This is a genomic window from Synechococcus sp. RedBA-s (assembly GCF_024345495.1).
Taxonomy (GTDB): Bacteria; Cyanobacteriota; Cyanobacteriia; order PCC-6307; family Cyanobiaceae; genus Regnicoccus_A.
In genome coordinates, this window is record NZ_JAGQBF010000007.1 from 1 (window position 1) to 102,154 (window position 102,154).

At 66.5% G+C, this 102,154-nt stretch carries 116 protein-coding genes, 1 tRNA gene and 2 pseudogenes; 74 read left to right on the forward strand and 45 right to left on the reverse strand.

From position 1 onward, the window contains the following. Window positions 1-268: 268 nt before the first annotated feature. Window positions 269-490, forward strand: a complete 222-nt coding sequence (locus KBY67_RS03815; protein ID WP_255108917.1) for a DUF1651 domain-containing protein — start codon at window positions 269-271, stop codon at window positions 488-490. Window positions 491-630: 140 nt separating this feature from the next. On the opposite strand, the gene KBY67_RS03820 is transcribed toward KBY67_RS03815, so the two are convergent. Next, window positions 631-2,187 (reverse strand): putative sensor domain DACNV-containing protein, encoded by a 1,557-nt coding sequence (locus tag KBY67_RS03820; protein ID WP_255108919.1) that lies wholly within the window; start codon window positions 2,185-2,187, stop codon window positions 631-633. A gap of 293 nt (window positions 2,188-2,480) precedes the next feature. On the opposite strand from KBY67_RS03820, the gene KBY67_RS03825 reads away from it, so the two are divergent. Beyond that, window positions 2,481-2,633 carry a hypothetical protein gene (locus KBY67_RS03825; RefSeq protein ID WP_255108921.1) on the forward strand — a complete coding sequence of 51 codons (153 nt, stop codon included), beginning with the start codon at window positions 2,481-2,483 and terminating at the stop codon, window positions 2,631-2,633. Between the two features lie 57 nt (window positions 2,634-2,690). Here the strand turns inward: KBY67_RS03825 and KBY67_RS03830 are convergent, their stop codons facing one another. Continuing rightward, a complete protein-coding gene (locus KBY67_RS03830) occupies window positions 2,691-3,563 on the reverse strand; it encodes a hypothetical protein (protein ID WP_255108923.1) in 873 nt (290 codons plus the stop codon). A gap of 47 nt (window positions 3,564-3,610) precedes the next feature. Between KBY67_RS03830 and KBY67_RS03835 the strand changes: the two genes are divergently transcribed. Beyond that, complete coding sequence (locus KBY67_RS03835) at window positions 3,611-3,751, forward strand: hypothetical protein (RefSeq protein ID WP_255108925.1); 141 nt, start codon at window positions 3,611-3,613, stop codon at window positions 3,749-3,751. 188 nt (window positions 3,752-3,939) lie between these two features. On the opposite strand, the gene KBY67_RS03840 is transcribed toward KBY67_RS03835, so the two are convergent. The 8 genes from KBY67_RS03840 to KBY67_RS03875 all read right to left on the reverse strand — a co-directional run bounded on the left by KBY67_RS03840 (window position 3,940) and on the right by KBY67_RS03875 (window position 7,650). After that, on the reverse strand, window positions 3,940-4,143 hold the full coding sequence (locus tag KBY67_RS03840; RefSeq protein ID WP_255108927.1) for a hypothetical protein: 204 nt from the start codon (window positions 4,141-4,143) through the stop codon (window positions 3,940-3,942). A 106-nt stretch (window positions 4,144-4,249) separates the two neighbouring features. Next, a complete protein-coding gene (locus tag KBY67_RS03845) occupies window positions 4,250-4,930 on the reverse strand; it encodes a hypothetical protein (protein WP_255108929.1) in 681 nt (226 codons plus the stop codon). A 45-nt stretch (window positions 4,931-4,975) separates the two neighbouring features. Then, window positions 4,976-5,320, reverse strand: a complete 345-nt coding sequence (locus KBY67_RS03850; RefSeq protein WP_255108931.1) for a hypothetical protein — start codon at window positions 5,318-5,320, stop codon at window positions 4,976-4,978. After that, window positions 5,283-5,660 (reverse strand): hypothetical protein, encoded by a 378-nt coding sequence (locus KBY67_RS03855; RefSeq protein ID WP_255108933.1) that lies wholly within the window; start codon window positions 5,658-5,660, stop codon window positions 5,283-5,285. Before KBY67_RS03855 ends, KBY67_RS03850 begins: the two co-directional genes overlap by 38 nt. Further along, entirely contained in the window at window positions 5,657-5,935 is a 279-nt protein-coding gene (locus KBY67_RS03860) for a hypothetical protein (protein WP_255108935.1), read from the reverse strand. The genes KBY67_RS03855 and KBY67_RS03860 overlap by 4 nt, the downstream gene beginning before the upstream one ends. A 258-nt stretch (window positions 5,936-6,193) precedes the next feature. Further along, window positions 6,194-6,415 (reverse strand): hypothetical protein, encoded by a 222-nt coding sequence (locus tag KBY67_RS03865; protein ID WP_255108937.1) that lies wholly within the window; start codon window positions 6,413-6,415, stop codon window positions 6,194-6,196. A 19-nt stretch (window positions 6,416-6,434) separates the two neighbouring features. Continuing rightward, a complete protein-coding gene (locus KBY67_RS03870) occupies window positions 6,435-6,743 on the reverse strand; it encodes a chaperone modulator CbpM (protein WP_255108940.1) in 309 nt (102 codons plus the stop codon). Continuing rightward, complete coding sequence (locus tag KBY67_RS03875) at window positions 6,736-7,650, reverse strand: DnaJ C-terminal domain-containing protein (RefSeq protein ID WP_255108942.1); 915 nt, start codon at window positions 7,648-7,650, stop codon at window positions 6,736-6,738. The genes KBY67_RS03870 and KBY67_RS03875 overlap by 8 nt, the downstream gene beginning before the upstream one ends. Before the next feature lie 161 nt (window positions 7,651-7,811). On the opposite strand from KBY67_RS03875, the gene KBY67_RS03880 reads away from it, so the two are divergent. Further along, window positions 7,812-9,518 carry an ATP-dependent DNA ligase gene (locus KBY67_RS03880; RefSeq protein ID WP_255108944.1) on the forward strand — a complete coding sequence of 569 codons (1,707 nt, stop codon included), beginning with the start codon at window positions 7,812-7,814 and terminating at the stop codon, window positions 9,516-9,518. Here KBY67_RS03880 and KBY67_RS03885 read toward each other — a convergent pair. The 4 genes from KBY67_RS03885 to KBY67_RS03900 form a co-directional block, all read right to left on the reverse strand. Next, a complete protein-coding gene (locus tag KBY67_RS03885) occupies window positions 9,502-10,161 on the reverse strand; it encodes a DUF4178 domain-containing protein (RefSeq protein ID WP_255108946.1) in 660 nt (219 codons plus the stop codon). The genes KBY67_RS03880 and KBY67_RS03885 overlap by 17 nt on opposite strands. 65 nt (window positions 10,162-10,226) lie before the next feature. Further along, entirely contained in the window at window positions 10,227-11,759 is a 1,533-nt protein-coding gene (locus tag KBY67_RS03890) for a polyamine aminopropyltransferase (RefSeq protein ID WP_255108948.1), read from the reverse strand. Window positions 11,760-11,761: 2 nt separating this feature from the next. Then, entirely contained in the window at window positions 11,762-11,992 is a 231-nt protein-coding gene (locus KBY67_RS03895; protein ID WP_255108950.1) for a hypothetical protein, read from the reverse strand. Between the two features lies 1 nt (window position 11,993). Next, window positions 11,994-13,040, reverse strand: a complete 1,047-nt coding sequence (locus KBY67_RS03900; protein WP_255108952.1) for a hypothetical protein — start codon at window positions 13,038-13,040, stop codon at window positions 11,994-11,996. Between KBY67_RS03900 and KBY67_RS03905 the strand changes: the two genes are divergently transcribed. The 5 genes from KBY67_RS03905 (at window position 13,039) to KBY67_RS03925 (ending at window position 19,006) form a co-directional block, all read left to right on the forward strand. Further along, the gene (locus KBY67_RS03905; RefSeq protein WP_006170691.1) at window positions 13,039-13,248 is read left to right on the forward strand and encodes a DUF350 domain-containing protein; all 210 of its coding nucleotides are present in this window, start codon (window positions 13,039-13,041) and stop codon (window positions 13,246-13,248) included. The two genes, KBY67_RS03900 and KBY67_RS03905, sit on opposite strands and share 2 nt — an antisense overlap. A 16-nt stretch (window positions 13,249-13,264) precedes the next feature. Continuing rightward, window positions 13,265-15,802 carry a ligase-associated DNA damage response DEXH box helicase gene (locus KBY67_RS03910; RefSeq protein WP_255108958.1) on the forward strand — a complete coding sequence of 846 codons (2,538 nt, stop codon included), beginning with the start codon at window positions 13,265-13,267 and terminating at the stop codon, window positions 15,800-15,802. A gap of 209 nt (window positions 15,803-16,011) precedes the next feature. Next, window positions 16,012-16,737: a PspA/IM30 family protein gene (locus tag KBY67_RS03915; protein WP_255108960.1), complete on the forward strand. Its 726-nt coding sequence runs from the start codon at window positions 16,012-16,014 to the stop codon at window positions 16,735-16,737. Then, window positions 16,734-17,690 carry a phosphate ABC transporter substrate-binding protein gene (locus KBY67_RS03920; protein WP_255108962.1) on the forward strand — a complete coding sequence of 319 codons (957 nt, stop codon included), beginning with the start codon at window positions 16,734-16,736 and terminating at the stop codon, window positions 17,688-17,690. Before KBY67_RS03915 ends, KBY67_RS03920 begins: the two co-directional genes overlap by 4 nt. Before the next feature lie 53 nt (window positions 17,691-17,743). After that, window positions 17,744-19,006 carry a glycosyltransferase family 2 protein gene (locus KBY67_RS03925; protein WP_255108964.1) on the forward strand — a complete coding sequence of 421 codons (1,263 nt, stop codon included), beginning with the start codon at window positions 17,744-17,746 and terminating at the stop codon, window positions 19,004-19,006. A gap of 90 nt (window positions 19,007-19,096) precedes the next feature. Here KBY67_RS03925 and KBY67_RS03930 read toward each other — a convergent pair whose 3' ends face one another. Beyond that, window positions 19,097-19,333 (reverse strand): hypothetical protein, encoded by a 237-nt coding sequence (locus KBY67_RS03930; RefSeq protein ID WP_255108966.1) that lies wholly within the window; start codon window positions 19,331-19,333, stop codon window positions 19,097-19,099. Between the two features lie 105 nt (window positions 19,334-19,438). On the opposite strand from KBY67_RS03930, the gene KBY67_RS03935 reads away from it, so the two are divergent. Then, a complete protein-coding gene (locus tag KBY67_RS03935; protein WP_255108968.1) occupies window positions 19,439-19,708 on the forward strand; it encodes a hypothetical protein in 270 nt (89 codons plus the stop codon). A gap of 18 nt (window positions 19,709-19,726) precedes the next feature. Here the strand turns inward: KBY67_RS03935 and KBY67_RS03940 are convergent, their stop codons facing one another. Continuing rightward, on the reverse strand, window positions 19,727-21,853 hold the full coding sequence (locus tag KBY67_RS03940) for a 4Fe-4S binding protein (protein ID WP_255108970.1): 2,127 nt from the start codon (window positions 21,851-21,853) through the stop codon (window positions 19,727-19,729). Between the two features lie 32 nt (window positions 21,854-21,885). On the opposite strand from KBY67_RS03940, the gene KBY67_RS03945 reads away from it, so the two are divergent. Further along, the gene (locus KBY67_RS03945; protein WP_255108972.1) at window positions 21,886-22,470 is read left to right on the forward strand and encodes a glutathione S-transferase family protein; all 585 of its coding nucleotides are present in this window, start codon (window positions 21,886-21,888) and stop codon (window positions 22,468-22,470) included. A 12-nt stretch (window positions 22,471-22,482) separates the two neighbouring features. After that, complete coding sequence (pdeM, locus tag KBY67_RS03950; protein WP_255108974.1) at window positions 22,483-23,163, forward strand: ligase-associated DNA damage response endonuclease PdeM; 681 nt, start codon at window positions 22,483-22,485, stop codon at window positions 23,161-23,163. Here pdeM and KBY67_RS03955 read toward each other — a convergent pair. Next, window positions 23,146-23,580 carry a CBS domain-containing protein gene (locus KBY67_RS03955; RefSeq protein WP_255109131.1) on the reverse strand — a complete coding sequence of 145 codons (435 nt, stop codon included), beginning with the start codon at window positions 23,578-23,580 and terminating at the stop codon, window positions 23,146-23,148. The two genes, pdeM and KBY67_RS03955, sit on opposite strands and share 18 nt — an antisense overlap. Before the next feature lie 103 nt (window positions 23,581-23,683). Here KBY67_RS03955 and KBY67_RS03960 point away from each other — a divergent pair, with 103 nt between their 5' ends. Continuing rightward, window positions 23,684-24,271: a CDP-alcohol phosphatidyltransferase family protein gene (locus tag KBY67_RS03960; protein WP_255108976.1), complete on the forward strand. Its 588-nt coding sequence runs from the start codon at window positions 23,684-23,686 to the stop codon at window positions 24,269-24,271. Here the strand turns inward: KBY67_RS03960 and KBY67_RS03965 are convergent. Then, a complete protein-coding gene (locus tag KBY67_RS03965) occupies window positions 24,240-25,160 on the reverse strand; it encodes an NAD-dependent epimerase/dehydratase family protein (protein ID WP_255109133.1) in 921 nt (306 codons plus the stop codon). The genes KBY67_RS03960 and KBY67_RS03965 overlap by 32 nt on opposite strands. Window positions 25,161-25,244: 84 nt before the next feature. Between KBY67_RS03965 and KBY67_RS03970 the strand changes: the two genes are divergently transcribed. Then, a complete protein-coding gene (locus tag KBY67_RS03970) occupies window positions 25,245-25,955 on the forward strand; it encodes a Coq4 family protein (RefSeq protein WP_255108978.1) in 711 nt (236 codons plus the stop codon). Between the two features lie 672 nt (window positions 25,956-26,627). On the opposite strand, the gene KBY67_RS03975 is transcribed toward KBY67_RS03970, so the two are convergent. Continuing rightward, entirely contained in the window at window positions 26,628-26,777 is a 150-nt protein-coding gene (locus KBY67_RS03975) for a lmo0937 family membrane protein (protein ID WP_255108980.1), read from the reverse strand. A 95-nt stretch (window positions 26,778-26,872) separates the two neighbouring features. Further along, a complete protein-coding gene (locus tag KBY67_RS03980) occupies window positions 26,873-27,232 on the reverse strand; it encodes a CsbD family protein (RefSeq protein WP_255108982.1) in 360 nt (119 codons plus the stop codon). Window positions 27,233-27,453: 221 nt separating this feature from the next. Here KBY67_RS03980 and KBY67_RS03985 point away from each other — a divergent pair, with 221 nt between their 5' ends. The 12 genes and pseudogenes from KBY67_RS03985 to KBY67_RS04040 all read left to right on the forward strand — a co-directional run bounded on the left by KBY67_RS03985 (window position 27,454) and on the right by KBY67_RS04040 (window position 39,397). Beyond that, window positions 27,454-28,323 carry a transglutaminase family protein gene (locus KBY67_RS03985; protein ID WP_255108984.1) on the forward strand — a complete coding sequence of 290 codons (870 nt, stop codon included), beginning with the start codon at window positions 27,454-27,456 and terminating at the stop codon, window positions 28,321-28,323. 241 nt (window positions 28,324-28,564) lie between these two features. Then, entirely contained in the window at window positions 28,565-29,326 is a 762-nt protein-coding gene (gene hisA / locus KBY67_RS03990) for a 1-(5-phosphoribosyl)-5-[(5-phosphoribosylamino)methylideneamino]imidazole-4-carboxamide isomerase (RefSeq protein WP_255108986.1), read from the forward strand. Between the two features lie 86 nt (window positions 29,327-29,412). Beyond that, window positions 29,413-29,943 carry a Fur family transcriptional regulator gene (locus KBY67_RS03995; RefSeq protein ID WP_399213878.1) on the forward strand — a complete coding sequence of 177 codons (531 nt, stop codon included), beginning with the start codon at window positions 29,413-29,415 and terminating at the stop codon, window positions 29,941-29,943. A 66-nt stretch (window positions 29,944-30,009) separates the two neighbouring features. After that, window positions 30,010-31,704: a DUF3685 domain-containing protein gene (locus KBY67_RS04000; RefSeq protein ID WP_255108988.1), complete on the forward strand. Its 1,695-nt coding sequence runs from the start codon at window positions 30,010-30,012 to the stop codon at window positions 31,702-31,704. A 34-nt stretch (window positions 31,705-31,738) separates the two neighbouring features. Then, window positions 31,739-32,353, forward strand: a complete 615-nt coding sequence (locus KBY67_RS04005; RefSeq protein WP_255108990.1) for a thylakoid membrane photosystem I accumulation factor — start codon at window positions 31,739-31,741, stop codon at window positions 32,351-32,353. Continuing rightward, window positions 32,353-33,747 carry a class II fumarate hydratase gene (gene fumC, locus KBY67_RS04010; protein ID WP_255108992.1) on the forward strand — a complete coding sequence of 465 codons (1,395 nt, stop codon included), beginning with the start codon at window positions 32,353-32,355 and terminating at the stop codon, window positions 33,745-33,747. Before KBY67_RS04005 ends, fumC begins: the two co-directional genes overlap by 1 nt. Continuing rightward, window positions 33,720-33,923, forward strand: a complete 204-nt coding sequence (locus tag KBY67_RS04015; protein WP_255108994.1) for a hypothetical protein — start codon at window positions 33,720-33,722, stop codon at window positions 33,921-33,923. Before fumC ends, KBY67_RS04015 begins: the two co-directional genes overlap by 28 nt. Before the next feature lie 170 nt (window positions 33,924-34,093). Further along, window positions 34,094-34,384, forward strand: a pseudogene (locus tag KBY67_RS04020) (site-specific integrase); the annotation flags it as partial. Between the two features lie 973 nt (window positions 34,385-35,357). Continuing rightward, window positions 35,358-36,104, forward strand: coding sequence for a hypothetical protein (locus KBY67_RS04025; RefSeq protein ID WP_255108996.1), 747 nt, complete (start codon window positions 35,358-35,360; stop codon window positions 36,102-36,104). Between the two features lie 368 nt (window positions 36,105-36,472). Next, complete coding sequence (locus tag KBY67_RS04030) at window positions 36,473-37,249, forward strand: CPBP family intramembrane glutamic endopeptidase (RefSeq protein WP_255108998.1); 777 nt, start codon at window positions 36,473-36,475, stop codon at window positions 37,247-37,249. A gap of 299 nt (window positions 37,250-37,548) precedes the next feature. Next, a complete protein-coding gene (locus tag KBY67_RS04035) occupies window positions 37,549-38,559 on the forward strand; it encodes an agmatine/peptidylarginine deiminase (protein WP_255108999.1) in 1,011 nt (336 codons plus the stop codon). Window positions 38,560-38,653: 94 nt separating this feature from the next. Further along, the gene (locus KBY67_RS04040; RefSeq protein WP_255109001.1) at window positions 38,654-39,397 is read left to right on the forward strand and encodes a methyltransferase domain-containing protein; all 744 of its coding nucleotides are present in this window, start codon (window positions 38,654-38,656) and stop codon (window positions 39,395-39,397) included. Window positions 39,398-40,430: 1,033 nt separating this feature from the next. On the opposite strand, the gene KBY67_RS14845 is transcribed toward KBY67_RS04040, so the two are convergent. Both KBY67_RS14845 and KBY67_RS14850 read right to left on the reverse strand, forming a co-directional pair. Further along, entirely contained in the window at window positions 40,431-40,682 is a 252-nt protein-coding gene (locus tag KBY67_RS14845) for a transposase (protein WP_399213883.1), read from the reverse strand. Next, window positions 40,649-41,005 carry a transposase gene (locus tag KBY67_RS14850; RefSeq protein WP_399213885.1) on the reverse strand — a complete coding sequence of 119 codons (357 nt, stop codon included), beginning with the start codon at window positions 41,003-41,005 and terminating at the stop codon, window positions 40,649-40,651. The genes KBY67_RS14845 and KBY67_RS14850 overlap by 34 nt, the downstream gene beginning before the upstream one ends. 137 nt (window positions 41,006-41,142) lie before the next feature. Here KBY67_RS14850 and KBY67_RS04045 point away from each other — a divergent pair. Then, a pseudogene (locus KBY67_RS04045) lies at window positions 41,143-41,793 on the forward strand (IS1595 family transposase); the annotation flags it as partial. A gap of 18 nt (window positions 41,794-41,811) precedes the next feature. Here KBY67_RS04045 and KBY67_RS04050 read toward each other — a convergent pair. After that, window positions 41,812-43,194, reverse strand: coding sequence for a PhoH family protein (locus KBY67_RS04050; protein ID WP_255109003.1), 1,383 nt, complete (start codon window positions 43,192-43,194; stop codon window positions 41,812-41,814). Between the two features lie 111 nt (window positions 43,195-43,305). On the opposite strand from KBY67_RS04050, the gene KBY67_RS04055 reads away from it, so the two are divergent. The 15 genes from KBY67_RS04055 to fba all read left to right on the forward strand — a co-directional run bounded on the left by KBY67_RS04055 (window position 43,306) and on the right by fba (window position 56,598). Next, window positions 43,306-44,529 (forward strand): F420-0:Gamma-glutamyl ligase, encoded by a 1,224-nt coding sequence (locus KBY67_RS04055; RefSeq protein ID WP_255109006.1) that lies wholly within the window; start codon window positions 43,306-43,308, stop codon window positions 44,527-44,529. Window positions 44,530-44,643: 114 nt separating this feature from the next. Next, the gene (locus tag KBY67_RS04060) at window positions 44,644-45,720 is read left to right on the forward strand and encodes a hypothetical protein (protein WP_255109009.1); all 1,077 of its coding nucleotides are present in this window, start codon (window positions 44,644-44,646) and stop codon (window positions 45,718-45,720) included. Beyond that, window positions 45,717-46,202, forward strand: coding sequence for a Holliday junction resolvase RuvX (gene ruvX / locus KBY67_RS04065; RefSeq protein ID WP_255109011.1), 486 nt, complete (start codon window positions 45,717-45,719; stop codon window positions 46,200-46,202). Before KBY67_RS04060 ends, ruvX begins: the two co-directional genes overlap by 4 nt. Before the next feature lie 19 nt (window positions 46,203-46,221). Beyond that, complete coding sequence (locus tag KBY67_RS04070) at window positions 46,222-46,791, forward strand: DUF3727 domain-containing protein (protein ID WP_255109013.1); 570 nt, start codon at window positions 46,222-46,224, stop codon at window positions 46,789-46,791. Continuing rightward, window positions 46,788-47,303 (forward strand): YqeG family HAD IIIA-type phosphatase, encoded by a 516-nt coding sequence (locus KBY67_RS04075; RefSeq protein WP_255109015.1) that lies wholly within the window; start codon window positions 46,788-46,790, stop codon window positions 47,301-47,303. The genes KBY67_RS04070 and KBY67_RS04075 overlap by 4 nt, the downstream gene beginning before the upstream one ends. Further along, entirely contained in the window at window positions 47,300-48,436 is a 1,137-nt protein-coding gene (gene proB, locus KBY67_RS04080; protein ID WP_255109018.1) for a glutamate 5-kinase, read from the forward strand. Before KBY67_RS04075 ends, proB begins: the two co-directional genes overlap by 4 nt. 57 nt (window positions 48,437-48,493) lie before the next feature. Next, entirely contained in the window at window positions 48,494-49,522 is a 1,029-nt protein-coding gene (gene lpxD, locus KBY67_RS04085; RefSeq protein ID WP_255109020.1) for a UDP-3-O-(3-hydroxymyristoyl)glucosamine N-acyltransferase, read from the forward strand. Window positions 49,523-49,565: 43 nt separating this feature from the next. After that, window positions 49,566-50,639 carry a 3-isopropylmalate dehydrogenase gene (leuB, locus tag KBY67_RS04090; protein ID WP_255109022.1) on the forward strand — a complete coding sequence of 358 codons (1,074 nt, stop codon included), beginning with the start codon at window positions 49,566-49,568 and terminating at the stop codon, window positions 50,637-50,639. Between the two features lie 84 nt (window positions 50,640-50,723). Continuing rightward, window positions 50,724-51,626: a phosphoribulokinase gene (locus KBY67_RS04095; protein ID WP_255109024.1), complete on the forward strand. Its 903-nt coding sequence runs from the start codon at window positions 50,724-50,726 to the stop codon at window positions 51,624-51,626. Window positions 51,627-51,738: 112 nt separating this feature from the next. After that, on the forward strand, window positions 51,739-52,041 hold the full coding sequence (locus KBY67_RS04100; RefSeq protein WP_255109026.1) for a hypothetical protein: 303 nt from the start codon (window positions 51,739-51,741) through the stop codon (window positions 52,039-52,041). Window positions 52,042-52,073: 32 nt separating this feature from the next. Next, entirely contained in the window at window positions 52,074-52,916 is an 843-nt protein-coding gene (locus KBY67_RS04105; protein WP_255109029.1) for an A24 family peptidase, read from the forward strand. Between the two features lie 33 nt (window positions 52,917-52,949). Then, window positions 52,950-53,840 (forward strand): acetyl-CoA carboxylase, carboxyltransferase subunit beta, encoded by an 891-nt coding sequence (gene accD, locus KBY67_RS04110; protein ID WP_255109031.1) that lies wholly within the window; start codon window positions 52,950-52,952, stop codon window positions 53,838-53,840. Next, entirely contained in the window at window positions 53,837-54,238 is a 402-nt protein-coding gene (locus KBY67_RS04115; RefSeq protein ID WP_255109033.1) for a hypothetical protein, read from the forward strand. Before accD ends, KBY67_RS04115 begins: the two co-directional genes overlap by 4 nt. A gap of 22 nt (window positions 54,239-54,260) precedes the next feature. Then, complete coding sequence (locus KBY67_RS04120; protein WP_255109035.1) at window positions 54,261-55,358, forward strand: Gfo/Idh/MocA family protein; 1,098 nt, start codon at window positions 54,261-54,263, stop codon at window positions 55,356-55,358. A 166-nt stretch (window positions 55,359-55,524) separates the two neighbouring features. Further along, window positions 55,525-56,598: a class II fructose-bisphosphate aldolase gene (gene fba, locus KBY67_RS04125; RefSeq protein WP_255109037.1), complete on the forward strand. Its 1,074-nt coding sequence runs from the start codon at window positions 55,525-55,527 to the stop codon at window positions 56,596-56,598. A 74-nt stretch (window positions 56,599-56,672) separates the two neighbouring features. On the opposite strand, the gene KBY67_RS04130 is transcribed toward fba, so the two are convergent. Then, complete coding sequence (locus KBY67_RS04130) at window positions 56,673-59,564, reverse strand: UPF0182 family protein (protein ID WP_255109040.1); 2,892 nt, start codon at window positions 59,562-59,564, stop codon at window positions 56,673-56,675. A 152-nt stretch (window positions 59,565-59,716) separates the two neighbouring features. Between KBY67_RS04130 and thrC the strand changes: the two genes are divergently transcribed. The 3 genes from thrC (at window position 59,717) to KBY67_RS04145 (ending at window position 62,522) form a co-directional block, all read left to right on the forward strand. After that, a complete protein-coding gene (gene thrC, locus KBY67_RS04135) occupies window positions 59,717-61,003 on the forward strand; it encodes a threonine synthase (RefSeq protein ID WP_255109041.1) in 1,287 nt (428 codons plus the stop codon). A gap of 152 nt (window positions 61,004-61,155) precedes the next feature. Beyond that, the gene (locus tag KBY67_RS04140; RefSeq protein WP_255109042.1) at window positions 61,156-61,431 is read left to right on the forward strand and encodes a MoaD/ThiS family protein; all 276 of its coding nucleotides are present in this window, start codon (window positions 61,156-61,158) and stop codon (window positions 61,429-61,431) included. A gap of 110 nt (window positions 61,432-61,541) precedes the next feature. Further along, entirely contained in the window at window positions 61,542-62,522 is a 981-nt protein-coding gene (locus KBY67_RS04145; protein ID WP_255109043.1) for a cupin, read from the forward strand. 38 nt (window positions 62,523-62,560) lie between these two features. On the opposite strand, the gene ftsH is transcribed toward KBY67_RS04145, so the two are convergent. Further along, window positions 62,561-64,309 (reverse strand): ATP-dependent zinc metalloprotease FtsH, encoded by a 1,749-nt coding sequence (gene ftsH, locus KBY67_RS04150; RefSeq protein WP_399213907.1) that lies wholly within the window; start codon window positions 64,307-64,309, stop codon window positions 62,561-62,563. A gap of 276 nt (window positions 64,310-64,585) precedes the next feature. Between ftsH and rpmF the strand changes: the two genes are divergently transcribed. After that, window positions 64,586-64,765, forward strand: coding sequence for a 50S ribosomal protein L32 (gene rpmF, locus KBY67_RS04155; RefSeq protein ID WP_255109044.1), 180 nt, complete (start codon window positions 64,586-64,588; stop codon window positions 64,763-64,765). An 18-nt stretch (window positions 64,766-64,783) separates the two neighbouring features. Here the strand turns inward: rpmF and KBY67_RS04160 are convergent, their stop codons facing one another. Genes KBY67_RS04160 through KBY67_RS04170 form a run of 3 tightly spaced genes read right to left on the reverse strand, consistent with a single transcriptional unit; the run spans window position 64,784 to window position 66,902 of the window. Further along, entirely contained in the window at window positions 64,784-65,785 is a 1,002-nt protein-coding gene (locus tag KBY67_RS04160; RefSeq protein WP_255109045.1) for a phosphoribulokinase, read from the reverse strand. Window positions 65,786-65,796: 11 nt separating this feature from the next. Further along, entirely contained in the window at window positions 65,797-66,141 is a 345-nt protein-coding gene (locus KBY67_RS04165; protein WP_255109046.1) for a DUF565 domain-containing protein, read from the reverse strand. After that, window positions 66,138-66,902 carry an HAD-IA family hydrolase gene (locus KBY67_RS04170; RefSeq protein ID WP_255109047.1) on the reverse strand — a complete coding sequence of 255 codons (765 nt, stop codon included), beginning with the start codon at window positions 66,900-66,902 and terminating at the stop codon, window positions 66,138-66,140. Before KBY67_RS04170 ends, KBY67_RS04165 begins: the two co-directional genes overlap by 4 nt. Window positions 66,903-66,924: 22 nt before the next feature. Here KBY67_RS04170 and recJ point away from each other — a divergent pair, with 22 nt between their 5' ends. Continuing rightward, on the forward strand, window positions 66,925-68,853 hold the full coding sequence (gene recJ, locus KBY67_RS04175; protein ID WP_255109049.1) for a single-stranded-DNA-specific exonuclease RecJ: 1,929 nt from the start codon (window positions 66,925-66,927) through the stop codon (window positions 68,851-68,853). Between the two features lie 7 nt (window positions 68,854-68,860). Here recJ and psb30 read toward each other — a convergent pair whose 3' ends face one another. Next, window positions 68,861-68,968 (reverse strand): photosystem II reaction center protein Ycf12/Psb30, encoded by a 108-nt coding sequence (gene psb30 / locus KBY67_RS04180; RefSeq protein ID WP_255109051.1) that lies wholly within the window; start codon window positions 68,966-68,968, stop codon window positions 68,861-68,863. 116 nt (window positions 68,969-69,084) lie between these two features. Here psb30 and KBY67_RS04185 point away from each other — a divergent pair, with 116 nt between their 5' ends. The 12 genes from KBY67_RS04185 to KBY67_RS04240 all read left to right on the forward strand — a co-directional run bounded on the left by KBY67_RS04185 (window position 69,085) and on the right by KBY67_RS04240 (window position 79,628). Continuing rightward, window positions 69,085-69,489: a YkgJ family cysteine cluster protein gene (locus KBY67_RS04185; RefSeq protein WP_255109053.1), complete on the forward strand. Its 405-nt coding sequence runs from the start codon at window positions 69,085-69,087 to the stop codon at window positions 69,487-69,489. Then, window positions 69,486-69,872, forward strand: coding sequence for a TMEM165/GDT1 family protein (locus tag KBY67_RS04190; RefSeq protein ID WP_255109055.1), 387 nt, complete (start codon window positions 69,486-69,488; stop codon window positions 69,870-69,872). The genes KBY67_RS04185 and KBY67_RS04190 overlap by 4 nt, the downstream gene beginning before the upstream one ends. Window positions 69,873-69,887: 15 nt before the next feature. Further along, a complete protein-coding gene (locus KBY67_RS04195) occupies window positions 69,888-70,172 on the forward strand; it encodes a TMEM165/GDT1 family protein (protein ID WP_255109057.1) in 285 nt (94 codons plus the stop codon). Window positions 70,173-70,269: 97 nt separating this feature from the next. Next, window positions 70,270-72,549, forward strand: coding sequence for a ribonuclease R family protein (locus tag KBY67_RS04200; protein WP_255109059.1), 2,280 nt, complete (start codon window positions 70,270-70,272; stop codon window positions 72,547-72,549). Between the two features lie 4 nt (window positions 72,550-72,553). Next, window positions 72,554-73,177, forward strand: a complete 624-nt coding sequence (locus KBY67_RS04205) for a flavin prenyltransferase UbiX (RefSeq protein ID WP_255109061.1) — start codon at window positions 72,554-72,556, stop codon at window positions 73,175-73,177. 38 nt (window positions 73,178-73,215) lie between these two features. Beyond that, on the forward strand, window positions 73,216-73,740 hold the full coding sequence (locus tag KBY67_RS04210) for a hypothetical protein (RefSeq protein ID WP_255109063.1): 525 nt from the start codon (window positions 73,216-73,218) through the stop codon (window positions 73,738-73,740). Between the two features lie 95 nt (window positions 73,741-73,835). Further along, window positions 73,836-74,246 carry a DUF2996 domain-containing protein gene (locus KBY67_RS04215; protein ID WP_255109065.1) on the forward strand — a complete coding sequence of 137 codons (411 nt, stop codon included), beginning with the start codon at window positions 73,836-73,838 and terminating at the stop codon, window positions 74,244-74,246. 72 nt (window positions 74,247-74,318) lie between these two features. Beyond that, window positions 74,319-75,410 (forward strand): magnesium-protoporphyrin IX monomethyl ester (oxidative) cyclase, encoded by a 1,092-nt coding sequence (gene acsF / locus KBY67_RS04220; protein ID WP_255109067.1) that lies wholly within the window; start codon window positions 74,319-74,321, stop codon window positions 75,408-75,410. 97 nt (window positions 75,411-75,507) lie between these two features. Continuing rightward, the gene (locus tag KBY67_RS04225; RefSeq protein ID WP_255109141.1) at window positions 75,508-76,896 is read left to right on the forward strand and encodes a TldD/PmbA family protein; all 1,389 of its coding nucleotides are present in this window, start codon (window positions 75,508-75,510) and stop codon (window positions 76,894-76,896) included. 2 nt (window positions 76,897-76,898) lie between these two features. After that, on the forward strand, window positions 76,899-78,272 hold the full coding sequence (locus KBY67_RS04230; RefSeq protein WP_255109069.1) for a TldD/PmbA family protein: 1,374 nt from the start codon (window positions 76,899-76,901) through the stop codon (window positions 78,270-78,272). Between the two features lie 24 nt (window positions 78,273-78,296). Then, the gene (fmt, locus tag KBY67_RS04235; RefSeq protein WP_255109071.1) at window positions 78,297-79,337 is read left to right on the forward strand and encodes a methionyl-tRNA formyltransferase; all 1,041 of its coding nucleotides are present in this window, start codon (window positions 78,297-78,299) and stop codon (window positions 79,335-79,337) included. Window positions 79,338-79,370: 33 nt separating this feature from the next. Beyond that, entirely contained in the window at window positions 79,371-79,628 is a 258-nt protein-coding gene (locus KBY67_RS04240; protein ID WP_255109073.1) for a DUF2164 domain-containing protein, read from the forward strand. A gap of 42 nt (window positions 79,629-79,670) precedes the next feature. Here the strand turns inward: KBY67_RS04240 and KBY67_RS04245 are convergent, their stop codons facing one another. Beyond that, on the reverse strand, window positions 79,671-80,957 hold the full coding sequence (locus KBY67_RS04245) for a DEAD/DEAH box helicase (protein ID WP_255109075.1): 1,287 nt from the start codon (window positions 80,955-80,957) through the stop codon (window positions 79,671-79,673). 133 nt (window positions 80,958-81,090) lie between these two features. Between KBY67_RS04245 and KBY67_RS04250 the strand changes: the two genes are divergently transcribed. Next, window positions 81,091-81,531 carry a hypothetical protein gene (locus KBY67_RS04250; RefSeq protein WP_255109077.1) on the forward strand — a complete coding sequence of 147 codons (441 nt, stop codon included), beginning with the start codon at window positions 81,091-81,093 and terminating at the stop codon, window positions 81,529-81,531. 24 nt (window positions 81,532-81,555) lie between these two features. On the opposite strand, the gene KBY67_RS04255 is transcribed toward KBY67_RS04250, so the two are convergent. The 3 genes from KBY67_RS04255 to KBY67_RS04265 are packed head-to-tail and all read right to left on the reverse strand — an operon-like array spanning window position 81,556 to window position 84,412. Continuing rightward, a complete protein-coding gene (locus KBY67_RS04255; protein WP_255109079.1) occupies window positions 81,556-82,968 on the reverse strand; it encodes an NAD(P)(+) transhydrogenase (Re/Si-specific) subunit beta in 1,413 nt (470 codons plus the stop codon). Further along, the gene (locus KBY67_RS04260; protein WP_197164976.1) at window positions 82,968-83,264 is read right to left on the reverse strand and encodes an NAD(P) transhydrogenase subunit alpha; all 297 of its coding nucleotides are present in this window, start codon (window positions 83,262-83,264) and stop codon (window positions 82,968-82,970) included. The genes KBY67_RS04255 and KBY67_RS04260 overlap by 1 nt, the downstream gene beginning before the upstream one ends. Beyond that, a complete protein-coding gene (locus KBY67_RS04265; RefSeq protein ID WP_255109083.1) occupies window positions 83,261-84,412 on the reverse strand; it encodes an NAD(P) transhydrogenase subunit alpha in 1,152 nt (383 codons plus the stop codon). Before KBY67_RS04265 ends, KBY67_RS04260 begins: the two co-directional genes overlap by 4 nt. Before the next feature lie 220 nt (window positions 84,413-84,632). On the opposite strand from KBY67_RS04265, the gene KBY67_RS04270 reads away from it, so the two are divergent. Next, window positions 84,633-84,914 (forward strand): 2Fe-2S iron-sulfur cluster-binding protein, encoded by a 282-nt coding sequence (locus tag KBY67_RS04270; RefSeq protein WP_255109085.1) that lies wholly within the window; start codon window positions 84,633-84,635, stop codon window positions 84,912-84,914. On the opposite strand, the gene KBY67_RS04275 is transcribed toward KBY67_RS04270, so the two are convergent. From KBY67_RS04275 to KBY67_RS04300, 6 genes are all read right to left on the reverse strand, one after another. Next, complete coding sequence (locus KBY67_RS04275) at window positions 84,911-86,599, reverse strand: NAD-dependent malic enzyme (RefSeq protein ID WP_315855548.1); 1,689 nt, start codon at window positions 86,597-86,599, stop codon at window positions 84,911-84,913. The genes KBY67_RS04270 and KBY67_RS04275 overlap by 4 nt on opposite strands. A gap of 34 nt (window positions 86,600-86,633) precedes the next feature. Continuing rightward, window positions 86,634-87,026 carry an MAPEG family protein gene (locus tag KBY67_RS04280; protein WP_255109087.1) on the reverse strand — a complete coding sequence of 131 codons (393 nt, stop codon included), beginning with the start codon at window positions 87,024-87,026 and terminating at the stop codon, window positions 86,634-86,636. A 5-nt stretch (window positions 87,027-87,031) separates the two neighbouring features. Continuing rightward, the gene (locus KBY67_RS04285; RefSeq protein WP_255109089.1) at window positions 87,032-87,211 is read right to left on the reverse strand and encodes a hypothetical protein; all 180 of its coding nucleotides are present in this window, start codon (window positions 87,209-87,211) and stop codon (window positions 87,032-87,034) included. 170 nt (window positions 87,212-87,381) lie between these two features. After that, entirely contained in the window at window positions 87,382-87,543 is a 162-nt protein-coding gene (locus tag KBY67_RS04290; RefSeq protein WP_255109091.1) for a hypothetical protein, read from the reverse strand. A 22-nt stretch (window positions 87,544-87,565) separates the two neighbouring features. Next, the gene (locus tag KBY67_RS04295) at window positions 87,566-88,105 is read right to left on the reverse strand and encodes a hypothetical protein (RefSeq protein WP_255109093.1); all 540 of its coding nucleotides are present in this window, start codon (window positions 88,103-88,105) and stop codon (window positions 87,566-87,568) included. Window positions 88,106-88,123: 18 nt separating this feature from the next. After that, the gene (locus tag KBY67_RS04300) at window positions 88,124-89,005 is read right to left on the reverse strand and encodes a PfkB family carbohydrate kinase (RefSeq protein WP_255109096.1); all 882 of its coding nucleotides are present in this window, start codon (window positions 89,003-89,005) and stop codon (window positions 88,124-88,126) included. A 23-nt stretch (window positions 89,006-89,028) separates the two neighbouring features. Between KBY67_RS04300 and KBY67_RS04305 the strand changes: the two genes are divergently transcribed. After that, on the forward strand, window positions 89,029-89,190 hold the full coding sequence (locus KBY67_RS04305) for a hypothetical protein (RefSeq protein ID WP_255109098.1): 162 nt from the start codon (window positions 89,029-89,031) through the stop codon (window positions 89,188-89,190). Between the two features lie 22 nt (window positions 89,191-89,212). Here the strand turns inward: KBY67_RS04305 and KBY67_RS04310 are convergent, their stop codons facing one another. Then, complete coding sequence (locus KBY67_RS04310; protein WP_255109100.1) at window positions 89,213-89,386, reverse strand: hypothetical protein; 174 nt, start codon at window positions 89,384-89,386, stop codon at window positions 89,213-89,215. An 82-nt stretch (window positions 89,387-89,468) separates the two neighbouring features. On the opposite strand from KBY67_RS04310, the gene KBY67_RS04315 reads away from it, so the two are divergent. The 3 genes from KBY67_RS04315 to KBY67_RS04325 are packed head-to-tail and all read left to right on the forward strand — an operon-like array spanning window position 89,469 to window position 91,711. Then, a complete protein-coding gene (locus tag KBY67_RS04315) occupies window positions 89,469-90,065 on the forward strand; it encodes a YqhA family protein (RefSeq protein WP_255109102.1) in 597 nt (198 codons plus the stop codon). A gap of 45 nt (window positions 90,066-90,110) precedes the next feature. Next, window positions 90,111-90,647 (forward strand): hypothetical protein, encoded by a 537-nt coding sequence (locus KBY67_RS04320; protein WP_255109104.1) that lies wholly within the window; start codon window positions 90,111-90,113, stop codon window positions 90,645-90,647. After that, window positions 90,644-91,711, forward strand: a complete 1,068-nt coding sequence (locus KBY67_RS04325; protein WP_255109105.1) for a hypothetical protein — start codon at window positions 90,644-90,646, stop codon at window positions 91,709-91,711. The genes KBY67_RS04320 and KBY67_RS04325 overlap by 4 nt, the downstream gene beginning before the upstream one ends. Before the next feature lie 47 nt (window positions 91,712-91,758). Here the strand turns inward: KBY67_RS04325 and KBY67_RS04330 are convergent, their stop codons facing one another. The 3 genes from KBY67_RS04330 to KBY67_RS04340 form a co-directional block, all read right to left on the reverse strand. Next, window positions 91,759-91,968, reverse strand: a complete 210-nt coding sequence (locus KBY67_RS04330; RefSeq protein ID WP_255109106.1) for a hypothetical protein — start codon at window positions 91,966-91,968, stop codon at window positions 91,759-91,761. Between the two features lie 1,412 nt (window positions 91,969-93,380). Next, complete coding sequence (locus tag KBY67_RS04335; RefSeq protein ID WP_255109108.1) at window positions 93,381-93,698, reverse strand: hypothetical protein; 318 nt, start codon at window positions 93,696-93,698, stop codon at window positions 93,381-93,383. Between the two features lie 566 nt (window positions 93,699-94,264). After that, window positions 94,265-94,750 carry a 3'-5' exonuclease gene (locus KBY67_RS04340; protein ID WP_255109145.1) on the reverse strand — a complete coding sequence of 162 codons (486 nt, stop codon included), beginning with the start codon at window positions 94,748-94,750 and terminating at the stop codon, window positions 94,265-94,267. A gap of 686 nt (window positions 94,751-95,436) precedes the next feature. Here KBY67_RS04340 and KBY67_RS04345 point away from each other — a divergent pair. Together KBY67_RS04345 and KBY67_RS04350 are read left to right on the forward strand one after the other, a co-directional pair. After that, entirely contained in the window at window positions 95,437-95,670 is a 234-nt protein-coding gene (locus KBY67_RS04345; protein WP_255109110.1) for a zincin-like metallopeptidase domain-containing protein, read from the forward strand. Between the two features lies 1 nt (window position 95,671). Beyond that, window positions 95,672-95,887, forward strand: coding sequence for a zincin-like metallopeptidase domain-containing protein (locus KBY67_RS04350; protein WP_255109147.1), 216 nt, complete (start codon window positions 95,672-95,674; stop codon window positions 95,885-95,887). Between the two features lie 234 nt (window positions 95,888-96,121). Here the strand turns inward: KBY67_RS04350 and KBY67_RS04355 are convergent. Continuing rightward, window positions 96,122-96,193: transfer RNA gene (locus KBY67_RS04355), tRNA-Lys, on the reverse strand. A 118-nt stretch (window positions 96,194-96,311) separates the two neighbouring features. Between KBY67_RS04355 and KBY67_RS04360 the strand changes: the two genes are divergently transcribed. The 6 genes from KBY67_RS04360 to KBY67_RS04385 all read left to right on the forward strand — a co-directional run bounded on the left by KBY67_RS04360 (window position 96,312) and on the right by KBY67_RS04385 (window position 100,846). After that, window positions 96,312-96,815, forward strand: coding sequence for a gamma carbonic anhydrase family protein (locus tag KBY67_RS04360; protein WP_255109112.1), 504 nt, complete (start codon window positions 96,312-96,314; stop codon window positions 96,813-96,815). A gap of 86 nt (window positions 96,816-96,901) precedes the next feature. Next, window positions 96,902-97,024, forward strand: a complete 123-nt coding sequence (locus KBY67_RS04365) for a photosystem II protein Y (protein WP_255109114.1) — start codon at window positions 96,902-96,904, stop codon at window positions 97,022-97,024. Then, window positions 97,024-98,385: an FADH(2)-oxidizing methylenetetrahydrofolate--tRNA-(uracil(54)-C(5))-methyltransferase TrmFO gene (trmFO, locus tag KBY67_RS04370; RefSeq protein WP_255109116.1), complete on the forward strand. Its 1,362-nt coding sequence runs from the start codon at window positions 97,024-97,026 to the stop codon at window positions 98,383-98,385. The genes KBY67_RS04365 and trmFO overlap by 1 nt, the downstream gene beginning before the upstream one ends. 28 nt (window positions 98,386-98,413) lie before the next feature. Then, a complete protein-coding gene (gene crtH / locus KBY67_RS04375) occupies window positions 98,414-99,979 on the forward strand; it encodes a carotenoid isomerase (protein WP_255109118.1) in 1,566 nt (521 codons plus the stop codon). A 64-nt stretch (window positions 99,980-100,043) separates the two neighbouring features. After that, the gene (locus KBY67_RS04380) at window positions 100,044-100,292 is read left to right on the forward strand and encodes a hypothetical protein (RefSeq protein ID WP_315855547.1); all 249 of its coding nucleotides are present in this window, start codon (window positions 100,044-100,046) and stop codon (window positions 100,290-100,292) included. A gap of 5 nt (window positions 100,293-100,297) precedes the next feature. After that, the gene (locus KBY67_RS04385; RefSeq protein ID WP_255109120.1) at window positions 100,298-100,846 is read left to right on the forward strand and encodes a hypothetical protein; all 549 of its coding nucleotides are present in this window, start codon (window positions 100,298-100,300) and stop codon (window positions 100,844-100,846) included. Here the strand turns inward: KBY67_RS04385 and KBY67_RS04390 are convergent. Then, complete coding sequence (locus KBY67_RS04390; protein ID WP_255109151.1) at window positions 100,825-101,562, reverse strand: response regulator transcription factor; 738 nt, start codon at window positions 101,560-101,562, stop codon at window positions 100,825-100,827. The genes KBY67_RS04385 and KBY67_RS04390 overlap by 22 nt on opposite strands. 175 nt (window positions 101,563-101,737) lie before the next feature. Here KBY67_RS04390 and KBY67_RS04395 point away from each other — a divergent pair, with 175 nt between their 5' ends. Next, window positions 101,738-102,004: a DUF6761 family protein gene (locus tag KBY67_RS04395; protein ID WP_255109129.1), complete on the forward strand. Its 267-nt coding sequence runs from the start codon at window positions 101,738-101,740 to the stop codon at window positions 102,002-102,004. Window positions 102,005-102,154 lie beyond the last annotated feature (150 nt).

A 102,154-nucleotide genomic window follows, 5' to 3' on the forward strand; every position in this document is an offset into this window, starting at 1 on the left:
TGAACTCGGGGCTGTGCGTGCGGCGTTTGCTCAACTCCTTCGGAGAAGGCGTCGCCAACGGTGGGAGCCCCTTCTCAGGGGCGGTGCCCCGCCTCAGAGGTTAACGATGGGGCCTGTCCAGAAAAGCCAGTCCACCTCAGACTGGGTCAGCGAAGGTCGCCACGTGCTGCGCTTTCGCCCAACCCACTGGGAGTGCCACGTTCAGCGGCTGGAGGATGTCCCTGAGCGCAACTCCACGCGATAGTACGAGCGAACTACTCCTCTCTCCATGGACGGCTGGCTCCAGGAGTCCAGTGGCCGCAACGTCCTCCGCTTCCACCGTGACCACACTGCCCGCTACGAGGCCTACGTCTTCATCGACCGAGGGGAGCCGATTGCCGGTCAGCCAGCCCTCCTGAAGCGGCGAGAGAGGCTCTCCCGTAAACGAGCGATCGAGCACTGGCAGAAGCTTCTCCAGGCGGGCTGGAGGCGGGTGGAAGCGCAGTGGTAGCTCAGATCACCCCATCAGGTCTGGTGCGGTCAAGCACCGCAAGCAGCTCCTCCAGAACCTGCCTCAGAGATAAACGGCGAGGCTTTTCAGAGAACAGATTATGCCTCAACCTGCCCCTACTTCTCTTTCATTGCAGTGCATCAGAGAACGATCTCCCCATGGCTGATACCGCAGCCTGGCTCATGGGTGAACACCGTAACGTCACCGTCCTGAGAAACCACTAAGCCGATGGCACCCGGTTGGCTGGCGATGGCACCCGCCATGGATCGATGCCGATTGCCTCGGGTCTCCAGAAAAGTGGCGAGTGGTTCGGGAAGAGGGTTGTGGAATGAGGACAATTTGGCACTGAATCCTCTGATCCCGAAGTCTGTTCCCAAGATCGTGGCACCATCGGCTTCTGTGAGATCCGAGCAGTGTTGGCAGGCGTTATCAAGTGAAGCAAGTGTGGAGCGTAGTGCAGGCCTCACCTGCTCGCTGGCGTAGTGCTTGCCAGCTGTCGAAAATCTGCAATTAGTCTCAATACTCTTGGGCGTTCCCGTGAACAGTTGGCGAGAGATTGCTTCCAGTCTGAGCATTAGGACGAGCTGATCAAAGATCTGTGAATCCGGGCTCTTGTACCAACGCCCCCCGTGAACCAGCTTGTCTGTTTTGCATGATTCCGGCAGGAGGAGTACAGCACCGCCGCGTCGTGCCTTAAGCATTTTTCTGGCAATGCTCTCCAGGGTCTGGTCGTAGAGCCTGCAAGCAGATCTGTTGATGATAGATCGGGTTTCGGCATCTTGAAGTGTCCAGTCATGAAGGGTGACCTGTGCCTGAGGCTGTTCACCATGAAGAAGAAGCGGATCCCGACTCTCTTTTGGGTTGCAGACTTCATGAATAAGTCTCTCAGTCTCTCGCACAAGAGGTAGGCCAGTAAAGCCAGGTGAACGCTCATATATCTCGCCTCGCCTGAACACTGCCTTGGACTCTCCAATGGTTAGCGAGACGATGCCAGGAGCCTCAACATCCACCACGACCGACGGCTGATAGAGCTGGGGAGGCGGCACTGTAGATCGAGGCCTAGGCGCAGTTCCAATGATTGCTGGGAAAGACCCGTCTGCCTTAGTGGCTGCGATGACCAAGCAATGACTTTCAGGTCGGAATGCAGCACTGATAGCCTGGAGTTGTTTAGGTGTGAGTTCGATTTTTGTTGAGAACCGCTGTACGGGCCTCATGCGCTGGTGGTCCAGGTCGAAAGCCAATGCAAAGCGTATGGTTCTGCCCTCGTACTGAAAGAGACTTGCCTTGTAAGCAATGTCCAAGGTCTGCTTGATTGTGGCTTGGGCCTTGCTGTCAACAAAACGCCCAATCAGAGCCTGTATCGATGATGCTGAAAGAAGCGAATCGACCCTAGCCATTCCCATCACTTGACTTGCGGAGTTAGAAGCGATGCTGTTCTTAGAATGGTGGGCATCTGCAGAGATGCATGATCTTGCCTCCTCCAAGGCCCTTGCGCCATGTCGCCAATGCAACCGGCTTCGAAGGGCTGCCACCACCTGTTGCGGCGCCTCCAGGTCGGTGCTGGTGATCCCTGCGGGGTCTTCCTGCATCTGGTTGGCGGCCTTGACCAGCATCTGAACCACGCGATCGCGGGGACGGGTGGTGATCGACGGGTTTACTGCTTGCTGAATACCCACCGCTTCGGGGGTGTTCGACATCGCACAGTTGGGGGGTTCCGCTTGCTGAAGCTTCTCCAGGCGAGCTGGAGACGCGTGGAGCCGCAGTGGTAGATCAGATCACCCCATCAGGTCTGGTGCGGTCAAGCACCGCAAGCAGCTCCTCCAGCACCCGCCTCACGGCTGGCCCCTGCAGGCCTGACCGTGATCGAAGACCTCCGTCCTGGCGCAGCCCCTGGCCCTCTGGCGGGGCTCCGCCGACGCTCAGCAGCCATCGCTGGTCCCCTGGTGCTGAACGGCGGTCGAGCGGGGAACACTCTCAGCTGTCGCCACTGATGACCATGGCCCGCCGTCGCCTGAAGCCACGCCTCAGCCCCGATGATCTGGCCTTCCTGGAGTGGCTCAAGCCGATCATGTTGGAGATCAAGAGAGATGAGCTGGAGCACCGAATGGGCCTGCCCTACCCGGCACTCCGCCGCCCCATCTGAGCCCCTGCTCCCAGGACAGATATTCAGCCCCCTGGAGCCCCGCTGGTGATTACGGCATCAGGCAAAAGTTCCAACACCGCCTGCGTCGACCGTGAGGGTGCCAACGGCAAAGCTGAAGAGTCCACCATTGGCGCCACCGATGGACTCAAAGCCGGTGACGTTCATATCAATACCACCAGATGTGATGATCCCCCCGCTGATTTCGTATTCGCCTGCACCGAACAGAATCTTGTCTTTTCCAGTATCACCGAAGAAATTGCCACTCCCGAAGCCCTTGAGGGTGTCGTTTCCAGTGCCGAGGTTCGTGGTTCCATCTCCGGCGAAGCCCCCTTGAAGAGCGTTGATGGTGTCGTTGCCAGCGCCGGTATTGATCGTGCCGAAGTTGACGATGTCGATTTTGGTGCCAGCGCCGGTGATGCTGTCGTTGCCGGCGCCTGTATCGATTGTGCCGATGCTGACGATGCCGAAGGTGCCGGTGCCGGTGATGCTGTCGTTGCCGGCACCGGTATCGATCGTGACGCCGTTCTCGATGCCGGTGCCGTTGCCGATACCGGTGCCGATACCGGTGCCGATACCGGTGCCGATGATACTGTCGTTGCCGGCGCCGGTATTGATCGTGCCGTCGTTGACGATGCCTATGTTGCCGTCGACGCCGCTGCCTGTGATGGTGTCGTTGCCGGCGCCGGTATTGATCGTGCCGAAGTTGTCGATGCCGTTGTCGTCGACGCCGCTGCCTGTGATGGTGTCGTTGCCGTCACCAGTATTGATCGTGCCGCGGTTTGCGATGCCGGAGAAGACGCTTCCGCTACTTGTGATGGTGTCGTTGCCGTTGAGAGAGTCTACTACTACGCCGGATTGAACCACCCAGTCTTCATTGGATTCAGCCAAGTCTGATTCATTGGTGAACGGAAAGATACCAAGATTCGCCATGTCGTGTGCATCTGAATTGATTCCGGCATAATCTAGGCGCTGAGCGATTGGCGTCCGTCCTGCAAGGGGCGCTCTGGACGGATCGGGTGCTGCTCAACGCCATGGCCGGTCTGGCTGACCTGCTCTCACCACAGGTACGCATGAGCCCCAGGGCCCTGCCGGTGAGACTGCTCCACCGCCAGGGCTGATTAAGGGCATTCCTTTCGTTCATTGGCGAAGCCGCTACCGCTGGTGGTGCGCTGTTGCTGAGATGCTGCGGACGCCGCATGGCGCCGTCTGATACAGATGCGCCGCTTAGCGCGAACTGCATTCTTCTTCGAGCCAGGCGGGCAGGTCACCTGCTGGTGGTGAAAGAGGCAGCAGTGGTGGTCATCGATCAACCCTCCGCCGATGACGAGCGGGTGCGGCGCTCGATGTCAGCCAGGCCACGGCAGGTGCCGATCACCTCGTCGTCATCCCATCGGCAGCCGCTGCAGGCGTCAACGGCGGCGTGCCGCTGCGCGATCTGGAGGCCCAGCGCCTGGATGGCGACGGTCTGCTCGACAAGCTTTTCGGCCAGGTAGCGCAGCAGCGCATCCATGTCATCTGGCTTTGGCGTCGGCTCTGGTGTGGCGTGCTGGTAGTCAATGGTCGGGTGGTGGTGGTGATGACGGGCTTTGGTGCGGCGGAAGCGTCAGCCGTATTGATCAGGACTGGTCTTCGTCGAGTGATGCCAGGGCGGCGGTGATCGCTTCGCGGTGACGGTCCTGCAGCTCCACCCGCTCGCTGATGGACCCGTCAAACAACTCCTCGTAGATCACCGCCAGGCGGACACGGGCCACGTTCGGGCTGATGGCGTCCATCTCCACCACCGACTCCTGGGCAGCGCTGAAGCCGAACCGCTCCAGCCATTTCGCGGTGCGGGTGTCGTTGGGGTTGGGTGCCCGCAGGGCCACGGCAGGGCCGAGCCGGTGCAGGTCATCAAGGTTGACCAACTCACGGCGGATGCTGAGCTGGCCCCAGAGCGCCCCATCAAGAACGCTGTTTGCCTCGGTAAGTAAAGCCGCGGCACCATCTGGGGTGGCCAGCCGCTCATCGGAGAAGTCGTCCAGCAGGTAGTCCCCCCGGTGCCGGCGGATCAGGTGCTGGCACAGCTCCACCTGAGCGGCGCGGGACCAGTCGCACCCGGAGGGGTCGAAGTCGGCGCAGACGATCAGCTGGATGTTCTGGCCGGTGTCCAGCCACTCGCTGATTGTTTCCGCTGCGGACCAGAGCTGGCTGGACGAGCCGAACCCCTTGGTGGCCAAGATGTCCACGCCGAACTCGATGCCGTGGTGGCGATAGACGGGGATCTGCCCGACCTTTTCCAGCAGCACCAGCGGGCGCACCGCCTGCCCCTCCCAGATGTCGAGCCGGTAATACTGCGGTGCGACTTAAGCAAAGCCGGCCGGGGCGTACCAGCGGGCGACGCTGTAGTCAGGACGGGACTCGTCCACGATCCACGACCAGGGGATGACCCCCTCCACCCGGAGGGTGAGCGCTTCGTGCTGGACGAAGCCGTAGCTCCGCCTGGAGCGGTTGGAGTCCTTCGTGATGAAGGGCAGGGCGGTGCTGATGACCGCCTGGTAGTAGAGGCCACGCACCGTGAGGGGCCGCAGCTCTTTTGCCAGGTCAAACAGCACCGCCCTGAGCAGTTCACGCTGCTGGGGTGTGAGCTTGGTCCCAGAGGCGCGGCGGGCCTTAGACGGCTTCGGCGCCGGGGGACAGGTGGCGCTCACTTGCCGGCCTCGATGCGCCGGAGCACCATGGCCAGGATTCGCTGCTCATCCCTGGCCAGGGTCTTTCTGTCCGCACGTCGAATTGCTCGCTGTAGACGGGCAGGTTCAGTGCCTCGGCGACGGCTCCCGGAATGCACAAGAGGTCAAGCTCCCAGAGCCGGAGCGGCTGCTCGGACTCCTGGATCGAGATCATGGCCTCACGTTCCTGCTGGTGGCGCTGGTCGATCCGGGACTTACTGACGACCAGATGCTGGAACATCCGGCGGAGAGTGACGACGGCGGACTTGGGCAGCACCACGGACGTGCTGGCTGAAAGCGGCTTCTGAGTGGTGGCGCTCACTTGACGGCCTCCACCAGGGCAGCGGTGTGCTGCTGGTCGTACACCTCAGCTGGCTTGCGGCGTCGGGTCTTCTTGGCCGCCAGCTCCAGCAGGGCCTCGCGAACACGCGGCACTGAATAGAACTGCTGGCCGCCGTCACTGCCCACCGCATAGAAGTGGTGGCCGGGGCGGAGGACGCCTTGCGTCTTCAGCTTGTGGATCTGCCGCTCGGATGGCCCGACGGCTGCAGAAAGCTCAGCGATCGGCACCCAGGGGGAACCTGGCTCAATGCTCATCTCTCACGCAGACCCCTGGAATCAGAAGGTCAGGGGTGGCTGCGTGAGGGTGTGTGCTAGCGGGTGACGTTGCTTGCTGAAAAAGGTAGCAGCAGCGCAAGCGGCTGCAAAGGATCGCCGGGCGATGACGCGGGCAAGACCGCTGCCCCTACGGCTGTGTTGCCCGCGTATTGCCCGCGCTGCTGGCGGCCAATCCCTGAGATGTCAATCGGGGCGAAAGGATTCCAGCCTGCAGCCAAGTGCTGACTGAGGATCCGATCAGTCGTTGAGCAGATCGAAGATGGCCTTCTGCAGATCTTTCGACTGCTCCAGTTGATCGAACACCCAGGCCATCGCCGTGGCTGGTTCCTTGAATCCCAGCTCGGCGCAGAGCCGTTGGATGATGGCCGAATGCTCCTCGTACAGAGCGAGATCACTGACCCGATGCACGCTGAGGTGCCGTGTGATCAACGATCCGGTGGTGAGTTCTGAAGCCTCCATGGCTACGGCCGCTCTAGCCTCAACGGGGCAGCAGACACTCTAGTTCCCGCAGCCGTTGCTCCAGAGCCTCGATTTTCTCCAGGTAGGTGAGGGCCAGGGCCATACCGGGGGGGTTGAGCCCGAAGGTGTCCCTCAGCTTCACCGCCCGCCGCGCCTGGTGGACCGCCCGCGCCTGGAAACTCCAGCCCGCGACGCCATCGCTGGTTTCAAAGACGCCGAACTCGACCAGCTCCACCAGCTCCTCCTGGGCCAGACCCGAAGCCGCCAGCAGCTCGGCCGATTCCACCGGAGCCTCGGCGTCCACCAGGATCAGAAGATCGTCAGCCACGGGTCGTCCCTCCGGTGAACTGCGGACGGGGCTGGAAGGAGGACTCCGTCGCCAACTCACGATAGAGCTCCTGTTCGCGCTCGCTGAACTCCTTGGGCATCACGAGCTGCAGCACACCATAAAGATCGCCGCCCCCTCCGCCACGCATCGGCAGTCCCTTGCCAGCGAGCCGCAGTTTCTGACCCGCCTGCGCGCCAGGTTTCACCGTCACCCGCACGCGGCCATCGAGGGTGGGCAGCTCGATCTCTGCGCCGAGAGCCGCCTCCCAGGGGGTCACCGGCAGCTCCAGGTAAAGGTCATGACCCACAGGCCGGAACAGCGGGTGCGGCAGCAGCTGGATGTGGATGTACACATCCCCGTCGGGGCCCCCACCACTGCCGGGGCCGCCGCGTCCCGGAATGCGCAGCCGCTCGCCGTCGGTCACACCCATGGGCACACGGATGCGCACGTTCCCACCCGGCCGCTCCAGGGTCACCTGGGTGCCGCGAGCGACCTCGTCGAGCGTCAGCCGGGCCACGACCTCCAAGTCCTGACCGCGGATCGGGAACTCCGCGCCTCCCGCCTGGCGCCGCCGCTGCGAGGTGCGGAATCCCATCTGCTCGAACAGCTCCGAGAGGTCCACCTCCTGGTGGGCCTGGCCCTGCCAGAAGCGGGCGTCCCACTCCGGAGGTGGCCGGAACTCCTCGCCGGGGTGATGGCGGCCCAGACCGTCGTAGGCCTGGCGCTTCTCCGGATCGGAGAGGGTCTCGTACGCCTCGCTGATCTCCTTGAAGCGATCCTCGGCGCCCGGCTCCTTGGAGATGTCGGGGTGGTACTGGCGGGCCAGGCGCCGGTAGGCCTTCTTGATCTCCTCGTCTCTCTCTCCCCGCTCGATGCCGAGGGTCTCGTAGTAGTCCTTGAACTTCATCGGGCCTTGGCACCGGAGGCTGCAGGGCGGGCGAAAGCGCCGAGTGGGTTGGCGCTTCCGCCGCAGAGCCCTGGTCGCCATCCTCCCGCGCGGCCTGCAAGGTCGGGCGATCGGCCATGGCACTCGCCAGGGTGGAGTCCGATCCGCCAGGGCCGCCATCCATGCGCGACTTCTGCGTTCTCTATGAACAGCTCGACCGCAGCGCCGGCACCGGTGCCAGGGTGGCTGCCCTGGAGGCCTATCTGCACGCGGTGGATCCCGCCGATGGGGCCTGGGCGGTCACCCTGCTGCTCGGCAAGAGGCGCAAGCGGATGATCACCGGCAGGCGGCTGCGGGAGATCGCCCTGGCCGCCTCGAATCTGCCGGAATGGCTGTTCGACGACTGCCATGCCCAGGTGGGCGACAGCGCCGAGACGATCGCCCTGTTGCTGCCGCAGCTGGCCCTGGCAGGGACCGAGACGGTCGAGCGTCCCCTGGCCGCGTGGATGGGGGAGCGGCTGCCGGCGATCGCGGCGCTGGAGCCCGCCGCCCAGGCCCGGGCCGTGCTGAACGCCTGGGCCTCCCTTCCCGCAGGCCAGGCGTTCCTGTTCAACAAGCTGCTCACCGGGGGCCTGCGGGTAGGGGTGTCCACCGGGCTGGTCACCCGGGCTCTGGCGCGGGTGGCGGGGCTGGAGGAGGCCGAAATCGCCCAGCGCCTGATGGGGGGCTTCGAGCCCACGGCCGACGCCTTCCACGGCCTGCTCGCCCCTGCGGCGGAAGGGGCGGCGGTGCCGGCAAGCCGGCCCTTTCCCTTCTTCCTGGCCAGTCCCCTCGATCCGGCCCAGCTGGAGGGCTGGGATCCCAGCCACTGGCGGGCGGAGTGGAAGTGGGATGGCATCCGCGGCCAGCTGATCCGCCGCGCCGGCACCAGCTTTCTCTGGAGCCGCGGCGAGGAGCTGGTGAACGAGAGCTTTCCCGAGCTGGTGAGCCTGGGGGAGGCCCTACCGGAGGGCACCGTCCTCGACGGCGAAGTGATCGTCTGGGATCCCGGCGAGGAGCGGCCCCACGGCTTCGCGACCCTGCAGCGGCGGCTGGGCCGCAGGAGCGTGGGAGGGAGCCTGCGCCGCCAGTGCCCGATGGCCTTCGTCGCCTACGACCTGCTCGAATCGGCCGGCGCCGACAGGCGCGACGAACCCCTGCGGCAGCGGCTGGAGCGGCTGGACGAGCTGTGCGCTGCCGTGGCCCAGGGCCATCACCCCGAGCGGCAGCGCCTGCGCGGCTCGGTGGCCGTGCCCCTGGGCAGCTGGGAGGAGCTGGAGCGGCATCGCGGCCGCGCCCGCGATGTGGGGGCCGAGGGACTCATGCTGAAACGGCTGGAGTCTCCCTACCGGGCCGGCCGCCGCCGCGGCGACTGGTGGAAGCACAAGCTCGAACCGCTCCATCTCGATGCGGTGCTGCTCTATGCCCAGGCCGGCAGCGGCCGCCGCGCCAACCTCTACACCGATTACACCTTCGGGCTGTGGAGCCACCCGCCGGGATCTGCCGGCACGACTGGCGTCACCACCGGGGAATCGGACGCGGCCGGTGGTGCACCCCAGCTCATGACCTTTGCAAAGGCCTATTCAGGCCTCGATGATGCCGAGATCGCCGAACTCGATCGCTGGATCCGCCGCCACACCATCGAGCGCTTCGGGCCAGTGCGGGCGGTGGAGCCCCTGCAGGTGTTCGAGCTGGCCTTCGAAGGTCTGCAGGCCTCGAAACGCCACAAGAGCGGCCTGGCGGTGCGCTTCCCGCGCATCTCCCGCTGGCGCCGCGACAAACCGGCGGCGGAAGCCGATTGCCTCGCCACGGCCCTGCAGCTGTTGGAGGGGCTCAACCCCCCGGGCTGAGGGTGCGGTACACCGAGCGACCATCCCCTGGTAGCAGCACCAGAGAGGCGGGATCCAGCAGGCGGCCAAGGGTCACCTCCGCCTCAGCCTCCGCGGGAGCGGGCTCAGAGCCAGGGGCCGGTGGGCGGGAGCCGGGGCTGCCTCCATCCCAGCGCTCCAGGAACAACACGAGGCCATCGGGACCCTCGTAATCACCGAAGCGGCAGCCGCTCAACCGCCTGTTCATGGCGCGGGAGGTGGAGGTGACTGACGCGCGGCCCTGCTCCTTCAGCTGATAGGTCACCCCCTCCCAGTTGATCGTTCCCGGGAAGGGCAGGGGTTGCTGATCCAGCTGCCGGGCCAGCTCAGCGGGGCCCTGCTCCAGCCAGCTCACCTCCAGCCAGTCGTCTTCGCAGACGCAGAGCCAGCGGCCCTCGCTGCCGTCGCGCAGCAGATACTCCAGCCACTGGAAGCCCTCCTCGTCGTAGAGCAGGCGGTCTTCCACCACCCAGTCACGGCCGTCGGCCTGAACGATGTCGCCAGTGCGCAGATCAAAGAGCGTTCGCTCCTGGAGCGGGGCCGCTGGGCACGGGCGTCGCTGCTGCAGCTGGCGCAGGGCCCACGCCGCCAGCAGTAGCAGCACCAGCAGAACCCAGACGCCCATGGGCACAGCCTCGGCCCGGAGCCCAACGTCCAGAGAGCATCAGCCTATCGAGCATGGCCGGGGGATCAGTCCTGACGCCAGAGCGACTGGCGCTGGTATCCATCCAGAACCGGCCGCGTCAGACGGTTCGGCAGCACAACCGCATCGCCCACCGGGCGCAGATCCCGTGGCAGCACGAACAACGTCTCCAGCTGGGCGCGATCGAACCAGCGCCCCTCAAACGGCGGGGTCGACACCTGCAGACTCCGGCCGGGGCGATGGGCCAGCACGAACCCCCACGGCCCGAAGCTGGGCACATCGACGCTGTAGGGCCGCGTGACCAGATCCAGCTCGGCCAAGGTGGCCTGGATCGAGGCCATCACCTTCGGCGTGAAGAAGGGGGTGGAGGCCTGGGTCACCAGCAAGCCGCCGGGCGCCAGCCGCCCCAGCAGGCGTCCATAGAACGTGACGCTGTAAAGCCTCGCCAGAGCAGGGCTCTCGGGGTCCGGAAAATCGGCGATCACCACGTCGTAGGGGCCCGGCAGGCGGCGCACCAGCTCGAAGGCATCTCCCACGTGGGTGTGCACCCGCGGGTCGTCGAGGCTGGCCTGGTTCAGGCGGCGCAGGAAGGGATGGGCCCGGGCCAGCTGCAGCATCTGCGGATCCAGCTCCACCAGATCAAGCCGGCGCACGCTCGGCCAACGCAGGATCTCCCGCGCCGCCAGGCCATCGCCCGCCCCCAGCAGCAGCACACGTTCAGGCTGCCCGTGCAGGGCCAGGGCCGGATGCACCAGCGCCTCGTGGTAGCGGTATTCATCCAGGCTGGAGAACTGCAGGTTCCCATCGAGGAACAGGCGCAGATCACCGCGGCGGCTGGTGAGCACGATGCGCTGATGGCGGGTCTGCAGCCTCCCCACCACCGGATCGTCGTAGAGACCATCCTCGATCCGGTTGCCGAGGGGCACCAGCGCCCAGGCGGCCAGAGCCGCCAGGGGCAGGGCGCCGCTCACCGGCCAGCGCCAGCGCCGGCAGCTGGGGAACACCCAGCACAGCACCGCACTGCTGATCAGGGGCATCATCGCCAGCAGGCCGGCAGTGGGCAGCAGGCCGAACCAGGGCAGCAGCAGCAGCGGAAAGAGCAGTGAACCCAGCAGGGCCCCGAGGTAATCCAGGGCCAGCACCCGGGCCAGGGCCTTGCGCAGGTGCTGCTGGCTCTCCAGCAGCCTGGTCAGCAGGGGCACCTCCATGCCCCCCAGCACCCCCACCAGCACGGTCACCACCACCAGGGCCAGCCAGAGCGGTCCATCGACGCTGAACAAAGCGAACAGGGCCAGCGGACCCAGCAGACAGAGCGGAGAGAGGCAGAGCTCCACCAGCAGGAACGCGCTCAGGAGCCGCTGCTGGGGCCGCTCGCCACCACCCACGTACTGGCTCAGCCAGGCCCCGAGCCCCATGGCCGCCAGGAAGGTGCCGATCACCACCCCCGTGGCCAGGGCCGCGTCGCCCAGCAGATAGCTGGCCTGGGTGACGAGCATCAATTCCAGGACCAGCCCCACGCTGGAGGAGAGTGCGGCGGTGGCCAGCAGCACCCGCACCTGCAGCGGCGAGAGGGGCGGCATGCCTACTTCGCCGTCCCGGGGCCTCGCCCCTGGAAACCAGGCCAGCTGGAGCGACCGCTGCGGGGCACCCAGAGGCCACCCCGGTAGCTGCCTCGGTAGATGACACCGCTGGATCCAGACGGCACCCCCTCCTGCCCCAACTGGAACAGGTAGGGCCGGCTGACCGCGGTGACCGTGCCCACCGTCATGGCCGAGAGGGTGAGCACCAGGATCAACGTGCGCTCGGGAGCCATCTCAGGCCTCCAGCGTCAGTACCGCCACCGGGTGGGGGCTGAGCACGCCGTCTTCCAGCACCAGCCGTATCCACTCGATCTCCCAGGGCTCGCCGCCATCGGCGATGGTTTCGGGCAGCGTCAGTCGCAACCCCAGGCTGGCGGGCTCGTCCACCTTGAGATGGAGCACCTCCTCCACCGTCAGCCAGTGGTCGCCGTCGCTGGAATGGGCCGCCACCGGCAAGACCCGCTTGAAGCCCAGGCGCGAACGGCCGAGGGCATCGCTCACCTCCAGCTGCAGCTCCGCCTGCAGCCGGGGAGAGTGGGGACCGGCGTCGCTGGAGGGACGCTCGTAGCGGGCCCTCAACGCCACACGCACCAGGCCAGGCCCCCCCAGGCGGCAGCGCAGGAGCACGCGGTGGTCTTCCAGCCGCAGCACCTTGCGCAGGCGCCAGTTGCGGTAGAGGGATCCCATGGCGATCCACGCCATCACCTGCGTCACCACGGCGGTGAACCAGAGCAGCGGTGCATTGACGCTGTGGTTGCGCACCTCCAGCCGCACCAGCAGGGGGCTCTCAAGGGGGCGTCCGGAGGTGTCGAGCAGATCCTCGAGCGTGAGCCGCAGCCGGTACATCCCCGATCGCGGCGGCCGCAGCGACAGCCGCACCCCGTCGTCGCTCTCCTCCCAGCGGCCGCTCTCTCCCCCTTCCGACCAGGTTCCGGTCTCACGCCAGCCGTCTTTGGCCAGCTCCAGCACGGTGGCCCCGCCGGCGTCGAGCAGCTCCACCCCCAAGCCCATCGAGCTGTTCACGGGCAGCTCGGCCCGCAGTTTGATCAGCGGACTGCCGAACCCGCCTGATTCCAGACGCAGGGGTTCGCTGGTGCTCGACTCCTCCGGTGCCACCGCGATCTCCTGGCGCTGGGGTCGCTCCAGCAGCGAGAGCAGCAGGAGCAGCAGAGGGATCAGGGGCAACAGCCCCAGCAGCAGCGGCCAGCGCCGCACATCTGACGGGCTAGGCCGTGAGCCGACCTGGTCCTTAGCCTGAATGGCGCTTCGGGATGCCGCCATGGTCAAACCCCTGCTCCAACTCCTGCTGACGGTCGGGTGGACCGTCGTCGGGGTCATCCTCATCTATGCGGGCCTGTTGCTGTTCGACAAGCTCTCCCCGATCGACTACCGCGCCGAGATCCGCAAGGGCAACGTGGCGGCCGGTGTGGTGCTGGGGGCCGTGATCCTGGCCATCGCCGCGGTGGTGGTGGGCATCCTCACCACCTGATCCGAGTCCCCCTGCCTTGGCCTCCCAGCCCGTTGCCCTCGAGCCGATCGAGGCCTGGTTCCGCCACAAGGGCTGGCGGCCCCTTCCGTTTCAGCGCCAGTGCTGGAAGGCCTACCTGCGCGGGCAGAGCGGTCTGATCCAGGTGCCGACCGGCGCCGGCAAAACCTATGCGGCGGTGATGGGGCCCATCGCCGCGATGCTGGCGAATCCAGGATCAGGCCTGCGCCTGCTCTATCTCACACCCCTGCGCGCCCTCAGTCGCGATCTGGGCCTGGCGATCCGGGAGCCGATCGAGGCCATGGGCTGGCCCCTGAGCCTGGGCATTCGCAACGGCGACACCGCCAGCGCTGAACGCAGCCGTCAGCTCAGGCAGCCGCCCCAGATCCTGATCACCACGCCGGAATCGCTCTCGGTACTGCTGGCGAACCGGGCGGCCCCGCAGCTGTTCGCTGGCCTCGAAGCGGTGGTGCTGGATGAATGGCACGAGCTGATGGGCAGCAAGCGCGGTACCCAGACGGAGCTGGCCCTGAGCTGGCTGCGGGGCCAGTGCCCCGGCCTGCGCACCTGGGCGATCAGCGCCACCATCGGCAACCTGGAGGAGGCCGCCCGCGCGGCGGTGGGGGTTGGCGCCAGCGAGGAGCCCCTGTTGGTGCGGGCGCGGGTGCGGCGGGGCACCGAGATCCGCAGCCTGCTGCCGGAGTCGATCGATGGCTTCCCCTGGGGGGGCCACCTGGGCCTGCGCATGTACGAGGAGCTGGTGGCGGCCCTCGATCCAGCCATCTCCACGCTCATTTTCACCAACACGCGCAATCAGTCGGAGCGCTGGCATCAATGTCTGCGCTATGCCTGCCCTGACATGGAGGGGGCGCTGGCCCTGCACCACGGCTCCATCGACCGCGGGGAGCGCGAAGCGATCGAGGCGGGGGTGAAGGCGGGGGACGTGCGCTGGGTGGTCTGCACCAGCTCCCTTGATCTGGGGGTCGATTTCCAGCCGGTGGAGCAGGTGGTGCAGATCGGCAGTGCCAAGAACCTGGCGCGGCTGCTGCAGCGGGCCGGCCGCTCGGCCCACAACCCCGGCGGCACCTCCCAGGTGCTGTTCATGCCCACCAACGCCCTGGAGCTGCTGGAGGTGTCGGCGATGCGGCGGGGACTGAGGGAGGGGCTGGTGGAAACCCGCCGGCCGCCGCTGGCGCCACTGGACGTGCTGCTACAGCACCTCACCAGCCTGGCCTGCGGGCCGGGCTTCGAGCCCGAGCAGGAGCTGCAGCGGGTGCGCAGCAGCTGGAGCTACCGCCAGCTCGATGACGCCAGCTGGCACTGGTGCCTGCGCTTCCTGGAGCACGGCGGCGACTGCCTCGGCGCCTACCCCCGCTTCCGCAAGCTGGAGCGCGAGCCCTGCTCGGCAGCGACCGCAAGGCCGGAGGCTTCGTTCCTCTACAAGGTCAACGTTCCCGCCATCGCCCGCCTGCACCGGCTCGGGATCGGCACGATCACCTCCAGCCGCTCGATCACCGTCAAGGTGGTGCGCGGCGCCAGCCTCGGCCAGGTGGAGGAGGGGTTTGTCTCACGCCTGAAGCCCGGTGATGTGTTCTTCTTTGCCGGGCGGCAGCTGGAGTTCGTGCGCCTGCGCGACATGACCGCCCTGGTGAAGGCCAGCACCCGCAAGAGCCGCACGGTGCCCGCCTGGGCCGGGGGCCAGATGGCCCTCTCCGATCTGCTCAGCGGTCATCTGCGCCGGGAAGTGCACCGCTGTGCCGGCGCTCTCCAGGCCAGCGACCAGGCTGCAGCGGCAGGCAGCGGCAACAATCAGCGCCTCGACACGCCTGAACTGCGGGCACTGGAGCCGTTGCTGCGCCGCCAGGCCGACCTCTCGCGCCTGCCCCGGGAGGATCAGTTCCTGGTGGAGGTGACCCGCAGCCGCGAGGGCAGCCATCTGTTCGCCTACCCCTTCGAGGGGCGCTTCGTGCATGAGGGTCTGGGCTTCCTCTGGGCCGGTCGGCTCACGCGCATCCAGTCGGCCACGATCACGGTGTCGGTGAACGACTACGGCTTCGAGCTGCTGGCCCCCCGCGGCTATCCCTTCGAAGCTCTCTACGAGGAGTGGAGCGAAGCCCTGCTGGATCAGAGCGAACTCGAAGCCGATCTGGAGGCTTCGATCAACCTCTCCGAACTCTGCCGCCGTCGCTTCCGCTCGATCGCCCAGATCGCCGGCCTGGTGGTGAACGGCTTCCCGGGCCAGACCAAAAGCGGCGGCCAGCTGCAGATCAGCGCCGCCCTGCTCTTTGATGTCTTCAGCCGCCATGAACCCGGCAACCGCCTGCTGCTGCAGGCCCGCCGCGAAGTGATGGACGAGCAGCTGGAACTGGGCCGCCTGCGCCAGGCCCTCGAGCGCCTCAGCCGCGCCCAGCGCCTGCTGGAGCGCACACCACGGCCGGGCCCCTTCGCCTTCCCTCTGCTGGTGGAACGCCTGAACAACCGCATGAGTAACGAGTCGGTGCTGGAGCGGGTGCAGCGGCTAGTGGCCGAAGCCAGGAAAGCCGAAGACGACAGCTGACTGTCGCCGGCTTATTGCTGCGCATCAATGTCTCCGCCTGAAGGTCTGCGGCTGAAGGTCTGCGGCTGACAGTGCCTCGCGTGATGGGCGCCAGGAACAGCGAACAACCAACAGGCAACAGCCAATCTGAAGTTCCTGGAAAGCCCCTGGAGAAGGGCCGGCATGATCCCTAGCCTGAAGCCGATCCACCATTCACCTTCTGGCCTGCCGTGAAGACTTTCATCTACTGGTTGATGGGCGACCGGGCCGGACGGGTGGTGCTGGGCAGCTGGCGTTGGCTGTGGGGATTACCGGTGGAATCCGGTGGTCCCGTGGCCGTCGCCGTGGCCGAGGAATCCCTGCAGACGATGCAGCAATCGGTGCAGAAGCTGGCGGCGGCCGTGGCCACACAGGTGGGGTCCTACGAACGGGCCAAGAAGAAATACGAGCAAAAAGTTCAGGAGCTGAAGGGCTTCGAGAACCAAGGGGTCCTGGCCCAGAAGGCCGGCCAGGAGGAGGCCGCTCGCCTGGCGATCAGTCGGGCCATTCAGATCGAGAAACTGCTCCCCACCCTCGAGGCCCAGGTGCAGCAAGCGGAGCTGTTTGTCACCAGCTCCAAGGACAAACTCAATCGCGAACGACTGAAGCTGGAGCAATACCGCTCCGACATGCAGAACATGAAGGATCTGGCAGAAATCAATTCGGCCCTGGAGTCGATCGCCAAGGTGAACAACGACTTCGACATCGGCTCCGCCCGCTCCTCCTTCGAATCCGCCAGGAGTGCCGTTGAAGGCCGCCACCTGCGCAGCGCCGCCCTGGCTGAACTCTCCGACAACCCCCAGGAGAAACTGGCGGCCGATCTGGATCAACTCAGCCTGGACGAGGAGGTGTCGCTGCGCCTGAAAGCCCTCTCCTCAGGGTCCATGCAGCCGCTGCCGGAGGCACACCAACCATGACGATCAAGAACTCCGAGCCCGGCAGCGGCCGCAAAGGATTGCCGCCGATCGCCTACATCCTCCTGGCCGTCCTCGCCTTCGCGGCCTGGCGCTTGCTGCTGCCGCAGCTGAAGCTGCACAGCAGCCTGCAACCCACCCTGCCGGGGCTGCCGGCAGGGCCCTCCGCCGCACCCGGTGCAAGTGCACCGCCCGCTGGGTTGAGCTTTGCGCGGCTAGCGAGCGTGCCGGCCGGCACCACTGTGGCCATCGATGGATCCACCAGCATGGTGCTGATCAACGAAGCCCTCAAGGCCGGCTTCCAGCGCGCCTATCCAGGCGCAACCGTGCAGACCGCCGCCGTCGGCTCCGACAACGGCCTCCAGGGCCTGCTGGTCGGTGACATCACCCTGGCGGCGATCTCCCGCCCTCTCACAAGCGCGGAGCAGGGACAGGGTCTGGTGGCGGTCCCTGTGGCCCAGGACAGCATCGCCATTGTGGTGGGAGTAGCCAATCCCTTCCGCCGGGGGCTTTCGCGCAACCAGACGGTTCAGATCTTTCGCGGGGAGATCAACAACTGGGCCACCCTCGGGGGGAGCGACGGTCCGATACGGGTCTACAACCGCCCCAGTGTCAGTGGCACCCGCGCGGCCTTCCGCACGGTCGTGCTCGGCGGCGGCGAATTCGGAACCAACTCCACCATCACCACCCTCGCCCGTGATGCCACCACCCCAATGCTGCGATTGCTGGGAACCGACGGCATCGGCTATGCCACCTACGCCCAGGTGGCCGACCAGCAAACGGTGCGGGTGCTGCCAATCGACGGCGTCACCCCCGAAGCCCAGTCGTATCCGTTCCAGCGCCCATTGTTTTACGTGTACCGCGAGCCCGCCTCCGAAGCCGTCAAGGCCTTCCTCGGCTTCGCCTTCTCCCCCGAAGGGAAAGCCAGAGTCCAGAGCGCGGTGAAGGGCCCCTGAGCCAGGCCGGCTTTGGCTGAGCGGCGAAAGTGGGCCCCCATGGGCTTGGCCCGATGAACATGGCAATCGTGCTTCAGCTGCTGCTGGCGGTTGGCTGGCTTGCGGCCTTCGGGCTACTGGTGCTGCTGCTGGCCCTCGAGGTCACGATGGGGCGCGCTCCGCGCCTGGGGGCCAAAGAAACCACCCCCGCGGGCGCCTCAACAGGCGCAGCTGAGGTCGGCAGCGACGACTTCTTGAGCGTGATCGTGCCGACCTACAACGAGGCAACCAGGATCAACGGCTGCGTGGCAGCGTTGCTGGCGAGCGAACTGCAGGGGCTGAACTGGCGGCTGATCGTGGCCGACGATGACTCCAGCGACGGCACCGTCGAGGGGCTGGAGGCGCTGATCAAGACCGGAGCCTTCCCGTCACCGCCCCTGAAGGTACTGCGCTGCGGGACACGCCCCGCAGGCGAGACCTGGAGCGGCAAGAACTGGCCCTGCAGTGAAGCGGTGCGGCTGCTGAGCCAGCGCCCCACTCCCGATCCGGACCCCGCCGCGACGGAGTGGCTGCTGTTCATCGATGCCGATGTGACCGTGGCGCCGGCGGCCCTGGCCAGCGCCGTGGCCGAGGCCCGCCGCAGCGGCGCTGATCTGCTCACCCTCGCCCCACGCATCCGCTGCGGCTGCCTGGCGGAATGGGTGGTGCAACCGATCGTGGTGGCGCTGTTGGGCCTGGGTTTCCCGATCGCCCGCGCCAATGATCCAAACGACGACACGGCCTTTGCGGCTGGTCCGTTCATGCTCTTCCGCCGCTCCAGCTACGAGGCCATCGGGGGTCATCGAGCCCTGGCGGCGGAGGTGGTGGAAGATCTTGCCCTGGCGCGGGCAATTAAGGAGAGGGGCCTCAGGCTGCGCTACATGCTCGGCATCGAGCTGCTGGAGCTGCGCATGTATCCCGATTTCAGCGCGCTCTGGGAGGGCTGGACCAAGAACTGGCATCTGGGCCTGAGCCGCAACCCGCTGCTCACCCTTGCCAGTGGCGCCGTGGTGCTGGGCCTGTTCAGCGGCCCCTGGCTGCTGCTCCTGCTGGCGGGCCTGCAGTCAATCCAGCAACCGTTGGCCTGGCCATTCCTGCTGCCGCCCGCCCTGGTGGGGGTGGCCCTGCAGCTGGCGGTACGGATCTGGAGCCGCTGGCGTTTCGGGCTCGGCCTGCGCCACTGGTGGCTGGCCTGGATGGGAGGGCTGGTGATTGGCGCGATCGCACCGGCATCGATCTGGAAAACCAGCACGGGGCGCGGCTGGACCTGGCGGGGCCGGTCCCTCAGGCCTTACTGAGTTTCTTGACGATCCAGTTCATCAGCACCAAGGAGCCCACCAGGGCAATCAGCAGGGCGATGGTCATGGGGGGGAAGCCTTCTGGCCTGATTATGTCGGGTCGCTGAGCAGGGAATCCATCAGCACGGTTCCATCGCGCAGCAGCCGCGCCACGGTGAGGTTGCTCACCGGTTGGTCATGGCCGCCCTCCAGCAGCCACTCGGCCATTTCCATCCGCAACGCATAAGCCTCTTCGAACTGTTCAAGGTTTTCGAGGGCGTGCAGGCGGCACTCAAGCCAGTGGCGGGTTTCGCCGGGAAGCTGGCGCTGGAGGCGTCGTCGAGTCACTGGGGGCTCTCCATCCATGGCTAAATCCTGGCGGAGCGCCCCGTCTTTGGTGTAGCAAGAGGAACACATCCGGTTGGACACTGGACACCGCTGAATGCCGCCGCCATGAGCCACCGCTGCCTTGGGCCCGCCCTGGCGATCACCGCCCTGCTGGCGACCGCCGCCGCGGCGAGGGCCGCCGCCGACAGCCAGAACACCCGCCACGACTGCCGTCTCTGGCGCAGCAGCTACGGCCTGGAGCAGGTGGAGATCGCCAACCGCCTCGGTGCCGCCAACCTGCTCACAAAGGAGCACAACTTCGCGGTGGCCAGCCCCGGTGACACGCGCAGCCTCTACAACAGCTCCGATATCCGGCGTCTTTGCGCATTTCAGTGAACCCTCGGCGGCGGCCACTTACCCCGCCACCAGCCAGCGCCCACCCGCCCCCAGCAGTACTGCCGCGGCGCTGCCCCACCACAGGGCTGCCCGGCTGTTCAGCAGCAGGCGGCGCAGCAGCACCAGCGAGCCGCCCACACCCACCAGCAGCACCAGGCTCTGGCAGAAGGCGATCACGTGCTGATCGGCGCTCCAGCTGGGCAGGGGCTGCTGGAAGCTGACCAGCAGCAGCCGGCCCGCCTCCGCCATCCCCACAGGCAGGTGCCGCGCCAGCAGCAGGGCCCACAGCAGGGGCAGCAGGCCATAGAGCCCCAGGCGCACGCGCCGGGCGGCCCGGGCCGGTGGCGTCAGCCAACTGCCCAGCCGGAGCGCCAGCAAGGCCAGGGCCGAGGGCAGCGCCAGGGCCAGAACCGCAAAGGCCAGGCGCGGCAGCAGGGGACCCTCCTGCAGGCTCTCGGGGGCCAGGGGCAGACCGCCCAGCAGGCGATCCCAGAACTTGAGGCAGACACCCCCGGCCAGCACCAGGATCAGGCCCGCCTCACCATCGGGTGGGGCCATCTCCCGCTGCAGATCGGCGGCGGGGGGCCGCAGGCTCAGTTGCACGGAGCGGTGCGGGCAGGCCTGGGCACAGGTGAGGCAGAGAACGCAGTTGCGGTTGTCTTCCAGGTGGGCGGGGTGGGTGCCCAGCGGACAGCCCGCCGTGGCCAGGCCCTCGCCATCGGCGGGACCGCCCTTGAAGCAGGCATAGGTGCTGCAGCTGCCGCTGCAGGTGCCCACCTGGGCGCGCAGCTCCAGCACCGAGAGCTTGGCGAACAGGCCGTTCATCCCCCCCACCGGGCAGAGATAACGGCACCAGAAGCGCTTCTCGAAGCGCAGGGAACCGATCACGGCGCCGGCGGTGATCAGCAGCAACAGCACACTGCTCAGGCGGGCGCTGTTCTCCAGATCCGCCAGCTCCTCCCAGAGCAGGATCGCGGCGAAGCCGGCGGCCAGGACCGGCGCTGCCCAGCGGTCGGTCTCCCCCCTCGGCCAGCGGGGGGGCTGCCAGCCCAGGGCAGCGGCCAGCTTCTGGCTGATCTCACCCCAGACCATGAACGGGCAGAAGGAGCACCAGAGGCGGCCCACCAGGGGATACCCAAGCAGGATCAGGGGCCACCACCAGGCCCAGAACAGGTTCAGCACCCCGTTGTGGGCACGGTCCTGGGGACCCAGCCACAGCCACAGGTTCACCAGCACGAACACCCAGCTCACCAGACCGAAGAGCAGGGCGTTCCACAGCCGTGGTGAGCGCATCCACAAGCGAAGGGAGGGCTTCCAGCGCCACAGGTCGAAGCGCGGGCGGATCTGACGGGAGGGGGGCCAGAAGACCTCTTCCGGAAGCTCCGGCGGCGGCTCGCCATCGGCTGGAACCGGCAGCTGGCGGAGAGCCCGCTCCACCAGGTCCTCAAGCTCGCGCACGTTGCCAGGGAAGTCACGGGTCTGCAGGCGCCGGATCAGCTCCGTGCCCACCACCGGCGCCACCGGCCAGCCCAGGGCCCGGCTCTTGAGACGCAGGTCGTAGCGCAGCCAGTCGCCCAGGTCCTGGCGCCGGACCCGTAGCGGCGGCACCCGAATCAGCGTGCAGGCACGCTCAAAACTGGGCACCACCGCCTCGGTGGTGAAGAACACCCGGCCGGGGAAGTGGTGGGGGGCTTCGGCTGGATCCGGTGCCTGCCAGCGGCCACTCGTGGCAAGCTCCAGCAGGGCAGGCAGCAATTGGGGATCGACCCGATCGAGCTTGTCGATCAGCAGGGCTCCCACCTCGGGGTTCTCCAGGAAGGAGGTCTCACCGCCACGGCCGGCGGCACCGAACAGCTCGGCGCCATCGCCCCGCAGCAGCGCGCCGTCGAGCCGCAGCATCAGCAGCCGCCGGGCGGGAGAGCCGAAGTGGATCAACGCGGCGATGTTGTCCTTCTCCAGGCCCGGCTCGCCGCTGATCAACAGGGCACCCCCCCTGGAATCCAGAGAGGCCGCCCGCACCGCCTCTCTCAGGGTGCGCGCGTAACGGCTGTCGCCGACAATGCCGCGGCGGGCGCGGCCCACCAGATGGGGCGCCAGATTGAGCAGGCTGTCGGCCACTGGCGCTTCCTGCTGATGAGGCTGCATTCTGCGGCGAGGATCTGTACCGCACCCATCCCATGACGCTGACTCTTTACGGCGGAGCCCGCTCGAGGGCCTCGATGCCGCGCTGGTATCTCGCCGAGAAGGAGATTCCCTACACCTGGCGCCTACTCGACATGCAGGCTGGAGAGCACCGGCAGGAGGCCTTCCTGGCCCTCAATCCTTTCGGCAAGGTGCCGGTCCTGGAGGACGCCAGCGCCGAGACCCCTCTGGGCGGCCACCTGCGCCTGTTCGAGAGCGGCGCGATCCTGCTCTACCTCGCTGATCGTTACGGCCAAGAGTTCACCAGCTCCGAGCAACGGGCCCTGGCCGAGCAGTGGGTGCTGTTCGCCAATGCCACCCTGGCCACGGCCCTGTTCGTGGAGTCGGCCCGGGAGCGGGAGTTTCCACGGCTGATGGCCGCTCTCGACCAACTCCTGGCCAAAGGGAGCCCCTTGATCGGTGAGGCCTGGGGTGTGGCCGACTGCGCCGTGAACGCCCACCTGGCTTACCTGCCGGTCTTTTTCCCCCAACTCGATCTGAGCCCTTACCCGGCGGTTCAGGCCACGATCGAGGCCACCCGCACCCGGCCCGCCTACCAGGCGGCGATGGCCACAGCCTGAGCGCACGCGGCGATGGCGGATCAACCCCTTGATCGGGCTCCCTTCCACTGGCGGGGGCAGCGGCTGGAGCTGCTAGCAGCCAAGGCCCTCTGGGATCCCCTGCAGGAGCTGCTGCTGCTGGCCGACCTGCACCTGGGCAAGGCCGAGACCTTCCAGAGCCACGGCATCGCCCTGCCCAGTGACGGGGATGCCGGCACCCTCAACGCTCTGCTGACCCTGGCCCACCGCTGGCGGCCCCGGGAGGTGGTGGTGCTGGGCGATCTGATCCACAGCCGGATCGGCCTCACCACCGAGCTGCGCCAGAAACTCAGAGCCCTGCCCCAGCTGCTGGGCTGCCCCGTGAGGCTGATCGGCGGCAACCACGAACGCGGCAGCTGGATTGAGGGACTGCCCCAGGAGCCAGCTACGGCCCGGGGGGGTCTCTGGCTCAGCCATGGCCCCGAAGACCTGCCCCCTTCCGGGTCTGGCGATCTTCTGCACGTCTGCGGCCACCTGCACCCTGTGGCGCTGATCGGCAACCGCAGCGACCGACTGCGCCTGCCCTGCTTCAGCTACAACGCCGTTGGCGAGAGGCTGGTGCTGCCCTCCTTCGGGCAGCTCACCGGCGGACAGCCCTGCGATCCGCGCGAGCAGATCTGGCTGGTGGCTGACGGGGCGATCGTGCCCTGGCGAACCTCAGCCCTCGGCCGCTAGGGCGCGCACCACGTCGCCACGGGTGAGCACCCCCACCACGGTCTCCCCCTCACGCACAAACAGCCGCTGGGTGGAGCGGTCGTGCAGCAGCTTGGCGGCGGCCGCCAGCGACACCTCGGCGCTGCAGCTGTGGGGATGGCGGCTCATCACATCGCCCACCGTATTGCCGAGCACCTGGTGCACCTGCTTATCCCAGTCGAGGGGGTTGCGCAGGTAGATGACGGCGTCGAGCAGCATCACATAGGGGCCGGCATCAAAGCCGCTCTCCCGCACCATCAGATCCTGCTCACTCAGTTCAGCGATCAGGGCCCCCTGCTCATCGAGCACGGGCAGGCCGCTGATGTGGTGATCACTCATCAGCTTCACCGCCTCCTGCAGCGGCGTGGTCGGTGTCACCGACAGCACTGGTGTGGACATCGCGTCGGCCACCCGTACGGTTCCTGGGGTGTCGGGAGTCATCGGTGCAGAGCGTCTGCAAGGGTTCTAGGCCAGCGTGGGGGCCCGCCCAGGCCCCGCCGCCATGACTCCTTCAACACCTGAATCCGCTGGCGGGCGGCCCGCCGTTCCCCTGGCACGCCGCCTGGCCGACGCACTCACTGTGGCCCGGGCTTTTCTGGGACTGCCCCTGCTGCTGGCCCTCGGCGCCGGTCAGGCGGGCCTGGGCTGGGCGTTGCTGCTGCTGGGCGGCTTCAGCGACTGGGCCGACGGCTGGCTGGCCCGGCGCTCAGGCGGCGGCTCGGTCTGGGGGGCACGGCTTGACCCGCTCACCGACAAGATCCTGATCAGCGCCCCCCTGCTTTGGCTGGCGAGGGAAGGGACCCTGCCCCTCTGGGCCGTGTGGCTGCTGCTGGCGCGCGAGCTGCTGATCTCCGGCTGGCGGGCCGACCAGGCCAGCGGCGCTCCGGCCTCAGCCGCCGGCAAGGCGAAGACCGTGCTCCAGTTCACGGCCCTGCTACTGCTGCTCTGGCCGCTCACCTGGCCCCTGGCCAACGGCCTGCGCAGCCTGGGCTGGTGGCTGTTCTGGCCCTCGCTGCTGCTGGCGTTCAGTTCAGGCGCCAGCTACCTGAGGGCAGGCCTCAGCCGGCCAGCAGGGCCTGATCGGAGCTGAAGTCTGGGGTGGTGGCTCCGCGCAGGGCGTAATCGTTGCTATAGCTATCGGCCAGGCCGGTTTCGAGATCGAAGGCGGGCGACCAGGCCAGCTCCCTCTGCACCCTGTGGATGTCGGTGAGGAAGTGGGCCAGACGCAGGGGGAAGGCCTTGCGGGCTTTCTTATCGAGGCCAGAGGGATCGAAACTGCGGATCTCCACGGCCTCGGGCTCGACGCCGCAGGCCCTCGCCGCCGCGGCCACCAGGCCCCGAAAGGTAACGCCCTTGGCGCCACTGCAGTTGTAGATGCGGTTGGCCGCGGCCTCCACATCCAGGCAGCGGGCCATCGCTGTGGCCAGATCACTCACATGGCCCAGCTGGGTGATGGTGGTGCCATCGCCGGGCAGGGGCACCGGCTGGCCGTGGACGATCCGATCGAAGAACCAGCTCTCCACCGGGTTGTAGTTGCCAGGTCCGTAGATGTACGTGGGGCGGAAGCTGGTGAAGGGAATCGCCTGCTGGCGCAGCCAGGCCTCGGTGTCGAGCTTGCCGGCATGGCGGCTGGCGGGGTCGGTGGCTGCGTCCTCATCCAGGGGCCAGAGCTCGCTGTCGGCATAGACGCCGGCGGAGCTCACGTACACGAAGCGGTAGCTCGGAGCTCCCGTGCGCTCCAGCACCGCCTGGCTGTCGGCTCCACTGCGGCCGCTGGAGTCGATGATCACGTCGAAGTCGCGGCCCCGCAGCGGCTCCAGGGCGGAGGGGTCGCTGCGGTCGCCCGAGAGATGCTCCACGCCCTCGGGCAGGGGCTGGCGGCCGCGGGTGAAGAGGGTGAGCTCGTGCCCGGCGGCGAGCAGATGAGCCACCAGCGGCTTGCCGATGAAACGGGTTCCACCCATCACCAGGATCTGCACGGTCATTCAGCGGGGAGGGCGCCATTCAAGCGGCCGGGGCGGCTGCCACTGAAATGCTGTTTAGAAAAGATCGACCGTCAGACCATGCCGCGCTGGACCGAGTTGCTGCGCTCCGTGAACAACCTCAAGCTGCTGGCGGCCATTGGCCGCAGCGGCGGCGATCTGCACTCGGTGGCCGATCTGGTCGACAACATGCTCAAGAGCCCCCAGATGGACGCCTGCGTGCGCCGCTTCCGCGCCGTGCCGGGGGGTGGCGAGATGATGGACCAGCGCTACCCGCCCCTGCAGCCGGACATCGAGCGCATGATCCAGATGCCAGTGGGCAGCCTTGGCCGCGGATACGCCCAGCTGATCCGCGAGCTCAACTACGACCCTGAATTCTTCCGGCCCCGCCCCATCGACACCGAGGCGCGCTGGCTGACCCAGCGGATCGCCACCACCCACGACATCCACCACGTGGTGACGGGTTTCGGCACAGGCCCCGTGGGAGAGAACGGTGTGCTGATGATCACCGCCAACCAGATCGGCTTCCCTGCCTACGTGCTGCTCAACAGCGCCGCCCAACTGAACAGTTTCCGCCAGCAGAGCCCGCATGGCGCTGTTCAGCTCGATTTCGAGCAGCTCAGCGCCGCCCTGGCCCAGGCAATGGCCATCGCACGCGCGGCCTCCTGCCTGGCGGCGGTGCGCTGGGAGGAGGGCTGGGAGCGGCCGGTTCAAAGCTGGCGCGAGGAGCTGGGAATCCGCGAGCCTGCCGATCTCGAATCCTATGGGCTGGGCACAACCGTGCAGGTGTAGGGACAGAGATCACCCCTTGCTCTCAACGGCCAAACCGCCAATCCCCACAACAATCGCTCCGCTGGGTTGCGGGGTGTCTATAGGCCCACCTCGTGATGTTGTCGTGACGCTCAGCCTCGTCGAGAGCAACCTTTTCTGAAGGGGGATAGCGGCGGCAACTACCCAGGGGTGGGGGAGAACTGGAGTTCCCATGCCAGCTCTTCCAGAAGCGGCAGTTTCCACAGCACTGATTTTCTCGCCTCACGACATACCTTCCCTTGCCGGATTCAGAGCAGCAGTCCAGGAGAGCAGGAGGGCAGGAGACCAGGCCCGCTTTCAGTCCTTAATACCTGACGACTCAGAGTCCGACCATGACCCCACGAATCGAGTCCATCAATCCGAAAATGTGGAGAAGCAAGACGACTACGGCAACCACGAGTGCAACGGTAAATAAAATGAGATCCGTCAGGAAACCCTCAGTTTTTGATGAAAGGGAAAGAGCCAAACTACCAACGATCTGCAGCTAGCCGTTAAGCGATCCATTGGCCTGTTCTGCCACTCCATACCGTCCTTCCTAGGGCCATCAAAAGAAAGGTCACCCAAAGGTATTCATGCGAACAAGCAATCAAAGGCCAGGAATCGCCTTGACACGGGAATCTGCTGTCATGGCCAACTCCATTCGCCCCCCATCGATCAGATTCCCCTATTCCCACTGAGAAAACGAAAGATGATAATGATTACAGCAATCACCAGTAATAAGTGAATCAATCCTCCCAAGGACGTGGAGGCAACCAAGCCAGCCAACCATAGAACGACCAGCACGACAACGATCGTTTCCAGCATGATGATTTTCCGAGTGATGATGTATAGCGAGGGTCATGGACGCATCCCACCAGGATGGCGGACCCACTCCGGCCTGGATGCCGTCCAAGAATCGATCAGCTGAGATTGTCGGCAAGTCGTTCCGCCGCATCAGCGACAGTCTTCGCTCCTGACCTAGCCTCCGCCTTCAGGTCTACTGCCACATTCATGGCTGATCCCTGCACCTGCTTTGCCTTGCCCTGAATCTGGTGTCCGGTATCACCAGTCAGTTCGCCATAGGCGGATTCAAGACGGCCTTCCGTTTCTTTTGCTTGTGCATCTAATCGATTGGGCATGGTACTCAGTGCGATTGGACTGAAGGAACAAAGATCTGCTGATGCTGCCATGACTGACCATGGTGGGATCACTGAGCAGACGTTCAGCGCTGCTGCAAAAGCGACGACGAGAGTCCTGACCAGGTGAGCCCAAGGGGACATCCCGAGGCTGTTCCAACCCAAGGTCTAAACATGCCGCCGGGCTGCAACCGCATCACCGTCCTCTCCTCCTCGACTCCACCGCTCGCAACGGCTCAAAGTCCAGGCACAGCAAGACGCCTGGGTCGATAATCGATTTATTGCACGCCTGACTGCACGTGACAAAAAAACCGGGAACTGGCAGGGCTACTGGCCCGATGGCCGGCTATCGCCATCGCTGACGGATGACCGAGCCAGCAGGATGGCAAAAACCTAAGACTGAACTAAAATCACAGGATCAATACAGATTCCAGCTCAACAGCAAGGATATGCGTCTCAATGCAGGCTGCCAACTTCTCTTTGAGGCATCCGCTCCTTCTTCGCTGATCGTGATGCTGCGACCACGCAGTGGACCTGGACAAAGGGTTGTACGAGAGACGAATGAAGTCAGGCCGGATTCTGTCGCCACAGATTTCGTTGACATCAATGGCAATCTCTGCCAGCGGCTTCTGATCGCTCCAGGCTGCTTTCAAGTCGAAAATACAGTCACAGTCGAAACCGCTGATCGAATTGATATCGCGCCAGGAGCCGCTTTTGTTCCTGTGCACGAGCTGCCTGAATACGCTCTGCCGTTTCTGTTGCCAAGCCGTTACTGTCAGTCCGATTTACTGAGTGACTTGGCACGTACGATTGTTGAAGGCCATGAGTTTGCCTATGACCAGGTCGAAGCAATAAGCAGCTGGATTCATGCCAATGTTGAGTATCGCTATGGCACAAGCAACGCCTCAACATCTGCGCTTGATACCGTCAGCACACGAGTCGGCGTCTGTCGTGACTTTGTCCATCTAGGCATTGCTTTGTGCCGCAGCCTCAGCATTTCTGCTCGCATGGTGGTGGGCTATCTTTACAAGCTTGAGCCCATGGATCTCCACGCCTGGCTTGAAGTCTTCGTCGGAGGTCGCTGGTATATTTTTGATCCCACTCAGACCCTGCCAAAGGGAAATCGGATCGCGATTGCCTATGGCAAGGATGCAGCCGATGTTGCCCTGGCCAACGAGTTTGGACCTGTCAACCTGACTGGGATGAAGGTATGGGTTGAAGCTGCACAACAATGAGCTGCACAACAATGAGACGATGCGTTGCCATGCTGATCTCCATACCCAGCACCAACACCGAAGCCATCAGCCGCCGACTGAGGCTCTGAATCAGATGAAAGCAGGCTACTGGCTACGGCTTGAGCGAGGAAGCGAGAGCGTCGTAAGAGCCATCAGCATCACCGGCAACTCCTGGCAAGCCACCAGGAATGGACGCCACCCAGCGAGGATGTGCGATGACCACGGCTCCAACCGCCCCGCCATGCAGATCATCCCCGCCATCGACCTTCTCGACGGCCACTGCGTGCGCCTGCACCAAGGCGATTACGACCAGGTCACCCGCTTCAGCGACGATCCGGTGGCCCAGGCCCTCTCCTGGCAGGAGCAGGGGGCCGAACGACTGCACCTGGTCGACCTCGACGGGGCCCGCAGCGGGCTGCCCGTCAACGATGCCGTAGTGCGCGCCATCACCGCCGCCCTCACGATCCCCGTGCAGCTCGGGGGCGGCGTGCGCACCGCGGAGCGGGCCGACGACCTGCTGGCCTGCGGCCTCAATCGCGTCATCCTCGGCACCGTGGCGATCGAGCAGCCAGAGCTGGTGCGGCAGCTGGCGGCCCGCCATCCCGGCCGCATCGTCGTGGGCATCGATGCCCGCAACGGCCTGGTGGCCACCCGCGGCTGGATTGAGGACAGCCGCACCGTGGCCACCGAGCTGGCCGCCAGCTTCGAGGGCAGCGGCGTGGCGGCGATCATCAGCACCGACATCGCCACCGACGGCACCCTGGCCGGGCCCAACCTGGAGGCCCTGCGGGGCATGGCCGAAGCCACTTCCCTCCCAGTGATCGCCTCCGGAGGCGTGGGCTCGGTCACCGACCTGCTGGCCCTGCTCAGCCTGGCTCCGCTGGGGGTGGAGGGAGTGATCGTGGGCCGTGCTCTCTACGATGGCAGTGTCGATCTTGGCGAAGCTCTGCAGGCGGTGGGATCCGCGCGACTGCAGGACCCCATCGATGCCTCGCTCTGCTGATCGAAAGGAGCTCACCCCTGCATGGAGCCAGATGCTCGATCCCGGCCTTTAACATAAGGAAGATTCCTGATCTGGCCAGCGTCAACGTGTCCGTCGCCGTCACCACCACAGCCGTGCCGGTGAGTTCCGGAGAAACCCCATCACTCGGCGGAGAGTCGGCTGGGGCTGCCGGCGAGAGCGCTCAGCTGGATTCGTCCCCAGCTGACCTGCGCGCCACGGTGGCCCAGGCGTTCCGGCGCTGCCGTGATCTGGGCATGCGCCTGAGCCGCCAGCGGCGGATGGTGCTGGAGCTGCTCTGGAGTGATCGCCGTCACCTCAGTGCCCGCGACATCTTCGAGCGCCTCAATGTCCAGGGCCGCAACATCGGCCACACCTCCGTCTATCAGAACCTCGAAGCCCTGCAATCAGCCGGTGTGATCGAGTGCCTCGATCGCGCCAGCGGGCGGCTCTACGGCTACCGCAGTGATCCCCACAGTCACCTCACCTGCCTGCAAAGCGGCGAGATCGAGGACCTCGACGTGGTCTTACCCCAGGAGCTGGTGCAGCAGATCGAGGATCTCACCGGTTACAGCATCGAGTCGTACACCCTCCAGCTCTACGGCCGCCGCCGGCCCTGATCCGATCTCGGCCCTGGAGTTTCTCGCGCGCGCTCGTTACCTTGAGCCCATGTACCGAACCGGCGCGTGACTGAGCCTGCGGCCGCCACTGGGGCTGCCGGGACCCCCAGGTCCCAGGTGCTGCTGCTGGCCCAGCCCCTGCTGCGTCAGGGACTGAGCAGCTTGCTCGCGGAGGCGAGCCCCCCCTGCCGGGTGGCGGGCAAATCTTCTGAGCTTGAAGGCGCTCCGCAGTTGGTGATCTGGAGCCTGGAGGCCCCGATCCATCCCGGCAACCTGCTGCTGGAGCTGGAGCGGCTAGAGCAGCGCTGGCTGCCGGCGCCCCTGCTCCTGCTGATTCCCGCCCGGCCCGGCTGCAGCAGCGAGTGGCTGCTGCAGCTTCCAGCCGCGGGACTGCTGCAGGAGCCCGAGCCAGAAGCCTTGCTGGAGGCCGTGGCCACCCTGCTTCAGGGGGGTCGGGTGGTGGCTCTGAACGGGGAAGGCAGCTCCGGCGTAACTGACAACTCGGGTGGCGTCTGGGAAGCTGGAACGATGGGGCTCGGCCAGTGGCTGCTGATCAGCGGCCTGCAGCAGATCGATCATGAGCTGGAACTCGGCCGCCGGCTGCTGGATCCTCCCCCCGCCAACCTGCTGCTGCAGCTGATCCTGGAAGGCCGGCAGCGGGAACTGTGCTCCGCTCGGACCATGCTGATCTGGCTCTGGGGGCCGGCGTCGATGGCCTGGGGGGCCACAGGACTGCCCCCGGAGCCGAAAAGCCCTGCGCATGAACCCCGCCCCCCCAGCGGCGGCAGCACCGCCATCACCCTGCGGCAGCGCACCGCCGTGGCGGTGTGGGAGGCGATCCACCAACGCCTGAGCCAGGCCAGCCAGGGGCCGCTGCTGCGCCAGGACAGCGCCGAGCTATTCGCCCTTGAGGGCCTGAGCCAGGAGCGGCGGCGGGACCTGTTCCTGGCCCTGCTGAGCCAGCTGGATCTGCTGTTGCTGCAGCTGCGCCAGGAGCGCCTGCGCGGCGACGACCTGCAGGGCCGCTGGCTGAACCTGCAGCCGGAACTGCGCCGCCAGGCCCTGCGCCAGATGGCCGGCCCCTACGTGCAATTGCCCCAGCAGGGGGCCCTGCTGCCTGTGGCCGACACCCTCACTAACCAGGGCAGCTTCGATCTCGACGACCCGGAACTGCCCCCCAGCCAGCCGATGCTGGCGGCCCTGCTCACGGCCCAGCCGCTGCTGGTGGACGGTCGCCTGCTGGCCCCCGACGAACCCCAGGCTCTGCTCTACCTCGAGGCCCTGGTGAGCAACTGGGTGATCCGCAGCGCCGAGCGCATCAGCGCCGATGTGCTGGCCAGTTGCGGCGACTGGCCGGAGCTGCGCCGCTACCTGCTGGTGAAGGAGCTGATCGCCACCCGCAGCCTGGAGCGCCTGCGCAACCAGCTCAATGCTCAGCAGCGCTGGAGCGAGTGGTTCGAGAAGCCGATCCAGCTCTACGAGAGCCAGCGGCGGCTCTACCGCCTCGAAGAGGGGGGAACGATCTGCCCGCTGCTGCTCACCGAACCCCGCGACGAGGAATTGCGCCAGCTGGGTTGGCTGCAGCAGAGCGTCACCCTGGCGCTGGAGGCCCGCGACGCCCTGGCACCGCAGCTGCGGGCCCTGCTGCAGCGCGTCGGTGATCTGATCGTGGTGGTGCTCACCCAGGTAATCGGTCGTGCCATCGGCCTGGTGGGTCGCGGGATCCTCCAGGGGCTCGGGCGAGGCATCAGCAGGCCCTGAGGGTCACAATGGCCCCAGCCCATCTGGTGTTCGGTTGCGCCTCCCTGCCCGCCTCGGCTTCCAAGCTGCCCGCTTCGGCTGCCAAGCCGCTCCCCTCTCGGCCCTCAGGGCCGGTCTGCTCAGTCTGATCCTTGGCGCCTGGCTGCTGCTGGCCCCGGCGTCTCCAGCGGCGGCGGCCCTCACCACCAACAGCTACGACGGCAACATCTACTCGCTCTATGCCGGCAACGGCTCGCTGGTGCCGCCCCGCAGCAGCCTCGCCGAGGCCCTGGCTGACCACCGGCCCGTGGTGCTGATCTTCTATCTCGATGACAGCGCCGACAGCAAGCAGTTCGCCCCCGTGGTCTCGGAGCTGCAGCGGCTGTGGGGATCGAGGGTCGAGATCATTCCGCTCACCACCGATCAGCTCCAGAACCGGTCCGAGGAGGGCAGCAACGACCCCGCCCACTACTGGAAGGGTCTGATCCCCCAGGTGGTGGTGCTCGATCCCGCCGGCCGCGTGGTGTTCGACGGCAAGGGGCAGGTGAGCACAGAATCCATCAGCGAAGCCCTGAACAAGGCCACCGGACTCAATCCCGCCGGCAGCGCCAACACCAGTGCCACCCGCAGCTTCAATGAGCTGAACAGCGAAGTGGTGCCCGCAGGCTGATGACCATCCAGCCGGTAGCCCCCACACGCCGCGAAAGCGACAGCCTCGGTGCCATCGAAGTGCCGGCGGAGCACTACTGGGGCGCCCAGACCCAGCGCTCGATACGAAATTTCCCTTTCGGTGCGGCAATGCCGTTGGAGGTGGTGCAGGCCTTCGGTCAACTCAAGGCGGCCTGCGCCGAGGTGAACCAAACCGAAGGAAAGCTCGCTCCGAAGCTGGCGGCGCTGATCGTGGTCGCCGCCGAGGAGGTGGCGAGCGGGGCTCTGGATCAGGAGTTCCCGCTGAAGGTCTGGCAGACAGGCTCGGGCACCCAGACCAACATGAACGTCAATGAGGTGATCGCCAACAGGGCAATCGAGGCCGCTGGCGGCACGCTGGGCAGCAAGGCGCCGGTCCACCCCAACGACCACGTCAACCTGAGCCAGTCGAGCAACGACACTTTCCCCACCGCCCTCCACGTTGCGGTCGTGCTGGAACTAGAGAGGCGGTTGATTCCGGCCGTGGAGGCGCTGATCACAGCCCTTTATGCCAAGGCGGAGAAGTTTGCAGGGATTATCAAGATCGGCCGCACCCACCTGCAGGATGCTGTGCCGCTCAGCCTGGGCCAGGAGTTCAGCGGCTATGTGGCCCAGTTGGAGCTGGGGCTCGACAGTCTGCGCCACACGCTGCCCCAGGTGCGCCAGCTGGCGATCGGCGGCACGGCGGTGGGCACCGGACTCAATGCCCCCCCAGGCTTCGGCGAGAAGGTGGCGGCACGGCTGGCCGAACGGATCGGCCTGCCGTTCAGCAGCGCACCGAACAAGTTCCAGGCCCTGGCGGGCCATGAACCCCTGGCGGCAGCTCATGGCGCCCTCACGGTGCTGGCCGGAAGCCTGCTGAAGATCGCCAACGACATCCGCTGGCTCGGCAGCGGACCTCGCTGTGGACTGGGCGAGTTGATCTTGCCGGAGAACGAACCAGGCTCCTCAATCATGCCGGGCAAGGTGAATCCCACCCAGTGCGAAAGCCTCACGATGGTGGCCGTGCAGGTGATGGGGAACAACACCGCTGTGCAGATGGCGGCCAGCCAGGGCAACTTCGAGCTCAATGTGTTCAAGCCGCTGATCGCCCACAACATGCTGGAAAGCATCGAGCTGCTCACCGGCGGCTGCACCAGCTTCCGCGAGCACTGCATCGAAGGGCTCGCGGCCAATGAGAGTCGCATCAGTGTTCTGCTGGATCAGAGCCTGATGTTGGTGACGGCTCTCACCCCGGCGATCGGCTACGACCGCGCCTGCGCTATCGCCAAACATGCCCACGAGCACCGGCTTAGCCTCAAGGAAGCAGCCCTGGTGCTTGGCGAGATCAACGCCGAGGAGTTCGATCGGTGGGTGAAGCCGGAGGCGATGGTGTGAGCGAGCCCCATGGCGGCCTCAACACGGTACTGAAATCACTCAGCGACGAAGTGTCCTTGAAGCAGGTGTCAGCGTTGCGACTGCGGGCCGCCATCGATCAGCTGTGGAACGACTACTCCTACCGAGAGAATGCCCAACGGCTGCAGCAGGCCTGTGCTGTAGCTGGGTCTGCGTGAGCGATCCGGCAATTTGATTTCGAAAGCGTTGTGGGTGGGAATCCTCAGAAAGTGGCGAACTCCCCTGACCCATGACCAGCTCTTCGCGCCCACCGGGCCTGATCCAGCGGTACCGGGAGGAATTACAGGTGCGCCACTACGCCCGCCGTACCGTATAAACCTACGAGCAGTGGCTGCGGCGTTGCCTGCGCTTCCACGCAATGCGCCACCCTCGGGAGATGGGAAACGCGGAGGTGAATACGTTCCTGAACCACCTGGCGGTGGAGCTGCAGGTGAGCGCCTCAACCCAGAACCAGGCGCTGGCAGTGCTGCCTGATGAGAGCACCGGGCCGAACCGCAGGAAATGGGCAGGGTTGCGGGGACCAATGAACGATTTGCCATCGATTCCTGCTGACAACTACGCTCTCTGCCGCGGTTCACACTGGTGCCTGCATGGATTGCGAAGATCGAAAGTTCTCTGACTCCCGCGCCGCAGAAGAAAAGAGTTAGCGGACAAACCGAAAAAGATCTAGAAGAAACTACACGTTCGCGCACGAGTACCTTTTCTTCAGAGCACGGTACGCACCGACGAGAGGGAGCAGAGTCAGCGGCGAGAAATTGAAGGGGATAGTAGTTACTTGAGATGTAAATTGACCGTCACTAGGGACGAAAGCATTGAATGTAACTCGGGTATTAGCGTTACATACAGACCTACCACACTCGAATTGACCAGAAAATAAACTAAAGTTGCTAGCCTGATTAAAGGTTTGGCCGGGCAGCGGAAAAAGCAGAGGATTGCTTAAGTCAAGCTTAAACTGTCTCTCATTTCGACTTTCAAAGAAGAAGTTCGGATCCGCACCTGTTCCGTTCGAAATCCCAGTCCCCGGGGCCGATATGTTAAGTGGTGCAGTACCATTACAGCCAACTACGTTTAAACACATTTGATTGCCTATAATTATCAAGCTGGCTGCTTGTGCGGTGGTTTGCACCCTGCCGAGCCGCAAATTAATGACAGGGTTGACAGCAAAGCTAGGCGTAGTTCCTACCAAGCTTTCGTCGAATGAAATGGATCCGAAGACTCTTGCAAAACCGGTTTGTTCGCCAGTAGTAGTTTGAATTGCCCCACTTAAAATAGCGTCAACATTATATGTCAATGCATTAGCGCCCGTGAACACGGTCAGCCAAAGGGGAGCAAGGCCGATGGACAATGCTAACGGGTTGACCTTCATTGCTCAGCTTTAATATCGATTCCGATTGCTATACTTGCACCAGCAGGGATCAGCCTGTCACGATATGCTGACAACTCTCCAGCCGCTTCTGCGGGATGGGGATCCTGTCCGGCGGATCTCAGCTTTCAAGCACAAGGCTCGAACGAGGCGGCGGTCAGCGAATATCATCGCGCTGTTCCAGTCGCGACGCACTGGGACAGCCCTCCTGCCGTCCTCCGACTTCCCTATGAAGATTCGCCTCCAACGCGCCGGTGCCCTGCTGGGTCCTGGCCTTCTGCTGTTCACGGCGTCCGCTCCGTTCCACCAGCTCGCGTCCGCCGAGACGCTGGTGCGAGCAGCCGGCCGCTGCAAGCTGGAGAGAGCGGGCAATTTGCTCTTCAACGGCCACTGCAGCTTCAAGCACAAGGCGGCCGGCGGCACCGATGCGTTTGTGGTGAAGCTCGATGACGGCACCGACTTCAACTTCTCTGGCCCCAGTCCTCAGGCCCTGCAACTGCAGACCTACGACGGGATCGTGAACGTGCGCCACAACGCCAAGCCCGACCACGACCTGTTCCTGTGGAACGCCGACGGGGGAGAGCATCGCCTCTCGGTGAAGCTCGACACCGCGCAGAACCCTGACGCGCAGTTCCAGGACCAGCCCCAGAAGGCCACCAGCGCCACCCTGGTCGGTGTCGCGCTTGGAGGGCTGATCGGCGCTCTGATCGGAGGATCTGCCAAAGGCGGCGGCAGCAGCGAAGCCGCCCGCGTGGGAACCCCGGTGAGCGCACTGCAGTCGCTGGTGGGGGTGAAGGGCGCCAATGCCGAGAGCGAGCTGACCAGCAAGGGGTACACCTACCGGGGTGGCGACCAGCTCGGCGACAGTGCCTTCACCTACTGGCAGCAGCCCCGTACCAAAAACTGCGTGGCGGTGCGTACCACCGATGGGCGCTATCAGTCGATCACCTACACCGAGCCGAGCAAGTGCAAGTGATCGTCTGATCGCTTAGGCCATTGATCGCCCAAGGTCGCCGGTCCTCAAATCGGCGGCCTTGAGCTTGACGTGATGCCCTTCAGTACAATTCGCACAGCCGAAGACATGATTGCTTCCAATTGGGGAGCTTGACCTGTGAAATCCAGAAAGAAATAGGCCGCCTTCAATCCAGTGATGGAATCAATAGGTGACTCTGGAAAGCCTAGTCCGATCGCAAGGCAATGGCCCCTAAGTGCAGAACAGGACAGTATTGGGCGCGCTTTTCCGATTCGCAGTCTTCAGAGCAGTTAACATCTCACGGCTTCATCTTTAGTCACTGCAGACGAAAGAATTCCAGCGTATAGTACTTTTCCTACCTGTCGCCAAACATGGACTCAATAACTGCTGAGCAGAGCGCCTCGAGCCGCAAGCCAACTGTATGGATCGGAGTTCAGCTATATCTGGGCTATCTGGCAATATTCTTTGCCACATGGATCACAACTAGGGTTGATTACAATCGGATTGGCGAGAATGCGCAAAACATGAAGCTATGGTATGCGTTTCCAACTTTATTCGGATGCGCGTTCCTTGTGGCTGCCATCACTATCCTGGGATGGTGGCGCATAGTTCTGTTCGACAGGACGAAGTCCGGCCCCAGATGGATTTGGACACTTCCTATCGCGATGGCGGGAATCATTCTGATTAACTTCTTGGGTGCGGCCTCGAAACCGCTCACGTTTGAGCTTCTCGCTTGGTCAATACTCGGAGCTTTGGGTGTTGGATTCGGCGAGGAAATGATTACTCGGGGAAGTCTGATTGTGGGCCTTCGAAGCCGTCTGGGCGAAGGCAAGGTATGGCTGATCAGCTCCTTCTTGTTTTCTGCAATGCATATTCCCAATGTCCTCTTCGGATTTCCGCTATGGGCCATGCCCGTACAAGTGCTATTGACATTCATCATGGGCAGTGGTTTCTACGCTCTTCGCCGCATGTCCGGCACGCTGATTTTACCAATGGTTCTACATGGGCTTTGGGACAGCGCCTTGTTCCTAAATGTCGCTGTTGGCAGAGAACCCTCCTCTATCCAATACTCCGTGTACCCCATCGCGATAGCTTGCGTAATCGCAGTCCTTCGTTGGGAGCGGAATGCGCAAGCCCGGCATGGGTAACGCTTCATAGGTGCCGACAGGATAAAATGCTTCTCTATACTGCTATAAGCCCTTATGGGTGTCTTCAGACTTGATACTGTCCCTATCATCTGTTTCTTAGGTTGCCTAACATCAAGATCCAGCGGGCGCGGCCAGAAATGTCTGATGTATGCATTGCGGTCTGCTTCGCCGCTGGTCTGGAGCGTTAGGCCGAGAAGGAAAACATGACCACGAGAAGGCACTTCTTGCACAGCACGGGCATGCTAACGACCGGGCTTCTCATGGGCTGTGCAGCGGTGCGCACAAGAGATGCAAGAGACTTGGATGACAAGTGGTTCATGCCCGACGAGGCCGAGCGTCATGACCGCACCTGGATGGCTTTCGGTGCGAGCGAGATCATTTGGGGCAGAAAGCTGCTCCCGGAAGTTCGGCGCAATCTCGCGACAGTCGCCAAGGCCATTGCCCGTCACGAGCCGGTGTCCATGCTTGCGCGCCCAAGTGAACTTGACGTGGCGCGCTCCCTCGTCGGGCCGTCGGTGGACTTGATCGCATGTCCGTTGGACGATCTGTGGGTGCGGGACACGGGCCCGACCTTCGTATTGACCGAGCAGAGGCGCAAGGCAGCCATTGATTTCAACTTCAACGGCTGGGGCGAAAAGCAAGAGTTCGGACGGGACGCCAAGGTGGCCGCCTTGGTGGCAAGGCACGCGGGGGCGCGCGTGATCAACACCGACCTCGTCCTGGAAGGCGGCTGTATCGAGGTTGACGGGCATGGGACCGCCATCATCACGGAAAGCTGCGTCCTGAACGACAACCGGAATCCTGGCGTTTCGAAAGCCCAGTTCGAAGACAAGCTGATGCCGCTGCTAGGGCTAGACAAGATCATCTGGCTGCCCGGCATCAGGGGGAAGGACATCACCGACGGACATACTGATTTCTATGCCCGTTTCGCCAGCCCCGGCATCGTGCTCGCAGGCTATGACCCGGATCCCGAATCCTATGACCACGAGATTACGAAGCGGCATCTGGAGATTCTCCGGGCTGCCGCAGATGCAGGCGGCCGCAAACTGGAGGTCATCGTTCTCGAAGGGCCGACGACCATCCGCGAGGCCTACGCAACAGACGAGTTCGCGGCTGGCTACATCGGCTTTTATGTGTGCAATGCGGCCGTCATCATGCAGGAGTTCGGCGACGCGCAAGCCGACCTTGCCGCCAAGAAAGCCTTGGAGAAGGCGTTCCCCGACCGGGTAATTGAACAGGTTGCCATTGACGGCATCGCTGCGGGTGGAGGTAGCATTCACTGTGCTACGCAACAAGAGCCGGCGGCCTAACAAGAGCATGCAGCTGACTGCGCCTCACGCCGCAGCTGATGCTGGGCGTTGGATTGACGGAGAAGCTGTGGGATCGTGGAGTCCTGGCGAGTACATGCGCTTCGGCGACGAGCGAACCCGACCGTCGGTCGATCTCGCATCGCGCATCGCTGTCGAGCGTCCTGCGACCGTCATCGATCTGGGGTGCGGACCGGGGAACAGCACGCGGGTGCTGCGGCAACGCTGGCCCGAGGCGCATGTGGTCGGGCTGGACAGCTCGCCTGAGATGATCGATGCCGCTCGCGCTGACGAGCCGTTCGAAGAGTGGATCGTCTCGGGCATCGAGGACTGGGCCCCCTCGGCCGGCTTCGACGTCGTGTTCTCCAACGCGGCTCTCCAGTGGTTGCCTGATCACTGCGCACTCGTCGAACGACTGTTCCGGGCCGTCGCGCCCGGCGGTGCGCTCGGCTTCCAGATCCCCAGCGCTGACTTCGCCGCCGTCCGCCACCTCATTCACGGCATCGCGCTCGACGGTCCGTGGACACCTCGGATGTCGGGGCCGCTCGGCGAGCTCACGATGGAGCCGCCGGGCCTGTACTACGACTGCCTCAGCCCGCACGCCCGTTCCGTCGACATCTGGGAGACGGAGTATTTCCACGTCATGGATTCGTCTGCGGCGATCGTGGACTGGATCGCGAGCACAGGCCTACGTCCGTTCCTGGCTGCTCTCGAGTCGGAGGATGAAACGCGGATGTTCGTGTCGCGTCTGAGCGAGATGGTGCGCCAGACGTATCCGCCGCAGAAGGACGGACGCGTGCTGTTTCCCTTCAAGCGGACGTTCGTGGTGGCATACCGCTAGCGCTTGCCCGCTGTCCAACAAGCGTATCAACCTGAAGAATCGGCGTGTGAGGTATTCTCGGGTCGCAACGCTGCGGGGCCGGATTTGCAGATTATACGGAACACGTTATACGGATCCAATCCAGACATCTGTGATTTTCTCTGATATACTTCCATCCCATGGTGACTCGGGGATTTATCCATGGGCGCACGCGACATCATTGCTCATCCGGTGCATCTGGGTCTTGGCGCAACTGCCGAAGTTGAACCATTGTTCACCGGTGCAATAAGTTGGTACGAGGAATACATAAGCCGGCATGCAGATGATGGCGCTGAGGGGCGTCTCGTGAGCATGCACAAATTCAACGTTTCGTGGGATTCGTGGGAAATGCACCCGCATGGAAGCGAAGTCATTCTATGCACGTCCGGATCAATGATCCTCCATCAAGAGGATCCTGATGGTTCTCGTTCGGCCGTAACATTGGGTCCTGGCCAGTACGCAGTCAATACTCCTGGCACCTGGCACACGGCTGACGTGGAGCACGAGGCATCAGCAGTGTTCATTACCGCAGGATTGGGCACTCAGCACCGTCTGCGATAAGAAGGGTGTTTCACACGTGCGAGTCTTTCCCCATGGCCTAGTCTGGGGAGACATGAAGTACCGTAAACATCAAGATACATCTGACACGCCCCCTAAAGAGCTTTGATGTCTACCAAGGATTCTTGCGTTCAAGTGATCTTGGCGTTAGGCGTTGTTAGAGCACTCTTATGAGACACGTATGCGGGTATTCGCTCTGTTACTCCTCTGCACGATGGCCGCTTGCAGTTCCAAGCCTCCGGAATCTACCTACATTATTAATGGCACTAGACTTGAACGCGTAGCTTCGATCTCAAAACTCCTCAGTAAGACTGCCCCCCTACCAAGTGCGCTGTTAAACGCCCACTTCGTAGAGGAGCAGACGGGCGATGGCCGAGTCGGTCCCTCGGACTTTGCGCCGCATGCGGACGCCTTCTGGCTATAAAACCATGACTATGATCACCACAATGACTTCAGCTCAACACAACTGATGGTCAGTGATTCGGATCATCCCGGCGATCAGTCTCATCGCTTTCCCGCAAGACTGACAGAGAACCGGTGATCGTTGCAGGGTGAGTCGTTGCGACGGTATAGGAACCCTGAGCACAAGCTGCAACAGCTGAACCAGCCGCTTGCAGTTCGCATGCAGAAGGGCATAATCCCGCACGCGCCGAAACCGCCGTGGCAGCACGTGCCTCAGCAGTCGCCAGAGAAACTCGGCACCTGGCAACGTGCGGATCCGCTCTTGGCCCCGGTTGTCCTTGTAGCGGAAGCTGACCTCCCAGCGCTGTCAGCAATACTATCCTTCTCTGTTAGAACGCCCCGATAGAGATAGCGACCCAGATAAACGAGGGCTTGTTCTCCGTGGCCGACATCCGTGCAGTCCACCACCCATTCATTCGGGAGCTGTTCATCGCAGCGTAAACCCGCCAGTCGTAGGGCCTCAAAGCATTTGGCGCGGAAGACCCTCGCCAGATTGTTGGCCCAGAAGAGAACCTTTCCCTTCTTCTCGCGCCACTCTCTGCTCTGCTGGTTGATTGCGCCTGCGGGCACAATCAGACTTGATTAGGTAGCAAGCTCCGTCAGCCGGCTTTGTCGCATAAGCTGGTACAGATGTACCATAAGTGCCTGCCATGGCCATGAGTCGGATTCAGTTCCAGGCCGACCTGTCGCTGCCCAAGTTCATCTACCTCTCTCCACTCGCTCTGAGGCGCCATCTCGGCGTGAACTACCGCACGGCATGGCTGGTTCACAACAAGATCATGCAGGCGATGAAGGAGCGGGATGGGGCCTATGTCCTGCGGGGAAAGGTACAGGTGGATGCTGCCTGCCTTGGCGGAAAACGGTGTGGTGGCAAGCCTGGTCGTGGATCAGAGAACAAGGTGCCGATCGTCGCGGCCGTCTCTCTCGATGATGCGGGCCACCCCAGGCCCATGAAGCTTGCCACCGTGGCCACGTTCTCCTTTGCCGCCATCGCTGATTGGGCACAGGATTCACTGTCGATAGGATGTGAGGTGATCTCCGATGGGCTGGCCTGCTTCCGCGCCGTGACAGAAGTCGGTTGCCTGCATCAAGCTGTGGTGGTGAAAGGGCGCCATCCCAATGAACTGCCAGAATTCCGTTGGATCAACACGGTGCTGAGCAACTTGAAATCCAGCTTCAGTGGCACCTCCCATGCCCTGAAATTCGATAAGTACGCTGATCGCTACCTGGGTGCCTTCAATTACCGCTTCAACCGGCGCTTCAACTTGGCAGCGATGACCGAGCGTGTGGTTCATGCCATCTGCAGCTGCGACGCACGGCCGGAACGCGTCCTGAACAGTGCGGAGCTAGCTAGCTAATCAAGAGGGTTGAAGCACTCAGAGCAGATTGGCCGCCAGCTCCGCCAGGGGGGAGCGCTCCCCTTTGAGCAGGGTGACGTGGCCCGCCAGCCGTTGCCCCTTGAAACGCTCCACCAGCCAGGTGAGGCCGTTGCTGTCGGCATCCACGTAGGGGTTGTCGATCTGATACGGATCGCCGGTGAAGACGATCTTGGTGCCCTCTCCCACGCGGGTCACGATCGTTTTCACCTCATGGGGCGTGAGGTTCTGGGCCTCATCCACCACCATGTACTGGCGTGGGATCGAGCGGCCACGGATGTAGGTGATCGCCTCCACCTCCAGCAGGCCCATGCCCTTGAGGTCAGACCAGTTGCTGCGGGGAGCACGGCTGGTGCGCATGCTGCCCTGGGACGCATCCTCGCCACCGAGCAGGTAGTCGAGATTGTCGATGATCGGCTGCATCCAGGGGCCCATCTTCTCGCCCAGATCACCGGGCAGGAAGCCGATGTCCTTGCCCAGGGGAATCACCGGCCGGGTCACCAGCAGGCGGTCGTAGAGGTGATCGTCGGCCACCTGATGCAGCCCCGCGGCTAGGGCCAGCAGGGTCTTGCCGGTGCCGGCCTTGCCCACCAGGGTCACCAGGCTGATGGCCGGATCCAGCAGCAGATCCAGGGCGAAAGTCTGCTCCCGGTTGCGGGAGCTGACGCGGCCGAGCTTGATCCGGCTCGCCTTCTGCAGGGGCCGCAGTCCCCTGGCGGTGCCATCCGCCCGCGCCAGCAGGGTGTGCTGGGGTTGGCTGGCATCCACCAGGGTCACCCCTTCGTTGGCCAGGAGCGGCGGCTGGGGCGGCAGTCGCGGCGGCAGCTCATCGAGGTCGAGGGATCCCTGGTGGTGCAGCTGATCGATCTGCGCCGCCGTGACCACCCACTCGCAGAAGCCCGGGTAGAGGTCGGCGATCGCCACCTTGTCGGTGCTGTAGTCCTGGGCGATCAGGCCCACCGCATCGGCCTTGATGCGCAGGTTGGTGTCCTTGGTCACCAGCACCACGGGGGGGTGGTTGCCCATCACGTCCTGGAGGCGCTGCTCCAGCGCCACCGCCAGGATGTTGTTGTCGCCATTGCCGGATTTCAGCTCCGGCGGCAGCTGGGCGAGGGTTTCGTTGCGGCAGAACACCACCTTGAGCAGGCCGTGGTGCTCCGCATTGATCTCCACCCCCTCGGAGAGATTGCCCTTGCCGCGAAGCTCATCGAGCAGGCGGGAGGTCTGGCGGGCATTGCGGCCCCTCTCGGAGGAATCACGCTTGAAACGGTCGATCTCCTCGACCACCTCGATCGGGATCACCACCGTGTTGTCTTCGAAGCGGGTGATCGCCAGGGGATCGTGCAGCAGCACGTTCGTATCGAGAACGAAGGTCTTCTTCATCACCCGCGCCGCAATGGCCAGAAGTTGAACCTAGGCCGCAGCGGTGTCCACCCCACCAGCGCCTGGCACCAGACACGATCTACGCTCCCGCAGACCCGGCGCCCCTGCCCCTTGCCGTCCCTGCCTCCATTGCTCTGCGCCCTGCTCTTGCTGGCGCTGCTCTTCGGCCTCACCCTGCTCTGGCTGGAACTGCGCCACCGCCTCAGGCCGGCCTCGCCCTTGCGCCTGAGCTCCGGCCCCTGGACCACCCGCTGGAACAACAAGGGCGCGGTCACGCTGGAGGGCAGCTTCCGCATTGCCAACCCCCATGGCCGCATGGAGGTGATGGTGCCCGAGCTGCAGCTGCGCCCCACCGTGCTGGGTCGCCAGGACCTCTCCCGCCTGCAGGTGAGCGCAACGGTTGTGGCCGACCACCCCGACGAACCCTCTCGGCCCGATGGCTACTGGGCGGCTTACATCGTCAAGGGGCACAAGAGCACCCAGTTCAGGGCCACGGTGCACGTCAATCTGCCGGGCACAGGAGCCCATGGTCCGAGCCCCGAGGAGCGTCACACCCAGCTGCAGGAGCTGCTGGACACCCTCTGGCTGGAGGTGATCTGGATCAACTACGGGCCCTTCGGACGGCTGGAGCGCCGCGAGGGCTTCTTGGTGCCGGTGCGCCATCCTGCACCGCTGGATCCGGCCACCGCCGTCTGGCGCGAAGGCGATCGCTGCCGGGTGCTGCCGGTGCCCACCCACCTGCTGGGGGTGCTGGATGATCCCGCCGAGGTGCTCAGCCGCTATGCCGGGCCGGTGCTGCGTCCCGGTGACATTCTCACCATCGGTGAAACGCCCCTGGCGGTGATCCAGGGCCGCTACCAGCACCCCTCGATGGTTCAGCCCTCCTGCCTGGCCCGCCTGCTCTGCCGCGTGTTTCATCCCACCAGCAGCCTGGCCACGGCCTGTGGCCTCCAGACCCTGATCGACGCCGTCGGGCCGGCGCGGGTGCTCTGCGCCTGGCTGGCCGGCAGCCTGATGAAACTGGTGGGCAGCAAGGGCGGCTTCTACCGCCTCGCCGGAGACCAGGCCCGCCTGATCGATGACATCACCGGCACCACCCCCCCCTACGACCAGACGATCGTGCTCGGCCCCGATCAGCCCGAACGCAGCTGCCAGGAGCTGGCCCAGGCCCTGGGGGTGCCGGTGGCGGTGGTGGATGTGAACGATCTCGGGCGGGTCAAGGTGCTGGCCTCCAGCGCCGGCTGCGACGAGGACCTGCTGATGCGTGCCCTGCGGCCCAACCCCGCCGGCAACGCCAACGAACGCACACCCCTTGTGCTGGTGCGACCCGCCTGAACGCCCAGGCGTCCTTGTCTCGCCCCGATAAAGTTGATCATCAGCGGTTCTTCCGTGCGTCACCCAACCCCAACCCGTTCTCCGGGAGGTGATTCACTCACCGGCCCAGGGGACGTGCAGGTCGACCCCCTGCAGGGTTGGATGTTGCCGCATCTGCAGGATGCCGCCGTGCTGGATCTGCAGCCCCTGCTGCAGAAGGCCCTGTTGCTGCAGACCCCGGAGCGGCTGCTGAGCCGGCTGGTGCGCCGTCCGCCCCTGGCGCCTGAAGTGCTGGTGGCCCACAGCGGCGGCGTTGGTCTGCTGGGCCTCTGCGTGATGCGGCGACTCAACCGCAGCGGCAGTTGCTGGGGAGTGGAGGAGTTGCGGCTCTGCCGCGGCGCCCTGAGTGAACCGGGTTCCCCCAGCTCCAGGCAGGTGGAAGGGGCCCTGCTGCGCGAGGCCCTGCACTGCTGTCCGGGGGCTTCCAGCTGGATCACCAGGGTGGCCGCGGGTCACCAGGACCGCCTGGCCCTGCTGCGGGAGCAGGGGTTCCAGCCCCTGCTCCAGGAGACCCTCTGGTACTGGGAACCGGATCCCGCCGGCGCCAGCCCGCCGGCAGCCGTGCCTCCCAGCGACGAGCTGCAGTTGCGGCCCCTCAACCACCGCAGCGCCCCCCTGCTCTGGCACCTGGAGCAGGCCACCTGCCCGGCCCAGTTGCGCCAGTTGCTGGATCGCCGCATCGAGGACGTGCTCGATCAGAGCGAAGGCCGAGGCCTGCTCTGGGTCGACACCAGCCGCCAGCAGGCCGTGGCGGCGGTGCGGCGGCTGAAAAACCTCCGCCTCGGTCCAGCGGAGCTGGAGGTGAGCCTGCACCCCGGTTGGTCCCACCTACATGGCCCCGCGCTGGCGCGGCTTGCGCTGCAGCAGGCGGGCGGACTCTCGCCCCTGCGCCTGCGCAGCGACAGCGACGACCAAGATCGCGAACACTGGCTCAGTGAGCTCGGAGCGGTGGCGGAGGGGGAGGAGCTGCTGATGGCCCGCAGCGTCTGGCGGCGCCAAGAGGCGCGCCAGCTCAGCCGCCAGTCCTGGCGGCTCGACACCGTGCTCGACCCCTTCAAGCCCCGCCGGCGCCCCGTACCCACCCCGCTACAGCGGGGCGTGGCCGCCCACCACGGGGCCCAGCCCCACCAGGCCCTGGGCAGCGGCCGTTGATCCGCCAGCCACCGCCGCCCCGCTCCGTGCTGGCCGTCGATGTGGGCCGCCGCAGGATCGGTCTGGCCGGCTGTGACCCGCTCGGTCTGACCATCACGCCACTGCCCCCCCTGGCCCGGGGGGCCTTCAGCGACGATCTCCAGCGCCTGCGCCCCCTGGTGGCCCAGCGGCGCGTGCAGGCGCTGGTGGTGGGGCTGCCCCTTGATGCCAGCCAGCAGCCCACCGCCCAGGCCAGCCACTGCCGCCGCTACGGCCAGCGTCTGGCCCTGGCCCTGGAGCTGCCCCTGGCCTGGGTGGATGAACACGGCAGCAGCTGGGAAGCGGGCGAGCGCCATGGACTGCATGGAGATCGCAGCGGCCAGCTCGACAGCGCCGCCGCGGCCCTGCTGCTGGAGCAGTGGCTGCGCCAGGGGCCCGAAGCCCTTCCGGTCAGCCCAGCGACACCGAAACTCGACCAGCCGGCAGGCGCTGAGACATTCTGATGGGACCCGCTGATTCCCCATGAGTGCCGAAGGACCGTCGATCAGTGGATCCGGTGACGTGCCCACGGTGCTTGTTCGTGATGGCCAGAACCGCCAGCTGCTCTGTTTTCTCGAGCAACTGATTCCGCTGGATGGCCACGACTACGCCCTGCTCACCCCGGTGGACACCCCGGTGTGCCTGGTGCGCATCGCCGAGGGCGACGACGAGGAGGACGAGGTGGTCGAGGAGGTGGATGCCGCCGAATCAATCCTGACCGTGGCCGATGTGGTGCTGCAGGAGCACGACCTCACCCTGGTGCGCTCGGCGGTGACCCTCACCGTGAGCGGGGAGTTGGAGGAACCCGACCCCGACGACCTCGACGACGACCTCCAGGGCGATGGCGATGGCGACGACGAGACCGACCTCTACGAGATGTTGATCCAGTTCCGCGCCGAAGACCAGGAATACGGCCTCTACATCCCCCTTGATCCCTTCTTCGTGGTGGCCCGCATGGAGAACAGCGAGGCGGTGCTGGTGGAAGGGGAGGAATTCGAGCGGGTGCAGCCGCGCATCGAGGCCGAGCTCGATGACCGGGAGCGCGTTGGGTGAAGCTCCACCAGCTGTTGCGCCCCGACTGGGTGCTGAGCACCACCCTGGCCCAGATGCCCCTGGAGCGGCTGCTGGATCGCGGCATCCGCGCCCTGGTGCTGGATGTGGACCGCACGCTGCTGCCCCTGCGCCAGGCCGAGATGCCGCCGCTGATGGAGGCCTGGTTGCGCCAGGCCAAGCAACGGATGCGGCTGCATCTGTTCAGCAACAATCCCTCCAGGCGGCGCATCGGCGCGGTGGCCGAGCGCCTGGAGCTGCCCTTCACCACCTCGGCGGCCAAACCCCGCCGCAGCGCCCTGCGCAGGGTGCTGGCAGATCTGGATCTTCCGCCCGAGCAGGTGGCCCTGGCCGGTGATCGTCTCTTCACCGACGTGCTGGTGGGCAACCGCCTCGGCCTGTTCACCGTCCTGGTGAAACCCCTGGGCCCGGAGGGTCGGCCCTGCCCGCAGGATCGCCTGCAGCGCCTGGAGATGCGGCTGGCGCGGCTGGTGGGCACCGAGTGGAGCCGATGACAGCACGGGACGCTCCCAAGCGCCGCGTGATCAAGGTGGGCACCAGCCTGCTGCGCGGCACGGGCCAGCGCGACACCGAAGCGGTGATCGCCGGCCTGGCCGCCAGCCTCAGCCGGCGGCGCCTGCTGGGGGAGGCCATCGCCCTGGTCACCAGCGGTGCCGTGGGTCTGGGCTGCCATGCCCTCGGCTTCCAGCAGCGCCCTGAGGAGGTGGTGGCCCTGCAGGCCGCCGCGGCCGTGGGCCAGGGACGGCTGATGCGCCTCTACGAAACCGCCTTCGCCGAGCACGGCACCACCGTGGCCCAGGTGCTGCTCACCCGCGGCGACCTGGCCTCCCGCCGCCGCTACCAGAACGCCTGCCGCACCCTCGAGCAGCTGCTGAGCTGGGGCGTGGTGCCCGTGGTCAACGAGAACGACACCCTCGCCACCGATGAACTGCGCTTCGGCGACAACGACACCCTCTCGGCCCTTGTGGCGGTGGCGATCGGCGCCGATGAGCTGGTGCTGCTCACCGATGTGGATCGGCTCTATTCGGGCGATCCCCGCAGCGATGCCAGTGCCCGGCCGATCGAGGTGGTGCGCGATCTGCTGGAGCTGGAGAGCCTCAGCGGCGTGGCCCAGGGCGGTGGCCGCTGGGGCACTGGCGGCATGACCACCAAGCTGGCCGCGGCCCGCATCGCCACCTCCAGTGGCATTGCCGTGCGGCTGGCCGATGGCCGTGATCCAGCGGTGCTTGAAGCCCTGCTGGCCGGCGAAAGCCTCGGCACCCTCTTCCGTCCCAGCCCCAGCCCCCTGCCCGATCGCAAGGGCTGGCTGGCCCATGCCCTGCTGCCCAAGGGGGAGCTGCTGATCGACCCCGGCGCCGAGCGGGCCCTGATCGAGCGGGGCGCCTCCCTGCTGGCGGTGGGCATCCGCGCCGTCAAGGGCGAGTTCGAGCGGCGGGATGCCGTGCGCCTGCTGTCGCTGGAGGGGCAGGAGATCGGCCGCGGCCTCTGTGCCCTCAGCAGTGCCGAGGTGGCCCAGGTGCTGGGGCTGAGCAGCGAGGCGGCCGAGACCATCCTGGAGCACGGCGCCGGCGATGCGGTGGTCCACCGCGACCACCTGGTGCTCACCGCCGCGGTGGCCCGGGGCTGAGGAGCCCGGGGCTCAGGGGCCGCCCTACGATCCGGCCGTCGGTCCGCGACCCCTGGAATGCGCTTCAGCACCTTGCTCACCCACCTGAGCGAGCTGAGCGAGGCCAGCCCCAGAGACCTGGCCGCTGATCCCGAACTGAGCACAGCGGCGGCCGTCGACCAGGCCGGGGCGGCGGAGCTGGCCTTTCTCGAGCCCGGCCACAGCCTGGCGGCGGCTCTGACCAGCTGCACAGCCGGCGCGCTGCTGCTGCCGCCCGATGCCGCCCTGCAGGAGCTCGCCAGCGGCCGGGGCATCGCCTGGGTGGCCCTCAAAAACCCACGTCTGGCCTTCGCCGAGGCCCTCGAAGCCCTTCATCCCCCCCGCCGCCTGCCGCCGGGCCTCCACCCCAGCGCCGTGATCGATCCGGGCGCCAGCCTGGGCCAGGAGGTACACATCGGCCCCCATGTGGTGGTGGGGGAAGGTTGCGTGATCGGCGCGGGCTGCACCCTCCACGCCGGTGCCGTCCTCTACGGCGACGTGCAGCTGGGCGAGGACTGCGAGATCCACTCCAACGCGGTGCTTCACCCCGGCAGCCGCCTGGCCCGTGGCTGTGTGATCCACTCCACGGCAGTGGTGGGCTCGGAGGGTTTCGGCTTCGTGCCCACCGCCAACGGCTGGAGAAAAATGCCCCAGACCGGCCTGGTGGTGCTTGAGGAGGGGGTGGAAGTGGGCTGCGGCACCACCATCGATCGCCCCTCGGTGGGGGAAACCCGCATCGGCGCCGGCACCAAGATCGACAACCTGGTCCAGATCGGCCATGGGGTGGTCACTGGCCGCGGCTGCGCCCTGGCCTCCCAGGTGGGCATCGCCGGCGGCGCCATCCTCGGCGATGGCGTGATCCTGGCGGGCCAGGTGGGCGTGGCCAACCGGGCCAGGATCGGCGATCGCGCCATCGCCTCCTCCAAGTCAGGGATCCACGGCGAGGTGGCCGCCGGCGAGGTGGTGAGCGGCTACCCGGCCATCCCCAACCGCCTGTGGCTGCGCTGCTCCGCCGCGTTCAACAAACTGCCGGAGATGGCCAAGGCCCTGCGCCAGCTGCAGAAGTAGCCTCGCGCCCAGCGCCTTCTCCACCTCCGCGGGCCTGCAGCCAATGACCAGCTACCGCATCACCCTGCTCCCCGGCGACGGCATCGGACCGGAGATCACGGCCGTGGCGCGGCGCCTGCTCGATGCGGTGAGCGCCCGCCACCACTTCAGCCTCGACTACGACGAGCAGCCCATCGGTGGCGCCGCCATCGACCGCAGCGGTGTGCCCCTGCCGGAGAGCACCCTGGCGGCCTGCCGCGGCGCCGACGCCGTGCTGCTGGCGGCGATCGGCAGCCCCCGCTTCGATGCCCTGCCGCGGGAGCAGCGGCCCGAAACCGGCCTGCTGGGTCTGCGCTCGGGTCTGGGCCTGTTCGCCAACCTGCGGCCGGTGAAGATCATTCCGGCCCTGATCGACGCCAGCACCCTGCGGCCGGAGGTGATCACGGGCGTGGATCTGCTGGTGGTGCGCGAGCTCACCGGCGGCATCTACTTCGGCACCCCCAAGGGGCGGGTGGAGGCGGAAGGCCGGGTGCGGGCCTTCAACACGATGGTCTACGCCGACGACGAGATCGACCGCATTGCCCGGGTGGCGTTTCAGCTGGCGAGCGAGCGGAGCGGCAGGCTCTGCAGCGTCGACAAGGCCAACGTGCTCGATGTCAGCCAGCTCTGGCGCGACCGGGTTGAACTGATCGCCAGAGAATTTCCCCAGGTGGAGCTCAGCCACCTCTACGTCGACAACGCGGCGATGCAGCTGGTGCGCGCACCCCGCCAGTTCGATGTGCTGCTCACCGGCAACCTCTTCGGGGACATCCTCAGTGACGAGGCGGCGATGCTCACCGGCTCGATCGGCATGCTGCCCTCCGCTTCGCTGGGCTCCGCTGGCCCGGGGCTGTTCGAGCCGGTGCATGGCTCCGCCCCCGACATCGCCGGGGCCGACCTGGCCAATCCGATGGCGATGGTGCTCTCGGCCGCAATGATGCTGCGGGTGGGGCTGAAGCAGGAGGCGGCCGCCAGGGAGCTGGAGGCGGCCGTGGACCGGGTACTCACGGCGGGCTACCGCACAGGGGATCTGATGGCGGAGGGCTGCAGCCGGCTGGGCTGCGCGGCCATGGGCGAGAAACTGCTGGCGGAACTCTGAGCGGAGCGGCTGCAGCGCTGAGGGGCAAGGACCCTGGACCGATGACCTGCCAAACTCGGTTCCGCCCTTTCTCCCCCTGCGCTGATGTCCAAGCGTCATCCGGTTGTAGCGGTCACCGGTTCCTCTGGCGCAGGGACCAGCACCGTCAAGCGTGCCTTCGAGCACATCTTCCAGCGGGAAGGAATCGTGCCGGCGGTGGTCGAAGGGGACAGCTTCCACCGCTTCGAGCGCGGCCCGATGAAGGAGCAGATGGCCCAGGCGCAGGCCGGCGGGGTCAACTTCTCCCACTTCGGCCCCGAAGCCAATCTGTTCGACAAGCTGGCCGAGCAGTTTCAGTCGTACGGCGAAACCGGTGGCGGCCAGAAGCGCTACTACCTCCATTCCGTGGAGGAGGCCGCTGAGCACAATGCCCGCCTCGGCACCCAGCTGGAGCCCGGTCAGTTCACCCCCTGGGAGCCCATTCCCTCAGAGACCGACCTGCTCTTCTACGAAGGCCTGCACGGCGGTGTGGTGGGCGACGGCTATGACGTGGCCTCGCTGGTGGATCTGCTGATCGGTGTGGTGCCGATCGCCAACCTGGAGTGGATCCAGAAAATCAGCCGCGACAACGCCGAACGCGGCTACTCGGCCGAGACGATCGTGGACACGATCCTGCGGCGCATGCCCGACTACATCAACCACATCTGCCCCCAGTTCAGCCTCACCGACATCAACTTCCAGCGGGTGCCCACGGTGGACACCTCCAACCCGTTCATCTGCCGCAACATCCCCAGCCCTGACGAGAGCTTCGTCATCATTCACTTCCGCAAGGGCGCCCGGGAGAAATGGGGGATCGATTTCTCCTATCTGCTGCGGATGATCAACGGCTCCTTCATGTCGAGCCCCACGAGCATCGTCGTCAACGGCGGCAAGATGGGCTTCGCCATGGAGCTGATCCTCACCCCGATCATTCACCGCATGATCGAGGATAAGAAGACCCTGTCCTGAGCGATTAGGCTGTTGGGGCCGATCGAAATGGGTGAGGCCGATTACCTTCGCCACACCTCCATCATTCGACCCCACACCGCCGGCGGCTTCCACCGGTTCTGGAAGGGCGCCCATGCCCTCCTTCGAGATCCGCGGCGCCTCCAATCCCGGCAATCCGCCAGTGCGCTGGGATCAGATCAACAGTGGTGTGGTCCTCAAGCAGGCGCGCCGCGTCTACTTCCACTACGTGGAACAGTGCCCCGGGGGGGCTGAGCCGATCGGAATCGTGCTCGAGAATGGCAGCGGCGGCCAGGGTCGGGTGGTGTTTGAGGCACCCGTGCTCCTGCCCGATGAGCAGTTCGTGCCCCTGGAGCTGATCCGTGGCCGCAGCGCTGGCCGAGGAGGACGCACAATCCGCGGTCCCCAGCGGGGCTGAGCGAACACCCCCCACGCCCTGAGGCCAAGCCTGTGGAGCCCGACACAGCCACCCAGATCCTGATCTCCCTGCTGGCGGCCCTGCTGGGAGCCTGCGTCGGCAGCTTTCTCAACGTGGTGGCCTGGAGGCTGCCGCGGCGGGAGTCGATCGTGCTGCCCGCCAGCCACTGTCCCCGCTGCGGAGTGACCCTGGCCTGGCAGCAGAATCTGCCGGTGCTGGGCTGGCTGCTGCTGCGCGGCCGCTGTGGACGCTGCCGCGGTCCGATCTCCCCCCGCTACCCCCTGGTGGAACTGCTCTGCGCCGGGCTATGGGTGGCTGTGCTTCAGGCCAGCCCCACCGCCATGGCCAGCTCGCCCGGCTGGCTGCAGATCGGCGCCGGCTGGCTGCTGGTCAGCTGGCTGCTGCCCCTGGTGCTGATCGACTGCGACCACCTCTGGCTGCCGGAGCCCCTCTGCCGCTGGGGCCTCCTGCTGGGCCTGGCCGTCACCCTTGCCGCCGGCCTCAGCCAGTCGGGGGAGGTGGCGCGGGCACTGATCTTCAACCATCTGCTCGCCGCCGTTCTGGGGCTGCTGGCTTTCGAAGGCCTCAGTGCCCTGGCCGAACGGCTGATGGGCCGGCCGGCCTTGGGGCTGGGCGACGCCAAACTCACCGCCCTGCTGGGGGCCTGGCTGGGGCTGACGGGCCTGGGCCTGGCGGTGGCCCTGGCGGTGTTCAGCGGAGCGGCTGTGGGCAGTGCGGGGCGGCTGAGCGGACGGCTGGGGCCAGCCGAACCCTTTCCCTTCGGGCCCTTCCTCGCCCTTGGTGGCGTGGCGGTCTGGCTGGTGGGGGAGAGCTGGTGGCTGCAGCAGTGGAGCCGGTGGGGCGCCGGCCTTTAATGGAGTCATCGATCCGTTGCCAGGTCCCATCCCGTGTCCCTGTTCGACTGGTTCGCCGATCGCCGCAAGGCCAATCCGGTCGTACGCGCCACCCAGGAGGTCGAAGACGGCGACGGGCTCTGGAGCAAATGCCCCGAGTGCGGGCTTGTGGTGTACCGCAAGGATCTGATCGCCAACGCCAGCGTCTGCAGCGGCTGCTTCTACCACCACCGCATCGACAGTGACGCCCGCATCCGGGTGATCGCCGATGAGGGCAGCTTCAGCGCCATCGACACCGAGCTGTCCCCCACCGATCCTCTCGCCTTCAAGGATCGCCGCAGCTACGCCGACCGCCTGCGCGACACCCAGGAGGCCACTGGCCTGCGCGATGCGGTGGTCACCGGCCACTGCCGCCTCGAGGGCCTGCCCCTCTCCCTGGGGGTGATGGATTTCCGCTTCATGGGCGGCTCGATGGGCTCGGTGGTGGGCGAGAAGCTCACACGGCTGATCGAGCAGGCCACCGAGCGGCGCCAGCCCCTGGTGATCGTCTGCGCCTCCGGCGGCGCCCGCATGCAGGAGGGGATGCTCAGCCTGATGCAGATGGCCAAGATCTCCGGTGCCCTGCAGCGCCACCGCCAGCAGGAGCTGCTCTACATCCCCCTGCTCACCCACCCCACCACCGGCGGGGTGACGGCCAGCTTCGCCATGCTGGGAGACCTGATTCTCGCAGAGCCCAAGGCTCTGATCGGCTTCGCCGGCCGACGGGTGATCGAGCAGACCCTGCGCGAGAAGCTCCCCGAGGGCTTCCAGACCGCCGAGTACCTGCAGGAGCATGGCTTCGTGGATCTGATCGTGCCGCGCACCCGTCTGCGCAGCACCCTGGCCAGCCTGCTGCGGTTGCACGGCGTCACCACCAGCTCGGCGCCGGCCCCGGTGGCGGCATGAGCGGCCTGCACCGGCTGCTGAAGGCCGCTCTGCTGGCGACAGCGCTGCTGCTGATGGTGCTGGCGACTGGTCCCGGCCCCGCCAACGCCGGCCCGGTGAACTGGCAGGAGGTGCCCGAGAGCCCCGCCGGCCGCCAGTGGTGGGACACGGGCAGCCTGCGCCTCAGCCGTGGCGGTGAACTCTCGGTGCTCACCCGCTTCCAGCCGGTCTCCCCTGAGGATCGCGGCCAGCTCTATGTGATGGAGCTCGACTGCGGTCAGGAGCTTTACCGCGACACCTCCGTCAACGGCCTGCCCCGCTTCAAGGCCGAGTGGCAGCCCACCGGCGCAGACGACCTGATCAGCGCAGTGCTGGATGAGGCCTGCGCAGCCGGCTCCGAGCTGCAGTCGTCCCGTTGATCCGCTGAACCCCGGAGCTGCCATGAGCCAACCCCTCCAGGTCGCCGTGGCCGGCCTCGGTTTCGGTGAGAAGGTGCACCTGAGCGCCCTGCGGGCCTGTCCGGGCACCGAGCCGGTGGCCCTCTGGCACCCCAGAGCCGATCGGTTGGAGGCGGCCTGCCGCTCCGCTGAGCTGCCGGGCCACAGTGATTTCGCGGCGCTGCTGGCCGAACCGGCGGTGGAGGCAGTGGTGATCGCCACCCCGCCAGCCCCCCGCTTCGAGCTGGCGCGCGCGGCCCTCGAGGCCGGCAAACACCTGCTGCTGGAGAAGCCCGTGGCCCTGGAGGTGGCCCAGGTGCGGGAGCTGAGGCGCCTGGCGATCGAGCGGGGCCTGAGCGTGGCGGTGGATTTCGAGTACCGGGCGGTGCCGGTGTTCCAGCAGCTCAAGCAGCTGCTCAGCAGGGGGGTACTGGGGGAGCCCTGGCTGGTGCGCTTCGACTGGTTGATGAGCAGCCGCGCCGATCCCAGCAGGCCGTTCAGCTGGGCCTCGCAGCGCGCCCAGGGGGGCGGTGTACTCGGTTCCCTCGGCACCCATGCCTTCGACAGCCTGGAATGGCTGCTGGGTCCAGTGCGCCAGCTGAGCGCCAGCCTCTCCACCGCGATTCCCCAGCGCCCCCTGGCCGGCAGCCCAGATCGTTGTGCTGCCGTCGATGCCGACGATGTGGCCCTGCTGCAGCTGCAGCTGGAGGCCCCCTCAGGGGCGGCGGTGCCGGCCCAGCTCAGCCTCTCTTCGGTGACCCGCGCCGGCCGGGGCTGCTGGCTGGAGTTCCACGGCAGCGAGGCCAGCCTGATTCTGGGCAGCGAGAACCAGACCGACTACGTGCACGGCTTCCACCTCTGGCTGGCCCGGCCGGGGGAGCCGCCCCAACTGGTGCCGCCCGATCCCGCCCTGGCCTTCGGCCGCACCTGGGCCGACGGCCGCATCGCCCCGGTGGCGCGGCTGCAGGGCTGGTGGAGCGAGAGCGTGCGCGAGGGCCGGCCGATGCTGCCGGGCCTGGCCGAAGGGGAGCGCAGCCAGCTCTGCTGCGACCTGGCGCTCGAATCCGCGGCCAGCGGCCTGCGCCAAAGCCTTCGCCGCTGAGGGCTGACCGCTGAAGCAGATCGTTGAAGCAGGCGGCTGAGACCCGAATCCCAGGGGATGAACTAAACTCGCGGCCAGCCTGCGTCAAGGTCCCGACGCCGGTGATCCGGCCCCCCGGGGCCGGCCCTAGACGCATCACCCATCCCAACCTCCAGAGGTTTTTCCCATGGCCCTCGTTCCGCTTCGGCTGCTCCTCGACCACGCCGCTGAGAACGGCTATGGCATCCCGGCCTTCAACGTCAACAACCTGGAGCAGGTCCAGTCGATCATGGAGGCGGCCTACGAAACCGACAGCCCCGTGATCCTGCAGGCCTCCCGTGGCGCCCGTCAGTACGCCGGTGAGATCTTCCTGCGTCACCTGATCATTGCTGCCACCGAAACCTATCCAGACATCCCGGTGGTGATGCACCAGGACCACGGCAACAGCCCCGCCACCTGCTTCGGCGCCGCCGCCAACGGCTTCACCTCGGTGATGATGGATGGCTCGCTGGAGGCGGACGCCAAGACCCCGGCCAGCTACGACTACAACGTGGCCGTCACCAAGGAAGTGGTGGACGTGGCCCACGCCATCGGCGTCAGCGTTGAGGGCGAACTGGGTTGCCTGGGCTCCTTGGAGACCGGCAAGGGTGAGGCCGAGGACGGCCACGGCTTCGAGGGTGCCCTCTCCCGCGAGCAGCTGCTCACCGATCCCGCCGAAGCGGCCGACTTCGTGGCCAAAACCAAGGTGGATGCCCTGGCGATCGCCATCGGCACCAGCCACGGCGCCTACAAGTTCACCCGCAAGCCCACCGGCGAAGTGCTGGCCATCTCGCGCATCGCCGAGATCCACAAGGCCATCCCCAACACCCACTTGGTGATGCACGGCTCCAGCTCCGTGCCCAAGGAGTGGCTCGACATGATCAACAAGTTCGGTGGCTCCATCCCCGAAACCTATGGCGTGCCGGTGGAAGAGATTCAGAACGGCATCAAGAATGGCGTGCGCAAGGTGAACATCGACACCGACAACCGTCTGGCCTTCACCGCCGCCGTTCGTGAAGCCGCCTTCAAGGATCCAGCCAACTTCGACCCCCGCCACTTCAACAAGCCGGCCCGGGCCTACATGAAGAAGGTGTGCCTCGATCGCTACCAGCAGTTCTGGTGCGCCGGCCAGGCCAGCAAGATCAAGCAGCAGAACATCAACTATTACGCTGCCCTCTATGCCAAGGGTGCCCTCGACCCCAAGACCGCCGTCGCCGCCTGAGTCTTTCTTCGACTCAACCCAGACCCCTTCTCGGTCTGTTCAGGGAGCCCCAGGCTCCCTTTTTTCATGCCTGCTCAGGGAGCCGGCGGGAACGGGGGCAGGCCAGGGAGACCCAGGGGACCCGGCACACCGAGCCCGATGCCACCTGCCGGCACACCCTCAGAGCTCCCCCGACCGGAGACCAGCTTCTCCAGTGCCGTGGCGAGATCCTGCTCCATCACGAACCGACGGCCGTCGGTGACCACCACCCTCACCAGGGTGGGCAGATCGTTGCTTTTCGACTGCAGGTAGATCGGCTCCACGTAGAGAAGCCCCTTGCCCACAGGCAGCACCAGCAGATTGCCGCGAACCAGCTGGGAGCCCGTACGATTCCAGAGACCAAACTGAAAGCTGATCAGCGGATCCTGCTCGATCAGGGCCGAAATCTGTTGCGGACCCAGCAGCAGCCGCTGCTGCGGGAAGCGCACCAGCACCAGTTCGCCGTAGTGGGGTGGATCATTGCGCGCCGCCAGCCAGCCCACCAAGTTGGTGCGGCGCACGGGCGAGAACGGCAGCAGCAGGACAAATTCCGGCCGCTTCTCTCCGGGAAGCTGCAAGGTTGCGTGATAAGGCGCCACAGGCACGTTGCTGGAGCCGTAGACCTCGAGTGGGATCGACCAGACGTCATCGCCGTTATAGAAAGTGCGGACGTCGGTGACGTGGTAACGCAGCAGCCGCTCCGACTGGATCGCGAACTGGCTGAGTGGCACGCGGATGTGGCTGAGCAGGGCGGCCGGCATCTCCTGCAGCGGGCGGAACAGCTCAGGAAACGCCCGCTGCCAGGTGCGCAGTACCGGATCGGTGGGATCGTTCACATAGAGCCAAAGGCGCCCGTCGTGGGCATCCACGACCGCCTTCACGGGGTTGCGGAAATAGCGGATGCCCTTGGCATTGGCATCGCTGTAGGGATAGCTGCGACTGGTGGTGAACCCGTCGAGCATCCAGTACTGATGCTGGGAGGGCTCGAAGCCAGGCGAGCCCTCTACCTGCGCCGTCACCAGATAGGGCTCGGTCTCGAAGTGCAGGAACGGAGCCAGGGCCTCGAGCCGTTCGTTCACCTGCCTGCGGATCAGCAGGAGCGAGTCGGGCGTGAACGAACCGCTGAACAGCATCCGCGGCTCCATCAGATAAACCGCAACCTTGAATCGCTGCCACGCGTTGTCGAGCCGGATTCCGAGCCGCCCCGTGAAATGGGTGTAGACATTCAGCTCCCCGTCGGGGAAGTCGAACTCCTGCACCCGGGTGGGAGCGATCACGTAGGGAGCCCGCGCCGAGGCGTAGTAGAGGCGTGGTTGCCCCAACGGCAGGGACTTCACCGCCGCAGCATCACTGATGCCGAGCTTGGGAATGCCCTGCACCCGGCCGCTGCGGCCGAGATCCTTGACGAAGAACAGCGGCAGGCCGTCAGGGCCGAAGACGTTCACCGGCGAAACGGTGAAGCCGAAACCGTGGGTGAAGACGAGATGACGGTTGAGCCAGGTGCGCGAGCCTGCCGGCAGGGCGCCGCTGTCGAGTTCCCGTGCCGCGATCAACACCTGCTGCGAGCCGCTGCGGAGGGGATCCCCCAGCAGTGGATAGCGATCCACTGCCGCGGAGGGGAAGGTGTAGTAGAGCCTTAACTGCTGCAGCTGCCTGTTGGCGGCCAGCAGGGGGCGGCTGTCCCACAGGCGGGTGTTGGCCAGGGTTCCCGGCGCCGCTTCCAGATCGCCAGCGGTGAGCTTCTGCTCTGGATTGAGGACGCCCTCTTGGATCGCCCCCAGCCCGAAGGCCTGGCGAGTGCCACGGATGCTGCGCTCGATGTAGGGCGCCTCCATCACCAGCTCCCGAGGCTGCACCACAAAGCGCTGCACCAGAGGAGCCACCAGGAACTCGGTGATCGGCACCAGCGCCACCGTGGCCAGCAGGGGAACCAGGACCAGGCTCCGCAGCCAGTGACGACGCACGGAGGCCAGCAGACCCGTGGCGGTGAGCACCAACAGGGCGGCGAGCAGAAGCCGCAACGGCAGACGCACGTGCAGATCGACGAAACCGGCGCCGGAAGCCACGCCGCTGCCCTGCACCATCAGATCGAAGGGGGCAAGGGCGGAGCTGGAAGCCGCCATCAGGCAGAGGACCGCAAGCTGGGGCTTGAGCACTGCCTGCTGGGCACGGCTCAGTCCCACGAAGCGCAGATCACTCAGACTGGATCCTTCGGTGAAGGTGAGCCAGAGGCAGGCGGCGAACCCCACGATCCCCTGGGCCAGAAGAATGCTCAGCAGCAAATGGAGCGCCGGCAGGCGCAGCACCGTGAAGCTGATGTCGAAGCCCGTGAGCGGATCCCCCTCGCCGAACGGCACCGCCAGCAGGGCCGGCAACCAGAGACTCCAACCCCGCGCCAGGGCGGTGGCTGATCCGGCCAGGGCAGCCACCAGCACCAGCTGCAGGGTCGGCAGGGGCTTGGTCAGCAGCGGCAGCAGCAGTCCGGCGGCCATGGCGAGCAGCAGCGGCAGCGGCAGGTCGGCCAGCACACGGAAGCCACTGAAGATCTCGCCACTGAAGGGGGCACTGATCAGTCCCCAAGCCTGGACGATCAAGTAGGTGAGTCCGGTGGCCAGGGACAGCTCCAAGCCCGCCAACACCAGCACCATCGGCAGGGGCTCCAGCCGCAGCAAGGTCAGGCGCGGCATCGCCTTGGTGGCACTGGCGCTGCGCAGGCGCCAGCAGCGCTGCAGCTGCTGCAACTGCAGCGGAACTCCAAGTCCCATTACCAACAGGAACGCCCCGATCTGAAGCCACCAGCGGCGCCTCAGCACTGATTCGAAGCCGAACTGGGCGAACCAGTCGAGCTCGAGGCCCAGCCGGGAAATCAGTACCAGCGCCAGGGGGACGAACGCCAGCACTGCCAGGGCCGCAGGCAGCGACAGCAGGCGCGGGAAACGGGAGGCCACGGCATGAGGCTAGACAGCGGCGGGGCACCTCGCCCGCTTCGCTCCTGAAGACGCCTTCCATGAACTGATTCTGATACCCGACCTCGTAGGTCGGGCTTAATGGAGCGTTGTTGCCGGCGCTGCTAGTTTGCCGTGACAGCTGTTTTCGGGCCGTGACCGCCACCCTTTCTCGCTCCACCTTCACGGGCCTGCGCTGCAAGGAATGCGGTCACCCCTATGAAGCGAGCGCCCGCCACGTCTGTGAAGACGTCTGCTTCGGCCCGCTTGAGGTTGTCTACGACTACGACGCCATCCGCGCCCGGGTCAGCCGGGCCTCGATCGAAGCCGGCCCCACCTCCATCTGGCGCTACCGCGAGTTCCTGCCGATCGAAGGCGATCCGATCGATGTGGGCACCGGCTTCACCCCTCTGCTCAAGGCCAACCGCCTGGCCCGCCGCCTGGGGCTGAAGAACCTCTACATCAAGAATGACGGGGTCAACATGCCAACCCTCTCCTTCAAGGACCGGGTGGTGTCGGTGGCGCTCACCCGGGCCCGCGAACTGGGCTTCACCACCGTGAGCTGCGCCTCCACCGGCAACCTGGCCAACTCCACCGCCGCCATCGCCGCCCACGCCGGCATGGAGTGCTGCGTCTTCATCCCCAGCGACCTGGAGATGGGCAAGGTGCTGGGCACCTTGATCTACAACCCCACCCTGATGGCGGTGAAGGGCAACTACGACCAGGTGAACCGCCTCTGCTCCGAAGTGGCCAACACCTACGGCTGGGGCTTCGTCAACATCAACCTGCGCCCTTACTACTCCGAAGGCTCCAAAACCCTCGGCTACGAGGTGATCGAGCAGCTGGGCTGGCAGCTTCCGGATCACATCGTGGCGCCCCTGGCCTCCGGCTCGCTGTTCACCAAGATCCGCAAGGGCTTCGACGAGTTCATCAAGGTGGGCCTCGTCGACGAGAAGCCCGTGCGCTTCAGCGGCGCCCAAGCCGAGGGCTGCTCCCCCATCGCCCAGGCCTTCGCCGAAGGCCGCGACTTCATCACCCCGGTGAAGCCCAACACCATCGCCAAGTCGATCGCCATCGGCAACCCCGCCGACGGCCCCTACGCCATCGACCTGGCCCGGCGCACCAACGGCTCCATTGCCGCCGTCAGCGACCAGGAGATCATCGACGGCATCAAGTTGCTGGCTGAAACCGAGGGTGTATTCACCGAAACCGCCGGCGGCACCACCATCGCCGTGCTCAAGAAGCTGGTGGAGGAGGGCAAGATCGATCCGGGCGAAACCACCGTGGCTTACATCACCGGCAACGGCCTGAAAACCACCGAAGCCGTGGCCTCCTCCGTGGGTGAACCGTACACAATCGAGCCCCAGCTCGCCAGCTTCAATGCCGCCTGGGAGCGGGCCCAGTCGCTGCACCGCGCCAGCTGGGAACCGATCAGCGTCTGAGGCCGGCACTTCGGCATCAGCTCGGTTTCACTTCGGCACCCAAATCCACCCATGCCGTGCCCACCGAGCTCCACAGGTCCACAACTCCAAAGCTCCAGGCCACTCCTCCCACCATCCTTTGCCGGCGGCTGCTGCCGCCTTCCACTTCCGTCATGGCGATTCAGGTTCTGATCCCCACCCCCCTGCAGAAATTCACGTCGGATCAATCCAGCGTCGAGCTGGAGGCCACCAACGTCGATGGGCTGCTGCAGGCCATGGAGGGCCGCTTCCCCGGCATCCTCGCCAGGCTCACCGATGAGAACGGCAAGCTGCGGCGTTTCCTCAACGTGTACGTCAACAGCGAGGACATCCGCTTCCTCGACAACCAGGCCACGGCCCTCGCCGACGGCGATGAGGTGAGCATCGTGCCCGCCGTGGCCGGCGGCTGATCAGGCAGCGCGACCGATGGCTTTCCCAGCCCAGGTGTGCGTGCGAGCACCCAATCGGGCTGGGATCGTCCATAGGCTCAGCGCATTACATGTTGTGCGCGGCTGGATCCATGACCCAAGCTCCCGAAGCCCCCGTGGCCCTACGGCAGGATCAGAGCGTCGCCCTGTCGATGGCCGCGGCGGGCAAGGCCCAGCTCTTTGATTACCGCCAGGCCGCCAACCCGGTGCGGCGGGGCCTGACCGAACCGATCCCGGAGGGGCGCTGGGGGCCTGAACTGCACGCCAGCGGCCCCAGCGCCATCCTTCCCCTCGATCTCAGCGACGAGCTGGACTGCCGGGGTCCAGCCACCAGCCCGGCCCTGAGCGCCAATTTCATCCGCATCCTGGCGGGTGAAACGATCAGCGCCGGGGCCAACGCCACCAGCTTCCTTTTTTATGTCTGGCGCGGTGCAGGCCGTTGCCGGAGGCCGGCGGGCGCCCTCGGCGGCCCGGTGGATCAGCCCTGGAGCCAGGGGGATCTCTTCGTGCTCCCCTGCGGTGAACCGGCCCAGCTGGAGGCCCACGAGGAAAGCGTCCTCTACTGGGTCCACGACGAACCCTTGCTCAATCACCTGGGGGTGAGCGCCGATCGGCCCCGCTTCGAGGCCACCCACTACCCGGGGGAGTGGCTGCGGCGGGAGCTGGCGGCCCTGGCGGCCGACCCCAGCAGCGCCCGCAGCAACCGCCTCAGCCTGCTGCTGGCCAACAGCGATCTGCCCAGGAGCCGCACCGTCACCCACACCCTCTGGGCCATGTACGGGCTGGTGCCGGCCGGAGCCATCCAGGCCCCCCACCGGCACCAGTCGGTGGCCCTCGATCTGGTGATCGCCTGCGCCCCGGGCTGCGCCACCCTCTCGGGGCCCGAGCTCAATGCCGATGGCACGATCCGCAATCCCCTGCGCATGGAGTGGGAACCGGGGGCGGCCTTCGTGACCCCGCCGGGCCACTGGCACGGTCATGTCAACGAGAGCGGCGAAGACGCGCTGCTGCTGCCGATCCAGGACGCCGCCCTGCACACCTACCTGCGCAGCCTCGACATCCGCTTCAGCTGAGCCTGAGCTTGAGCCTGATCTGGCCCAGCTGATCAGGCTCAGGCGTGGCCCGCCACCGGCAGGGCCTCAGAGGAAGCGGAGCCGGATGGCAGGGCGCCACTGGCCTCGAAGCGATCAACGATGACGCGGAACTCCTCGCCGCCGAGGGTTTCCTGCTCGATCAGCCGCTCCACCAGTTCATCCATCAGCACGCGCCTGGGGCGCAGCAGGGTGAGCGCCTGGTCGAGGGCCTGCTGGGAGAGCTGACGCACCTGAAGATCGATCTGCCGGCCGGTGGTTTCGGCGTAGCTGGGACGGGTGTGCAGCAGATTACGGCCGAGGAAGACCTCGTGGCCGTCGCCCTCCAGGGCCACCTGGCCGAGGGGAGAGAAGCCGTAGCGGGTGACCATCTCGCGGCTGATGCGGGTGGCCATCTGCAGGTCACCGGAGGCGCCCTGGGTGATCTCGCTCGGGCCAAAGACCACCTGCTCGGCGGCGCGACCGCCCATGACCACCACCAGCCGGGCCTGCAGGTAGGCCTTGCTGATCAGCCCTGAATCGAGGATCTCCTCATCGGGCATGGTGCGGGCAAAACCGCCGACACCGCCGGAGCGTGGCAGCAGGGTCACCTTGTCAAGCTTGTCGGCATGGGGCACCAGCGAACTGAGCAGGGCGTGGCCGATCTCGTGGTAAGCGATCAGGCGTTTCTTGGCACTGTCCTGCAGGGGGGCCACCGCCAGACCCATGGTGATGCGTTCAAGGGCATCACTGAGGGACTGGTCGTCGATGCTGCTGCGCTGGTGGCGGGCGGTGAGGATGGCCGCCTCATTGAGCAGGTTGGCCAGATCGGCACCGGAGAAGCCCGGGGTGCGCGCCGCCCAGGTGCCCAGCGACACCGAGGGATCGAGGGGGCGACTGCGGGCGTGCACCGCCAGGATCGCTTCGCGGCCAAGGCGGTCGGGCAGGTCCACCTGGATCTGGCGATCGAACCGCCCCGGCCGGGTGAGGGCCACATCGAGCACATCAGGGCGGTTGGTGGCCGCGATCAGGATCACGCCCGAGTTCTGCTCGAAGCCGTCCATCTCCGTGAGCAGCTGGTTAAGGGTCTGCTCCCGCTCGTCGTTGCCGCCGCCGATGCCAGCGCCGCGCTGGCGGCCCACCGCGTCCACCTCGTCGATGAAAATGATGCAAGGAGCCTTCTCCTTGGCCCGCTTGAACAGGTCACGCACCCGGCTGGCGCCCACCCCCACGAACATCTCGACGAATTCCGAGGCGGCCATCGAGAAGAAGGGCACCCCCGCCTCACCGGCGATGGCCTTGGCCAGCAGTGTCTTGCCAGTGCCGGGAGGTCCCACCAGCAGCACACCACGGGGGATCTTGGCGCCAAGGGCGGTGAAGCGCTCCGGCTGACGCAGGAAACTCACCACCTCCTGCAGTTCGGTCTTGGCCTCATTGATGCCCGCCACGTCCTCGAAGCGGACGGCCACCGTGCCCTCCGGCTGCAGGCGCGGCTGACTGCGGCCGAAGCCCATCGCCTTGCTGGCCACCTGGGAGGAGCGCCGCAGCAACAGGGTGAGCCCACCCAGCAGCAACACCACCAGCAGCACGTTCACCAGCAGGCCGGCGGTGGACTCGTCCTGGCGGTCGTCACGCACCGTGAGCGGAACGCGGCTCTGCTCCGCCGTGCGCAGCAGCAGCGAATCGTTGGCGAAGACCGGGACCCGGGTGCTGCTGCCGTCCTTGAACTGCACCTGAACCTCCCGCTGGCGAGGGGAGAGCTCCAGCTCCTTGATCGTGCCGCCCTGCATCAGCTTCAGCAGCTCGCTGTAGGAGGGCGGCGGCTCAGTGGGGCGCCCCAGACGGCCCAGCAGACCGCCCTCCCGTGAGGGAGTGGCTGGTGGGGTTGGTGAGGGGGTGGCCTCCGGCTGGGCCGGTGCCGCCGCCAGAAGTGAGCGGGCTCCCTCCGGCCAAAGAGGGAGCACCGGACGCGGGCTGCTCACAGGGTTCTGCTTCTCAAACGAGCTTAGCGATTTGACGAAAGGCCTCACGACAGCGGAAGATCGTTGTTTGGCTGGTCGGGCGGGATGGCTGTTCCCAAGAAGAAAACCTCCAAGGGCAAGCGCAATCAGCGCCATGCCCATTGGAAGGCAAAGGCAACCGTGGCGGCTCGAAAAGCGATGTCGCTGGGTAAGGCCGTTTTGAGTGGACGGGCTCAGGGCTTCGTCTATCCCATTGATGAATCCGCCGAAGAAAGCGAGAGCTGATCAACAGCTCATCGCTAGTCACGGTGCCTCCTTGGCCGGGCCGCTCCAGATGCAGCGGCGCTGGCCATCGAGCTTGATCAGAGCCGTGGCCGCAGACGACGAGCCAAGCGCTGATGTCGCCAGGGGATCCTGATAAAGCTCAGGGGGCAGCGAGGCCAATGTGGCTTTTGCCATGGCAATCACCTCCGGGGCCTGGAGTGCCTGGCCAGAGCAGCGGCGCTGGCGGGCTTCGGCCTGAAGGCGCCAGCGCAGGGGCAGGCTCCAGCGGCAGGGCCTGAGCAACCACAGCCCCTCAAGCTGATCCCAGAGCGACTGGTAGGCCTGCAACTCCCGGTCCCAGCGCGGTAACCAGGCCAGTTCTGCAGAGCTGAGGGGGCAACTCCACGGCTGCATCGGCTCGGCCATGGCCGCCGAGAGGGCGCTCTCCCCCAGGGCCCGGCAGCCCACCAGCCAGCCCTCCAGCACCAGCACATCCACAGCCTCGAAGCGGCGCCAGCCGGCCCGATCACCCACACCGGCGCGTAGGCGCTTGTCGAAGCGAGGCAGCTGCCATGGCTCCCCCGAGCGCCAGCGCCGCAGGCACTCCAGCAGCAGCGGCAGATCGTGGCTGCCGGGCGGAACGCGGCTGACGCCGAAGGGATTGCCCGCCAGCCTCTGCAGTCGCTGCTGGTAGGGCAGATAGGCGTCATCGATCGAGACCACCGCCAGGCGGAGGCCGAAGCTGGGCGCCAGGCGCTCCAGCGCTCGTCCCAGGGTGGTCTTGCCGGCCCCCACCGGCCCATTGAGCCCGATCAGCAACGGGGAGCTGCCACTGCCGCTGCCACCGCTGAGCCTGGAATGGCAGCCGCTGAGCAGCGGCAACACCAGACCCCAGAGCAGGCTGGGATGGGGCGGGCCCTCCCAGTCCCCGAGGCGCTGGGACCACAGCTGGGCCCAGCCGAGCGGATCGCTGACGCCACAGCGGGCCAGGAGCAACCGGTGGGGCTCCGGCGGGAAGGACCAGGGCCAGGGCCAGGGCAAAGGGACAGTGCTCACGAGCCGAGCTTGAACCCCTCCAGCACCACGGCATAGACCACCCCGAGCCGCAGGTTGTCGCAGAGCACCCAGCCCAGGGAGGGCTCCCCCCGCACCCAGTGGCTGCGCAGGCGAGCCAGCAGCTCCACCAGCAGCACCAGCAGCAGCACCACCAGCGGACGCGGCCCCAACTGATACAGCACGAAGGAGGTGACGTTGTTGCCAGCGAACAGGCCCAGCAGCAGGGCCAGCAGCGCCAGGCTGCGGTGGCGCCAGTTCCCCCGCCATCCGGAGAGAGCCGTGCGGCCGCCGCTCTCCAGGGCCTGCTGCAGGCGGGTGGATTGCACGGGCAACGGACTCATGGCATGGCTGGCAACTGCTCCAGGTAGGAGAGCGTGATCTGGCCGCCGGCACAAGCCGGGCCCCGCAGCACCCTGGTGGGCTCCAGGCCATCGGTGAGGCTGGAGGCGGCGCTGAAGCGCGTGGTTGGCAACTTGATTGTGGCGGCACTGAGGGTCACCAGGCAGCGCAGACCGGCCGACGTGGCCGCCGCCAGGCCCGCCGGGGAATCCTCCAGGGCCACAGCTTCACCAGGCTCCAGCCCCAGGCGCTGCAGGGCCAGGCGGTAGGCCTCGGGATCGGGTTTCTTGGCGGCCACGTCCTCGGCACAGATCCGCAACGGCAGCAGCTGACTCAGCTCCCTGAGCTGGTTCTCCAGCAGGGCGGCCACCGCCTCACGGCCGCTGGTGGTCACGATCGCCTGCTGCAGGCCGGCCGCCGCCGCCGCCTCGATCAGGCGGCGCACGCCAGCTCGCAGCTGAACCTCACCGGCCACCACCAGCTGGCGGTAATGCAGCTGTTTGGCCTGGTGCAACGCCTCCAGCAGCGAGGCCTTGGGCTCCCCTCCCTGCTGCCGCTGAAGAAACCCGCGCAGCCGCTCACGGCCACCACTGATCGCCAACAGTTCGATGTAGGTGGCTCGGTCCCACTGCCAAGGCAGGCCGAGCTGGTCAAAGGCCCTGTTGAAGGCCACCCGGTGACCGTCCAGTTCGGTTTCAGCCAGGGTGCCGTCCACGTCCCAGAGCAGGGCGCGCAGGGAACCCTGAGCGGCAAGGGCTTGCATCCAGCGACGCTAGGAGCTGGAGGTGAGCCGATCAGAATGGCCCCACTGCCCCGAGGATCCCCTGCCCTTCACACCGCCTGAGCAGCGCTGGCAACTGCCCGCACCCCTGCCCCCCAGCCTTGACGGGGCCCAGGCCAGCGGAATGGCGGCCCTGGGGCTGCCGCCGGAGTTGCTGGCGGTGCTGCACCGGCGGGGCTTCGACAGCCCCGAGGCGATCCAGGAGTTGCTGGATCCCCCCGCCGCCCCCGACCCGCGCGAGCACTTCGCCGATCTGGCGGTGGCGGTGGAGCGGCTCGTGCGGGCCTGCGCCGCGGCGGAGGCGGTGGCGATCTGCGGCGATTACGACGCCGACGGCATGACCAGCACGGCCCTGCTGGTGGGGGTGCTGCAGCGGCTGGGGGCCCGTCCCCAGGCCGCCATCCCCAGCCGGCAGGAGGAGGGCTACGGCCTCAATGCCGGCATGGTGGAGCGGCTCCGGGGCGAGGGGGTGCGCCTGCTGGTCACCGTCGACAACGGCATCTCCGCCCGGGAGGCCCTGGAGCGGGCCAGGGATCTGGGGGTGGAGGTGATTCTCACCGACCACCACACGCTCCCCGCCGAGCACCCGCCCTATCTGGCCCTGCTCCATCCGGCCTGCACCCCCGAGGGTTCCCCCTACCGGGGTCTGGCGGGGGTGGGGCTGGCCTATCTGCTGGCGATGGTGCTCGCCAGCCAGCTGGGCCGAGCCGATGCCACCGCCATGGCCCTGGATCTGTTCTGCATCGGCACCGTGGCCGACATGGCCCCCCTGCTGGGGGTGAACCGGCGCTGGTTGCGCGATGGCCTCAGGCGGCTGCACGCCTCACCCCTGCCGGGCCTGCAGGCGCTGCAGCGGCTGGCGGGGCTGGGGGAGGAGCCCCTCGATGCCACGGCGGTGGCCTTCAAGCTGGCACCGCGCATCAACGCCGTGGGACGACTGGGCGATCCGGCCCTGGTGGTGGATCTGCTCACCACCGACGACCGAGACCGCGCCATGGCCCTGGCCCAGGACTGCGAGGCCCTCAACCGGCAGCGGCGGGAACTCTGTGAGGCGATCGAAGCGGAAGCGGTGGCCCTGGTGGAGGCCGATGGCCCCGAGCCCAGCCCCTTTGTGCTGCTCGCCCAGACCCACTGGCATCACGGCGTGATCGGCATCGTGGCCGCCAGGCTGGTGGAGCGCTATGGCCTGCCCGTGGCCCTGCTGGCCGGAGAGGGGGGCGGCCGGCTGCGGGCGTCGGTGCGGGCACCGAGGGGATTTGCGGTGGATCAGGCCCTGACCCACTGCGGCGCCCTGCTGGAGCGCTACGGCGGCCATCCCGCCGCCGGCGGCTTCAGCGTGAGGGCGGAGCGGCTGGCGGACCTGCATGAGCAGCTCAACGGGCTGGCGGCCAGCTGGCTGGGCGATCGCGGCAGCGGCTCGCCGGTGGAGCCGGAGGCCTGCCTGGAGCTGGAGCGCATCGGCCGGGGCTTCTGGCGCGACCTGCAGCGGCTCGAACCCCTGGGGGCGGGGTTCGCGGCGCCGATGTTCTGGAGCAAGTCCTGCCGGGTGATCAGCCAGCGGCTGCTGCGTGGTGGCCACCTGCAGCTGGAGCTGGAGCAGGGGGACTGCCGGCTGCGGGCGATCGCCTGGCGCTGGCAGGGGGAGGGCACAGTGCCGGAGCTAGTGGATGTGGCCTACCGCCTGCGCAGCGACAGCTGGCAGGGGGAGGAGCGCCTGCAACTGGAACTGGTGGGCCTGCGCGACAGTGGCGGCGGAACCGTGCTGCTCAGGCGGCGACAGCGCTCTTACTGGTGCCGACGCCAGGGGGATGGGGTGCTGATCCGCAACGAGGAAGGCCGGGAACTCCATGTGGAGCTCCCAGCGCTTGATCAGCCGGCTTACCTGCGCGGCCTGATCGACGAGGCCGCCCTGGCCTTGGGCCTTCAAGTCTGAGCCCGGTTCAGAGGGCGCCGCGCCTGTAAAAGAGGATGAAGATCACAGCTGGGCCCGCCAGGGTGATCAGGGCCAGCGCCATGAAGTTGGCGATCAGATGGAAATCAATTCCCATGGATGCGGCGCTCGGATAAGGACTGTCCAGGAGTCAGCCTAAGGGCCGCCTGGGCCGCAGGTCCCGGTGCTCCCATGCCACTGTGACGCCTTGTCACAGCCGTTGGAGGCGATTGGATGGGCGCCGGACCCCACTGGAGTTGCATCAGCGGCTGCGGCGCCTGCTGCCGTCTGGACCCGGAGCAGCGCAGCGAAGCCCTCGAGGCCCTCAGTGAGCAGCAGCGCCAGCTCTACCTCTCAATGGTGGGAGCCGATGGCTGGTGCCGTCACTTCAACACGGGCTCCAGAAGCTGCCGCATCTACGCCGATCGGCCCGAGTTCTGCCGGGTCGGTGCCCTCGCCCAGTTGTTCGCCGTCCCTGAGGATCAGGAGGAAGCCTTTGCGATCGGCTGCTGCCGCCAGCAGATCCGCGAGGAATATGGGGGGCGCTCGGTGGTGATGCGTCGCTTCGAGCGGGCCACCCGGTTGACGGGTGGCCCATTTGCGTCCCCTGGCCCCAGCGAGCACCAGACCCAGCCATGAGCGAGCCCGTCGATTCCGATCTCAGCCCCAGCCCCGAAGCCAGCACCGAGAGCGCCAGCGCGGGCTCGTCGGATTTTGTGGCGGTGGCCGCCACCACTTTCACCACAGTGTTTCTGGCTGAGCTGGGCGACAAGACCCAACTGGCTGCGCTGCTGCTCTCCGCTGAATCCGGACGGCCCGGGGTGGTTTTCGCCGGCGCCGCCCTGGCCCTGATCTGCTCCAGCCTGGTGGGTGTGCTGCTGGGGCGCTGGCTGGCGGCGGTGCTGCCCGCCCAGCGCCTGGAGCGCATCTCCGGGATCCTGATGGTGTCCCTCGGCCTCTTTCTGGGGGGGCAGGCCAGCCTCCGCCTGCTCCAGCCCGTCCTCGATCTCCCCAATCCCTGAGCCTCCGGCGCCGCGATGCAGCTCCCCCTCCTAGCCTCCACATTCCTCACTGTGTTCGTGGCCGAGCTGGGCGACAAGACCCAGCTCACGATCGTGACCATCAGCGGCACCTCCAGCAACACCCTGGCGGTGTTCCTCGGCAGCGCAGGCGCTCTGGTGCTCGCCAGCCTGCTGGGGGCCCTCGCGGGCGGCTCACTCTCCAGCGTGATTCCCCCCGATGCCCTGCAGCTGGCGGCCTCCCTGGGCTTCCTGGTGATCGGCCTGCGGCTGATCCTGCTCTCCGGAACCGACGCTCCGTAAAGTTGGAGTCGGAGACATCGATGCCCCGGGGCTTCGCTGCACGCCCCTGCCGGCATCATGCCGCGCGCCTCAACTCCAACTTCGCCCTGTCGTTTCGATGAAGTTCACGGTCGCCCACCTGCTCGAGCAGCTCCCCGCCGCCGACGCCCTGCCGGTGGCCAAGCTGGAGAAAGCGCTGGGACTGAGTCTCAAGCCTGATAAGTCTCAGCTGCGCATCGCCCTGGAGGGCCTGAGCCGGCTGGGGGTGCTGGTGGAAACAGAGGACGGCATCCAGCGTCGCCAGGACGACACCTTGATCGAGGCGCGCCTGCGCTGCTCCAGCAAGGGCTTCTGCTTCGCCCTGCGCGAGGACGGCGGTGAGGACATCTACATCCGCGACCACCAGCTCAACCACGCCTGGAACGGCGATCGGGTGCTGGTGCGCATCACCCGCGAGGGCGGCCGCCGCCGCTCACCGGAGGGAGGGGTTCAGTGCATCCTCGAGCGGGCCACCACCCACTTGCTGGCCCAGGTGGAACAACAGGACGACCGGCTGCTGGCGGTGCCCCTCGACGACCGGCTGCTGACCTCGGTGGAGCTGCCGGGCTCCGACGCCAGCTACCTCGATACCGAGAAGCAGTCGGTGGTGGAGGTACTGCTGGACCGCTATCCAGTGGCGCAGTTCCCGCCCCTGGGCCACGTGGAGCGGCGCCTGCCGATCAACGGCGGCGAGGAGGCCGATCTGGATCTGCTGCTCACCAAGCACGGCCTGCGCCAGCGGCCGGCGGCGCCACGCTCCAGCCTCAAGGCCCCCAGCGACAAAGCGCGCGCTGACCTGACGGCCCTGCCCACCCTGCTGCTCAATGGCTGGAGTGGCAGCGACGCCCCGATCCTGCCCGCCTTCTCCCTGGAGGAGGGCGATGGCGGCCTGCGCCTATGGATCCACGTGCCGGCACTGGCGGAACGCTTCAGCCCCGGCGGCAGCCTCGATCTCTGGCTGCGGGAGCAGGGGGAATCGATCTGCCTGGGTCGTCGCTGGCTGCCGCTGCTCAGCCCGGCCCTGAGCAAGGCCGCTGCGTTCAAGCCCGGTGAAGCCAATGCCGCCGTTTCGGTGGGCCTGAGCTGCAACGAGCAGGGGGAGCTGAGCGACTACCGCTTTGCCCTCACCACCATCCAGGTGGACGCGGTGGTGGAGGCCAGCGCCCTGCAGGCCCTGGCGGAGCACAAGCCCAAGGCCCGCACGATCCCGGCGGCGCTCAAGCCGATCAAGGATCAGCTGCCCCAGCTGGAGCGGCTGCTGGAGATCACCGCCCTGCTGCGTCAGCGGCGTCTTGAGAGCGGCTCCCTGGAGCTGGATCTGCCCCGCCCCAGCCTCGAATCCCTCGGCGATCTCTGCGTCCCCTCGCCTGAGGAGCGCCGTTCGGGCTGGATGGTGCAGTTGCCCGAGCACCAGCCCACAGCCCTGATGCGGGAACTGCTGATCCTTGCCAGCCGCGCCCTCGGCGCCCACCTCTGTGCCCTCGGGCTGCCGGCCCTCTATGCGGTCAATCCGCCGGCCGACGGCAGTGAGATCAACGAAGTGGCCAAGGCGGCCCTCGGCCTCGACATCCCCGTGGAGCTCAGCGAGGACGGCAATGCCCCCGCCCCGAGGGACCTGGCGGCCACCTTCGCGGCCACCGATCGCAGCCGGGTGCTGCAACGTCAGCTCAGTGAAGTGATCCCGCCGATCCAGCTCAGCGCCAGCCCAGGCGCCCATGGCCTGGGCGCCGAATCGGCGGCCTACGCCCCTTGGTGCCTGCCCTCGCTGCACTACGCCGATCTCTGGAACCAGCAGCTCCTGGTGCTGCTGCTCACCGAGGGCAAGGACCGCCCCAGTGTCCGCCACAAGACCCGGGTGGATCTGGCCAGCGCCAGCTGCCACGGCACGATCGACTGGCCCCTGCTCACCCCCACCCAGATGAGCGAGCTGCAGCAGGGGCGCAGCGAGTCGATGCTGCAGCGGTTGAACGGCCGGGGGCGCTTCACCGCCGAGGTGGAGGCCGACCTGCTGGCCATGGCCCAGGCCCGGGCGGCGGAACCCCTGGTGGGTCAGACCCTCACCGGTGTGATCAGCGGCGTGCAGAGCTACGGCTTTTTCGTCGAGATTCCTCCCTCCCAGGTGGAGGGGCTGGTGCACGTCAGTTCCCTCAAGGACGACTGGTACGAATACCGCTCCCGCCAGAACCGTCTGGTGGGCCGCAAGAACCGCCGCACCTACATGCTCGGCGACCAGGTGGAGGTGCAGATCCAGAACGTGGATGCCCTGCGCCATCAGATCGATCTGGCCGTGCTGCTGCCGGAGGGCGACGACGAAGGCGGCGCAGAAGCTGATCCAGCCAGCGACGACGGGGAGGACTGAGCGGATGGATCCGGTGGTCCTGGCGGTCACGGGTGCCTCCGCCATGCCGCTGGCTGAGCGGGGTCTGCAGTTGCTGCTGGAGGCCGGCGAGACGGTGGAGCTGGTGGCCAGCCGCGGGGCCATCGGGGTCTGGCTGGCGGAGCAGGGGGTGCGCATTCCCTCTGAACCGGATCTGCAGGCCCGCTTCTGGCGGGAGCGCACGGGCGTGACCACGGGCCAGTTGCGCTGTCACCGCTGGAACGATCAGGCGGCAGCGATCGCCAGTGGCAGCTTCCGCACGCGAGGCATGGTGATCCTGCCGGCGAGCATGGGCACGGTGGGGCGGATCGCCAGTGGCGTGGCCCTCGACCTGGTGGAGCGGGTGGCCGATGTGCACCTCAAGGAGGGGCGGCCCCTGGTGATCGCCCCCCGCGAAATGCCGTGGAGCCTGGTGCACCTGCGCAACCTCACGACCCTGGCGGAGGCGGGTGCGCGCATCGCCCCGCCGATTCCCGCCTGGTATCACCGTCCCACCAGCCTGGAGGAAATGGTCGATTTTCTGGTGATTCGGGTGTTCGATGGACTGGGCTACGACCTCGGCTCCCTGCGCCGCTGGGATGGTCCGGTGGCCGCCGCCGCCAGTCTCTGAGTCCTGCCCACCGGTCTGATCTCCGGACTGTTCCCTCCGTGCTCTACCGCCTCCTGCTCCTGCCTCTGCTGGCCCCGCTGCTGGCGGTGCTGCTGGTGGCGGCCCTGAATCCCAGCCCCTCCAGCCGCCTGCGGCTGCTGATCTGGACCTCCCCGGCCCTGCCGATCGGGGTCTGGATGGCCCTGGCGGCCAGCGGCGGCGGCGCCCTCAGCGCCGGCCTCACGGCCCTGGCCCTGCAGCAACCGGGCGATCAGCCCCTGCGGCGGCGAGCGGTTCAGGCCTCCGGCAGCGAGCGGCGCCAACCGGAGCCCTGGGATGAGCAGCCTGAAGCACGGGCCAGGCCAGGGCGGCAGGAGCGGCAGGACCCGCCCGCTGCCTACGCTGGTCCAGAGCGAGGCCCGCAGGACCCGCCCCCCACCCTCTCGGTGCCTTTCCGCATCCTGCGCAAGGGCAGCGGCCCAGGCGTCAGCGCCCAACCAGCTGCAGCCGCAGCCACCACAACAGCTGGCGCTGGCCATGGCGACGCCGAGGGCTGGGACACGCCCCCAAGCGACGACTGGTGAAGTGGGGCTGCACTGGCGAGCCGATGTCCAGCAACAAATTTGGCCGCCAGGGATGCCTAAAGTTGGCGCAGTGTTTTGAGCTGAGGCTCCAGCCCGTGAGCGATTCCGCCAGCCCCGCACCGACACCCGCCAAGGTCAAGCCACCGGCTCCGGAAGACAAGCCCTTCGCGGAATTCATCCCTGAGCTGTTCCTGCCGGCCCTGCTCAAGGAAATCGAGGCCTTCGGCGGAGCCGCACCGCAGTTGAGTTTCGAGCAGGGGGCCATGCCGGTGGTGGGCAGCCCCTGCTGGCAGGTGATGGGCAGCTTCCCCGGCGAGAAGCGCTTCTGGCTCTGCTTCACCGAGGCCAGCATCAGCTCCGCCAAGACCATCGCCCTGGCGGAGTCGGGCAGCGAACCCAGCCTGCTGGAGTCGTTCCTGATCGACGAGAAGAAAATCACCCTGGCCCTACTGATCTCACGGGTGGTGTCACGGCTCAACAGCCAGAAGTGGCTGGGCCCCAACTGAGCGCTTCACATCCGGGCCAGCTGAGCGGAAAGCCCACCTACGATGGGCGGCACACTCCACTGTTCCGCCCGCATGGTGCCCCCCGTCGCTGCGCCCTCCGCCACCCGTGGCACCAACGCCGCTGAGGCCAAGACCTTCAAAGAGCCGGTGAAGGACACGATCCTCACGCCCCGCTTCTACACCACGGATTTCGAGGCGATGGCCGCCATGGATCTGCGGCCCAACGAGCAGGAGCTCGAAGCGATCTGCGAGGAGTTCCGCAAGGACTACAACCGCCATCACTTCGTGCGCAACGAGGAGTTCGAGGGCGCTGCCGACAAGCTCGATCCCGAAACCCGCAAGGTGTTCGTGGAATTTCTCGAGCAGAGCTGCACCTCCGAGTTCTCCGGCTTCCTGCTCTACAAGGAGCTCAGCCGCAGGATCAAGGACAAGAACCCGCTGCTGGCAGAGTGCTTTGCCCACATGGCACGCGATGAGGCCCGCCATGCCGGCTTCCTGAACAAGTCGATGGGTGATTTCGGCCTGCAGCTGGATCTGGGCTTCCTGACGGCCAACAAGTCTTATACGTTCTTCAAGCCGAAATTCATCTTCTACGCCACCTACCTCTCCGAGAAGATCGGCTACTGGCGCTATATCGCCATCTACCGCCACCTGCAGAAGCACCCCGAGAGCAAGATCTTCCCGATCTTCAACTTCTTCGAGAACTGGTGCCAAGACGAAAACCGCCATGGCGACTTCTTCGATGCCCTGATGAAGGCCCAGCCCGACACCGTCCGCGGTCTGCAGTCCAGGCTGTGGTGCCGCTTCTTCCTGCTGGCGGTGTTCGCCACCATGTATGTGCGCGATGTGGCTCGCAAGGAGTTCTACGAGGCGCTGGGCCTCGATGCTCGCGAGTACGACAAGATGGTGATCGCCAAAACCAACGAAACGTCGGCCCGGGTGTTCCCCGTGGTGCTCAATGTGGAGCATCCTAAGTTCTACACGCGCCTGGAGCGAATCGTCACCAACAACGCCGCCCTCAGCGAGGCTGACGCCAAGGGTGGCCCGGCTCCGGTCAGGGCCCTGCGCAAGCTGCCCCATTGGATGGCCAATGGTCTGGAGATGGCCAAGCTGTTCCTGATGGCACCGATCCGCAGCGAGGAGTTCCAGCCCGCCGTGCGTTGAGGCCTCGCCTGGTTAGCCTGGCGGCCCTCTCTGAACCGTCTTGCTAGCCACTCCCTCTCCCTCACTCACGGGTGCCCACGCGGGCGACAGCCTTGATCTGCGCTGGCGTGAGCGGCTTGAAACCGTGCTGGCTGCGGGTGCCGCAGCCGGTGCCAGCCTGGTGGAGGTGTTCCTTGAGAGCACCGATCACATCGGGCTGCTGGCCGAGCAGGAGAGGATCACCAATGTCAGCCCGGCCTTCGGACGCGGGGCGGGTCTGCGCGTGTTCCTCGGCGACCGCGATGGCTTTGTCTCCACCAATGATCTGAGTGAGGCCGGCCTGCTGCAGGCCCTGGATCAGGCCCTGGGGATGCTGGGCCTCAGCCGCAGCAGCCTCGGCAGCCACGCCTTTGCCGGCCTGGCGTCGATGCGCGACCACGGGGCCAGCAAGGAGAGCTGGCTGCAGCACTGCCCTGGCCTGGATGAATCCACGGCTCGGCTGCTGAAGGCCACCGCCCTGCTGGATCGCCACGGAGATCATCTCCAGGCCCGCCGCGGCAGCTACGCCCGCGACTGGCAGGAGGTGCTGGTGGCCGCCAGCGATGGCACCTTCGCCCGCGACATCCGCCTGCACCAGTCGGTGGGGATCAACGCCCTGGCGGCCGACGGCGATCACCGCGCCAGCCTGGGGCGCCGCTACGGCAGCTCCGGCCGCCCCGATGACCTGCGCCACTGGGATGCGGAAGCCTCGGCGATCGATCTCTGCAGCAGCGCTCGCTCGATGCTCTATGCCGACTACGTGGAGGCCGGTAACTATCCGGTGGTGCTGGCCAACCGCTTCGGTGGGGTGATCTTCCACGAAGCCTGCGGCCACCTGCTGGAAACCACCCAGGTGGAGCGCGGCACCACCCCCTTCGCCGATCAGGTGGGCGAGACCATCGCCCATGAGGCGGTCACCGCCGTGGATGAAGGGCTCAGTGACGGCGCCTTCGGCAGCCTCTCCATGGATGATGAGGGCATGGAGCCCCAGCGCACGGTGCTGATCGAGAACGGTGTGCTGCAGCGCTTCATCTCCGACCGTGCAGGCGAACTGCGCACCGGCCATGCCCGCACCGGCAGCGGCCGCCGCCAGAGCCACAACTTCGCCGCCGCCAGCCGCATGCGCAACACCTTCATCGCCGCCGGTCCCCACAGCCCCGAGCAGCTGATCGGCTCGGTGGATCGGGGCCTCTACTGCAAGTCGATGGGGGGAGGCAGTGTGGGTCCCACCGGTCAGTTCAACTTCGCCGTGGAGGAGGGGTACCTGATCGAAGACGGCAAGCTGGGCAAGCCGGTGAAGGGGGCCACGCTGATCGGTGAGGCCAAAGAAGTGATGCCACGAATCTCCATGTGCGCCAACGATCTGGAACTGGCCGCCGGCTTCTGCGGCTCGGTGAGCGGCAGCATCTTCGTGACCGTGGGCCAGCCCCACATCAAGGTCGACAGCATCACCGTGGGGGGCCGCTGATCATGACCAGCTCCACCAACCTTCAAGCCAGCGATCTGGCCGGGCAGCTGCAAGCGCTGGCCACGCAACTGGGCGTGAGCCGCTGGGACCTGGGTGCCTCCTGCAGCACTGACACCTCCGTTCAGGTGGACCGGGGTGAGGCCAAGCAGCTCAAGGGTGCCCAGCGCAGCTCGATCACCGTGCGGGCCTGGAACAGCGACGGCCTGGTGGGCATCACCAGCACCTCCGATCTCTCCTCCGCAGGCCTGGCCCGCGCCCTGGCCGGCGCCGGTGAGGCCAGCCGCTACGGCAACCCCGACGACACCCCCGGCTTCTCGCCCCTGGCCACGGCACCGCTGGCCCAGCTGGAGCAACCGATCAGTGAACCCAGGGGCATCCTCGAGCTGCTGGGCACCCTCAAGCTGGCTGAGGCCGAGCTGCTGAGCTGTCACCCCGCCATCAGCACCGTTCCTTACAACGGTCTGGCGCAGCGCAACAGCCAGCGCCTCTACCTCAACAGCGAGGGGGCCTGCCGGGAGCAGCAGCTGAGCACCGCCAGCCTTTACCTCTACGCCCTCGCCGAGGAAGCGGGCCGCAAGCCCCGCAGCAGCGGTGCCGTGCGCCTGGCCTACGGCGCCGAACAGCTGGATGTGGCCGGCTGCGTCGAGGAGGCGGCGGAGCGCACGATCAAGCATCTCGATTACGCCCCGATCACCACGGGCCGCTACACCTGCGTGTTCAGCCCGGAGGCGTTCCTCGATCTGATCGGCGCCTTCAGCGGCCTGTTCAATGCCCGGGCGGTGCTCGATGGCGTCAGCCTCAGCCAGCGTGACTCCCTCGGCAGCCAGCTGGCGGTGCCCTTCCTCTCGATCCACGACAACGGCCTGCACCCCGGCAACATCGGTGCCGCCAGCTTTGATGGCGAGGGCACACCGGTGGCCCGGCTGCCGCTGCTGGAGGGCGGCATTCTGCGCCACTTCCTGCATTCAGAGGCCACGGCCCGCGCCTTCGGCGTGGCGCCCACCGGTCATGCCGGCCTGGGGGCGAAGGTATCGGTGGGGCCCCACTGGTTCGAGATCGGTCCGGCCGGCAGCTCCGATGAGCAGACCGGTGCCCGGGGCCTCGATCGCTTCAGCCAGGAGGGGATCGTCTGGATCGATTCACTCTCGGCGCTCCATGCCGGCGTGAAGGCCAGCCAGGGATCGTTCTCCCTGCCCTTCGATGGCTGGTTGATCCAGGGCGGTGAAGCCCGCTCAATCGAAGCCGCGACCGTGGCCGGCGACATCCGCGCCGTGCTCAAGGGTCTGGTGGGCTTCGAGGGCGAAGCCAAGGTCACCCCCGATGGCGTCTGCCCGCTGGTGTGGGTGGATGGGCTCTCGATCACCGGCAACGCCTGAGGCTCGCTAAACAAGGAGCCGGCGATGAAGATCCTGTTCTGGGGCACCCCGGCCTACGCGGTGCCCAGCCTTGAGGCGCTGGTGGAGGCTGGCCATGAGCTGGTGGGGGTGGTGAGCCAGCCCGATCGTCGCCGCGGACGGGGTTCGGCCCTCATGGCCTCGGCCGTGAAGGCCCGGGCGCTGGAGCTGGAGCTGCCGGTGTTCACCCCCAGCCGCATCCGCCGTGAGCCGGAGCTGCAGGCGCAGCTGGCGGCGCTGGGGGCGGAGGCGTCGGTGGTGGTGGCCTTCGGGCAGCTACTGCCGACGGAGGTGCTGGCCCAGCCGCCGCTGGGCTGCTGGAACGGCCACGGTTCGCTGCTGCCCCGCTGGCGTGGTGCCGCCCCGATCCAGTGGTGCCTGATCGAAGGCGACGCAGAAACCGGCGTGGGGATCATGGCCATGGAGGAGGGCCTCGACACGGGACCGGTGCTGCTGGAACGGCGCCTGTCGATCGGCCTGCTGGAGAACGCCAGCCAGCTGGGGGCGCGTCTGAGCCAGCTCAGCGCCGAGCTGCTGGTGGAGGCGATGCCACGGATTGCCGCCGCAGGGCCGGGCCCCGAGGCCGAGCGCCGGCGGCGGCTGGCCCTTAGACCCCAGGCCGAGGACGGCCTCTGCCACGCTCGGCTGCTGCAGAAGCAAGATGCCCAGATCGACTGGAGCGCTTCGGCGCTGGCGATCCACCGCCGCGTGATGGGTCTGCATCCCGGAACCCAGTGCACCTGGGGCCAACAGCGGCTGAAGCTGCTGGCCAGCGAACCCCTGGTACAACGCCTGAGCGATCAGCTCACGCCCGCCGCCGCCCAGCTGGCACAACGCTGGGGCGAGCCGGAGTCGAAAGGGTTGGCGACTGCCCACGCGGCTGAACCCGGCGAGGTGCTGGAGCTGGTGCGCGGCGTGGGCCTGGTGGTGGCCACGGGCGGCTGCCCCGTGCTGATCAGCGAGGCCCAGCTGGAGGGCAAGCGTGCCGCGGCGGGCGAGGCCCTGATCCAGCAGCTGGGGGCGGCGATGGGGGAGCGGCTGGGGTGATCATGGGCCGTGGCGAAACCAGCGATCCCAGCTATGGCCATCCAGCTCAGCAAGGAGGCGAAGAAGGAAGCCCTGGCCTCGATCATCCGCTTCTTTGCAGAACACAGAGATGAGGAGATCGGGCTGATTGCCGCCGGCGCCCTGCTGGAGTTCATCCTCAGCGACATCGCCCCAAGCGTTTACAACAAAGCCATCGCTGAGGCCCTTGAGCGCCTGAGCGTTCAACTCGCTGAGCTGGACATCGACCTGCACGAGGAGGAGTTTCCCAATCGGCTGATCCAGCCGGAGTAAGCCTGATCACCCACGGCCTGGGTATGAACCCACTCTGGCTGCTCAGCCCCGCCCGCGGGGGCGGCTTTCGCGAGAGAGGGGCTGGCTGCGGGGGGAGCCGCTGCGGGGGCCGTTGCGGCGGGGTGCGGATGGGCCACCAGGACCACCGCGCTGGCCGCCGCCGCCGCGGCCGCCCTTGCCCCTGCCACCACTGAGATCCAGCGGTGGGGCCGAGTGGATCGTGGGCTCGAAGCCGGGGATCTCCAAGCGGGGCAGGGGGTTGCCGATCACCTTCTCGATTGCCCGCAGCAGTTCGTGCTCCTCGGCGGCCACCAGCGAGAGGGCATGGCCGCTCTGGCCAGCCCGACCGGTGCGGCCGATGCGGTGCACGTAGTCCTCGGCCACGTTGGGCAGGTCGAGGTTCACCACATGGGGCAGCTGCTCGATGTCGAGGCCGCGGGCGGCCAGGTCGGTGGCCACCAGCACCCGCAGTTCACCGCTCTTGAAGCTGGCCAGCGCCCGGGTGCGGGCCCCCTGGCTCTTGTTGCCGTGGATGGCCATGGCGGCCACGCCCTCCTGGCTGAGGCGGTCCGCCAGGCGGTTGGCGCCGTGCTTGGTGCGCGAGAACACCAGCACCTGCTGCCAGTCGTTGCTGCGGATCAGGTGGGAGAGCAGATCGCTCTTGCGCGCCATGTCGCATGGGTGCATCACCTGCTCCACCAGCGGCGCCGCCCGGTTCTCGGGTGTGGCCTGCAGCTGCAACGGCTGATGCAGCAGCCCCTGGGCCAGCTTGCGGATCGAGGGGTTGAAGGTGGCCGAGAACAGCAGGTTCTGGCGCTTCGGCGGCAGCAGCGCCAGGATCTTCTGGATGTCGCGGATGAAGCCCATGTCGAGCATGCGGTCGGCTTCATCCAGCACCAGGATCTCGAGCCGATCGAAGCGGATCGCGTTCTGCTGATAGAGGTCCATCAGGCGGCCGGGGGTGGCCACCAGCACATCGGCGCCGCGGCGCAGCCGCTGCATCTGCGGATTTACCTTGACGCCGCCGAAGACCACGTCGCCACGCAGGTCAAGGAAGCGGCCATAGGCGTGAACGCTCTCCGCCACCTGAGCGGCCAGCTCGCGGGTGGGGGTGAGCACCAGGGCGCGTACCTGATTGTTGCGGGCGTGGGGCCCGTGGCGCAGACGCTCCAACATCGGCAGAGTGAAACCGGCGGTCTTGCCTGTGCCCGTCTGGGCGGCGGCCATCACATCACGGCCGCTGAGCACGGCCGGGATCGCCTGCACCTGGATCGGCGACGGACAGGTGTACCCCTTGAGCGCAATCGCCTTGAGCAGCGGCTCGGACAACCCGAAGGAAGCGAAATCCTGGACCGGGCTTCCGGAGATGGTTGGTTCGGCCTCAGGGTGGGTCAGACGGGAAATCGGAGCAGGCCTCACAGGACGCCTACCCTAAGAGAACGGGGCTGGGGCGATGGGGCCCGTGGCCAGGCCCTGGGATCCATGTCTTGATGCGGCGATGATTCCCAACTTCTCCAGCCGAGGTCGTCCGGGCAGTGCGGAGGCGGTCTATTGGCGCTGGCATTCGCCCACCACCTGGAAAGCCAGCCAGGCCCTGCTGCTGGAGAAAAACGTCGCTCAGCCGCAGGCGGAGCTGCCGCAAGCGCCGGCCGAATGCGAGGCGCTACCTGCTTCTATCGCAACTGCAACGGTTCAGGCCGCCGCCGCGTCCTCCCAGGCAGGTTGGCTGCCGCTGCTGGTGTGGGCGCTGGTGGTGGTGATCGATGGGGGCCTGGCCCTCAGGGAGCTGGTGGGGCCCTCAGTGGCGCTCTGGCAGAAGAAAGCCCCCTGGAGCCGCCGGGAGCGGCGGAGCCAGAGGGCGATCAGAGGGGGGTGGCCGGCACCCGTGGCCAGCCTGCACTGAGCGGGGAGGCGGCTGGCCTCTGGCTCAGCGGGTGCTGCCTGCTCCGGCTGTCACCTTGCCCACACCCAGGGAGCGCAGCTCCTGCAGGAGGCTCTGCAGCACCTGCTTGGCGTCGCCGAACACCATCGAGGTCTGGGGCAACTCGAAGAGATCGTTGCGGATGCCGGCGTAGCCCGAGCCCAGGCTGCGCTTGACGACGAACACCGAGCGAGCCTGATCCACCTCCAGCACGGGCATGCCGTAGAGGGGGCTCGCCGAATCGCTCTTGGCGCGCGGGTTGACCACGTCGTTGGCCCCCAGCACGATCACCACATCGGTGCGGGGGAAGTCGGGGTTGATGTCATCCATCTCCACCAGCTGGTCATAGGGCACATCGGCCTCCGCCAGCAGCACATTCATGTGGCCGGGCATGCGGCCGGCCACAGGGTGGATGGCGTAGCGCACCTCGATGCCGTGCTGCTCCAGCAGGCGGGCGAGCTCCTTGAGACTGTGCTGGGCCTGGGCCACGGCCAGGCCGTAGCCCGGCACGAAGATCACCCTCTCGGCCGCCTCCAGGGTGAGGGCACATTCCTCAGGGCTGCAGGACGTGACATTGGTGTACTCCTCACGGCCGCCGGCATCACCGGCCTCGCTCGATGCAGCACCCAAGGCACCGCCGAACAGCACCGAGGTGAGCGAGCGGTTCATGGCCGTGCACATCACCTGGGTGAGGATCAGACCGGCGGCTCCCACCATGGCTCCAGCCACGATCAGCAGCTCGCTGCCGACGACGAAACCGGCGGCGGCCGCGGCCACCCCCGAATAGGAGTTCAGCAGCGAAATCACCACCGGCATGTCGGCGCCCCCCACGGGCAGGGTCAGGCCAACGCCCAGTAGCAGCGACAGCACTGTGAGAGGAACCAGTGCCACGGCCATGCCCTTGAGCACCAGCGCGCAGCAGGCCAGGCAGGCCAGAGCCAGAACGATGTTCACGGCATGGCGCTGGGGCCGCAGGGTCCAGCCGGGGGTTCCCAGCCACTCCTGCAACTTGCCCATCGCCACCAGCGAGCCGCTGAAGGTGATCGCGCCCACCAGCACCGACACCAGCACCGACACCTGGCCCACGAGGTTCAGCGGAGTGGGCAGCTGTACCGCACCGATCGCCACCAGCAGCGACGACATGCCGCCGCAGCCGTTGAACAGCGCAACCGTTTCGGGCATGGAGGTCATCGCCACCCGCAGGGCGAGCACGGCCCCGAGGCCACCGCCTATGCCCAGCCCAAGCAACATCCAGGGCCAGCCACCCAGGCCCTGCTGCAGCAGCAGGCCCACCACAGCCAGCACCAGCGCCAGGGCGGCGAGGCCATTGGCGCTGCGGGCGGTGCGGATCTTGGCCAGGCCCTTGAGACCGAAGGCCAGCAGCAGCACCGAGCCCAGTTCAATTGAAAGTTCAACCATCAGTTCGCCTCCCTGCGACGGAACATCGCCAGCATCCGATCCGTCACAAGAAATCCGCCCACCACGTTGAAGAGCGCAAAACCCAGGGCCACAGCACCGATCAGCTTCAGGGCTGGGGTGGGGGCCTCACCGATCAGAGCCAGGGCCGCCAGCAGGGTGATGCCGCTGATGGCATTCGCCCCCGACATCAACGGAGTGTGCAGGGTGGGGGGCACCTTGCCGATCAGTTCCAACCCCAGCAGGCTGCCGAGCACCAGCACCCAGAGGGCGGCTGTGCCACTGAGATGACCGCTCATGCCGTCACCTCCTCAAGGCTGGGCCAAAGTTCGGGGCGCCGGCAGGCGCCCTGGTGGGAAATCAGACAGGGGTCGAGCAAGGGGTCCTCGGGGTTGAGTTGCAGGCCGTCGTCGCTGAAGAGGGGCTCAAGGAAGGCCGCCAGATTGCGCGCGTAGAGGGAGCTGGCGTGGTGGGGCACCGAAGCCGGCAGGTTGGAGGAGCCAATGATGCGCACCCCGCCGATCTCCACGGTGCGATCGGGCTGGCTGCCGGCGCAGTTGCCGCCGGTCGACACCGCCAGATCCACCACCACCGAGCCCGGCCGCAACGCTTTGAGCATCTCCTCGGTGATCAGCAGCGGCGCCGGCCGCCCAGGCACCTGGGCGGTGGTGATCACCGCATCGGCTTCTGCCAGATGGATGGTGAGCTGCTGGCGCTGGGCCTCCAGGAAGGCTGCACCGGCCTCCCGGGCATAGCCACCGGCTTCACCCGGTGCCTCACGGCTGGGGGGATCGATGAAGCGGGCGCCCAAGGATTCCACCTGTTCCTTGGCGGCCGGCCGCACGTCACTCACCTTCACCACCGCACCGAGGCGGCGGGCGGTGGCCACCGCCTGCAGACCAGCCACGCCAGCGCCGAGCACCAGCACCTTGGCGGGCTGCACCGTGCCGGCGGCGGTCATCAGCATCGGGAAGAAGCGATCCAGCTCGGCGGCCGCCAGCAGCACCGCCTTGTAGCCGGCGATGTTGGCCTGGGACGAGAGCACATCCATCGACTGGGCGCGGCTGATGCGCGGCAGCAGCTCCATCGCCAGGGTCGAAAGGCCACGGCTGTTGAGCCGCTCGAGCAGGGACTGGTTCAGGTAGGGATCCAGCAGACCCACCAGCAAGGAGCCAGAGGCCAGGCGCTCAAGCCCGCCGCTGCCGCCCTCACTGTCCTGAACGGGCGGCTGCACGCAGATCACCAGCTCAGCGGCACTCCAGGTGTCGGGGCAACCCCTGGCCACGATCGAGGCGCCGGCCTCGATGAAGGCCTGATCGCTGAAACCGGCCTCCAAGCCGGCCCCCGACTCGATGAACACCTCAGATTTCTTCGCCACCAGCCTGCGCACCGTTTCTGGTGTGGCGGCCACTCGCCGCTCCCCCTCCCGGCTTTCGGCGGGAACCAAGACCCTGACCACAGACGACTCCAGCGGTACTCACTATGTCCATTGATGGACATAGCGTTGGAGGGACGCAAGTCAGAGTTGAACGTTGTGTTCAAGCCACCACACAGGCCCCGGCTCCAGCCCGTCTGCCATGGCGATGGCGCCCCACTGTCACGAGGGCTACCCCAAACCACTCTGGCGTTGCCTAGGACGTGTGAGAAACCCTGAGCTGTCAGCGGCCATGGCCTCGTTCACGATCACGCTGGAAGGCGGCAAGTCATTCAGTTGCCCCGACGACCAGTACATCCTTGATGCCGCCGAGGAGCAGGGCATCGACCTGCCCTACTCCTGCCGCGCCGGGGCCTGCAGCACCTGCGCCGGCAAGATCCTCTCCGGCAGCGTTGACCAGTCGGACCAGAGCTTCCTCGACGACGATCAGATCGGCGAGGGCTTTGCCCTGCTCTGCGTCAGCTACCCCCTCGCCGACTGCACGATCAAGCCCAACGTCGAAGACGACCTCTAAAGCTCCCGGTAAGCCGCCGTCCAGGTGGCCTGATCGAGCCGCTCCAACGCTTTTTCGGCGCTGGCGGCTCTGCTGGCCAGGCCCTCCTGGACCGCCCTCAGGGCCACCGCTTCCGCCACCGCTCGCGACACCGCCTGCACCTCGCTGAGCTCGGGCATCAGCGGCGCCTCTGGATCGCTGGAAGCCGGAATGTGGGCGGCCAAGGCATCGAGCCCCGCATCGATCATCCCCTCACTCACCTGGGTGGCTCCCACCGCCACGCTGGCGAACCCCAGGCCAGGGAAGAGAAAACAGTTGTTGCACTGCCCGATCCGGCGCAGACCTCCCTGCCAGTTCACCGGCTCGAATGGGCTGCCACTGGCCACCAGGGCCCGTCCGTCCGTCCAGGCGTAGAGATCGGCGGGGGTGGCCTCCGCCAGCCGGGTGGGGTTGGAGAGGGGCAGGATGATCGGCCGCTCCACCGCCGCCGCCATCGTCTCCACCAGTTCACGGCTGAAGGCCCCAGCCACGGTGGAGGTGCCGATCAGCACGGTGGGCTTCACTGCCCTCACCACCTCCAACAGGCCGATCCGGCCCTGGGCATCGACGCCAAAAGCGGAGCCCTCGGAAGGATCGCGGGCCAGGGCCTGGGCCATGGGGGAGAGCCCCGGCTGATCGGCCAGCACCAGGCCCTCCCGGTCGATTGCCCAGATGCGGCTGCGCGCCTCAAGCTCCCCCAGCCCGGCCCGGATGAGCAGCCGCACCAGGCCCTCGGCGATGCCACAGCCCGCCGTACCCGCGCCGAACACCACGATGCGGTGATCCTCCAAGGGCAGACCGGCTCCGTGGGAGGCCGCCTTCACCACCGCGCAGGCCACGCCGCGGGTGCCCTGGATGTCGTCGTTGAAGCTGGGCACCTGCTGTCGGTACCGCTCCAGCAACTGGTGTGCATGGCCGGTGCCGAAGTCTTCCCAGTGCAGCAGTGCCCCCGGGAACTGACGCTGCAGGGCCTCCACGGTGCGAGCCAGAAAGCGGTCGTAGTCGGGGCCATCGAGGCGCGGGTGTCGCCAACCGGGGTAGAGGGGGTTCTCCAGAAGCTCGACGCGATCAGTGCCCACATCCAGCACCAGGGGCAGCACCCGGGCGGGATCCAGACCGGCGCAGAGGGTGTACACCGCCAACTTGCCCAGGCAGATCTCGATGCCGCCGATGCCCTGGTCGCCGATGCCGAGAATGCCCTGGGAATCCGTGATCAGGATGAGATCCACCGGCCCGGGCGCCACCTGGGCCAGCACCGCCTCGATCCGCTCCTGATCGGGCGCCGCCAGAAACACACCGCCGCTGGGGGTGCGGTAATCGAGGCTGAAGCGCTGGATCGCCGCCCCCACCGTGGGGGTGTACACGATCGGCATCACATCCTCGATGTGATCGGCCAGAAAGCGGTGGAACAGGGTGAGGTTCGACTCACGCAGGGCCACCGCGAAGCGGAACCGCTCCAGGTCGCTGCCCAGGCTGAGGAAGGCCTGCCACTGGCGCTCCACCTGGGTCTCCAGGCTCTCAACGGCATGGGGCAGCAGGCCATCGAGCCCGAAGGCCTCGCGTTCCGCGCGGCTGAAAGCCGTTCCCTTGTTGACGCGGGGATCAGCGAGAAGTGCGCGGCCCCACAGGTGGGCGCTCAGGGGTGGCGTAGGGCGGGCCAGGAGGATTCAGCAACCTGGGGGCGCAGCGTAGGCCAGGGGGTCAGAGCAGGCGCATCACACAACCCACCAGCGCCATCACCAGCAGCACCGTCGAGGCCAGGAAACTGATGGCGAATCCAGGCGCCCGCCGCTCCGGCGCCCGCAGATACCCCACGGCATAGAACACACGGCCCAGCACCCAGAGCGCGCCCAGCAGCGAAGCCGCACCGGCATTGGAGAGCAGCACCGCCAACCAGAAGGCCGGCAGGAACACCACCAGCTGCTCCAAGGTGTTCTGCTGCACCCGCACGGCCCGCTCAAAGGCCGGTGGACCCGTCATCTGCGGCGGCTTCACCCCATGACGCAGGCGGGCCTGGCCCACTTGCATGGCGGTGGCCTGGAAGGTGATCACGGCCAGCAGGGTGATGAGCCCGGGAAGGGGGGACATTGTCATGGAGCTCAGCCCAGCGGCCCACTGTGACCCATGGCGGCCACTCCAGCCAGGACAGCCACCATCACCACCATGGCGATGGCGGCCCAGGAGACATGACTGCGGGCTTCCATCGCAGGTTCACTGCCCTGAATCGGCATTTCCTCGGCATAGAGATTGTCGTGGTTTTCAAGATCGTGGGTATGCATGAGGGGATCTATCAGCTGCCTCCAGCTTGGCCGCAACTGGTGGGTCAGACCTCAGGAAGCAGGGAGTTGTGACAGAGCTTCGTCGATGTTGACGTGCCGCACATCAACAGCAAAAACAGCGAATGAAGTGGGAGCGATCAACCAGGGTGATCGCTGCGCCGGGCGTGGCCTCAGCGCAGGGTGTTGATCAGCCCGCGACGCCGCAGTTCCCTGGCGAATTCACCGGAGAGCCGGTCTCTCGCCAGAACAGCACGCCAGCGGCCGTACCAACCGAGGCAACGGAACAGCACCCAGGTGAGGAACAGAACCTGCAGGAAGGGTTTCAGGGTCACAGGACCGGGCTCTGGTTTGAATTTAGGCAACCCCGGGGGCGCTGTCATCAGCCCCATCGAGGCTCCAGAGCGCCAGGCCACCGCCCCGGCCCCGGGCCGCCAGCCAGCCCAGCTGCGCCCCGCCACCGATCATGGCGAAGAAGGGCAGCACCCCGGCCCGTTGCTGCTCGAACGGCAGGGGCTGGGGCAAGGGGCGATCGAGGGGCAACCAGGGGCCCAGCGCCAGCCGCAGGCGCTCGAAGCGGAACAGCAACAGGGGTCGCTTGCCCTCCAGCCGTGCCTGGCCCACGAACGTGAGCTGCAGCCCCCCCAGCTGGACGCTGTTGCGGATTGTCAGCCCATGGCCGGGGCCGGAGGGCTCGATCACCAGCCTGGCCCCGAAGGCCCGCAGCAGTCCGCTGGCCAGATCCGCCGGCCGCTCGGATCCCCGCGGCCAGGTGCGCTGCAGGCGCCAGCTGCCGATCAGCTGGGTGGGCTCAACGGCGCCCCCCCGTCGGCGGCTGATGGCCTCCAGCCGCAGCAGCTCCGCCGCGTCAGGGGTGACGGCGCGTGTGGGGTCCATGGCGTGGCGGCGGGCGTATCAGCTCCAGCCTGGGGCCGCGCGCCACTGGCTGGCATAGGCGCCGCGGCCATCGAGGGCGGCGGCGCCACAGCGGCAGGCCAGGGCCAGGGCCTCTGAGCGGCCCCAGCCGGCCGCCAGGCCGGTGGTGAAGCCGGCCGCAAAGCTGTCGCCGGCGCCGTAGGTGTCCAGTGAAGGCTGGCGGCGCGCGATCGCGCTGAAGCGCCCCCCGGGCAGCGTGAAGCCACCCTGCTCAGCTTCGGTGGCCACATAGATCCGGGGGGCGGGGCTGAGGTCGCCGGGCTGGTAGCGCTCGCCGGGATCGAGGGCACTGCCGATCAAGGCATCGAGCCCCACGGCGGCCTCCTGCAGCAGCGGCAAGCGCACCCGGGGGGTGGCCGCCAGCACCCGCGCCCGCCGGGCCAGCCGCAGGGCGGCCCCATCGGCGGCGGTCACGAAGACGCCGTCGCAGGCCGCCAGCTCCGCCCAGGGCAGGGGATCGCTGGCGGCAGGGGCAAGCCGCTGGCCGATCACAGTGATGCTGCGTTCACCGCTGGCCTCCACAAAGGTGACCGCCCGACGGGTGGGGACATCCCGCCAGGCCACATGCAGCTGCAGCCCCATGGCCCGCAGCTCAGCCGCAGCCCGCTCGCCAAGGGCATCGCGGCCCAGTGCGGTGAAAAAAGCCACCGGCTGGGGGCTGAGCCGGGCGAACTGGGCAGCCACCACCGCGCCACCGCCGGCGGGCTGCTCCAGCATCTCGAGCGCGTGCTGGATCTGACCCGCCACGGGCAGGCGCTCCACCACCACGAAGCTGACCCACTCCACATGGCCCACCACCGCCAGCCGCAGCGACGGCAGGGGCGGAAGATCAGGCGGCAGATCTGGGGAGGTGCCGGACATCCAGGCTCAGCGGGTGCTTCAGGATGACGACTCACTCCGGCTGCGCCGCTGCCATGGCCCCCAAGGAACGGTCCGCCACCACCGTGAAACTGCAGATTGCCGGTGCGGTGTTTCTGCCGCTGCTGCTGCTGGGCCTGTGGCTGAATTCCCTGGGCTTCTTCAGTGCGCCGCTGCCGGGAGGCTGATCAGCCTCGGGACTGAGCGGCCTCAGCTGGCGTCATCAGAGTCTGAGGTGTCATCGGCGTCATCGAGGGAGGCGAGATAACGCTTGCGCTGGCCCGACGCCCAGGGTTCCTCGCAGCGAGGACGGGGTATGCCGGGCAGGGGGCTGGCTTCTTTCGGTCGTTCGGAGAGCTCGGGAAAGGGATGAGGGTCGGGCATGGCCGAAGCGTAGATGTGCAGTCAGCACAGCCGACTGCAGTCATTGCCCGTAGGTTCTGCTCGAGTCCATCGCCATCCCTTCGTGAGCACCTCCCGCCCGGGTCCCCTCAAGCGCTGGGAGCGACGGTTCGAGCGGCTGCTGTGGAAGCTGCGGCTGGTGGCGATCCTGCCGGTGATCATGAGCCTGGTGAGCACGGTGGTCACATTCACCCTGGGCACGATGGAGATCGCCAACTCCATCGTGCAGTTGCTGGCGGGCAGCAGCAGCAAGGGATTCATCCCCCAGCTGCTGGGGGGAGTCGTCTCCGGCATCGACCTCTATCTGATCGGCATCGCCCTGCTGATCTTTGGCTACGGCGTCTATGAGTTGCTGATCTCGCCGATCGATGCGGCCCGGGTGGACGACCGCAGCGGTCATGGCCTGCTCGACATCCGCGATCTGGATCAGCTCAAGGAGAAGCTGGTGAAAGTGCTGGTGGTGGCCCTGATCGTGGCCGCCTTCAAGTCGATGCTCACCCTGCCGATCACCGACGGCGCCTCCCTGGCCTTGTTCTGCCTCAGTGTGCTGCTGCTGGCCCTCAGCGGTTACCTGGTGGCGGGCCATGGCGGCAATGGCCGCTGGCAGCAGTCGCCAATGGCATCAGTTGATGAAGCCGGCCGCAAATCCACGGAGGGTTGATAGCAACTCCGCTGGTACGTTGAAATGAGAAAACACGTCCGCTCCATGTCACTACGCCAGATTTTGTCGAGCGGCCTGTTGCGGGGCTCTCTGTTGCGGGGATGTCTGTTGCGCGGAGGCCTCGCCGCAGCGGCAGTCACCTCAACGCTGATCCTGAGTGCAGGCGAGGGGAAAAGCCAGGTTCTCTACACCCTCACCACCCAGTGCAGCCTCAAGGGCGCACCCGCCAAAGCCTGCATTGTCGAAGCGGTCAACGAGGGTGAATCCACCCTCTACCGCCACAAGATCAGCGGGGAGGTGCTGACGGTCCGGGTGCGTGATCAACCCGTGCGCATGGATCTCTGGTCCAATGACTCCAAGTCGTGGGCCAGCCTGACGCGGGCCGAAGCCCGTTTCTCCACCAACACGGTTTGCTTCAACGGCACGGATCTCTGTGTTGTCAATCCCAACTACCTCAACAGCGTCCTCCAGAACCGTGCTGCTGTGATGAAGAACCGTGATCACGTGATGGTCCACTTCGGCAACGACGGCCGGATTGATGCCACCTGCTACGACGACGGCTGCGACGTGGTGCGCAAATGAAAGGGATCGCTGGATTCAGCCTGTTGCTCTCCGGCGTGCTCGCCTTCCCCACCGGCGCAGCACTGGCCCTGGACACTCCCCTGGGGGTCAGCCAGGGACCGATCAGTTCTGAGCTGCTGGCACGGGGCGGCGGCGGTGGTCGCGGCGGCGGCGGCGGTCGCGGCGGCGGTGGTGGCGGTAGCCGTGGAGGCGGCGGCGGCCGCAGCGGTGGTGGTGGTGGTGGTGGTGGCAGAAGTCACAGCGGTGGCAACCATGCCCGCACCGGCATGGGCGGCGGCGGCAGCCTGGATCGCGGCAACAGCCGTCCAAGCGGTGGCTGGAGCAACAGGGTGTCGTCACCCTCGGCGCGGCCATCGATCCAGCGGCCGTCCGGTGCCAGCAGCATCGGCCGCGGTGACGGCAATCGCGGCGTGGCCACCAACCGCGACAGGACCCCCAATCGCCCTGGCACTCTCAATTCCAGCGGCACTCGCGATTTCAACCGACCGGGCACAGGCACTCGCGACCTCAATCGCGATGGCAACAGTTCCATCAATCGGGACGTGAACCGAAACATCAACCGCGATGTGAATCGCAACGTCAATCGGGATGTCAACCGGAACGTCAACCGAAACGTGAATTGGAACACGAATCGGCGCGTGAACATCGGCAATGTCAATGTGAATCCTGGCTGGGCTCGCCCGGGCTGGGGTGTGGCGCGCCCGTGGAATCACGGCTGGTATGGCGGCTGGTCGTCTCCCACCTGGGGATGGTGGGGAGCCAGAGCGGCTACCTGGGGGGTGGCCTCCCTGGCCACGGCAGCGATCGTCAACAGTGCGGTCGACAACGCCGTGAGCAGCAACTCCACTTACATCGTGGTGCCCAACACCAACTACCAGCTGCTTTTCGGCTCCGTGGAACCCTCCGGCTCCCAGGGTGTCAACTTCGCCGTCACCGCCGATGGCAGCACCTACCAACTCTCGGCCGATTGCAACCAAGGATTGCTGGATGGCCGTGAACCCAGCAGCTCCGAGGAAGCGGAGCTGCTCAATGCCGCCTGTCAGGTGGCCTTCGGCAACGTCTGAGCCCACCACGCAGCACAGGGCTGAACGGCAGATGCTGCCCAGGCTGATCAGGCCTCGGCAGCTGGCAGGGAGGCCTCGATCTGCTGCGCCAGCAGCAGGCAGGCATCCATCTCGGCCCAGAGCAGTTCCCTTCTCTGGGCATCCACCACGTAAGACCGCTGGTGCAGGTCGCGGCCCATATAGAGCAGGGCGTCACGAATCCGGCGCCAGTCGTCGGCTGTGCACTCGGGTGACGCGCAGGGGAGCTCGTCATCCATGGGACCGATTGCGCAAAGGGTTCAGCCATTGGATCACGTCCGGATGCCCTTCCTCACTTCTTCCCGCTACCGCGTCACCCCCCCTGCATCAGGAAAGAAGTCCGCTCGGTCTGACCCATCCCAGCCACTGCTTGTAGTGACCCGAACTGATGGATAGGGGCGATGGCCGTTTGCTGGTTGTTCGGTGGAGGCAGGGCGAACCAGGTCTCGGGCCATGCTCCGCCGGCCCTCCGGACCGGCGGAGCTGACCACAGCGCAGTGGCTGCCCAGGCCGAGGGCGAGCTTCCATCATTCCTGCCAGGCCGACCAGAGCGGAGGCCGCCCCCCAGAGCGCCAGAACGACGAGGAGCGAGAGGAGGCAGTCAAGGGGTGGCTTGACGCTGCAGTACAGGAGCGCCCACAACGTGGTGGGTCCCAGGGTCACAACAGTCGCCAATCCCCCCGCCAGAGCCACCCCGAAGAGCAGGATGCGCAACAGTCTGCGGCCGGATCGTTTGGCGCTGCCTGGACTTTGGATCATTCCGATGCTCCCTGCCAGTCACCCCGGCAGGCGGCTTGGTATTGACAATCCTGCATCGTCGTGAAGCCCACGCCAGAGCGGGCACGAGCAGGAGGTGCTGCTGCGTGGGGTCGCAATGCTAATTGAAGCGATAACAGAAGACCGCCACTACCGATCCTGCCCCTCACATGGCTTCGACCCAGGATTATACCAACTATCCTCGATCGCTGAGTTGCAAATTCAGCGATCAGGATTCATAGTGAATCAACAGAGCCGCGCAATCAGCTCCGCACCAGTCAGCCTCTGACTGCCCTCTTCACCCTCCAGAAAGGGTCACAGAACCTCCTGAGTTACACCACTCGGAGGGGCGCTACCTCTGGTTGTTGCAGTTGGTCTCTCCTAAGTTGCTCGTTCATGCGGTTCCCGTATGATTCAAAAGTGGCACTAAGTAGCCCTGCTGCAGCTATCAACTCTTTGCTGGCCTTGTGCAAAATGAAACTTATGTCTCATCTGCTATCTGTGGTCGCAATGCCCCTGCTTGCCAATGAGATAGTCGGGTCTCAGATTAGCATTGTCAATGCAACCAGTGAGACTATGGTTGGCCTTACGTTGGTCACCACTACAAGTTCGAGCCCTTCAGCGAAAAGCTCCAGCACCGCAGCGCTTGGCAACATCGCGCCAGGCCAGCGAATCGAGCGACGACTGGCCACTGGAGACGTGATTGAGCAGTTTCAAGTGCAATATCAGATGGGTGAATCTGAGCACACCAACAGTTGCGGCCCTGTCCAATCTGGAGATCGTGTCACTTTGACGATCTCTTCCATGGAAACGTCTTGCGATTTCGAGGCTCTTTAGTTGGACAGATTTCGCCCGTGACATCGTTACCCCTGGGCGGGTGAAGTGGCCAGTGCTGTCACTGACGGGCAGGCTTGCTCCCTTTCTTCGGCTTTGCCTCGGCCATCACGCGCCACCAGACCGACCCGCCATCCTTGCGGCGCTCCAGCTCGAAGCCAGGCCGTGGCCGGTGGCCGCTGCTCCAGCCGCGAACCGTGCCCGAAGACGCCCCCAGCAATCGGGCCAGCTCTGTAGTGCTCAGCCAGTGGCCGGCATCAACAGCGCGGGCCAGACCCTCGGGCACAGCTAGCGGATCAGCCAGAGAGGCAGCGGGCGCCATCGCCGCGGCCAGCTGGGCCAAGGCAGCAATGGCATCACTGCCGGCAGTCAGTGCCATCACTGGCGACCGCTTGACCCTGTCACTGCTGGCAGCTGGTGCCATCACTGATGCCTCCCCAGTCCCGTCACTGCCGGCAGAGGCTGGCGTCACTGACAGGGGGAAGTTGGCCAGGGTGCCTTGGTTCCTCAGGTGCGCGGCCAGCTTATCGCCCAGGGAAACGTGCTCAGCAGGCCAGACCGTACGGGTGCTCGATTCCCGGCGCAGCTGCACCCCCAAGGCCTTGGCGCGGACCTTAATCGCGTTGTTGCTCTTCACCGCCCAGTGCTCACAGCACTCGGCCAGGGTCAGATCCGGGAGGGCACCAAGAGCAGTTACTTGCAGTAGTTGGAACGGATAGGCAGCTGCTTCTACAGCTTGGCTCAACCCACCGGGGTACTGCTACATGCCGTGCCTGGTTCTGACTTCATGCTCCTGACCTCCGTATGACCTCAATGAGCTGGCAGGCCGACTTGATTACCGCTGTTGCAGGTTCACTCCGACCAGGCTGGTCGTTCCACTCTTACCCCTCGCTCCTGATCAGCATTCAATCGATCAAGAGCTGTGGCACCTAATTCAGCTCTTGCTTAGATTCCACCATCACGGATGACAGCAAGTACGATATTTGCGCATGCCTCGGCATCAGAAAGAGCATCATGGTGGTTGAGGCTGAGATTTAGATATCGACAGACATCTGGTAATTTTGTTGGTCGGATGTTCCAAGTCTTCCGGGCTAGCTGCACAGTGCACAGATAGGGCTGGAGAGGCGGCGGCATAGAGGCGTTATGACAGCAGGCCCGCATGACATGCTCGTCGAAACTGGCGTTATGGGCTGCGATGAAACGTGCACCAAACAAGTAAGGCTCGAGCTCAGGCCAGAGGTCCCTGAATAACGGGGCTTCTGCTACCTGTGGCCAGCTGATTCCGTGTATGTGAGTGAAAAGAAAGTTCCGTCGAGGCGGGCGAATCAGCCGTTGCACGCGATGAACGATTGAGTGCCCTTCCACCCGCACCAGCGCGATCGAACAAGCGCTGTCTCTGCCCTGATCTGCGATCTCGAAGTCTAGCGCCACGAAACAGTCGGTTTCTAGACCAGAATTACTCAACTTGGTCGATCGGACAGGAGGCCGCTTTGCGGTAAGACGAGCAGGAAAAAATCCGAGCGATGCTTGGGAGTGTCAAGAGCCACCTTCCCGAAGGAGCTCTTGCTTGAAAGGCGCTTAGCCAGCGCTTCATCAGCCCTACGCAGGAACTCCCTCTCATCCGACTCTATGCAGATGGCGCCCCAGCGTCGGCGATATTCCCAAAGTTCTTCATAGCGATCCACGTCCTTGGCCGACCAGCGAAGGGCTCTGAGTTCATCGCCTCGGGATGTGTCGTCCATGAGCATGTCAGAAAGTTGTCACTGATAAACATTTACGGCGATCACGCACTACAAGCCAATGACTAACCGCTTAGCAATTGTTTTCACGGAGACTGTGACTACAAGGTAGTGATCTTTTCGTGCTGTCTTTCTGAGCTTTGACTTGGAGGTGGTTAGTACCTATAGAGTGCCAAAGACTTTGGTCCGGCCAAGTGGGTTGACTTGCGAAAGGTGGGCCTCACAGCCGTGATCGCACCAGCACCGGCTCGTGGGCCCACCGTACGTCGCCCCGGATCGTCACCCCGAATGCTGAGAGCAGCGGGTCGTACACCGACACCCGGACATGCAGGGTTGATCGCCAAGCCTGAACCTGAACGCCTCGCTGCTGCTGAAGCCGTGCTCACTGGCTGGGCGGTTCCTGTTTCCTATGGAGGGGAGCGTGCCTGTTACTTCCCTCAGCTTGATCGCATCCAGCTGCCCGAGCGCCAGGCATTCCATTCAGCTTCCGGCTTCTATGCCACCTGGGCCCATGAAGCCATTCACTCCACTGGCCATCCCAGCCGCCTCAAGCGGCACCTGAGCGGTCGCATGGGATCGATGACCTATGCCCGCGAGGAGCTTGGTGGCTGAGATGGGGGCGGTGCTGCTGGGGGATCAGCTGGAGATCGGTAGTGCGATGGAGAACCATGCCGCGTACCTGGGGCACTGGATCGAGCTGCTCAAGGAACACCCGCAGGTGCTGTTCCAGGTGCTGGGGGAGGCCAGGCAGGCGGTCGAATTGATCGCCCCACAGGCGCTGGGAAGTGATGAATCGGCTCTGGGAGAACGTCAAACCCCGCCCCGATGATCCACCGACACCCCACCAGCCCCTCGTTGTTCTCGGGGGGTGGGATCGGTGTGGGACAGCTGGACCACTCACCCCTTGCCCGGGCCGGGCTGTCAGCGTTTGTCAGTACTGACAGAAAAGCTCGTCAATGGGCCCCAACGACCTGCAACCTGCCTCAACTTCCGTGAGCCTGGCTCTTCGCCAAGTTCCTGGCCGCGCACGGAGTTTCAGCCGAAGAAGAAGGTGAAAACGGAATGGGTCGCCTGAGATTCGAACTCAGGACCAATCGGTTAAAAGCCGAGTGCTCTACCGCTGAGCTAGCGACCCGCCCTGATGGGCTGCCCTCGCGGGCACCTCTGGAACGTATCACCCAGGGGGCACCTCTTCCAAGGGAGCATGGACGGGTCATCAGGGGGCGCTGATCCCCCGGTTGCCCTGCACCGCCATGTCCTCTGCACCCTGGCCCGATCCCAGCGTTCACCCCGAGGCCTGGGTGGCCCCCTCGGCGGTGGTCATCGGTGATGTGAGTCTCGGCGCCGGAGCGAGCCTCTGGCCGATGGCGGTGGCCCGAGGCGACCTCTGCAGCATCCGCATCGGGGCCAACAGCAACGTCCAGGACGGCGCGGTGCTGCACGGCGATCCAGGCCAGCCGGTGCTGATTGGCGTGGGGGTGACCATCGGCCACCGGGCCGTGGTCCATGGCGCCACCCTCGGCGACGGCTGCCTGATCGGCATCGGCGCCATCGTTCTCAATGGGGTGCGTGTCGGTGAGGGGGCCCTGGTGGCCGCCGGGGCGGTGGTGACCCGCGACGTGCCCCCTCGCACCCTGGTGGCGGGCATCCCGGCACAGGCTCGGCGCAGCCTGAGTGAAGAGGAGGTTGCCGAGCAGTTCCAGCACGCCCTGCGCTACAGCCAGCTGGCCGCCGTCCATGCCGGTCGCGGAGCCTGATTGCTGAGATTTGGATCAACAGCCCAGCTGCCCTTCGGGAGCGGCGGCTGCGGTCCGTAAGATCTGGATACCAAGACTCCCTGACGATGGACGTACGGCTGCTGCTGGTTACCGCCCCGATCCTGCTCGCCGTGGCCTGGGCTGTGTTCAACATCGGCCGTGCGGCCGTCGGTCAGCTGCAACTGATGCTCAAGCGTTCCCGGGCCTGATGGTGCTAGTGATCGGTGCCGGCCTCGCCGGCACCGAAGCGGCCTGGCAGATCGCCCAGGCGGGCCTGCCGGTGCGGCTGGTGGAGATGCGCCCAGTGCGGCGCTCCCCCGCCCACCACAGCGCCGAATTTGCCGAGCTGGTGTGCAGCAACAGCTTCGGCGCCCTCTCCAGTGATCGGGCCGCTGGATTGCTGCAGGAGGAACTGCGCCAGCTGGGTTCGCTGGTGATCGGCACCGCCGACGGCCACGCCGTTCCCGCCGGTGGTGCGCTGGCGGTGGATCGCGGTCGCTTCAGTGCCGATCTCACCCGCATTCTTGAAACCCATCCCCTGATCCAGGTGGAGCGTGCCGAGCAGTTGCAGCTGCCGGGGGCGGAAGAGATCTCCGTGCTGGCCACCGGCCCGCTCACCAGCGATGACCTGGCCGAGGATCTGCGCCGTTTCACCGGCCGCGGCGACTGTCATTTCTTCGACGCCGCCAGCCCGATCGTGGCGGGCGAGAGCATCGATCTGGAGGTGGCCTTCCGCGCCAGCCGCTACGACAAGGGCGACGCCGACTACATCAACTGCCCGATGGACCGGGAGCAGTACGAGCGGTTCCGACAGGCCCTGCTGGAGGCCGAGCAGGCCGAACTCAAGGATTTCGAACAGGAGAGCGCCAGCTTCTTTGAGGGCTGCCTGCCGATTGAGGAGCTGGCCCGCCGCGGCGACGAGACCATGCGCTACGGCCCGCTCAAACCGATCGGCCTCTGGGATCCACGCTGGGGCGACCTCCACGACCGCGAGCTGCGCCGCGCCAAGCGGGCCCATGCCGTGGTGCAGCTGCGTCAGGAAGACCGCGACGGACGCCTCTGGAACCTGGTGGGCTTCCAGACCAACCTGAAGTGGGGCGAACAGAAACGGGTGCTGCGGCTGATTCCAGGCCTGGAGAACGCCGAGTTCGTGCGCTTCGGGGTGATGCACCGCAACACCTTCCTCGAATCTCCCCAGCTGCTGGATCCCACCCTGCAGTTCCGGCAGCGGCCCACCCTGCTGGCAGCCGGACAGATCACCGGCACCGAGGGCTATGCCGCCGCGGTGGCCGGCGGCTGGCTGGCTGGCACAAACGCCGCCCGCCTCGCCCATGGCCAGAGCCCGATCGCCCTGCCGCCCACCACCATGATCGGCGCCCTCACCCACTTCATCGCCGAAGCCCCCAGCGCCAGGTTCCAGCCGATGCCCCCCAACTTCGGCCTGATGCCCGAGCTGAGTGTTCGGGTGCGGGAGAAGCGGGCCCGCTATGGCGCCTACCGCGACCGGGCCCTGGCTGATCTGGCGCCGTTCAGGCCCGCAGCTCACAGTGCTGCGCTGACCTTTGCCTAGGGTCGAGCCTGCCAGCCGGCCCAGCCCCGTGAGCGTCCTCTCCAGCCCCGACAGCGCCGCCATCACCAGCCCGGCAGCCCCCGAAATCTGGGACGCCGTGGTGATCGGCTCCGGCATCGGCGGCCTGGTGACGGCCACCCAGTTGGCAGCCAAGGGCGCCCGGGTGCTGGTGCTGGAGCGCTACTTGATCCCCGGCGGCAGCGGCGGCAGCTTCGAGCGTCAGGGCTACACCTTCGATGTGGGCGCCTCGATGATCTTCGGCTTCGGTGAGAAGGGGCACACCAACCTGCTCACCCGCGCCTTGGCCGATGTGGGCGAGCGCCAGGACACTATCCCCGACCCAGCCCAGCTCGAGTACCACCTTCCTGGCGGGCTGCACGTGGCGGTGGATCGCGACTACGACACCTTCATCGACCGGCTTTCGGCTCTGTTCCCCCATGAAGCCACCGGCATCCGCCGCTTCTACGACGCCTGCTGGAGCGTGTTCCGCTGCCTCGATGCGATGCCGCTGCTCTCGCTCGAGGATCCGGCCTACCTGGCGAAGGTGTTCGTGCGGGCGCCGCTGGCCTGCCTCGGGCTGGCCCGCTGGCTGCCGGTGAATGTGGGCGATGTGGCCCGGCGGCACATCAAGGATCCGGCGCTGCTCAAGTTCATCGACATCGAGTGCTTCTGCTGGTCGGTGATGCCGGCTGATCGCACACCGATGATCAACGCCGGCATGGTCTTCTCCGACCGCCATGCCGGTGGGATCAACTATCCCCGCGGCGGCGTGGGCTCGATCGCCCGCCACCTGGTGCGGGGCCTGGAGCGCCATGGCGGCGCGATCCGCTACCGCTCCCGCGTCACCCGCGTCCTGATTGAGGCCGGTAAGGCCGTGGGGGTGGAGCTGGCGGGCGGGGAAACGATCCGGGCCCGGCGGGTGATCTCCAACGCCACCCGCTGGGACACCTTCGGGGGTCTGGTGGAGGAGGCCCAGGTGCCGGCCGCCGAGCACACCTGGCGGCGGCGCTACAAGGCTTCGCCCTCGTTCCTCTCCCTGCATCTGGGGGTGAACGCTGAAGTGATTCCTGCCGGCAGCCACTGCCACCACCTCGTGCTGGAGGAGTGGAGCGCCATGGAGGCGGAACAGGGCACGATCTTTCTCTCGATTCCCACCCTGCTGGATCCGGCCCTGGCGCCGGAGGGGAGGCACATCGTCCATGCCTTCACCCCCTCAAGCCTGGAGGCCTGGCAGGGGCTCTCCCCCAGCGACTACCGCGCCGAGAAGCAAGCGGCGGCCGATCGGCTGATCCAGCGCCTGGAGCCGATCCTGCCGGGCCTGGGGGCCGCCATCAGCCATCGGGAGGTGGGCACCCCCCGGAGCCACCGCCGTTTCCTCGGCCGCCACCAGGGCAGCTACGGACCGGTGCCGGCCCTGCGCCTGCCGGGGCTGCTGCCGATGCCCTTCAACCGCAGCGGCATCCCCGGCCTCTACCTGGTGGGGGATTCCTGCTTCCCCGGCCAGGGGCTCAATGCGGTGGCCTTCAGCGGTTTTGCCTGCGCCCACCGCGTCGGCGCCGACCTGGGCCTCAACCCCTGGGCGCTGCCTGAGTGAGCGGCCATCACGGCCAGGCCACGCTCGCGTCCATCGTTCCCGCTCCATAGGGTGAGCACCATTGATGGTCATCTCCCCCATGGGCTCCGCTCCCGCCCCCAGCCACGAGGATCTCGCCCGCTACCTGGAGCAGAACGGCGCCCTCACCAAGCCCTGGCTGATGCTGCAACTGCGCCTGAGCCGGCTCAAAAAGGAAAAGGACTCCATGGGTGCCGACGAATACCTGCGCCGGGTGCAGGATGCCCACACCGATCTGATGCGGCTGGGCAGCTTCTGGCGCGGCCGCGAAGCCGAACTGTTCGGCCACAGCTGAGCGCCATGGCCTCGAACCCACCAGGAGCGCCACCGGATCAGCCCCAGACCTACCCGGTGGCTCCGCTGATTCGCTTCACCCTGCTGGGGCTATATCTGGCCTTGGTGCTGCCCCTGCCGCTGCTGGCCCCCCCCACCCTGCGGCCCTGGCTCACGGCCGCCCTGCCGCTGGGACTGGTTCTGGTGGCCGCCCTGCTCAGCGAGCGAGTGAGGCTGGATCAGGAGGGCATCACGGTGGGCCATCCTCGCTGGTGTGCCTGGCTGCTGCGCCGGGGCTGGCAGCTGCCCTGGCAGCAGCTGGAGGATCTCACCAGCGTTGGCACCAGCCAAGGTGGACGGGTCTATTACCTGCGAGCCCAGGACGGCCGCCGGCTGCTGCTGCCCCAGCGGGTGGCCCGCTTCCCAGCTTTCCTGCTGCAGGTGCAACGCGCCAGCGGCTTGGACCTTTCTGCAGTGGGACGCCTCTCACCCCCCTGGACCTACTGGGCGCTGGCGGGTCTCACTGGGGCCATGCTGCTGGGGGAGCTGGCAGCTCAGCTGCTGCTGGCGGCCTGAGATCGCACAGCGGCGGCCGGGCTGAGCGAAGGTTCTGGGGCTTCGGGAAGGGTTTCAAGGCTGAACCGGTAGCCCTGCTGGCGCACAGTTTCGATGCCGCCGCCTTCGCCGAGGCCGGCCAGCTCCAGCTTGCGGCGCAGGGTGAGCACCTGGGTGTCGACGGAGCGAGGTCCGCCACTGAAGGGAGGCCAGGCCATGCGCAGCAACTCCTGACGGCTGCGAACCATGCCCGGTGGCATCAGCAGGGCACAGAGCAGGGCAAACTCCCGCGGACTCAGCTCCACCGGTTGATCGCGCAGGGTGACCTGGCGCAGCAGCAGATGCACCTCCAGCGGCCCAACGCAGACCCGCTCCTGCAGGCCGGTGCCGCTGCGGCGCAAGAGGCTGCGGCAGCGGGCCGCCAGCTCCTCGAGGCCGAAGGGTTTGCGCAGCACGTCGTCGGCACCGGCATCCAGCAGGGCCACCACCGGATCAGCACCGCTGCGGGCCGTGAGCACCATCACCGGCGAGCGCAGATGGGCCGCCAGGCGCAGGGCTGAACCCTCTTCCAGCAGTTCGGCGCTCACCAGCAGATCGGGAGTCTGGTCGTCGCAGAGCTGCAGAGCTTCGGCGGCTGTGGCCACAGCCGCCGCGAGATAGCCGTCCTGACGCAGCCGCTGGGCCAGCACCGTACGCAGGGTGGGATGGGGATCGACCACCAGCACCCGCTTCAACAAGACGGCGCCGCCGGAACGGCGCTCCAGCGTCAGCTTGAGGGGCGTTGAATCTCTGGAATCAGGCGGTGGTGTGAGCTCCACACGCGGTCACGGGTGAGTCCCTAGGCTACTCGATACACTCCGGGAGCAGTCGGTATCCATCGATGCCACCCCCGCCCAGACAGCCTGTGCCCCAATGACCGCGCTGCAGAATCCCGACTCCATTCGTCACTTTCAGTCCCTCTGTGACGCCTGCCAGGATCTGGCCAGCCGTTACCACAGCCCATCAGAACTCAGGCTCTACGCCGATGGCTATCTGCACGCCCTGCGCCGCGGTTCCGTGCTGCAACCTCTGGATCAACGCCGGCTCGAAGACCTGATCGACCGCTGGATCATGGATCCCTCCAGCTTCATCGGCCCCGACGGCAACCTCAGCACCCTGTTCGAGAACAGCCGGAACTGAGGTCTGTGGCCTAGGGAAACTCTGATCAAGGCCACTTAACCCAATAAGCCTAGTCTCATTCTCGTCAATGAGACGATAATGAGCTGATTTAGCCCTTATTTTGCTCACTGCAGTCCGCCCAAAGACGTTCAGGCTGTTTTCGCCATGCTT

Excerpts from the sequence above, each read along its gene's own strand:
- KBY67_RS04300 (WP_255109096.1), bottom strand. The coding sequence starts at position 89,005 with ATGTCCGGCACCTCCCCAGATCTGCCGCCTGATCTTCCGCCCCTGCCG.
- KBY67_RS03820 (WP_255108919.1), bottom strand. The coding sequence starts at position 2,187 with ATGTCGAACACCCCCGAAGCGGTGGGTATTCAGCAAGCAGTAAACCCG.
- KBY67_RS03825 (WP_255108921.1), top strand. The coding sequence starts at position 2,481 with ATGACCATGGCCCGCCGTCGCCTGAAGCCACGCCTCAGCCCCGATGAT.
- KBY67_RS04030 (WP_255108998.1), top strand. The coding sequence starts at position 36,473 with ATGGACTCAATAACTGCTGAGCAGAGCGCCTCGAGCCGCAAGCCAACT.
- KBY67_RS03970 (WP_255108978.1), top strand. The coding sequence starts at position 25,245 with ATGCCGCGCTGGACCGAGTTGCTGCGCTCCGTGAACAACCTCAAGCTG.
- KBY67_RS03830 (WP_255108923.1), bottom strand. The coding sequence starts at position 3,563 with ATGGCGAATCTTGGTATCTTTCCGTTCACCAATGAATCAGACTTGGCT.
- KBY67_RS04270 (WP_255109085.1), top strand. The coding sequence starts at position 84,633 with ATGGCCTCGTTCACGATCACGCTGGAAGGCGGCAAGTCATTCAGTTGC.
- KBY67_RS04115 (WP_255109033.1), top strand. The coding sequence starts at position 53,837 with ATGAGCGGCCTGCACCGGCTGCTGAAGGCCGCTCTGCTGGCGACAGCG.
- KBY67_RS03815 (WP_255108917.1), top strand. The coding sequence starts at position 269 with ATGGACGGCTGGCTCCAGGAGTCCAGTGGCCGCAACGTCCTCCGCTTC.
- KBY67_RS03840 (WP_255108927.1), bottom strand. The coding sequence starts at position 4,143 with ATGGATGCGCTGCTGCGCTACCTGGCCGAAAAGCTTGTCGAGCAGACC.
- KBY67_RS03935 (WP_255108968.1), top strand. The coding sequence starts at position 19,439 with ATGAGCCACCGCTGCCTTGGGCCCGCCCTGGCGATCACCGCCCTGCTG.
- KBY67_RS03890 (WP_255108948.1), bottom strand. The coding sequence starts at position 11,759 with ATGCCGCCCCTCTCGCCGCTGCAGGTGCGGGTGCTGCTGGCCACCGCC.
- KBY67_RS04170 (WP_255109047.1), bottom strand. The coding sequence starts at position 66,902 with ATGCAAGCCCTTGCCGCTCAGGGTTCCCTGCGCGCCCTGCTCTGGGAC.
- KBY67_RS03865 (WP_255108937.1), bottom strand. The coding sequence starts at position 6,415 with ATGGAGGCTTCAGAACTCACCACCGGATCGTTGATCACACGGCACCTC.
- KBY67_RS04230 (WP_255109069.1), top strand. The coding sequence starts at position 76,899 with ATGACCAGCTCCACCAACCTTCAAGCCAGCGATCTGGCCGGGCAGCTG.
- KBY67_RS04295 (WP_255109093.1), bottom strand. The coding sequence starts at position 88,105 with ATGGACCCCACACGCGCCGTCACCCCTGACGCGGCGGAGCTGCTGCGG.
- KBY67_RS04280 (WP_255109087.1), bottom strand. The coding sequence starts at position 87,026 with ATGACAATGTCCCCCCTTCCCGGGCTCATCACCCTGCTGGCCGTGATC.
- KBY67_RS04185 (WP_255109053.1), top strand. The coding sequence starts at position 69,085 with ATGGGCGCCGGACCCCACTGGAGTTGCATCAGCGGCTGCGGCGCCTGC.
- KBY67_RS03880 (WP_255108944.1), top strand. The coding sequence starts at position 7,812 with ATGCGCGACTTCTGCGTTCTCTATGAACAGCTCGACCGCAGCGCCGGC.
- KBY67_RS04205 (WP_255109061.1), top strand. The coding sequence starts at position 72,554 with ATGGATCCGGTGGTCCTGGCGGTCACGGGTGCCTCCGCCATGCCGCTG.
- KBY67_RS03975 (WP_255108980.1), bottom strand. The coding sequence starts at position 26,777 with ATGCTGGAAACGATCGTTGTCGTGCTGGTCGTTCTATGGTTGGCTGGC.
- KBY67_RS04395 (WP_255109129.1), top strand. The coding sequence starts at position 101,738 with ATGACCGCGCTGCAGAATCCCGACTCCATTCGTCACTTTCAGTCCCTC.
- hisA (WP_255108986.1), top strand. The coding sequence starts at position 28,565 with ATGCAGATCATCCCCGCCATCGACCTTCTCGACGGCCACTGCGTGCGC.
- KBY67_RS04325 (WP_255109105.1), top strand. The coding sequence starts at position 90,644 with ATGAAAGGGATCGCTGGATTCAGCCTGTTGCTCTCCGGCGTGCTCGCC.
- KBY67_RS04140 (WP_255109042.1), top strand. The coding sequence starts at position 61,156 with ATGGCGATTCAGGTTCTGATCCCCACCCCCCTGCAGAAATTCACGTCG.
- KBY67_RS04320 (WP_255109104.1), top strand. The coding sequence starts at position 90,111 with ATGTCACTACGCCAGATTTTGTCGAGCGGCCTGTTGCGGGGCTCTCTG.
- fumC (WP_255108992.1), top strand. The coding sequence starts at position 32,353 with ATGACCATCCAGCCGGTAGCCCCCACACGCCGCGAAAGCGACAGCCTC.
- KBY67_RS04095 (WP_255109024.1), top strand. The coding sequence starts at position 50,724 with ATGTCCAAGCGTCATCCGGTTGTAGCGGTCACCGGTTCCTCTGGCGCA.
- ftsH (WP_399213907.1), bottom strand. The coding sequence starts at position 64,309 with ATGCAGGGCGGCACGATCAAGGAGCTGGAGCTCTCCCCTCGCCAGCGG.
- KBY67_RS03985 (WP_255108984.1), top strand. The coding sequence starts at position 27,454 with ATGACCGAGCCAGCAGGATGGCAAAAACCTAAGACTGAACTAAAATCA.
- KBY67_RS03955 (WP_255109131.1), bottom strand. The coding sequence starts at position 23,580 with ATGTCCACACCAGTGCTGTCGGTGACACCGACCACGCCGCTGCAGGAG.
- KBY67_RS04190 (WP_255109055.1), top strand. The coding sequence starts at position 69,486 with ATGAGCGAGCCCGTCGATTCCGATCTCAGCCCCAGCCCCGAAGCCAGC.
- KBY67_RS04200 (WP_255109059.1), top strand. The coding sequence starts at position 70,270 with ATGAAGTTCACGGTCGCCCACCTGCTCGAGCAGCTCCCCGCCGCCGAC.
- KBY67_RS03900 (WP_255108952.1), bottom strand. The coding sequence starts at position 13,040 with ATGGCGGCATCCCGAAGCGCCATTCAGGCTAAGGACCAGGTCGGCTCA.
- KBY67_RS03860 (WP_255108935.1), bottom strand. The coding sequence starts at position 5,935 with ATGAGCATTGAGCCAGGTTCCCCCTGGGTGCCGATCGCTGAGCTTTCT.
- fmt (WP_255109071.1), top strand. The coding sequence starts at position 78,297 with ATGAAGATCCTGTTCTGGGGCACCCCGGCCTACGCGGTGCCCAGCCTT.
- KBY67_RS03940 (WP_255108970.1), bottom strand. The coding sequence starts at position 21,853 with ATGCAGCCTCATCAGCAGGAAGCGCCAGTGGCCGACAGCCTGCTCAAT.
- KBY67_RS03920 (WP_255108962.1), top strand. The coding sequence starts at position 16,734 with ATGACGATCAAGAACTCCGAGCCCGGCAGCGGCCGCAAAGGATTGCCG.
- KBY67_RS03980 (WP_255108982.1), bottom strand. The coding sequence starts at position 27,232 with ATGTCCCCTTGGGCTCACCTGGTCAGGACTCTCGTCGTCGCTTTTGCA.
- KBY67_RS04335 (WP_255109108.1), bottom strand. The coding sequence starts at position 93,698 with ATGGCACTGACTGCCGGCAGTGATGCCATTGCTGCCTTGGCCCAGCTG.
- KBY67_RS04165 (WP_255109046.1), bottom strand. The coding sequence starts at position 66,141 with ATGAGTCCGTTGCCCGTGCAATCCACCCGCCTGCAGCAGGCCCTGGAG.
- KBY67_RS03945 (WP_255108972.1), top strand. The coding sequence starts at position 21,886 with ATGACGCTGACTCTTTACGGCGGAGCCCGCTCGAGGGCCTCGATGCCG.
- trmFO (WP_255109116.1), top strand. The coding sequence starts at position 97,024 with ATGGTGCTAGTGATCGGTGCCGGCCTCGCCGGCACCGAAGCGGCCTGG.
- pdeM (WP_255108974.1), top strand. The coding sequence starts at position 22,483 with ATGGCGGATCAACCCCTTGATCGGGCTCCCTTCCACTGGCGGGGGCAG.
- KBY67_RS04285 (WP_255109089.1), bottom strand. The coding sequence starts at position 87,211 with ATGCATACCCACGATCTTGAAAACCACGACAATCTCTATGCCGAGGAA.
- KBY67_RS04025 (WP_255108996.1), top strand. The coding sequence starts at position 35,358 with ATGAAGATTCGCCTCCAACGCGCCGGTGCCCTGCTGGGTCCTGGCCTT.
- KBY67_RS04120 (WP_255109035.1), top strand. The coding sequence starts at position 54,261 with ATGAGCCAACCCCTCCAGGTCGCCGTGGCCGGCCTCGGTTTCGGTGAG.
- fba (WP_255109037.1), top strand. The coding sequence starts at position 55,525 with ATGGCCCTCGTTCCGCTTCGGCTGCTCCTCGACCACGCCGCTGAGAAC.
- KBY67_RS04255 (WP_255109079.1), bottom strand. The coding sequence starts at position 82,968 with ATGGTTGAACTTTCAATTGAACTGGGCTCGGTGCTGCTGCTGGCCTTC.
- KBY67_RS04305 (WP_255109098.1), top strand. The coding sequence starts at position 89,029 with ATGACGACTCACTCCGGCTGCGCCGCTGCCATGGCCCCCAAGGAACGG.
- KBY67_RS04240 (WP_255109073.1), top strand. The coding sequence starts at position 79,371 with ATGGCCATCCAGCTCAGCAAGGAGGCGAAGAAGGAAGCCCTGGCCTCG.
- rpmF (WP_255109044.1), top strand. The coding sequence starts at position 64,586 with ATGGCTGTTCCCAAGAAGAAAACCTCCAAGGGCAAGCGCAATCAGCGC.
- psb30 (WP_255109051.1), bottom strand. The coding sequence starts at position 68,968 with ATGGGAATTGATTTCCATCTGATCGCCAACTTCATGGCGCTGGCCCTG.
- KBY67_RS03905 (WP_006170691.1), top strand. The coding sequence starts at position 13,039 with ATGGTCAAACCCCTGCTCCAACTCCTGCTGACGGTCGGGTGGACCGTC.
- KBY67_RS03885 (WP_255108946.1), bottom strand. The coding sequence starts at position 10,161 with ATGGGCGTCTGGGTTCTGCTGGTGCTGCTACTGCTGGCGGCGTGGGCC.
- KBY67_RS04310 (WP_255109100.1), bottom strand. The coding sequence starts at position 89,386 with ATGCCCGACCCTCATCCCTTTCCCGAGCTCTCCGAACGACCGAAAGAA.
- KBY67_RS04360 (WP_255109112.1), top strand. The coding sequence starts at position 96,312 with ATGTCCTCTGCACCCTGGCCCGATCCCAGCGTTCACCCCGAGGCCTGG.
- KBY67_RS04145 (WP_255109043.1), top strand. The coding sequence starts at position 61,542 with ATGACCCAAGCTCCCGAAGCCCCCGTGGCCCTACGGCAGGATCAGAGC.
- KBY67_RS04330 (WP_255109106.1), bottom strand. The coding sequence starts at position 91,968 with ATGGATGACGAGCTCCCCTGCGCGTCACCCGAGTGCACAGCCGACGAC.
- acsF (WP_255109067.1), top strand. The coding sequence starts at position 74,319 with ATGGTGCCCCCCGTCGCTGCGCCCTCCGCCACCCGTGGCACCAACGCC.
- KBY67_RS04350 (WP_255109147.1), top strand. The coding sequence starts at position 95,672 with ATGGGGGCGGTGCTGCTGGGGGATCAGCTGGAGATCGGTAGTGCGATG.
- KBY67_RS04100 (WP_255109026.1), top strand. The coding sequence starts at position 51,739 with ATGCCCTCCTTCGAGATCCGCGGCGCCTCCAATCCCGGCAATCCGCCA.
- KBY67_RS04040 (WP_255109001.1), top strand. The coding sequence starts at position 38,654 with ATGCGCTTCGGCGACGAGCGAACCCGACCGTCGGTCGATCTCGCATCG.
- KBY67_RS04050 (WP_255109003.1), bottom strand. The coding sequence starts at position 43,194 with ATGAAGAAGACCTTCGTTCTCGATACGAACGTGCTGCTGCACGATCCC.
- KBY67_RS03925 (WP_255108964.1), top strand. The coding sequence starts at position 17,744 with ATGAACATGGCAATCGTGCTTCAGCTGCTGCTGGCGGTTGGCTGGCTT.
- KBY67_RS04385 (WP_255109120.1), top strand. The coding sequence starts at position 100,298 with ATGGCCTCGAACCCACCAGGAGCGCCACCGGATCAGCCCCAGACCTAC.
- KBY67_RS04195 (WP_255109057.1), top strand. The coding sequence starts at position 69,888 with ATGCAGCTCCCCCTCCTAGCCTCCACATTCCTCACTGTGTTCGTGGCC.
- KBY67_RS04365 (WP_255109114.1), top strand. The coding sequence starts at position 96,902 with ATGGACGTACGGCTGCTGCTGGTTACCGCCCCGATCCTGCTCGCCGTG.
- KBY67_RS04260 (WP_197164976.1), bottom strand. The coding sequence starts at position 83,264 with ATGAGCGGTCATCTCAGTGGCACAGCCGCCCTCTGGGTGCTGGTGCTC.
- lpxD (WP_255109020.1), top strand. The coding sequence starts at position 48,494 with ATGCGCTTCAGCACCTTGCTCACCCACCTGAGCGAGCTGAGCGAGGCC.
- proB (WP_255109018.1), top strand. The coding sequence starts at position 47,300 with ATGACAGCACGGGACGCTCCCAAGCGCCGCGTGATCAAGGTGGGCACC.
- KBY67_RS03875 (WP_255108942.1), bottom strand. The coding sequence starts at position 7,650 with ATGAAGTTCAAGGACTACTACGAGACCCTCGGCATCGAGCGGGGAGAG.
- KBY67_RS04380 (WP_315855547.1), top strand. The coding sequence starts at position 100,044 with ATGGTCATCTCCCCCATGGGCTCCGCTCCCGCCCCCAGCCACGAGGAT.
- KBY67_RS04070 (WP_255109013.1), top strand. The coding sequence starts at position 46,222 with ATGAGTGCCGAAGGACCGTCGATCAGTGGATCCGGTGACGTGCCCACG.
- KBY67_RS03960 (WP_255108976.1), top strand. The coding sequence starts at position 23,684 with ATGACTCCTTCAACACCTGAATCCGCTGGCGGGCGGCCCGCCGTTCCC.
- KBY67_RS03895 (WP_255108950.1), bottom strand. The coding sequence starts at position 11,992 with ATGGCTCCCGAGCGCACGTTGATCCTGGTGCTCACCCTCTCGGCCATG.
- leuB (WP_255109022.1), top strand. The coding sequence starts at position 49,566 with ATGACCAGCTACCGCATCACCCTGCTCCCCGGCGACGGCATCGGACCG.